Raw genomic sequence first — 112024 nt, forward strand, 5'->3', positions numbered from 1 at the left:
GCTTTTTCGCGAGGCCGGCCACGGCGGCGGCGTCGGTGGGGGAGAGCACGGCACCCAGGACGCCCGCCGCGTGGGGGTCCATGCCCAGCGCCCGCGCCGTCCACGACACCGCTGCCGCGGTGGCGATCACCAGGGCGACGCTGAGAAAAACGATGATCCGCGCGTTCGCTCGAATCTCGCGGAAGCTGGTGTTCAGGCCCTCCCAGTAGAGGATTGCCGGCAGGAACAGCAGCAGCACGATCTCGCCGTCGATCCGGACATCACCGAACTGGGGGATCAGACCCAGCAGGGCGCCCAGCAGGATGAGCAGCACCGGGGGACCCACGCGGTAGCGCCGGCCGATGACCGTCCCCACGATGACGGTGGAGACGAGCGCAACGATGAGGACGAGGGCAAACACGTGCTCATCCTGCCGGACACGCTCAGAATGTGGGGCAGGGGAGTGAGGTCAGCTCGGTCGTCTCGTGGTCACACCCGGCACGGGAGCACCGTCGGAAGGTGCACCCAAGTCAGCCGATGTGCTTGTCGTGCAGGGCCCTGTACTCGGGCAGGAAGTTGACTTCGAATCCGCCCAGGCCGCCGAACTCGGGAAGGTGACCCGGGTAGCCGTAGCGGTTACCCGGGAGGAAATGGTTATGGATGATCAGCCCTGGTCTCGCTGTCGATTATTCTGCAGCGGCCACGTTCGCGGAAGGAGTCGAAGGGGTGTCCCGGTGAAGCTCAGGGTGGTGATGGCGGTCGCCGTGCTCGTTGCATCGCTGGGCGTGGGCTGCGCGTTTCCGTCCAGGAACCCGCCGACGAGCAAGACCCTCCGTGTCCCCATGTCCGACGTGCTGAGGCAGAACGTCATCACGCAGCACGTCACGCTGGCGGTCGGCAACACGCTGACGGTGAAGCTGGGCTCGAACTACTCCACCCCGTACCGGTGGAAGGCCGACACGGCGATCGGCGATTCGGCGATCGTGAGGCAAAAGAGTCACCAGTTTGTGCAACCGACCTCCGACGCGCTGGGGGCGCCCGGAACCGAGGTGTGGACGTTTACCGCGTTGAAACCCGGGACGACGACGATCACCACGTCCTACGCCAGCATCGTGGGAAAGGACGCCAAACCGGTCTGCACGTACACGGCGACCGTGACGGTGCAGTGATCTCGTGGGGTAATCAGACCCCGATGCTCTCGACCGCCTCGGTGAGGATCGCGGTGACGACCTCCGGCCGGGTGATCGACGGCGTGTGGTCGACGCCGTGGGTGTGGATGCGGGCGTGCGTGCGTTCGGCCATGAACCTTTGGGTGTCGGGGTTGATCATCCGGTCTTCTTCGGCGATGAGGAACCAGGTGGGGATGTCTTTCCATCCGGGTCTGGGCACCGGTTTCTGGATGCTGCCGACGGTGATGGGTCGCTGGACCGCGGCGAGCAGCGCATGTTCTTGCGCGGTCGCGTGCTGTGCGAAGGCGGCGCCAAACGCATTGGTGGGCAGCCAGATCCAGCCGTCATTGTCGGGCTTGAGTTCCGGTGCCCGGGGGTGTGGGGGATCGCGGTAGAAAACATCGGCGACCGTTTCGCCCTCGTCGGGGGCCAGGGCGGCGACGTAGACCAGGGCCCGGATGCGCGGGTGGCCCGTCGCGCCGATGACGCCGCCGGCGTAGGCATGGCCGGCCAGGACGATCGGGCCCTCGGTGCGGTCGATGGTTCGGATGACCGCGTCCACGTCGTCGTCGAGCGAGGTCAGCGGGATGGGTGCGGCGGTGACCGGGATTCCGGATTGTTCTAGCTGGGTGATGACTCGGCTCCAGCTCGACCCGTCGGCCCAGGCCCCGTGGACCAGAACGACGGTGGGGTTGCCTAAATTGGGATGCACAGCCCAAAATAGTGGCACGCGGTGACCGGCTGGTCAATTCTTTCCTGCGCGATGATCGGCGTCCCCTGGGCGCCGTAGACTGCGGCCTCGTGGGTGACCGGGTGGCCCGCTTGGGCACATCGGCCACACGGGTCTCTCGGAAAGGCGACACCCTCCGTGCCCACCTCATCGCGACAATGTGCGACGGAAGGGATTACGCGTCGCCCGCGGCGAACAGAACATCGGGGTTGAGGATGCCCGCCGGGTCGAAGCTCTGTTTGATGCGGCGCATGAGGTCGACCTTGACCGGGTCCTCGAGCTCGAGGAAGTACGGGGTCTTGGCGCGGCCGAGGCCGTGCTCGCCGGAGATCGCGCCACCCAATTCCATTGCGAGCGCGAAGATGTCGGTCATCAGCTGGTGACGTTTCTCCGGGTCCTTGCAGAGGATGGCCAGGTGCACGTTGCCGTCGCCGGCGTGCCCGCAGCCGGCCGCGGCACCGCCCGCGGCCATCGCCAGATCGCGAGCGGCGGCCAGGAACTTCGGCATCGCCGAGCGCGGCACCACGGTGTCGATGATGTCGTCGGCGCCGATCGCCTTCGCCGTCCAGAACGCCTTTTCGCGCGCCTCGATCAGCTTGCGCGCCGAGGCCCCTTCGAGCACATAGGCGTCCACGGCACCCAACTCGACGACCAGCTCACCGGCTCTTTCGACGTCCTCGCCCAGCCGGTTTTCGGTGCGGTTCTCAAGCGCCACAACGAGATACGCCTGGCAGCTGTCGCGGATGGTGTCCGGAATGCCGAGCTCCAGGTTCTGGGTGTGGATGAGCGCGGCCATCGTCATGTTGTCGATGTATTCCAGGATGTAGGGTCCGAGCCCGCTGGCCAGGACCTTCGGCACCGCCCGCATCACCTGGTCGAAGTCGGCGAACGGGGCCAGCACGGTGGCGCTGTGGTCGAGGCAGGGGTGCAGCTTGACGATCACCTCGGTGGCCAGCGCCAGGGTGCCTTCGGAGCCGACGATGAGCTGGGTCAGGTCGTAGCCGGTGGAGACCTTGGCGATCTTGCCGCCGGTGCGGAAGATCTCGCCGGTGGGCAGCACCGCCTGCAGCCCGAGCACGTTGTGGCGGGCGATGCCGTACTTGACCGCGCGCATGCCGCCGGCGTTGGTGCCGACGTTGCCGCCGACGCTGGAGGACAGCTCGCCCGGGTAGACCATGTAGCGCAGGCCGGTGTCGGCGGTGGCGGCGTCGAGGTCGGTCAGCGTCACCCCGGGTTGGACGACGGCCACCTGGTTGGTGGTGTCGACTTCCAGGACCGCGTTCATCCGCTCGAAGGAGATCACGAGCCCGTCCCTGCGCGGGATCGCCGCGCCGGACAGGCCGCTGCCGGACCCGCGGGCCGTCACCGGGACTTTGTGTTCGGTGGCGGCCCTCAGCAGCTGCGAAACATCCTCTGCCGTAGTTGGTTTGGCGACGTACGCCGGCTTCTGCGGTGCCGTCGTCAACACCTCGTCGTGCGCGTAGTCTTCGGGGATCGCGTCACCGGTCAGCAGGTTGTGCTCGCCGACGATCTCCGCGAACCGCGCCGTCATGTCGCTCACTGAAGGCATTAGGTTGCGCGCCACCTGTCGACATCACCGTCGTCGACGGCATTCTCGAGTTCTTCCAGCTCGCGGAAAAATCGTGCCGTGTCCCGATCGGATAGGTGGCTTGTGCCTGCCGTGATGCGCGCTGGTCGGACCGGAGTGGGCATGACCACCAATGTAGCACATTACGTGCTACATTGGTGAGCGTGGACACAATCGGAATTCGTGAGCTACGCCAGAACGCGAGCGTGTGGATCGCGAAGGTAAAGGCGGGATTAACCATCCAAATCACCGACCGCGGCCTGCCCGTGGCGCGGTTGGTACCGATCATGCCCGCCGAACGCGCCCGTGACCAACTCATCGCCGACGGCCAGCTGATCCCATCAAGCGCACCGCGAGTCCCGCTAAGTACGGCCGATCTCGTCGAAGGTCCGTCGCTCACCGCGATACTGGACGAACAACGCTCCGACCGATGATTTACATCGATACGTCCGCCGCAGTGAAACTCGTGGCGGCTGAACAGGAGTCAGCGGCTCTGATCGATTGGCTCAATGCACACCCTGACGAGAACCTCGCCACCAGCACCGTCGGTCATATTGAGCTGACACGGGCGGCCGCACGAGCGGGACCCAGCGCCGTCGCGCTCGCACGCGATGTCGCCTCGACGATCGACACCCTCATCTTGACCGAAGCCATCGCCTCGGCGTCCGCCACGATCGCGCCTCCCGAATTGCGCACCCTCGATGCGATACACCTCGCCACCGCACACATCCATCGAAAGGCCCTTACCGCGTTCTGTGCCTACGATCGCCGGCTGCTCGAGGCGGCCGAATCGCACAGGCTACCGATCGTTTCTCCGCGGCCGTAATCAACTGTCCGGTCCGCGCTAGCGCCACGCGGACTCTCCGGGCTGAATGTTGATGGCCTGCAACGCCGAAAGCAGCTAGTCGGGCATCAGGAGCCGATCGAGCACCGCCAGCACCCGCGGGTGATCGACCAGCCGGTCGCACACGCGCGTGCGGCTCAGCCGCACGCCAAACCTGCTACTGAGCGTTGATGCAAAGGCTGTGCGTCGAGAGTCGGCGATGTCCCGCTCATCGACGCGAGGAAGCTCGGATGCTATCACTAGATAGATTGTGATAGCATCAGCGGCGTGAAGCAGCTGCTACTCAGGGTGCCCGAGGAGATCCATCGGCGGCTGGTCGCGCGTGCTGCTCGCGAGGGCCGCAGCCTGAACGCGGTGGCGACCGAGATCCTCGACGCGGCCGCCGACGCCGATAGTGGCGATCGGCGCGAACAACTGCGCGCCGCGGCAGCCGCCGCGGGCACGTTACGCCGCGTGAATGCGCGACCAGTTAGTGCCAATCGACGGCGGCGGATCATCGATTCGACGCGGGGCTTCGGTCCACAGATCGACGAGTTGCTCGCGGAAGAGCGCGAGCGGCCGTGATCGCCTATCTGGACTCCTCGGTTCTCGCACGTGCGTACCTTGCCGATGAAGATGGGCACCAGGAGGCAACCGCGCTGCTAGCCGACCCGGACGTTGCCACCGTCACCGGAAGTTGGACCAGGATCGAGGTCTCGGGCGCGCTGGTGCGGGCCGCGCGCGCAGGCCGTGGCGATGAGAAGAGCTTGCTCGCGTTGCTGGATGGTGACCTCGGAGGTCCAGTGATTGCGCTTGGTGCGCCGCAAGACCAGGTTGAGCAGGACGCACTGCAACTGGTCCGCCGACATGCGCTTCGAGCGATGGACGCCTGGCATCTGGCGGTGGCGTCGATCGTTGTTCCGCCGCTGCTCGAGCCCGGGGAGCCGCGGGCGTTCGCTTCGCGCGACGAAGCACAACGCCAAGTGGCCGAAGAGCTTGGCTTCCTTGCGATCTGATCGGGCGAAGTCCGGGGTTCGGGAGAGGGCGGTCACCACGGTCGCGGCGTGCCCCGCCTGGCTCGTGGCGTGACGTGACCATCGAAAAGCCTTCCAACCGAAGCGGTCTGCTTATTTGCCGCTCGGAGTGCATGCGACCTATTTGGTGCGGGACGGCTTCGTGCTCGAACTCATCGACTACTCGAAACGTGAAGTTCGCGCCGGGACTGCACGCGTCATGGATCAGGTGGGACTGACCCATATCTCGTTTTCGGTGTCTGATTTCGGTAGCGTCCTGGAGAAGGTTGCGGAGTTCGGGGGATTGGTGGTCGAGGGAACGGTGTCCCAAGGCTCAGCGATGATTCGGGATCCCGATGGGCAATTGCTCGAACTGCTCGCGGATCAGTGGCTTGCGGGTTTGCCCGCTGCGGCCTTAGTGCTCGAGTCGGTGTTCAGTCAGCCTTTTATGTGGGGCCACGACGGTGCTATAGAGCGGCGTCGCGAGTTCCCAACTCGCGTCGATCCCCCTGGACGGATCAGGTCAGTTTCCTGCCTCCAGGAATTGCATGTTGTCAGCGCCGCCTATCTTTTGCCGTCTTCGCATTGCGACTTCCTGTATCGATGAGACTTGCGATTACCGCATCGGCGTGACACAGCGTCACGCCGATGTTGATCATCTCGGCGCGGCCGCGCTGGTAGAGACCGGATACGGCATCCTCGACGAGGACGGCCCGGTAGTCGCGCTCACAGGCCTCGTAGATGGACATGCGTGGGCAGTTTGGGTAGTTGCATCCGGCGACTACCACGGTGTCCACGTGATTGTCGCGGAGATGGTCGTCGAGCGTGGTTCCGAAGAAGGCGCCCCACCGGGGCTTGTAGAGGATGATCTCCCGATCGGTCAGGTGTTGGGCCCGTCCCGAGAGCAGCAGTTCATCGTCGAGTTGTGCGGACGGGTCGGCTGCTAGGCCTGGTGCCAGGAGCCGTCCGGGTGTACCCGGGCGCAGCACCGGGGTTGGGCCGGTTACGAGGTCTTTGCGCACTGGCTCGGCGTTGCTCCCGTCGGCCAGGTAGAGCCGTACGATGTGCACGATCGGTAGGCCAGCGCTGCGGAATGCCTGACACAGGCTTGCGATTCTGGGTAGGGCCGTTGATGTTCCCGGTATCTCCAGCGGCCCGCCATCGAGTGTGTCCGCTTGAACATCGATCGTCAGCAGGGCTGCAGAATCGAAGTGCGGCTCGACGAGGGAATGCATGCTCATAGCATAGGTACACGCCTTGACGAGATTACCGATGTCGCCGCGGTGCGGGCATGCCTTCATGCTTGAGTGCGGGTGCCGATGAAACCCATTGCGCTAGAGCCTTTTCGGGACACTTGGACAGGAGACAAATGTCACCCATGACGACGATCGAACGTTTCTCGATGTCGATATCCGAGTCGGACGTGTGATCAAGGCCGAAGAATTCCCGAGTGCCCACAAACCTTCCTACAAGTTGTGGATCGACTTCGGCGACTTGGGCATACGCAATCCAGCGCCCAGATCACCGACTTTTACACCGTTGACGAGCTCAAGGACCGGGTAGTGCTGGCTGTGGTGAACCTCCCGTCACGTCAAGTCGCCGACTTCGTCTCTCGGAAGTCCTCGTGTTGGGAGTCGATGACACCGACACTGACCTGGGACGACAAGATCGCCGTCGTCGACCTCGGCGCGGACGAAAACCGGTTCTCACCAGGATTTCTCGATGGCCCGTTGGCCGGTAAGGACCTCGGCGCGATCAAGCGGACGATGTTCCGAGCGGCGCAGCGTTGATCAACCCCTGAAAGCTATTCGCCGGAGAATCGCTCCCAGGCGGACTGGCGCGTGATGCCCAGGGTCTGGCCGATCTTCGCCCACGTGATCCCGCGCCGGCGAAGCTCCCGCACCCAGGACCGCAGGTCGGCCTCGACCTGCCGGGCCACCACGGCCATGCGGGGAATGTGGTCGAGCATCTGCTCGTCGCTCATCGTCTCCCAGATCGGCAACCGGAGCTCGTTCGGCTTGTCGCGATACTCGTCGATGATGGCCTGGGACAGGTCGATGCATTCGTTGCAGATCTGCACGCCCGGTCCGGCCACCAGCTTGTCGACGTCGGTGTTGGACTTGCCGCAGAACGAACACCAAATCTGCGCGGTCTCGTTAGCCGTGAGACTCATCGGCACCCCCTGTTGTCAGGCTGGTCCTGACAAACGGTACGACGTCAGGGGCGACCTGACAAGACTTAGCGCGGAGTTCGGCGAGCAGACGCAGCGTCGCACGCGGAGCGTCGACGGCGCCGACCTCACGCACTACCTGTATCCGGCTCGGAATCAGGTCGAGCGGATCAACCGGAGGCGCTGGCGCTACCATCGCGCGAATGAACTGGCTGCGGTCCGTCTCGCGGCGCGATGCCTTGAGGTACGCCGCCGTCGCGCCGGCGCTGTTCAGCGTCGCCGCGTTGGCTGACGTCCCGCGCGCGAGGGCCGGTCTCGCCGGGACGGCCGTCTTCCTCGATCCGGGCCACAACGCAGTGAACGACGCCTCGATCAACCAGCAGGTCCCCAATGGCCGGGGAGGCACCAAGGCGTGCAACACTTCCGGCGCCGCAGCCGACGACGGCTATCCGGAGCATGCGTTCACTTGGGCGGTCGTCGGGCTGATCAGCGGCTCGCTCAACCAGATGGACGTTCGCACCCAGCTGTCACGCGACGACGACAACTCCACCGGCCCCTGCGTGGATCAGCGCGCGGCACTGGCCAACGCGATGCGGCCCGACGCGATCGTGAGCATCCACGCCGACGGCGGACCCGCGTCGGGCTCGGGATTCCACGTGAACTACTCCAGCCCGCCGTTGAACGACGTCCAATCGGGGCCCGCCGTCCAGTTGGCGCATACGATGCGGGATGCCTTGGTGCAGGCGGGTTTTCACCCCGCCACCTACATCGGGTCGGACGGCCTGTACGGGCGCGACGACCTGGCCGGGCTGAACCTTGCCCAGTACCCGGCGGTACTCGTCGAACTGGGCAACATGAAAAATCCCGACGAGGCCGCGCGGATGGAAAGCCCGGACGGCCGGGCAAAGTACGCCGCCGCCGTCACCCAGGGGATCGTGACGTTTCTGAACGCAAAAGCCCCGACGGGTTAGCGTCGGCTCAGCTGCCGAAGCCTCCGCCTTGGGGCGCCGGCGGGGACGGCGAAACGCCGAACGCTAAACCAACTGGGCGATTGTGGTCACGACGATGAGTGCCAGCACGGCGGTCCCGATGGTGTACACCGAGCGGCGCGGAGTGATTTGCGCCGGGCGCGGGTGTTGCTGCAGCGCGCGCTGGCGCCGCAGCGCGATCACGTAGGTGCCCAGCGCCACGGCGGCGGCCAGAAACGCGGGGATCAACCCCGCCGGTCGGACGGGGCCGTGCAGGTTCCTGATCATCAGCAGCGCGCCATTGGCCAGGAACGCGAACGAGGTTCGCGTCCAGGCCAGCGTCGTCCTGTCCGCCGCGGGCATCATCGAGTCGCTCAACCCATGACCGCCTTTGCGATCACCAACCCGAGCGCGACAACCCCGACCACGCTGAGACCGACCGCGAGGTAGGCCGGCGTGGGGTGACGGGGGAGCGGGTCGCCGTGACGCATGGCGCGATCCGCCTGGTGCCAGCGCAGCAGGCCCATTCCGCTGGTGAGGGTCGCCAGCACCGCGAGCCCCACGCCGAGCGTGCGGCGCGCGCCGGGGACCGTCAGCTCCGGAACGAGCTGCACCAGGGCGACCGCCGCGGCGAGCAACCCCAGCGCGGTGCGTTGCCAGGACAGAAAGGTCCGCTCGTTGGCCAGGGTGAAGCGGTAGTCGGGCTCGACGATGTTCTCGGTGTCACGCTCCGCGGGCGTAGTGGTGTTCTCGGCCACGGGCCACCTCGCATGGCGTCGGAGGGCAAGGGTTTCGACACCGAAGATTTTAACGAACGCGCGGCTGCCACGCCGGGTTGCCGGCCGCCTCGGGTTTGCGACCGCGTTCGTCGCCCGCCCGCTGGCCGCTAACGGCGCGCCGACCCGGTCAGCGATTGACCGTTGGCGGCCTGCAGCAGGCAGATGGCGGTGCTCGGCGTGGGGTTGGCGCCGGTTCGATCTTGATTCGAGTCGATGAGGTACGTGATCGAAAACGGGCTACCGGCAACGGGCTGGCCGGTGTAGGGCGGGAATCCGGCAGCGCAATCCCGATTGGCGACGTCGGCGATGGCGGTGTCGACGGCCATGGGGGCGCGCAGGTAAACCTCGGCCAAATGTGCTGTCGCACAATCGACCACGGTGACGGTGACGCGGCTCAGGTCGGCCGGCGGCAGGTCGGCCACGCACTCGCCGACCTGCAGGTCGATCCACTTCTCGGTCCGCGAGCCGGGCGGGGAAGGAGCGGCGGTCGCGGTGACCGTGGCGCAGGCGAGCAATGCGCTTGCGGCCAACCCGCAATACAGGCTTCGCATCGCAGCCTCCTCGATCCGGCCGGTTAGTGCCGCAGTCTACGCAGAAGCCAGTGCCGGGTCGGGCTTTTCCGACGACATCGACAGGAACCCGCGCACGCAGCGCGCGGCCAGCAACCAGTTCGCCGGCTTCCTCATGTCCAGCCCACCGAGGAGTTGTTTGATCATCGTCAGTGTGTCGAAGTAAATGCGTTCGCACACAAGCGTTTCCGTGTTGTCAAACACGAAGTAGGCGGTCATGCGGACCCGGAAGCGGCTGCCGGTGGGCGGCACCTTGCCCAGGTAACCGCGATGGGTGCCCATGAGCCAGAACTCGACGATCACCGCGTCGGCGCTGTGCCGCAGCGCGATGATCTCGTGGTCCTGATCGGGAAACGCGGTTCGCGTGTAGGCGTAGTAGCCGCGCACCGCCTGCTCGCCGTCGTGGACGACCATCTGCGGGATCAGCTCGTAGCGCGGATGCGGGAAGGTCGACAACACGTCGTCCCAGGCGTGGCGGACCTCGTCGTGGAAGTGGTCGAGCACGAGTTTCTGGCGGGCGGCCAGCACCTCGGGCGGGGGAAACGCGGGAAGGGTCACCTCGCGAGCGTAAACCTGCGCGTTTCCCACCGCGAGCAGTCGCAGAATCGCACGATTCGCGGCTGCGCAGTGCGATTCTGCGTCTGCTCGCGGGGAATGGGTGCGCGGGGAATGGCTCGCGGGGAATGGGTGCGCGGGGAATGGGTGGGCTAACCCCGCGGGGGAGTCCAGGCGACCGGCAGCCTCTTGATGCCGTGGATGAATTGCGACAGCAGCCGCGCCGGTTCCTCGACGGCGACGATGTCGGGTATCTCGCGGCGCAATTCGTCGAAGACGACCCGGATCTCACGACGAGCCAGGTTGGCGCCCAGGCAGAAATGGGCACCCCCGCCGCCGAAGCCGAGATGCGGATTGGGGTTGCGGGCCACGTCAAAGGTCCAGGGATCGGCGAACTTTGACTCGTCGCGGTTGGCCGAGTTGTACCAGAGCGCCGCCTTGTCGCCGGCCCGCATCTCGACGCCGCTCAGCTCGATGTCCCGGGTCAGCGTGCGTCGCATGTACACCACCGGCGAGGCCCATCGCACGATCTCCTCGACCGCGGTGGGCGTCAGGCGGTCGAAGTCGGCCCACCACTTGTCGCGCTCCGAGGGGTAGCGGGACAGGGCCAGCACGCCGTGGCTGATCGCGTTGCGCGTCGTCTCGTTGCCGGCCACCACCAGCAGGATGAAGAACGACGCGATCTCCTGTGACGTCAGCCGGTCGCCGTCGACCTCGGCTTCCACCAGGCTCGTGGTCAGATCGTCGTGATGGTTGGACCGACGGTCTTCGGCCAGCGCGACGGCGTAGGCGCCGATCTCCATCGAAACCTGAAGGAACTCTTCGAAATCGAGGGTCAGATCGGGGTCGCCGAACCCGAGAATCACGTTGGTCCAGTGGAAGACGCGCTGATGATCCTCCTCGGGAATCCCCATCATGTCGCAGATCACCTGCAGCGGCAGCGGCCCGGCGAGCTCGCTGACCAGGTCGGCCTCGCCGCCGGGATGGTTGGCGGTCAGCGAGGTGACCAGCCGGTGGGCCCGCTCGCGCACCGACGCCTCGATGCGGGCCACCACCTTCGGGGTGAACGCGCGGCTGACGATCGAGCGCAGCCGCTGGTGTCGCGGGTCGTCGAGCACGATCATCGAACCGAAGTACTCGGCCAGCTCCGGCGTCTGTTCGGCGATCGTGATGCCGCCGGCGGAGCTGAAGATGTCGGGATGGCGGCTGGCGAAGTGGACGTCGTCGAGCTTGGTCAGCGCCCAATACCCGTTGCCAGATTCAAACCCCTCGTACTCGATCGGGGGCCAGAACGAGATCGGGGCCTCTCGGCGCAGGGTGGCGAAAGTGCCGTCGCGAACGTCGTCATCGAGGCCCCAGAACTCCAGCGACTCGAGATGGATGTCGGCGAGCGGGATCTCGGGCGGTGGCGCCCCGTTGGCTCGAGTCGCGATTCCGGTCCTGACGCTCACCTGAGTCCTCCCGCCGTCAGTGCGTACATACGGTTCTCGCGGGCGTTCCCACCGTCGCCGTCGCATCGCTCACCACGTTGCCGTCGACCAGGATCTTGCACGAGATGGGTCCCGGGCCCTGGGCGCTGATGACGAAGACCTGGCCGCCGAAAGCGGCGAACTCCGTCGACCACGGCAGTTTCGCGTTCACCGCGCGCCGCTGACCGGCGTCGGTCTGATACGAGATGTATTCGGCGACGGGGGAGCCGCCGCTGACCTCGTAGCGCACCGTGGGAAAGTCGTTCGCCGCGTTGGCCACCCCGCACACGCCGGTAAGCCCGATGCCGATCGCGAACAGGATCGAGGACCCGCGCAGATGACTGGTCATGGTTGTCCATCGTGTCACCAGGAGCGACGTGGTGCTAGGGGTCACAGGTCCGCGGGCTTAGTGTGAAGCGGGGGTAACGATCGGGAAGGTGGCTATGTCGGAAAGCGACTCAAAGCGTGTGGTGGTCTGGGGCACCGGCTTCGTCGGCAGGATGGTGATCGCCGAGATCGTCAGGCATCCGCTGTTCGAGTTGGTCGGCGTCGGCGTCAGCAACCCGAACAAGGTCGGCCGCGACGTCGGCGACATCTGCGGGCTGCCCGAGCCGGTGGGCGTGATCGCCACCGACGACGTCGACGCCCTGATAGCGCTCAAGCCCGACGCGTTGGTGCACTACGGCCCCACGGCGATGCACGCCAAGGAGAACATCAGGCTGATCACCCGCTTCCTGCGGGCCGGCATCGACGTGTGTTCGACGGCGATGACGCCGTGGGTCTGGCCGACCATGCATCTCAACCCGCCGAACTGGATCGAGCCCATCACCGAGGCCTGCGAGGCGGGCGGATCGTCGTGCTTCACCACCGGCATCGACCCGGGATTCGCCAACGACCTGTTCCCCATGACGCTGATGGGCCTGTGTTCCGAGGTGCGGCGGGTGCGCGCGTCCGAGCTGCTGGACTACACCAACTACGAAGGCGACTACGAAGTCGAGATGGGCATCGGCCGGGAACCCGAATACAGCCCGATGCTGGAAAACCGCGACGTGTTGATCTTCGCCTGGGGCGCCACCGTCCCGATGATCGCGCACGCCGCCGGCATCACGCTCGACGAGATCACCACCACCTGGGACAAGTGGGTGACGCCCACCGAGCGCAACTCCGCCCGTGGCGTCATCAAGCCCGGACACGTCGCCGCCGTCCGGTTCACCATCAACGGGGTCTACAAGGGTGAGACGCGCATTCAACTCGAGCACGTCAACCGCATCGGGCTCGACGCGGCGCCCGACTGGCCGTCGGGCCACGACAACGACGTCTACCGGGTGGACATCGAAGGGACCCCGAGCATCTTCCAGGAGACCGCGTTCCGGTTCACCGACGGCTCGGGCCGCGACGCCGCGACGGCCGGGTGCCTGGCGACCGGGATGCGGGCCCTGAACGCGGTCCCGGCGGTCAACGACCTGCGGCCGGGCTGGGTCACCCCGCTCGACCTTCCGCTGATCGCCGGGGCGGGCAACATCCGCTGAGCGGGTCGCATAGCTGCGGCCCTGCCGTCACACAGCGCACGCATAGCCGACGCCGTAAAAGGCTATAGGTAATAGCGGCACAATCGGGAGGATGCGGGCACCGCGCCGCTGAACACGGGGATTGGACACATGGCCGACGAAGCTAGGCCCGCGCTGGGCCTGTCGATTGGCGCCACCAACCTGGCGGCGGTAACCGCGGACCTCGCGATCGTCCGCAAGCCCGTCCTGACGCTGTATCGCCAACGGCCGCCCGAGGTCGGCGTGCCGCCGGAAAACCCCAGGCTCGACGAGCCGGGCCTGGTCATCACCGACTTCGTGGACCGGGTCGGAGACCCGGTCGGAATCGTGGCGGCCGACGGTTCGGTCCACCGCAGCGAGGCATTGGTCGCCGACGGGCTGCGTGCCCTGGCCTACGCCGCCACCGGTGGACGGGGCCTGCCCGACGGCGTCGCGGTGACCTATCCCGCCCACTGGTCCGCCACGTCGGTGGACGCCATGGGCGGCGCACTGAACCGGGTACCCGAATGGTCGGAACGCGCGCGGCCGCCGCTGCTGATCCCCGATGCGGCCGCGGCGCTGTTCGCCGCGCGGACCAACCCCGGCATACCCGCCCGCGGGACCGTGGCGGTGTGCGATTTCGGCGGCAGCGGCACCAGCATCACGTTGATGGACGCCGCCGGTGACTACGAGCCCGTGGCCCCGACCGCGCGGCACCACGACTTCTCCGGCGACATGATCGACCAGGCGTTGCTGACCGCCGTCATAGCCAATCTGCCGGGCATGTCCGGCACCTCGGCGATCGGCCCGCTGAGCCGGCTGCGGACCGGATGCCGAAGCGCCAAGGAGCAGCTTTCCTCAACCACGGCGACCACGCTCGGCGACATCCGGCTTACCAGGAGCGAACTGGACGACGCGATCCGCGCGCCGCTGAACGGCCTCGTGGCGCTGCTGGATGAAGCGTTGCGGCGCAACGGGATTCGCGATCTCGTCGCGGTCGTTTCGGTGGGCGGTGGAGCGAACATCCCGGCCGTGACCACGACGCTGTCGGGGCATTTCCGGGTCCCGGTGGTCACCACCCCGCGTCCGCAACTGACGGCCGCCATCGGTGGCGCCCTGCGGGCGGCGCGCGGCCCCGACGACAACAGCGCGACGGCGCTGACCCCGGCCGCCTCGGCGACGGCGACGGACCTCGCTCCGCTGGCGCGGGCGGTGCGGGCGCAGCCTCCGGTCGAAGGTGCGGTCTCGAGCATGATGCCCGCGCTGGCCTGGTCGGAGGCCGACGGATCGCGGGCCATGCCCGCCGGCACGGGCGAATATCCGAAGCCGGGCGGATCCGGCTACACCTCGGCCCGTCCGGCGGTGAAGTTCGAGCAACCGGCGCGCCCGCCTTCGGAACCGAAAAAGAGGCCGATCATTCCCTGGTCCCGGGTGCCGGGGGTGGCGATCATCGGCACGGCGGTCGCGCTTCTGCTGGTCGGGACCGCGCTGGCGATCGCGTTGAGCTCCGGCGACAATCCCGCGACGACGCCGGGAACGAGCACGACGCCGGCTGCCCCGGGGCCGCCGCCCAACGGCGGAACTTCGCAGCCCGCCCCGGCGCCCCCGTCACCGCAGCCGCCCCCGTCGTCGACCGCCGACACCAACCCGCCGGCCACCACGGATACGCCGACGACCGCCGTCCCGCCGGCGGCTCCCCAGGGCCCGGTGACCGAGGCCCCGGCGCCGCCGGCCGCCCCGGCCGTTCCACCGATCCCGCAGATCCCGCCGATTCCCCCGATCCCGCGAATCCCCGGACTCGGCGAAATCCCCGGCCTGGGCGTCCTCTCGGGCGCCCACTAAGCCGAATTAGCAGTCGGCTCAGCGCTTTTCGCCCTTGTTCTCCGCGGCCGAGACCTTCTTCAGCTCCTCGTTCAGCGCCTTGTCCTTCTCGACCTGGCCCTTCCCGGATTGGGCGTCGCCGGCTTCGGCCTTCGCGTCCGAGCCCGCGTCGTCGGGGACTCCGTATTTGGGGTTGCCGTCCTCGTCCAGCCAGTCGTTGACCGCCGTGCCCGAGACCATTCCGCCGGAACCCGGCAGCACCAGGGTGGGCCGGTCTTGGTAGGCCGTCATCATCTCGGCGGCCTTTTGTCTGTCCTGTTCGTCCGGCTCCGGCTTTTCGGTCGCCCGCTGATCGCCGTGTTGGCCGGCCGCTTCGTCGTCCTGCACCGTCATGCACCTACCCCCTACCGTCGCAGTCGCGACTATTACCGGGATTACCCCCTTCGGGATGGTGCCGAAACTGCCGCGAGCGCTTGACCACCTCTGCCGCGAGGGTGCGTGTTTGCACACGACACGCCGCTTCCGGCTGGCATTCTGCGCACGCTCGCGCCAGGCAGGCTCAGTGGCCCCGGGTCACCCACTCCTCGTAGTGGACGATCTCGTCGCCGACGGTGGTGCTGTCGCCGTGGCCGGTGTGGACGACGGTGTCGCCGGGCAGCGTGCCCAGCCGGCCCGAGATGGACTGCAGGATCGTCGGGAAGTCGGAGTACGAGCGGCCGGTGGCGCCCGGGCCGCCGGAGAACAGCGTGTCGCCGCTGAACACAACCGCGAGCTCAGGCGCGTACCAGCACACCGACCCGGGGGAATGGCCCGGGGTGTGCAGCGCCCGCAGCTCCGTGCCGGCGACGCTCAACCTGTCGCCATCGGAAACGGCACGAAAGCCCTTGTCGGGGTGGGTCATTCGCCACAGCACCTCGTCGCCGGGATGCAGCAGCACCGGCGCGTCGAGGGCCTCGCCCAGCTCGGGCGCCACGGTGACGTGGTCGTTGTGGCCGTGCGTGCACACCACCGCGACCACGTTGCGGCCGCCGACGGCGGCCAGGATCGGCTCGGCGGCGTGGGCGGCATCGAAAACCACCACCTCGGAGTCGTCGCCGACGATCCAGACGTTGTTGTCGACTTCCCAACTGCCGCCGTCGAGTTCGAAGGTCCCATGCGTGACGACCCGATCAATCACAGGATCACCACCGAACGCAGCACCTTGCCGCCGTGCATCCCGTGGAACGCCTCCTCGACGTCGTCGAGCCCGATGCGTTCGGAGACGAACTTGTCCAGCGGGAGTCGGCCCTGCAGGTACAGGTCGATCAGGGTGGGGAAGTCGCGTTCGGGCAGGCAGTCGCCGTACCACGACGACTTCAGCGACCCGCCGTGGCTGAAGAAGTCCACCAGCGGCATGTCCAGGCGCATGTCTGGGGTCGGAACACCAACCAGCACAACGGTTCCGGCCAGATCGCGGGCGTAGAAGGCCTGCTTCCAGGTCTCCGGGCGGCCCACGGCGTCGATCACCACGTCGGCGCCGAACCCGTCGGTGAGGTCTTGGATGGTCTTGACGACATCGAATTCCCGGGCGTTGACGGTGTGCGTGGCGCCGAACCTGCGGGCCCAGTCCAGCTTTGTGTTGTCGGTGTCGACCGCGATGATCCGCCTGGCGCCGACGAGCGCGGCCCCCGCGATCGCGGCGTCGCCCACGCCGCCGCAGCCGATCACGGCGACGGTGTCGTCGCGGGTGACCGCGCCGGTGTTGATCGCGGCGCCCAGCCCGGCCATCACCCCGCAGCCCAGCAGGCCCGCGACCGCGGGATCGGCCTGGGGATCGACCTTGGTGCATTGGCCGGCGTGCACCAGCGTCTTGTCGGCGAAGGCCCCGATGCCCAGGGCCGGGGTGAGCTCGGTGCCGTCGGTCAGTGTCATCTTCTGTGCGGCGTTGAAGGTGTCGAAGCAGTATTGCGGCCTGCCGCGTTTGCAGGCCCGGCACTGGCCGCACACGGCGCGCCAGTTCAGGATCACGAAGTCGCCCGGCTCGACGGCCGTCACGCCCGGCCCGACCGCCTCCACCCGGCCGGCCGCCTCGTGGCCGAGCAGGAAGGGGTACTCGTCGTTGATGCCGCCCTCGCGGTAGGTCAGGTCGGTGTGGCACACCCCGCAGGCGATGACGTCGACCACCGCCTCACCGGGGCCGGGGTCCGGGACGACGATGTCCACCACCTCGACGGGTTCACCCTTCTTGCGTGAAATCACTCCGCGCACTGTCTGACTCATGGGCTCCAACCTACTGGCCGTCGCCATACATCTCTCGGCGGGCTGTCCACCCATGAGCCGGTGTAGCGTCCCTGGGCGTGACGGCTTTGGAGACCGCCGAACAGTTCACCGAAAGAATGGTCGCGACCATCGACGGCGCCAGTCTGGTGCTCCTGCTGAGCCTTGGGCATCAGACGGGTCTGCTGGACACGATGGCCGGGCTGGGGCCCGCCACCAGTGCGCGGATCGCGGAGGCCGCAGGCCTCAACGAGCGCTACGTCCGGGAGTGGTTGGGCGGCATGACCACCGGCCGCGTCGTCGACTACGACCCGGCGACCGCCGCCTACGCGCTGCCCGCCCACCGCGCGCGCGTGCTGACCCGCGCGTCTGGGCCCGACAACCTCGCCGTGGTCGCACAGTTCGTGCCGCTGCTCGGCGAGGTCGAACAAAAAATCGTCAGGTGTTTTCGGGAGGGCGGCGGCCTGCCCTACAGCGAATTTCCGCGCTTCCACGCGCTGATGGCCGAGGAAAGCGGTGCGGTGTTCGACAGCTCGCTCGTCGACGTCGTGCTGCCGCTGGTCGACGGCCTCCCGCAGCGCCTGCGCTCCGGGGCCGACGTCGCCGATTTCGGTTGCGGCAGCGGTCATGCCATCAACGTGATGGCGCGGGCGTTCCCGGCGAGCCGGTTCACCGGCATCGACTTTTCCGACGAGGCCATCGCGGCCGGCATCCGGGAGGCGGCTCGCCTCGGCCTGACGAACGCGGCCTTCGAAAGCCACAACCTGGCCGCGCTGGACAAGGCGGCCGCCTACGACGTCATCACCGTGTTCGACGCCATCCACGATCAGGCGCAGCCGGCGCGGGTGCTGGAAAACATCCATCGCGCCCTGCGCCCCGGCGGAGTTCTGCTCATGGCCGACATCAAGGCGTCGAGCCGGCTCGAGGACAACGTCGGCGTCCCGATGAGCACCTACCTGTACACGACCTCGCTGATGCACTGCATGACGGTGTCGCTGGCGCTGGACGGCGCCGGCCTCGGGGCGGTCTGGGGAACCCAGCTGGCCACCCAGATGCTCGCCGACGCCGGCTTCGGCGACGTGCGGGTGGCCGAGGTCGAGTCGGACCCGATCAACAACTACTACATCGCCACGACGTGACGCGCGCCGCTCTCGACGCACTCGACGACTGGCCGGTCCCCGCCGCGGCCGCCGCGGTGATCGGCCCGACCGGCGTGCTGGCCTGTCACGGCGACACCGGGCGGGTGTTCGAACTGGCATCGGTGACCAAGCCGCTGGTGGCGCGCGCCGTGCACGTCGCCGTCGAGGAGGGGGTCGTCGAACTCGACACCCCGGCCGGCCCGCCCGGCTCCACCGTCCGGCACCTGCTGGCGCACGCGTCGGGCCTGGCGATGCACTCCGATCGCGTGCTGGCCAAGCCCGGCACCCGGCGGATGTACTCCAACTACGGCTTCACCGTCCTGGCCCGGACGGTGGAGCGGGAGTCGGGCATCGAGTTTGGCCGCTACCTCGTCGAGGCGGTCTGCGAACCGCTGGCCCTGGGTAACACCCGGCTGAACGGCGGCGCCGAGGCGGCCGGGTTCGGGGCGACCTCGACGGTCGCGGATCTGGCGGTCTTCGGCCGTGACCTGCTGCGCCCGGCGACGGTCTCGCCGCAGCTGCACGCCGAGGCGACGGCGGTGCAATTTCCCGGCCTGGACGGCGTGCTGCCCGGATACGGCGTCCAGCGGCCCAACGACTGGGGGCTGGGCTTCGAGATCAGGGATACGAAATCGCCACACTGGACGGGCGCGCGCAACTCGGCGCGAACCTACGGCCATTTCGGCCAGGCAGGCGGCCTCATCTGGGCGGATCCCGAGGTGGGGCTGGCGCTGGTGGTCCTCACCGACCGGGATTTCGGCGAGTGGGCGCTGCGGCCGTGGCCGGCGATTTCCGACGCGGTGATACGCGAGTACGGCTAATTCGCACCACACACTAGCGCAACATGGGTATCACAGGGCACAATAGACACGCAGGGCACAAACATCGCAAATACTCACAAGCTCTCTCGCTTATCGGATCCGCCAGGTCGTTGGGGAAGACGTCCCTCGTGGAACCGAAGGAGCAGGAGATGCGTGCGTCGAACCAATTCGCCGACGTGACGACGGGCGTGGTGTATGTCCACGCCTCGCCCGCGGCGGTATGCCCGCATGTCGAGTGGGCGCTGTCGTCGACCCTGCAGTCCAAGGCCAACCTGGTGTGGACGCCGCAGCCCGCGATGCCGGGACAGCTGCGCGCGGTCACCAACTGGGTCGGGCCGGTGGGCACCGGCGCCAGGCTGGCCAACGCGCTGCGCTCCTGGTCGGTGCTGCGTTTCGAGGTCACCGAGGACCCCAGCCCGGGAGTCGACGGCCAGCGGTTCAGCCACACCCCGCAACTGGGCCTATGGAGCGGGTCGATGAGCGCCAACGGCGACGTCATGGTCGGCGAGATGCGGCTGCGCGCGATGATGGCCCAGGGCGCCGACACGCTGGCCGTCGAGCTCGATTCGGTGCTCGGGACCGCGTGGGACGAGGCGCTCGAGGTGTATCGCGACGGCGGCGACGCCGGCGAGGTGACCTGGCTCAGCCGCGGCGTCGGTTAGACGACCTCCGGCTGCACCGGGGTGGCCGACACCGGCATGTCGACGTTGCCCCGGCACGCGCCGCTGAGGATGACGGTGCGAGAAACACCTGTTAGGGCGCCATTCGCCGCGGGCGTGTAGACCGTGACGGATTTCGCCGGGTCGTGTTCGACCGCGCCGTTGACCAGCAGGCAGTCGAAGTTCCCGCTCGTTTGCTGCACCCACTGGGACCCGTTCCAGGTGTATTGGACGGATCGCGGCATGTACTGGTTCTTGGGCGCCGGCGGGTTGGCGACCGTGGCGACGCAGACACCCGTCGAGCAGCTCGACGTGAACGAGTAGCTGGCCCGCTGCGCGTATTCGGGCTGGCGGGCCACCGCGCTGGTGCCGGTCTTCTGGTTGGCGGAGAAGGTGAGCAGATACTGCCCGTTCCAGGCCGACGCCCCGCTGGCGGACGCCGTCGGCGCAAGCCCCACCAATCCGCACAGCCCCGCGGCCGCCGCCACGAATAGCCCGATCCTGCGGTGTCCCGACATTTTGCCTCCCCGAAAGAACATCACGCCAAGATGTCGTTTCGGACGCGGAAGTCGTTACATACGGGTTGGGCGAAGAATCTGCAGGGCGGCGGGCACCGCGGAGATCTCGGCGGGCAGCGGACACGCGAAGTCGCCGTCGGCGTACACGTTGATGCCCGGGCACTCGACGTGGATTGAGGCGGCGCGCGCCGTGCTCACCTCGGGGAGGTCGACGTGCGTGCCCTTCATCACGGTGGGGAACAGGCGGACCAGCTTGGTCCGGGACGCCGAATGCGCCATGGTGATGTCGAGCAGGCCGTCGGTGGGATCGGCGTTGGGGCAGATCAGCAGCCCGCCGCCATAGCTGCGGGTATTGCCGAAGGCCGCGAGCGTGATGTCGGCGTCGATCTCCCGGGTCCCGTCGAGCACCATCCGGAACGGCAGCAGCCGCAGCCGCGAGAGCTCGGCGAGCATCGCGACGTAGTAGCGCAGCCGCCCGTGGGGCCAGCTCATCCGGTTGGCCCGATCGGTCACCAGGGAGTCGAACCCGGCGGCCGCCACCGTGCCGAACCACTTGTTGATGCCGTCGCCGTCGCGAATTCGGCCGAGGTCGATGGTCTCCGTCCAGCCGTCGATCACGATGTCCGCGGCGGCCTCGGGATCCTTCGTCGGGATGCCGAACTCACGCGCGTGGTCGTTGCCGGTGCCCGCCGGGATGATGCCCAGCGGAACGTCGGTGCCCGCCAACACCTGCAGCGCGTTGGAGACGACGCCGTCGCCGCCGGTGACCATGAGCGCGTCGGTGCCCCGGTCCAGGGCCGCGGCGGCGAGGTAACGCGCGTCTTCCGCGTCGTCGCCAATGATCTCGACGACCTCGATACCCCGATGCCGCAGCCGCGCGATCGCGATCTGCGCCGTGCGCACGGCGGTGCCATGGCCCGAAACGGGATTGGTCAGCGCGGTGACCTTGCCGATTTCGCGCTTAGGCATGGCGGGTCACGGAATCAGCTTGCCGGGGTTGAGGATTCCGGCGGGGTCCAGCGTCGACTTGACCGCGCGCAACACCCGCACACCCAGCTCGCCCACCTCGTCGCGCATCCAGGGCCGGTGGTCGGCGCCGACCGCGTGGTGGTGGGTGATGGTTCCGCCGGCCGCCACGATGGCGTCCGACGCGGCCTTCTTGGCGGCCCGCCACTGCTCGATCGGATCGCCCCGCTGCCCGGCGACGACGGTGAAGTACAGGGAGGCGCCGGTGGGATAGACGTGCGAGATGTGGCACATCACCAGCGCCGGTGTTCCGCTGTCGGCCAATGCGTTGGTGAGCGCCTGTGTGACGGCGGCTTTGAGCGCGGGGACGTTGGACCAGTCGGTGGCCGTCTCGAGGGTCTCGCAGAGCGCGCCCGCCGCCAGCAGCGAGTCGCGCAGGTACGGCGCGCCGAACCGGCCCCGCTCCCAGGCGCGCGCCGGCCCCTCGCCCAGCGAGGTGCCACCGTGGGCCGCCAGCAGCGCGCCGGTCTCGGTATGCCGGCTCTCGACGTGTTCCCTGGTGCCCTCGAACACGGTGATCCCCAGGCATCCGCCGGCGATCCGGCTTTCGCCGATGGCCTCGGTGGTGGCGAGGTTGACGCCCGTCTCCGCCTCGTCGGAAAGCCGGATGACGGTGGGGCCGGTGGCGTTCTGGGTGACGGCGCGTAGGGCCGCCGCTCCCGTCGTGAAGTCGGGGAACGACCACGCCTCGTAGCGGACGGCCTCCGGGATCCGGTGCACGCGCAGCCGCACTTGGGTGATGACGCCGAAGGTCCCCTCCGAGCCGAGCAGCAGCTCGCGCAGGTCCGGGCCCGCCGCCGATTCCGGCGCGCGCCCCAGATCCAGCGTGCCCGCGGGGGTGACCATCCGCAGCCCGGTGACCATGTCGTCGAACCGGCCGTAGCCGGCCGAGTCCTGTCCGGACGATCGCGTGGCGGCGAACCCGCCGATCGTCGCGTACTCGAAGCTCTGCGGGAAATGCCCCAGCGAGAAGCCGCGTTCGCCGAGCAGGCGTTCGGCGTCGGGCCCGGTCACCCCGGCGCCGAGGACGGCCTGGCCGGACACTTCGTCGAGGTCGAGGAGCTCATCGAAGCGGCGCAGGTCGAGCGACACCACGGCTTCGAACCCGCCGCGGGTGGGGTCGAGCCCGCCGACCACGCTGGTGCCGCCGCCGAACGGGATCACGGCGATGCGGCGCTCCGAGCAGTGGCGCAGGATCGCGGCGACGGCGTCCTCGCCGCCGGGCAGCACGATGGCGTCGGGCGCGTCCTGCACGCCGGTGTCCTTGCGGCGCAACAGGTCCAGGGTGGACTTGCCGCCGGCGTGCAGCAGCCGGTCGCGGTCGGCGGTGCGGCAGTACTCGGCGCCGACGATCCCGGCCAGCGCGTCGCGGTCGGCTTGTGCCAGCGCCGAGGGGCGCAGCCGCACCTCGTCCGCGTCGAGTTGAGGCTCCTTTGAATCCTCAAGGCCGACAGCCTGTTTCAGCAACGCGCGGATGCCGTCGGACAGGGGCTTGGCCGCCGCGGGGTCCCCCCACGCGTCCCACTTCATCGGCGGCTGGAGGTCCCCGGGCTGGGTCATGCGTTACAGTATTACACATGCTGTCAATCAGTAATGCCGGTGTGGACACCGGCGAGCGGATCCTCGCGGCGGCGGCCAGCTGCGTGGTCGATTTCGGGGTCGACCGGGTGACCCTCGCCGAGATCGCCCGGCGCGCGGGCGTCAGCCGGCCGACCGTCTACCGCCGCTGGCCGGACACTCGGTCGATCGTGGCGGCGCTGCTGACCCAGCACATCACCGGCGTGATGCGCGATGCGCCGTTGCTCGGCGACGACCGGGAATCCCTTGTGCGACAGATCGTTACGGTGGCCGACGTGCTGCGCCGCGACGAACTGGTGATGTCGGTGCTGCACTCGGCGCTGGCGCCGACCTACATCACCGAACGCCTGGGGACCAGCCAGCAGATGTTGATCGACGCCCTGGCCGACCGGCTGCGGGCGGCCCAGCGCCACGGCAGCGTCCGCCCCGGCGACCCGCTTCAGATGGCCACCATGGTGTTGCTGATCACCCAGTCGACCATTCAGTCCGAACGGATCGTCCGGCCGATCCTCGACGCCGACGCGCTGGCCGTCGAACTCGCCCACTCGCTGAACGGGTACCTGTCGTGACCTCGGCGGCCCTGAACGCCGCCCGCCGGGCCGCGGACTTGACCGCGCTCGCCGAGGGCGCGCCGGTGGACGTCGTCGTGATCGGGGGCGGCATCACGGGCGCCGGGATCGCCCTGGACGCCGCGTCGCGCGGCCTGCGGGTGGCGTTGGTGGAAAAGCGCGATCTGGCGTTCGGCACCAGCCGCTGGAGCTCGAAGCTGGTGCATGGCGGCCTGCGCTATCTGGCGAGCGGTGACGTGGGCATCGCGCGGCGCAGCGCCATCGAACGCGGAATCCTCATGACGCGCAACGCCCCTCACCTCGCCCGCGCGATGCCGCAGCTGGTCCCGTTGCTGCCGTCGATGGGTCACACCAAGCGGGCGCTGGTGCGCGCCGGATTCCTGGCCGGCGACGCGTTGCGGATGCTGGCGGGGACGCCGGCCTCGACCCTGCCCCGGTCGCGCCGGATTCCGGCGCGGCGGGTCGTGGAGATGGCCCCCACGGTTCGGCGCGACGGCCTGGCCGGTGGCCTGCTGGCCTACGACGGGCAGTTGATCGACGACGCCCGGCTGGTCATCGCGGTCGCGCGCACCGCGGCCCAGCACGGCGCCCGGATTCTGAGCTACGTCGCGGCGTCCGAGGCGACCGGCACGTCGGTGCGGTTGACCGACCGGCGCACGGGACAGTCGTTCGAGGTGTCGGCCGGCGCGGTCATCAACGCGACCGGGGTGTGGGCGGGGGAGGTCGACGGGTCGCTGCGGCTGCGGCCCAGCCGCGGGACCCACCTCGTCTTCGATGCCGGCGCCTTCGGGAATCCCACTGCGGCCCTGACCATTCCGATTCCCGGCGAGCTCAACCGCTTCGTGTTCGCCATGCCCGAGCAGCTGGGCCGCGTCTACCTCGGGCTCACCGACGAAGCGGCCCCCGGCCCGATTCCCGACGTGCCGGAGCCGTCGTCGGGGGAGATCGCCTTCCTGCTGGACACGGTCAACACCGCGCTGGGGGCCGCGCTGGGGGCCGCCGACGTGATCGGTGCCTACGCCGGGTTGCGGCCGCTGATCGACACCGGCGAGGGCCGCACCGCCGACGTGTCGCGCGAGCACGCCGTGGTCGAAGGGCCGTCCGGCGTCATCAGCGTGATCGGCGGAAAGCTGACCGAATACCGTTACATGGCACAGGATGTCCTGGACCGTGCCGTGGGATTGCGACGCCTGCGCGCCGCCGGCTGCCGGACCCGGAACCTGCCGCTGATCGGGGCGCCGGCCAATCCCGGGCCGGGGTCTCGGTCCGGCGCCGGTCTGCCCGCGTCCCTGGTCGCGCGCTACGGCGCCGAGGCTTCCCACGTCATCGCGAGCGCTCGCTGTGAGCGCCCCACCGAGCCGGTCGCCGAGGGCATCGACGTGATCCGGGCCGAGTTCGAATACGCGGTGACGCACGAGGGCGCGCTCGACATCGACGACATCGTCGACCGGCGGACCCGGATCGGGTTGGTGCCGCGCGATCGCGAGCGGGTTGTCGCGGTGGCCGAGGAGTTCCTGGCGTTGCTGGGCTGATCGCCGTGCTTGCGGCCGGGTTTGCGGCCCCGGTACATTGAGACGGAACCGTAGCGTATCGCCTGAATCGAGGAACATCCGCCATGCCCGCCGACAGCGTTCGAAGCGACCGGGCGCGCCGACCGTCGGGCAAAAATCCTGGACGCTTCGATCCCTCTCTGGACGGCGCAATCCTCGAGGCCGCGCTGCAGGGGCTTGGCGAACAGGGCTACGACCGGATGAGCATGGACGACATCGCGTCGCGCGCGCGGGTGGGCAAGGCCGCCATCTACCGGCGCTGGCCGTCGAAGGCCGCGATGGTGGCCGACGCGATCGCGCATTGGAGACGGGGACTGGGACCGGTGGAGCCGCCGAACACCGGCAGCCTTCGCGGTGACATCGATGCCCTGGTCGCCGCGGCACCGGACTTCGACGAATCGGGTCTGAGCACGGTCAAGATGATCGTCGGCGCGGCGACGGCGGCGATGAACGACCCCGTTCTGGCGGCGGCGCTGGACGACCTTGTGCTCTCGGTGCCCCGCCGGGTGGTCAGCGTGGTCCTCGACCAGGCCGTGGCCCGGGGGGAGATTTCGGCGGGCCGCGATGTGACCCTGATACCCGACGCCCTTCTGGGCCTCAACCTCCTGCGGGTGGTGACGGGACGACCGATCGATCGCGTCTACGTTCGACGCGCCCTCGAAGAGGTGCTGCTGCCGCTCGCGACCTCTGCTGCCGTCGAGTAGCAGCCCCTGATCGCCTCGGGGCCCTTGCGCTCCGGGGCGACCCGTGCCAGTCTCGATGCAGAACGGAACCGATTAGTTCCGCCTGTTTGGTCCTAACGCCTACGGGAAGCGAGCTCGCCGCATGACGCGTCACAACCGGTTGGTGTGTTTGCTACGGGTGGTGGCGACGTCCGTCGTGATCGTGGCGGCGATGTATCTGCTCTTGCTTGGTGTCTCGCCGCTGCTGCGGGTGAAGTGGATCAGTGACAGGATTCGCCGGTTCACCAAGACGGCCAATCGCCCCATGCGCAGGATCGCCGGTACCCGCGTGGGAATGCTGTACTTCAACCTCGGCGCTCTGCATCACGTCGGGCGCCGCAGCGGGCGAAGCTACGTCACCCCGCTGAGCGCGTACCGCCTCGGGGACGGCTTCGTGCTGGGGGTCGCATACCCCGAAGTCGATTGGTGCCGCAATGTTTTGGCCGCCGGGACATGCACGCTCACCTGGAATGGCAAGGAGTACGCGCTGGAAAGGCCCGAGCTGATCCCCGCCGCCGAGGCGATGAAGGCCTATCCGCCGCTGGTGAAGCCCTTCATCGTCGGCCCGGGAACGAAGACGTTCCTCTGGCTGCATCCGGCCGGCAGGACCCCATCCGTGGAAGGGAAATGAGCATGAACGTCACGCGTGTCCCCGTTCTCATCGTCGGCGCCGGCGTGGGCGGGCTGGCCACGTCGGTTCTGCTGGCCAAGTACGGCGTTCGGTCGCTGCTGGTCGAGAAGCGGCGCGAGGTCTTCATCTATCCCAAAGCCCGCAACCTGAGCTTCCGCAGCCTGGAGATCCTGCGCTCTCTGGGCCTGAGCGACGAGGTCCACAAGGTTGCCGAAGGCGTGTCCGGCATGGTCGTCAAGCCGACGCTGAACAGCCCGGACGAGGCGCCGGCCATGGACGTCGACGCCATATTCGCGCCCTACGCCGGCCTGAGCCCCGAGCCGCCCGCACAGTATTGCCCGCAAAGCAGGCTGGAGCCGATGCTGTTGGCCGAGACGCGTCGGCAGGGTAGCGAGGTTCGCTACGGAACGGAGGTGTTGTCGTTCGAGCAGGACGACGACGGCGTGACGGTGGTTGTGCGCGAACGGGATTCGGGCGCGACCGAAAGCGTGCGCGCCGACTACCTCGTCGCCGCCGACGGTGTGCACAGCCCGATCCGGGACCGGCTCGGCGTCACCACGTCGGGATACGGCGCGCTGCCGATCTTTGTCGTCTTCGCCTACTTCAAGGCGCCGTGGCGGAAGTTTGTCCCGGACCTGGGCGACGGGGATGGCGTGCAGGTCAAAAACGCCGATGTGGACGGGATCTTCCTGGTCGTCGAGGACGACCTGGGCATGTTCATCACCACGTACCTGCCGGGCGAGGGCGAAACGGCGGAGCAGTTCACCCCGGAGTACTGCGCCGAGCTGCTGACGCGGGCCATCGGTGAGCCGATCGACGTGCAGATCATCGAAGTCGCCTCGTGGCAACCCTACGAGCGGGTGGCCAACCAATTCCAATGCGGGCGAGTGTTTCTCGTCGGCGACGCCGCCCACACCATGCCGCCGTTCAAGGCCGGCGGGGCGAACACGGCCATCCAGAGCGCGGACAACCTGGCCTGGAAGCTCGCCGCCGTGGTGAACGGCCAGGCCCGGCCCGCGCTGCTGAACACCTACCACGCCGAGCGGCACCCCGTCGGACGGTTCAACGCCCGCCAGTCGCTGAGTGGGCCGCCGCTGGTGCTCCTCAGGCTGGACGACAACCGACCGCAACTGCCGCCGGACGAAGAGGAGCCGATGTTCGCCCTGCTCATCGGCTACCAATACCGCTCGGCCGCAGTCATTTCCGATGAGCCCCCGGCTGCGGACACGGACGCCGTGTCGTTGGTGGACGAGTTGCGGGGGCAGCCCGGCACCCGGGTGCCGCACGTGTGGGTGCGGGAGGGGGTGTCGACGCTCGACCTGCTCGGGCCCGGGTTCACCGTGCTGACGGGGGACGAGCGATGGGGCGCCGCGGTGGATTCGGCGTCGGCCCTGGGCATTCCGATCATCATGCAGCGCATCGACGACGACGCCTGGGTTGCGGCCACTGGGCTCGCGCCTTCCGGCGCGCTGCTGGTCCGCCCCGACGCCTTCGTGGCATGGCGTGTGGACGCACTGCCCGCCGATCCGGAAGGCCAACTGCGCCGGGCACTCTCGCAGGTCCTGGGCCGCTAGCCTGCCGCGAGCAGACACAGAATCGCACGGCGCGGGGCCCGCGCGTGCGATTCTGCGTCTGCTCGCCAGCGTTAGCCAGCCAGACGCGGACGCTCTAGATGGGTGGCGATTCGTAGGGCGAGGCGATCGGGTTCGCGCCTTACGTCATGGACGACGATGGGAATGATCGTCCAGCCGATCTCCTGGATTTTGCCCCACCGTCTTTTGTCGCGGAGCATCTCCTTCGGCCCCGCATGCCAATCGATGCTTTCATATTCAGCTGCCAAATGCACTTCCGGCCAAGCGAAGTCGACGCGCCAGAGCTCGCCGTCATGGTCGCGGATTGGATATTGGAGCTCCGGAAGCGGTAGGCCGTGGTCGATCATCACGAGCCGGGCCTCGCTTTCCATGGCCGATTCCGCGCGTCCATCGGCAAAGGGGAGGAGTTCGCGCACCGCCACAATGCCCCGACGGCCTCGCTGCTCGGCGACGGCGCTTTCGATTTCGGTCCGGGTGCACCGCAGGGAATGCAATGCGGCGTCGAGCGTTGCCAGTGCTCGCGGGCGCCGCAACTGCCGTGCGACTTCCACGGCGGTCCATGCCGGCGTGGTCGCCAGGCGCCCTGCCGTCCGTCGCAGCGGGGCGCCGGTGCGTTGGTGAACCATTAGTCCGGTCGTGGGGCGCATTCGTACACCGGGATCGAGCACGTGGGTGGCAGCGGTGTTTTCGGTATCGAAGCCGTATAACGAGGCGGCTGTGCCCATGCAGGCGACGGCCGGTCGGCCCATGAAGATGTCGAGCGCGGCCAGGCGGCCCAACAGATCTGGTTGCTCGGCCGCGTAGACGCCATACCACACGCGAATCAGTTTGCCGTTCTTGACTTGAACGTCGAGCTGTTGACGAGTCATGACCGTCAGCAGTTGTGTGGTTGTGGCGAAACCGCCGGCCTTCTCCAGGACCGCAAGAGCATCGGTGTGCATCGCGGAAGCATGCGGGGGCTATTCGGTATCGACCAGTCACCCCTGGGGATAACGCGCGCGAGCAGACACAGAATCGCACGCGCGGGCCCCGCGCAGTGCGATTCTGCGTCTGCTCGCGCGCGAAGGGGCTCGCGAGGGTGACTACAGCGGGATGTTCTTGTGGCGGCCGCGGCGCGCCGGCGCCTGGGCCAGCGCCTCGGTGAGTTTGCTGCGGGTGTGCGCCGGGTCGATCTTCTCGTCGACCACACCGATTTCGATGGCGCTGTCCACCCCACCGGCGATCCGCTCGTGCTCGGCCGCCAGCTCGTCGTGCAGCGCTTCGCGCTCGTGCTCGGCGGCGGCGGCCAGCTTTTTCTTGTGCAGGATGCCGACGGCGGCTTTGGCGCCCATGACGGCGACCTCGGCGTCCGGCCACGCGAACACCTTGGTCGCGTTCAGCGAGCGGGAGTTCATCGCGATGTAGGCCCCGCCGTAGGTCTTTCGGGTGACCAGCGTGACGCGCGGAACGGTGCACTCACCGAACGCGTGCAGCAGCTTGGCGCCGCGGCGCACCACGCCGCCCCACTCCTGGTCGACACCCGGGAGATAGCCGGGAACGTCGACGACCACAATCAGCGGAATCCCGAACGCGTCGCACAGGCGCACGAAACGGGCCGCCTTCTCGGCGCTTTCGGAGTTCAGGCAGCCGCCCAGGCGCAGCGGGTTGTTGGCCAGCACGCCGACCGTGCGGCCCGACAGCCGGCCCAGCCCGACCACCATCGACGGCGCCCAATTGGCCTGGAACTCGTCAAAGGACGGCGTGCCGTCACCATTCGAGTCGAGGATCGCGGTCACGATCGGGTGCACGTCGTAGGCCCGCCGCGCCGATTCGGGCAGCAGCGCGTGGATGTCGGTGTCACCGGCCTCGGCCTTGCTGCGGTCGAAATGGCCCTGCTGGCAGAACAATCCGACCAGCCGGCGGCCGCGCTCGTAGGCGTCGAACTCGTCGTCGGCGACGATGTGGCACACCCCGGACTTCTTGTGGTGGGTTTCCGGCCCGCCGAGCGAGGCCATGTCGACGTCCTCGCCGGTGACGCTGCGCACCACGTCGGGACCGGTGACGAACACCCGGCTTTCCGGCGCCATCACGATGACGTCGGTCAGCGCGGGCCCGTAGGCGGCGCCGCCGGCGGCGAAGCCGACGACCACCGAGACCTGCGGAATGTAGCCGGACGCGCGGATCATGGCCTCGAACACCGTCCCGACCGCGTGCAGGGCCTTCACGCCTTCGGCCAACCGGGCCCCGCCCGAATGCCAGATGCCCACGATCGGGCTCTGCTCCTCGATGGCGGTGTCGTAGGCGTTGACGATGTGCGCGCAGCCCTCGGTGCCCATGGCGCCGCCCATCACGGTCCCGTCCGTGCAGAAGGCGATGGTGCGCATGCCGTTCACCGTCCCGGCGGCGGACAGCACGCCCGAGCGGTCACGCTCGTGCAGGAGCTCCACGCTGCCGTCGTCGAAGAAATTGCTCAGACGCAACAACGGGTCGCGTGGGTCGAGCGATTCGCCGACCGACTCGGGGGCCATGATCGTCATCGCGGGTCTCCTGTTCCGAGTGTGCTCGGGGTACAAAACGGGGTTCAGTACCGTCCGAAGGCGATTGCGACGTTGTGCCCGCCGAATCCGAACGAGTTGTTGATCGCGTACTGGTAGTTGCCCGGGCGCGGCTTGCCGGCCACCACGTCCAAATCGATCTCTGGATCGAGGTTCTCCAGATTCAGTGTCGGCGGAACCACCTGATCGCGCAACGCGAGCACGGTCAGGATCGACTCCACCGCGCCGACCGCGCCCACCGAGTGGCCGAGCGCGGCCTTGGGCGCGTAGACCGCCGCCTTCCTGCTGCCCAGCGCGTTGTTGATCGCCTTGCCCTCGGCCAGGTCGCCCACCGAGGTGCCGGTGGCGTGGGCGTTGATGTGGTCGATGTCGTCCGGGGTCAGGCCCGCAAGCTGGATCGCGCGGCTCATCGCGTGCCCGGCGCGTTCCCCGTTGGGATCCGGCGCCACCATGTGGTACCCGTCCGAGGTGATGCTGGCGCCCATCAGCCGGGCCAGGATGTTGGCGCCGCGGGCCTTGGCGTGCTCCTCGGTCTCGATCACCATCAGCGCGCCGGCCTCGCCGAACACGAAGCCGGTCCGGTCCCGGTCGAACGGGCGGCACGCGCCCGCCGGGTCGTCGTTCTTGGTGGACATGACGATTCGCATCTGGGCGAACGCGGCGATCGGGACGGCCTCGATCTTGGTCTCGACGCCGCCGCAGATGGCGATGTCGGCCTCACCGAACACAATGTTGCGCCACGCCTGGGCGATGCCCTCGGAACCGGACGCGCACGCCGACACCGGCGTGATCACGCCGGCCTTGGCGTGCCGCTCCAGGCCCACCGCCGCGGCGGCGCCGTTGGGCATGTACTTCTGCACGCCCAGCGGAGAAACGGCCTTGATACCCCGGGCGCGCATGTCGTCGTAGCTGAACACCATCTCTTCCGACGAACCCATCCCGGTGCCGATGGACACCATCAGCCGGTTGGTGTCGACCTCGGGCGAGCCGGCGTTCTCCCACACCCGGCGGCTCAAAACGGTGGACATCCTTTGCAGGTAACCCATCCGGCGCAGCTCGACGCGCGTCAGCTGGCTGTCAAACTCCTCCAGCAGGTGTCCACCGATGCGGACCGGGAGATCGAACTCCTCGACGAACGGGTCGTCGAGGACACGGATGCCACTTTGGCTGTCCAGCAACAACTTCCAAGTGTTCTCGGCGTCTGTTGCCAGTGCGGTCGTCATGGCAACGCCGGTAACGACTACATTCGGGAGCGCTTTCCCGGTAACCAGCTCTGTCATGGGTCTTGCGAGGGTTCCTTCCGTGTTGTCCGGCTCCTCCTCGGGCCGTTTGCGGCCCGCGTCGTCACCGGACGCCGTGCTTTAGTAACGCCCGAAGGCGAGCGCCACATTGTGGCCGCCGAACCCGAAGGAGTTGTTGATCGCGTAACGGAAATCGCCGTAGCGGGGTTCGCCCGCGACAATATCGAGGTCGATCTCGGGATCCGGTGTCTCGTAGTTCAAGGTGGGGGGTATGACGCCGTCCCGAAGCGTCAATACCGTCAAAATGGATTCCAGCGCGCCGACCGCACCGATCGAATGGCCCAGCGCCGACTTCGGCGCATACACCGCGGCCCGCTCGCAGCCGGCCACCCGGATGGCGTTGGCCTCCGCGGCGTCGCCGATCGGCGTCGCCGTCCCGTGGGCGTTGATGTGGTCGACATCCTTGGCGGACAGGCCCGCCAACTCCAGCGACCGCGTCATTGCCCGGCCGGCGCGCACGCCGTCCGCCGCCGGCGCCACCATGTGGAAGGCGTCCGAGGTGATGCCGGCACCCAGCAGCCGGGCCAGCGGCTTGGCGCCGCGGGCCTTGGCGTGCTCCTCGGTCTCGATGAGCATGAGCGCCCCGGCCTCGCCGAACACGAACCCGTCGCGGTCCTTGTCGAACGGCCGCGACGCACGCTCGGGTTCGTCGTTGCGGGTCGACATGGCCCGCATCATCGAGAACGCCGCGATGGGCAGCGCCTCGATGCCGCCCTCGACGCCACCGCACACGGCGACGTCGGCGTCGCCCATGACGATCTGGCGCCATGCGTGGGCGATCGCCTCCGAACCCGACGAGCAGGCCGACACCGGGGTCATCACCCCGGCGCGGGCCCCCAGCTGCAGGCCCACCACCGCCGCGGCCCCGTTCGGCATGATCATCTGAACGGCGAGCGGGGACACCTTGCGGGGGCCGCCCTCGTTCATCAGGTCGTAGCTCTCGATGACCCGCTCGGCGCCACCCAGGCCGGTGCCGACCACGACCGTGAACCGGTCGGGATCGACCTCCGGGCTGCCCGCGGTCTCCCACAGCTGACCGCTCAGCAACTTGCTCATGCGCTGGACGTACGACATGCGCCGCATGTCCAGCCGGCCCATGTGGTTGTCGACCGGTTCCTTGAGGTGACCGCCGATCTTGACGGGCAGGTCCCACTTGGTGACGAACTCGTCTTCGAGGACGTGGATGCCGCTCTCGCCGGCCAACAAACCCTTCCACGTGCTCTCGATGTCCGGCGCGATCGACGTCGTCGCCGTGACGGCGGTTACCACGACGCTGGGGTAACCGCCATTAGCAGTGGAAGGTTTGGTCACTTGCTTTCCGCTTCCAGCCTTGCCTGGACGTTGGCCACGGCCTCGGGGTTCTCCGTCTCGAGCTTGGCGCGCAGCGCCTCGGCGGCCTCGGGGTTTTCTTCCTCGAGCTTCTGGATGTAGGCGACGACGTCACCGACGGTGCGCAGGCCGGCGAGGTCCTCGTCGGGAATCTTGACGCCGTACTTGTCCTCGGTCTGCACCGCGATCTCGACCATCGACAGCGAGTCGATGTCCAGGTCGTCGACGAACGACTTCTCCGGGGTGACCTCGGACGGCTCGATGCCGGTGACCTCTTCGATGATCTCGGCGATACCGGCGATGATTTCTTCCTGAGTGACGGCCACAGCCTTTTCCCTTCGTAATGTGTTGTGTGCAAATCGCATTGACGTTTGCAGTTGTAATTGTTCTGGCAGCAGCCGACGGTTTAGAGGTTCGCCAACTCGTCCAGATCTGCGGGTGACTTGACGGCGCGGGCCGTCACCCCCCGAAGTTCGCGCTTGGCGATGCCGGTGAGCGTGCCCGCGGGGGGAAACTCCACGATCGCCGTGACAGTGTTCTCGGTGCCTTCACGCAGATACTCGGTGCACAGGTCCCAGCGCACCGGCTGGGTGAGCTGGGCGACGAGTGTGTCCATCGCGGCGGCGGCGGAGGCGACGGGTTTTCCGTCGCGGTTGGACAGCAGCGTGGCGGTGGGCTCGGCGGTCATGACGGCGGCCGCCGCGGCGGCGTAGCCGTCCAGGGCCGGGGCCATGTACTTGGTGTGGAACGCCCCGGCCACTCCGAGGGCGCGCACCCGGGCCCTGGCCGGCGGGTCCTCGGCGAGCTTCTCCAACGCGGCGAGCGGGCCCGCCGCGACGATCTGGCCGGCACCGTTGCGGTTGGCGGGGACCAGCTCGAGCTGCTCGAGGCGGCTCAGCACCTCGGCCTCGTCGCCGCCGAGCACCGCGGACATGCCGGTCGGCTCGACGGCACACGCCTTGGCCATTTCGGCGCCGCGGGTGGCGGCCAGCGCGACGGCGTCGTCGGCGGCCATCACCCCCGCGATCGCATAGGCGGCGATCTCCCCGACCGAGTGACCCGCCACAATAACCTCTGCGTCGCCGAGCAGGCTGCGCTTGCTCAGCTCCTGGTGGGCCAGCAGCGTGCTGGCGACGACCAGGGGCTGCGTGACCGCGGTGTCGGTGATCTCCTCGCTCGACGCCGTGGTCCCCAGCTGCACCAGATCCAGGCCGCAGGCCTTCGACCACAGGGCCAGCTGGTCCGCGGCGCCGGGCAGCTCCAGCCACGACGACAGCATGCCCTCGGTCTGCGAACCCTGTCCGGGCGCAAGCAAAGCGATCACGTGTCTAAGAGAACACTGTGGAAACGGTTTTGGCGGGTGTAACAGATTATGAACCTCGTCTTAGGTTTTTGTATACACCTTACAAAACGGCTCGGTAAGCTACGTTTTTGATATCGTGCCGCAATCTGTTGCCTGGATCACTATCCCTCGGGCGGGCCCGCAATACCGCTTCTGACCGGCGGGGGAGCCGGCGCAACAGCGTTGTTGGCAACGCTGGACGGCTGCGCGGGGTAGTTGAGCTGCCCGACGGTCGACGCCACACGCAGCACGTATGCATCGCGCGGCTGGGTGGGATCGCGCCCGGTGAAGTCGGTGATGCGCTTGAGCCGGTACCGCACCGTGTTTGGATGAACGAACAACTTTCGGGCGCAGGCCTCGATGGCGCCGCCGCAATCCAGGTACGCGTCGAGCGTCTCGATCAGTGTCGGCCCGGCGTCGGCCAGCGGCCCCATCACGTCGGTGTGCAGCGCCACGATCGCCGACGCGTCGCCCATCAGGGCGCGCTCCGGCAACAGCTCCCGGGCCAGCACGGGCCGCGGCGCACCGCCCCAGCCGGCGACCGCGTTCATCCCCGATATCGCCTCGCTGGCGCTGTGATAGGCCGCGGTCAGCATCGGCGCGGTGGGCCCGATGACCACCGGGCCGTCGGAGAACGCGGTCAACAGGTCGCCCAGGAACTTGTCGGTCGGCGACAACTGCCCCGACACGATCGCCACCAGCCAGGTGCCGTGCACGTCGGTGAGGGCCGCGCGCCCGTGATGAGCGGCGGTGTCGCGGACGATTTGGCTGGCTCGTTCGCTGGCGCCCTCGCCGTTGGTGTTGTCGCGGCCGGGGGCGGGCGTGCCGACCACCACGGTCGCCGGCGCGGTGGTGTCCCAGTTCAGCGCGGCCGCGCGGGACAACAGCTCGGGGCCGGTGTCGCCGCGCACCACCGCGTCGACGACGCTGGCCTCCATCCGGCTGTCCCAGGTGCCGCGGGCCTCGGCCGCGTCGGCGTAGGCGGAGGCGAAGCTGAACGCGAGGTCGCGGCTGTACTTCAGGATGCCGACCGTCAGCGCGGTCAACTGCTCCTCGGAGCGGGCCAGCAGCGGCACCACCTCCTCGAAGAACTCCATGGTGACCCGCACCATGTCCACGCTGTGGCGCAGCGCGATCCGCCGGGTCAGGTCCTGGGGCACCAGCTCGAACGCGCGCGCCGTGTAGTTGACGTTGTTGTGCGGGTCGTGCATCCACTCGACGAAGTTCACCACCGCCGTCTGCACCACTAGGGCCACGCTGGCGCGCTGGGAGGCCTCCAGGTCGGCGAAGAACGGCAACCGCTCCTGCATGGCCGAGACGGCCTCGGTGGACAGTCGCCCCGAGTATTGCTTCAGCCGGCGCAGCAGCGACTCCGGCACCGAGTCCAGCAGCTCGAGGGGCGACCTCGGCTTGGCGAACGGCCCGGCGAACGGATTGTCATTCACCCCTAAAACCTACGCTAGATTTCTGGGACTTTCCGCCAAAAGCGGGGCCGCGTCGTAGCGGCTCGCCCCGGGGCGGAGGCCGGCGCGTCACGGGGCGGAGGCCGGGCGCGTCACGCTGGCGTGACGCTCGGCGGCCGAGGGCGGCCATCGAGCGGCTCGTCACGCTGGCGTGACGCTCGGCGGCGAGCGCCACGCTGGCGTGACGGTCGGCGGGCGAGGGCGCGGCCGGCGGGCGAGGGGGCCCCTCGGCGGGCGAGGGCGGGCCCTCGGCGGGTTACGCCCCCGGACCGGGATCGGACGTCTGCGCCGGGGCGGCCTGCACGTCGTCGATCCGGTACTGACGGGCGGCGGCCACCGCGACCGACGGGTCGATGTCGCCGTCGCGCGCCAGCGCCTCCAGCACCGCGACCACCTGCGACTCGGCGTCGGTGTTGAAGAAGCGCCGCGCGGCGGGCCGGGTGTCGGAAAAGCCGAACCCGTCGGTGCCCAGCGTGACGAAGGTGCCCGGCACCCACGGCCGGATCTGCTCGGGGACGGCGCGCATCCAGTCCGACACGGCGATCACCGGCCCGGCCGCATCCGCGAGGGCCCGGGTCAGGTAGGGGGTGCCGGCCGGCCGGTCCGGATGCCGCAGCCTGGCCCTCTCGACGGACACGCCGTCGCGGTTCAATTCGCCCCAACTGGTCACCGACCACACGTCGGCGGCGACATCCCACTCGGCGGCCAGCATCCCCGCCGCCTTCAGCGCCGCGGGCATGGCCACCCCCGAGGCCAGGATCTGCGCCTTGCTGGCCCGCTGCTCGGTGGCGGCGTGGTAGCGGTAGATGCCGCGCAGCACGCCCTCGGGATCGAAGTTGGCCGGCTCGGGCGGCTGTACGTACGGCTCGTTGTAGACGGTGATGTAGAAGTAGACGTCCTCCGGGTTCTCCCCGAACATGCGGGCCAGCCCGCTCTCCACGATGTAGGCGATCTCGTACGCGAACGCCGGATCGTAGGCCACCACAGCCGGATTGGTGGCGGCCAGCAACAGCGAGTGGCCGTCGGCGTGCTGCAGGCCCTCCCCGGTCAGCGTGGTGCGCCCGGCGGTCGCGCCGAGCAGGAAGCCGCGTGTCATCTGGTCGGCGGCGGCCCACAGGCCGTCGCCGGTGCGCTGGAACCCGAACATGGAATAGAAGATGTAGATCGGGATCATCGGCTCGTTGTGCGTCGCGTACGACGTGCCGGCCGCGATGAACGACCCCACCGACCCGGCCTCGTTGATGCCCTCGTGCAGGATGTGCCCGGCTTCGCTTTCCTTGTAGGCCAGCATCAGGTCGGCGTCGACGGCGGTGTACAGCTGGCCGAGGCGGTTGTAGATCTTCAGCGACGGGAACCACGAGTCCATCCCGAAGGTGCGCGCCTCGTCGGGAATGATCGGGACTATCCGCGGCCCAACTTCCTTGTCGCGCAACACTTCCTTGAAGGTGCGCACCGTCGCCATGGTGGTGGCGACCTCCTGGTTTCCCGATCCCTTCTTCAGCGCGGCGTAGATCTCGCGCCCGGGAAGCCGCAGCGCCTTGGCCTTCGTCCGGCGCTCGGGCAGGAAGCCGCCCAGGGTGCGGCGACGGTCGAGCATGTACCGGATCTCCGGCGCGTCGGGGCCGGGGTGGTAGTAGGGCGGGAGGTAGGGATTCTCGTCCAGCTGCGCGTCGCTGATCGGAATCCGCATGGAATCCCGGAAGGCCTTGAGGTCTTCCAGCGCAAGCTTTTTCATCTGATGGGTGGCGTTGCGGCCCTGGAAGTGCGCGCCCAGCGAGTAGCCCTTGATGGTCTTGGCCAGGATCACCGTCGGCTGTCCCTTGTGGTCGATGGCGGCGCGGTAGGCCGCATAGACCTTGCGGTAGTCGTGACCGCCGCGCTTGAGGTTCCAGATCTCGGAATCCGTCATGTGCTCGACGAGCGCCTTGGTGCGCGGGTCGCGACCGAAGAAGTGGTCGCGCACGTAGGCGCCGTCGTTGGCCTTGTACGTCTGGTAGTCGCCGTCGGGCGTGCTGTTCATCAAATTGACCAGCGCGCCGTCCTTGTCGGCGTGCAGCAGCGCGTCCCATTCGCGGCCCCACACCACCTTGATGACGTTCCAGCCGGCCCCGCGGAAGAACGACTCCAGCTCCTGGATGATCTTGCCGTTGCCGCGCACCGGGCCGTCGAGGCGCTGCAGGTTGCAGTTGATCACGAAGGTCAGGTTGTCCAGGCCCTCGAGCGCGCCGACGTGCGCCAGCCCGCGGCTCTCCGGCTCGTCCATCTCGCCGTCGCCCAAGAAGCACCACACGTGCTGGCCGGAGGTGTCCTTGATGCCCCGGTCGTGCAGGTAATGGTTGAACCGCGCCTGATAGATGGCGTTGAGCGGGCCCAGCCCCATCGAGACGGTGGGAAATTCCCAGAAGTCGGGCATCAGCCGCGGGTGCGGGTAGGACGGCAGGCCGCCGCCGGGATGGCTGTGCTCCTGGCGGAAGCCGTCGAGCTGATCCGCGCTGAGCCGACCTTCCAGGAAGGCGCGGGCGTAAATCCCCGGGGACGCGTGGCCCTGGATGAAGATCTGGTCCCCGCCGCCGGGGTCCGATTTGCCGCGGAAGAAGTGGTTGAAGCCGACCTCGTAGAGCGCCGCGGACGAGGCGTAGGTCGAAATATGGCCGCCCACACCGATTCCCGGCCGCTGGGCGCGGTGCACCATGATGGCGGCGTTCCACCGGATCCACGCCCGGTAGCGGCGTTCGACGTCCTCGTCGCCGGGGAACCACGGTTCCAGTTCGGTGGGGATCGTGTTGACGTAGTCCGTCGACGTCAGCGCGGGGATGGCCACCCGCTGCTCACCCGCGCGCTCCAGCAGCCGCAGCATCAGGTAGCGCGCCCGCGCCGGCCCGGAGCGCTCCAGTAGCTCGTCGAAGGACTCCAGCCACTCCGACGTCTCCTCGGGGTCGATGTCCGGCAGGTAGGACGCCACGCCTTCGCGGATCACCCGAACCCGATCGGGTTCGCTTGCGCTGCTTGGGGTTTTGGCCAGATCGTGGCGCACGAACTCGGTGGTCAACTCACTGCTCCTGTAGGTGGCGGTTTCTCCGCTTGCGCGTCGTCCCCCTATCGTGCCGCACCGAGGTTTCGGGCGGGTAGCCGCCGCCCGCCGAGACCAACCCGGCGTGTAATGGGTGGGGCCAAATCGGCACCCGGTAACGTCAGCAGCCGTGCTCATCGGATGGCGTGCCGCCCCTCGCGCGCAGGTGGGGGACCTCCCCAGGCGAGGCGCGCTGGCGCTCGGCTGTGTCGCGGCGGTGCTGATGGGCTTGATCAACGTGGTGGCGGGATGTACCACCGTCACCAACGGCACGGCCACGCCCGATGCGAACGTCGCCCCGGCCTACCGGCAGTCGGTGTCCGCGTCGGTGTCGGCCTCGTCGGCGACGTCGCGCATCCGGGAGTCCCAGCGGCAACAATCGCTCACGACCAGGGCGGTGCGCACCTCGTGTGACTCGCTGGCCACCAGCGCCAAGGACGCGATCGACAAGGTGAATACCTATGTCGCGGCGTTCAATGGGGGCCGCAGCACCGGCCCCGCCGAAGGACCGGCGATCGGCGCGCTGAACGACAGCGCCACCACGCTCTCCTCCAGCTTCAGCGATGCGCTGTCGCAGCAGCTGCGGGACGCGTTCAACGCCTATATCGACGCGGCGCGGGGAGTGGCCAACGCCATCGGCACGCACGCGCCGATACCCGAGTTCAACAGGCGGGTCGACCAGCTCAACGACACCAAGACGAAGGCGCTGAAACTCTGCCTGGCGTCCTTCTGAGGCGGCTCACGAGGCAGGGGTATGGACCGCGTTCTGGCCTGTGTGATGATAATTCCCATCGCACGGCGCGCGGATGGTTTAAGGAGGCTTCACGGTGGTCGCGGCGGATCACGCCCCGAGCTACGCTCAGAAATTGGGCATCCAACGAGACCAGGTCGTCCAGGAATGGGGCTGGGACGAAGACACCGACGACGACATTCGTGCCGCGGTCGAGGAGGCGTGCGGCAGTGAGTTGCTCGACGAGGACAGCGACGAGGTCATCGACGTCGTGCTGCTGTGGTGGCGCGAGGACGACGGCGACCTGGTGGACACCCTGATGGACGCCATCAGCCCGCTGGCCGAGGACGGCGTGATCTGGGTGCTGACGCCCAAGACCGGCAAGCCCGGTCACGTGCCGCCCGCCGAGATCGCCGAGGCCGCCCCCACCGCCGGGCTGATGCCGACCTCGTCGGTCAACCTGGGCGATTGGAGCGCCAGCCGACTGGTGCAGCCGAAGTCCCGGGCCGGGAAGCGTTGATGCTGCCCGTCGGCACCACCGCCCCCGACTTCACATTGCGCGACCAAAACCAGCAGCCCGTCACCCTGAGCTCCTACCGCGGTGCCCGCAACGTCCTGGTGGTGTTCTTCCCGCTGGCGTTCACCGGGATCTGCCAGGGGGAGCTGGACCAGCTGCGTGATCACCTGCCGGACTTCGAAAACGACGACAGCGTGGCGCTGGCGATCTCGGTGGGCCCACCGCCCACGCACAAGATCTGGGCTCTCGAGAGCGGGTTCACGTTTCCGGTGCTGTCGGATTTCTGGCCGCACGGCGAGGTCAGCCAGGCCTACGGCGTGTTCAACGACAACGCCGGCTACTCCAATCGCGGCACCTTTGTTATCGACCGGTCGGGGATAATTCGGTACGCCGAGATGAAGCAGCCCGGTGAAGCCCGCGACCAGCGGCTGTGGATTGACGCGCTGGCGGCTTTACGGGCCTGACGTTTTGGGTGCTTGGCCGCCGGGCGTGTAGCCTGCGGCGGGCGTGGGGCGCGTAGCTCAGTGGTAGAGCTCTGGTTTTACACACCAGCGGTCGGCGGTTCGATACCGTCCGCGCCCACCACTGTTCATACAGGTCAGCGAGACCTGTCTCGATAACGCGCCCAAATACGCGCTGAACATCTCGAAGAGGGCAGTCCAATGGAGAACGATGACATCGCGGCGCATAGCCTGTGGCTCGCACTCATCCTTCTGACTGGAATGGTCGCCGCGGTGTTGGCCGCAGCCGTGTTCTGGCTAGTGAAGGCTGGCCCAGCAGCCGTGTTCACCGCGGGCGACACCACGTTCCTCGGTGTCAGCTCTTTGGGTACGGCCATCCGACGATTTCTCACCGGCATCCGGGACTGACCGGTTCTAAACTGGCGGTCAGCACAACGGATGCGCACGGTATCGCAGTCGGTTTGCGGTAACGGCGGTATCAATCCGCTAAGCGGATGAGATCTGCTGCTTCGCCCATGCCGTATCGGTCCACCAAGCGAGCCAAGATGTCATCGATCGTCAGCGGTGGTGTTGAGAAACGATTCGACATGGCTTGTAATGCGCGGCGAGCGACTTCAGGAGCGGCGGCCACGGTATCGGCCGTGAACTTTGCCGGCGACAGCACTTTGATTTGCGGGGGAATGTTCGCTAACGGGAAATCCCGGCGGTTCTCAGTCACAATGGCGCCCGCTCCACCCACAACGGCGGCTGCCACAACGTGTTCGTCGTCGCGATCCGGCAACCCGAACGCGCCATCGTGCGGCTCCCAGTTCTCGACCGCAGCGTCGTCGAATGCTGTCGACATCTGCTCGATCAGGCGACGCGCCCGATCGGCGGCGACATCCGGCCGTTCGCCTCGCTCGATGCGTTTGCGCGTCTCGTGATATTCAAGTTCGGCCAGGATGGCGCTTGACCAGAGCGGCCTATAGAGGCCTTCGATCGCGAGCGAGAGCAAGAAGTCCCGCTGCAAACTTGGCCACAACACCGAGGTGTCAAGAACAGCTCCGAACACCGATGCCCATGGTGTCAGCTCGGCGTAACCGCATTCCTGCGGCGCGCCGCAACCGCCCGACGAGCTTGGCGTAGCTGTTTTCGGATCACATCCGGATCGTCATCGCTGTTGATGTCCATCGAGGTCGCTGCTAACGCGTCATATTGACGATTGCGGCGCTCTTCGCGATAAGCCAATACATCATCAAGCAGGAGTCGATGCCGATTGCCGATCCGCTCGGCCCGCAGCACATCCTCATTGATCAGCCGAACGACGGTCGGCCGACTTACGCCGAGAAGATCGGCTGCCTGCTGCGTGGTCAAGGTCATGGTTTGCGGCGCAATGGTCACGGCCTTGCCGGCATGAAGCGCCGCAACCACCTTTGTCAGGGCACGATGGATGTCTTCGGGCAGCTCGATGCGATCATGCTCGTCGACGCCGACAAGCGCATAGCTCGGCGAGGCCACCTCGCCGCGACGTCGTTCATGGGCAGCCAAAAAGCCGAGGACCGGAGCAAGCTCCTCCGGATGATCTGGCACAAAGGTCGTGGTCTCGACGACTTCGGCACTCATCACCAAACCCTTTATTCGAACGAATCGAAGCTATTTTCGTAACATTCGAATAATACCTCGTATCTCAGGTTTGGTCCACTGGCCACCCCATCGATCGAGACATATTGCGCGGCCGGCATGACCGCACCGCCGGCCGCGGTCACGATGCGCGCCCTTGGCGTTGTGAGTCGATCCCGGACGTCGGGGCCGCGGCGGGGCCGGCGGCCATGGCCTTGAACAGCATCCGCCCGAACATCGCCGTCATCACTGACCGTGGCAAGAGGTGGCACAGCACGTCGGCCATGCGGTTCATCGCGCCCGGAATGACCAGCGACCTTCGCCCCAACTTCTTCAGCGCGGTACGCACCACCGCCGTGCTGGTCATCATCGGCATGGGCAGCGCACCAAAGTCGATGCCTTCGGTCTCCCGCAGGCCCTCGGTGTCGGTCGGGCCCGGCGCCAACGTCAGCACATCGACCCCGGACGATTTGAGCTCGTAGTGCAGCGCCCGACCCAAGGACGACACATAGGCCTTTGTCGCGGCGTAGTTGGCCGAAAACGGCACCGCTGCGTGACCCACGGTCGAGGCCACCAGGATCAATCCACCGCGCCCGCGGGTCGCCATCATCGCGCCGTAACGGTGGGCCAGTTGCATCAACGCCAGAACGTTGAGCTGAACCGACTGTGACTCGGCGGCGTAGTCGTTATCGACGAACCGGCCGGCCACCATGGTCCCGGCCGCGGCGACGACCAGGCCGACATCCAGGGCGCGGGTGCGGGCCACCAGCTCATCGACGGCTCCCGGCGCGGCCAGATCCAACGGGATCGCCAGCACCTGCCGCTGGGAGCCCAGGTGGTTTGCGAGGGCATCGAGGCGATCCCGGCGACGAGCGACCAGCACCAAGTTGAAGCCGGCGTCGGCGAGTTGAGCCGCGAATTCGGCGCCGAGACCTGATGAGGCGCCGGTGATCACGGCGAATTGACCGTACTTGGCGGGGGTCGTGGTCATGGCTGGGTCCCTTCCGCGGGGCTTGAGCTCCCGCATATTGATCGGATCACGAGTATGATAAAGATTAAGTAGTCCGATTAATTCCCGCCTAGGTTTCGCCGGCCGCTGTACGCGGCGCATGCCGTGTCCGACGACCCGCCTACTGGAAGGCGGCACCAAGGGCCAACGCAGCATCACCCGGCTGACCCCAGACCGGTTGAGCCCGAAGAGTTCTCAATCGACATGAGGCACCCAAACCGTCGCAACCTGGGGTGCTAGAACATCCAGCGGGTAGTGTCAACACACTATGGGTCCGGTGAATTCTAGGTCGACGACGCGCAAGCCCTATCAATCGCGGCTTCGCGCCCAACAGGCAGCGGCAACCCGCCAGCTGGTACTCGACGCCGCGACACGATTGTTCATCGAGCACGGATACGCCGCTACGTCCATCGACGCCATCGCTGACGCCGCCGGGGTGGGCCGCTCCACGGTGTTTGCCGCCGCGGGCGGCAAACCCTGGCTGCTTAAGACGGCCTACGACCGCGCCATCGTCGGCGATGACGAGCCAGTCCCACTGCGAGAACGGCCCCAAGTCCGCCGACTGTTCGAGCTGACCGACCCTGCGCGCATCGTCGACGGTTACACGCGGATCCTCGCCGAGGGCGCACAACGCGTCTCGGCGATCTATCAGGTGGTGGCCTCAGCCGCCGGCTGCGACCCGGAGGTGCATCAGCTATGGGTCACGCTCAGCGATGAACGCTTCGTCGGCGCGGGTCAGATCGCCGACCTCATCGCCAAACGAGGCGGGTTACGCCGAGGACTGTCACGTTCCGCCGCCCGCGACATCGTTTGGGTGTACAACGATCCCGGCTTACACCACGCCCTTGTCGTCTCCCGCGGCTGGGCACTAAAACGCTACCGCGACTGGATCGCTGATTCGCTGCGCCACAACCTTTTAGGCTGACCGCACCTCGGGACGTCGGTCACCGCCAAGCCGGGTGACCAACCGCCAACTCGGTCAAAAGTATCACGGTTTCGTTATACTTTGCCATGGCAACCAAGCCGCCGGTGTGTGGCGATTTAGGCTGCGAAGGCCCAATCAATGGAAGAGGCGGGCGATTTCGATGTAGATCGGAATGCCGATGGTGACGTTGTACGAAAACGTCAGCCCCAGGGATGCGGCTAGCGGCAGCGTCGGACTGGCCTCGGGGATCGCCAGCCGCTGCACCGCTGGGACGGCGATGTAGGACGCCGCGGCGCACAGTACCGCGAACAGGATGTAGGTTCCCGGCTTGAACTCGGTGTGGGTGAGGTGCGCGTAGCCGTGGGCGGCGCTGATCCCAAGCGCGGCAAAGAGGTTCGGCGCCAGCAGACCGAAGATGGTGAAGCGGGCTCCGGCCGCGCGGAGGTCTCTCAACTTGCGGGAGGCCGTTATGCCCATCTCGAGCAGGAACAAGCAGAGCGTATCGAGTCTGGTCGAGGTGAGGGCCGCGCCGCCAAATCGCTTGACGGCGCATGGCCGGCCAACGGCCAAGTTCGATAGCTAGACACAACACATATGCAATGGTTTCTACAATATTTTGTATCCTCATGCAATGATTTCTGAGAGGGTTGTTGTGATTGGACGTCGTCAGGCCTGCGAAGCCGACGCGGTGTGCGCCCGGCCGGGCATGGGTCGGAATGACGTAGGGGCGTTCGGCCCTACCCGGCGGCCGGTGTGAGTGTGAGATTCGAACGCGATACCTCCGGGCGTTCCGCGTAACCGCTCGGTGGTCATTGCCGTACTCGACGTGGAAGGCGGGCGATGGACGCCACCGACAAGGTGACCGAGCTGCCGTTGTCACAGTTACTGGCCGAATTGGACAGTTCCGCAGCGGGTTTGACGGCCGCTGAGGCGGTGCAGCGGCTGCAGCGTTACGGCCCCAACGAGATCGCCGAGCACCACCGCAATCCGGTGGTGGAGTTTCTGGGATATTTCTGGGCGCCGATCCCGTGGATGATCGAGGTCGCATTGGCGTTGTCGGTGGCCGCCCGGCACTGGACCGACGCGATCATCATCGGGGTGCTGTTGGCGATGAACGGGCTGGTGGCCTATTTCGAGGAACACCAGGCGGCCAACGCGATCGCCGCGCTCAAGCAGAGACTGGCGTCGGCGGCACGGGTGTTGCGCGACGGCGCCTGGGTGACGGTGGCGGTGCGCGAGCTGGTGCCCGGCGACGTGGTGCGGGTGCGCCTCGGTGATGTGATGCCCGCCGATCTGCGGGTGCTCGACGACGTCACGCTCGAGGTGGATCAGTCGGCGATGACCGGCGAATCGCTGGCGGTGAGCCGCGGGCAGGGCCAGAGCCTGTATTCCGGGTCGGTGCTGGTGCGCGGGGAGGCCGACGCGCTGGTGTCTGCCACCGGGGCGTCGTCGTATATGGGGAAGACCACCGCGCTGGTGGAAAGCGCGGGAACGGTCAGCCACTTTCAGCGCGCGGTGCTACGCATCGCCAACTACCTGATCGTGATCGCGGTCGCGTTGGTGACGTTGACGGTCGCGGTCTCGCTGGTGCGGGGCAATCCGGCGCTGCAGACCCTCGAGTTCGCGCTGGTGGTCACGATCGCCTCCATCCCGGTGGCGTTGCCGGCGGTGCTGTCCGTGACCATGGCCGTGGGGGCGCGCCAGCTGGCGCACCAAGAGGCCGTGGTCAGCCACCTGCCCGCGGTGGAGGAACTCGGCGGCATCGACCTGTTGTGCTCGGACAAGACCGGCACCCTGACCCAGAACCGCCTCGCGGTCGCCGCCCGCTGGACCGCCCAGGGCGTCTCCGACGACGAGCTGCTCGCAGTCGCAGCGTTGGCCTCGCGCGCCGAGGACAACGACCTCATCGATCTGGCGGTGCTGGCCGCCGCGAACCAACGACCGGCCGCGCAGGTGGACCAGTTCACCCCGTTCGACCCGGTCAGCAAGCGCACCGAGGCGCTGGTGCGCGACTCCGACGGTCACACGTTTCGGGTCAGCAAGGGCGCGCCGCAGGTCATCGCCGCCCTGTGCGACGGCGACGGCGCCGCCGCCCAGGTCGATGGCGTGGTCGAACGGTTCGCCACCCACGGGCACCGATCCCTGGGCGTGGCGAGATCGGACGGCGACGGCTCGTGGCGGCTGATGGGCGTGCTGGGGTTGGCCGATCCGCCCCGCGACGATTCCGCGGCGACCATCTCCGCCGCAAAGGAACTCGGCATCGACGTCAAGATGGTCACCGGCGACCAGGTGGCCATCGGCCGCGAGATCGCCCGCCAGGTCGGCCTGGGCGCGCAGATTCTCGATGCCGCAATCCTGGACGGGGCCACCGACGATGACAATCTGGGCGCCCGGGTGGAAGCCACCGACGGGTTCGCGCAGGTCTTTCCCGAGCACAAGTACCACATCGTGCGGCTGTTGCAGGCCCGCGGGCACATCGTCGGGATGACCGGCGACGGGGTCAACGACGCACCCGCGCTCAAGCAGGCCGACGCGGGCATCGCGGTGGCCGGAGCCACCGATGCGGCCCGGGCCGCGGCCGATGTGGTCCTGCTGGCGCCGGGGTTGTCGGTGATCGTGACGGCCATCGGGCAGGCCCGCGAGATCTTTGCCCGGCTGACCAGTTATGCCACCTACCGCATCGCCGAAACCATCCGGGTGCTGCTGCTGATCACTCTGGCGGTCGTGTTCATGAACTTCTTCCCGGTCACCGCCGCGATGATCGTGTTCCTGGCGCTGCTCAACGACGGCGCGATCCTGTCCATCGCGTACGATCATGTGCGCGGCTCACCCAGGCCCGTCAAGTGGGACATGCGCGGTGTGCTGACCATCGCCACCGCGCTGGGCGTCATCGGTGTGGTCGCGACCTTTACGCTTTTCTTCCTCGCCGACAAGGTCTTTGGCCTCGACCACGACACGATCCGCACCATGATCTACCTCAAACTGTCGGTCGCCGGTCAGCTGACCATCTTCCTGACCCGCACCCGCGGCCCCTTCTGGTCTCGGCCCGCGCCCGCACGATTACTGTTGGGCGCCGTCATCACCGCGCAAACCATCGCCACCCTGATCGCCGTCTACGGTGTGGCGATGACCCCGCTCGGGTGGCGCTGGGCCGGCCTGGTGTGGGCCTACGCGGTCGTGTGGTTCCTGTTTAACGACCGGGTCAAGCTCGCCACTTACCACTGGCTCGATCACCATCCCCGCCGCGGACACCGAAACGTCCTGGCCCCCAAGCCCATTCGACGCCCCGCGAAAAGTCCGCCACACGGCACCGCGCCCATCATTGTGGGGCGTTAGGCTCGTGAGCTATGGCAAGGTCAGGTGCGTGGATGCGTGAACCGCTGACTGGTGAACCCGTGCGGCCGTTTCGCATCGAGGTCGCCGACGGCGTTCTGGAAGATCTGCGATCGCGCCTGGCGCGCACCCGGTGGCCCGAAGCCGAATGCGTGGACGACTGGAGCCAGGGCATGCCGCTGGCCTACACCCGCGAGTTGGCCGATTATTGGGCCAACGAATACGACTGGCGGTCCCGCGAGGCCGCGCTCAACCGCTTCGACCAGTTCATCACCGAAATCGACGGGCTGGACATCCATTTCATCCACCAGCGGTCGCCGCACGAGGACGCCTTCCCGCTGCTGATCACCCACGGCTGGCCCGGCTCAATTGTGGAGTTTCACAAGGTGATTGAGCCGCTGACCGATCCGACGGCCCACGGGGGCCGCGCCGAGGACGCTTTTCACGTCGTGTGCCCGTCGCTTCCCGGGTACGGGTTCTCCGGCAAGCCCGCCCGCACCGGCTGGGGCGTCGAAAGGATCGCCCGGGCCTGGGAGGCGCTCATGCTGCGCCTCGGTTACGACCGCTACGGCGCGCAGGGCGGCGACTGGGGTGCGGCCGTCACGACCCAGATCGGCCGAAACGGCAACCATTGCGCGGCCATCCATCTGAACATGCCGGTCGGCGCGCCGGGGGAGCTCGACAACCCCACCGAGGAGGAGAAGGCGGCCCTGGCCGCGCTGTCCCACCACCGGAAGTGGGGCACCGGCTATTCCAAGCAGCAGTCCACCCGGCCGCAAACGGTGGGCTACGGGCTGGTCGATTCGCCGGTGGGACAGCTGGCGTGGATCGTCGAGAAGTTCTGGGCCTGGGCGGATTGCGATGGGCATCCCGAGAACGCGTTCACCCGGGACGAGCTGCTCGACAACGTGATGCTCTACTGGGTGACCGGCACCGCCGCGTCCTCGGCCCGGTTGTATTGGGAGAGCTTCCGGGCGTGGAGGGGAGGGGCCCGTGTCGAGGTGCCCACGGGTGTGGCCGCTTTCCCCAAAGAGCTTCTGAAGGCGCCGCGGACGTGGTGTGAGCCGAGCTACAACATCACGCACTGGACCGACATGCCGCGCGGTGGCCATTTCGCCGCGTTCGAGCAACCGGAGCTGTTCGTCGGGGACCTGCGCGCGTTCTTCGCGACGGTGCGGTAAACACCCGACGCGCCGAGCGTGCGTGTCTGCACAGCGACACGCCGCTCGACGCGGCATTCTGTGCACGCTCGCGGTGTGGTGGCCCTAGACGATGCGGCGGCCCCGTCGCGCGCGGAATCGCATGTCCCACAGGTAAAGCCGATAGCCGAAGATCCACGCCCGGTGCGGAATCAGCCGATCGGCCACCCGCAGGGCGGCCAGGAGCCACTCGAACCGGCGCTGCTGCCCCCGCGACCAGTCCAGCTGCATCATCGCCCGAAACTCCGGGGCCAGGAAGCCCGTCGTCGCGAAGAGGTTGAACGGCCCCGCCAGCGCTCGCAACGGCCACGGCAGGAAAGCCACCGACGCCACCCCGCGCAGATGCCCGCGCACCGGCGGGTCGATGCGCGCCTCCTCGAGGGAGCGCTTCCAATACTCGTCGAACGCGGCCCGGTCCGGCGGCCACATCCGCTCGGGCACCTGCAGCGTGGTCCCCAACCGTTTGGCGTCGCGATAGACGGCGTCGGCGGTGTCGTCGTCGAGCGGGCCGTGCAAAAACTCGTGCTGGTCAACGAAATAGCGGTACAGGCAGGCGGCCACCCACAGCTGCAATTTGGGGTCGAACGCGTTGTAGGACACCGGGCTCGACGGCGTCGACCGCACCTGCCGATGCGCGACGTCGACGGCGTCGCGGATCAGGGCCCGGTCGGACTCGGTCCCGATGGTCGCGACCGCCAGGTAGGTGCCGGTCGTGCGGGCGCGCTTGAACGGATGCTTGTAGACATTGCCGCTGTCGACGGGGCTCTCCAGCACGCCGTAGCCGACGCCCGGCGACGACAGCTGCATGATCACGTTCGCGGCCGGTAACAGCAGCGCCGCCGGGTTCAGCAGGTCGGCGACCCGGGTTGCGGGCCGCTTCATCGCGAATCTCGCCCCATGGAATCGAGTAGACCACGTGTGAGACGCTGCCGGGGTGTTTGCGACGAGGATCGTCGGCGTGCTGGTCGGCTACCTGGCCGACCTCGCATTCGGCGACCCGCAACGGGGTCATCCCGTCGCGCTGTTCGGCCGGGCGGCCGCGGCACTGGAGCGCGTCACCTACCGCGACACCAGGATCGCGGGTGTGCTGCACGTCGGGCTGCTGGTCGGCGCGGTGACGGCGCTGGGTATTGCCCTCACGCCCCGGGGCCGGCCCTGGTCCGTGGCCGCCGCCACCTGGATATCGCTGGGGGGGACGTCGTTGGCGCGCACGGGGTTGGACATGTCGCGGCTGTTGGAGCGCGGCGACGTCGAGGCTTCGCGACGGCTCCTACCGTCGCTGTGTGGGCGCGACCCGGCGCGGCTGGATGGTGCGGGCCTGACGCGCGCGGCGCTGGAGTCGGTCGCGGAGAACACCTCGGACGCCCAGGTGGCGCCGCTGCTGTGGGCGGCGGTGGGCGGGGTTCCGGGGGTGCTGGCCTACCGCGGCATCAACACGCTCGATTCGATGGTCGGCCACCGCTCCCCGCGCTACATCCGATTCGGTTGGGCCGCCGCGCGATTGGATGATCTGGCCAACTACATCCCGGCCCGGGTAACCGCGGGGTTGGTGGCGGTATGCGCGCCCCTGGTCGGCGGCTCACCGTCGGGTGCGGTGCGGGCCTGGCGGAGGGACGCCGCCCGGCATCCCAGCCCCAACGCCGGTGTAATCGAGGCGGCCTTCGCCGGGGCGCTGGGTGTCCAGCTCGGCGGGCCCACGCATTACCACCACGAGATGCAGATCCGGCCCACCCTCGGCGACGGCCGAGAACCCACGGTGGCCGACCTGAACCGCGCGGTTGTTCTCTCGCGGGCGGTGCAGGCGGCCGCCGCGCTGGCGTGTGGGACGTTGATGACTCTGCGCCCACCAGGCAAAAGTGCGAGTAACCCCCGTGGTCAGCGCAGAATCAACGCGTCCCGCTACCGGCGACGGCCGTAGCGGTCGGCGAGCTTCTCCTCGACGGTCACCGGGGTTGCGGCAACGCGCTGCTTCTCCTGGCGACGGACCCGGATCTCGGAGTAGACGAAGTAGCCCAGCCCGATCGGCGCGAGGATGCCGAACGAAATCCACTGGATGCCGTAGGAGAGAAACGGTCCGGCGTCCAGGTGGGGGATGCCGATCACGCCGAGGCCGCCGGGTTGGTTGTCGACCAATTGCAGGTAGGACCCGGTGAGTGGGACCTTGGTCAACGCCGCGATTTGGTCGGTGTTGATCGAATACACCTGCTGCACAGCATCTCTGACGAACGGATCCTTGCCTGGAGCAATGGGCTCGGAGTCGCGCAGCCGTGCCGTGATGGTCACCGTGTCGACCGGCGGGCGGGCGATCGCAGGGACGTGTGACCCCTCCGGCCGGACGAAGCCGCGGTCGACCAGCACGGTGGGCCCGTCGTCGACGACAAACGGGGTGAGCACCTCGAACGCCGGGTCCCCCTCGACCACCCGCAACCGGGCCAGCACCTGCACGTCGGGCAGGTAGTGCCCGGTCGCGGTCACCCGGCGCCACTGCGCATCGGCGGCCGACGAATCCTGCTGGGGCAACATGGTTTTCAGCGGCACCGGCGGTGTGTTGAGAGAGTGCTCGATCTGCCGGTTCTCCCGTGACGTCCTGGTGTTCTTTCCCAACTGCCAGGGCGCGAGCACCATGAAGCACAGGTAGGTGAAGGCGATCACCACCAGCGCCAGCGCTATCCAGCCCGGCCGCAGCAGAAAAGCCAAACGCCGCATCAAGTCCCGCCGTTCCGGGCGAGTCGTTCGTCGACCCAGTCATGCAGGCCGGGTAGGGCGGCCGCGATGACGGTGAAAACCCTTTCGAAGTCCTCGGGGTCGCCGTAGTACGGGTCGTCGACGTCGAGGACGTGGGCACCCGAGCGCGGGTCGAACGACCGCAGCATGCGGATCCGGTCGTCGTCGACGCCCAGTTGCCGCAGCATCCGAACGTGGTTGCGGCCCAACGCCACCACCAGATCGGCCGACAGGTGGTCCTCGTCGAGCTGGGCGGCGCAATGGTCGGCGGAATAGCCGTGGGCGCGCAGCACACCGGCCGCCCGGTCGTCGGCGCAATTGCCGACGTGCCAATTGCCGGTGCCCGCGCTGGTCACCCGCACCACATCGCCCAGGCCGCGTCGCCGCAGCTGGTCGGCGAACATCTTCTCGGCCATCGGCGAACGGCAGATGTTGCCGGTGCAGACGAACGTGACATGCAATGCGTCAGACACCGAGCGCCCTCCGCAGCTCGTCGACCGTCGCGACATGCGTCACGTCGGCAAGGTCACCGAAGTCGTCCCGCCCGTAGCCCCAGCCGACCACGACGGTGTCGATGCCGTGCGCGGCCGCGCCGTGCACGTCGTGGCTGCGGTCGCCGACCATGAGCACGCGCTCGGGCAGCGGCGCCAATTGTTCCAACGCGTGGGCCAGCACGTCGGCCTTGGAGCTGCGGGTGCCGTCGGTGGTGGCGCCCGCGATCACCTCGAAATGCCGGTCGAGCCCGAAGTGGGCGAGGATGCGCCGGGCGGTGGGTTCCGCCTTGGAGGTGGCCACGGCCAGCCGGACGCCGGCGGCGCGCAGGTCGGCCAGCAGCGGCTCGACGCCGTCGAACAGGCTGTTCATCGCCCAGCCCCGGGTCGTGTAGTCGGCCCGATAGGCCGCGATCGCGTCTTCTCCGAGATCCATCGAACGGAAGGTCTCGTGCATGGGCGGGCCGACGATCCGCGCGGCCAGGTCGCCGTCGGGCACCGCGGCGCCGACGTGGCCGAGCGCGTGGCGGAAGCTGGCCACGATCCCCTCCGCCGAGTCGGTGAGCGTGCCGTCGAGGTCGAAGATCACCAGCTGGGCCTTGGTGACGCCAGGGCCGCGCGGAGAATCGACTCCGGCCGAGATCGTGTCTGTCACGATTCCCATTGTCCCTGACGGCTGGCCCGGACCTCCACGAATCCGGCCGCCGCGAAGTCCCGGTCGAAAGCTAAAGCCTCGCGCAGACGCCGGTCGCGCATGACGCGAAAACTTGTCGCGTCGACAAAGGAATACACCCGCTCATCGTCCTTACGGAGCCAGTCCCAGGCTGCGGCTTCTTGGTCCTCGCTAACCCGGTGCACGACGAGGCGTTCGGCGCTGCTCAGAGCATCGAGCCGGTCGAGAAAGGCCAGCGCGGTCCGGTGGCTGTCTTTTCGGCGCAGAAACGTCCAGGTCTCGCCGGCAACGAGGTTGGTTGTGAGGATTTGCTCAGACCGCCCCACCGCCCCGAGCATGGCGAGCGCGTCGCTGTGCCGAGCATCCCCGGGCAGCGCCCATGCCACCCACCAACCCGTGTCAGCGAATTTCACGTGCCATAGATGACATCGTCGATCTCGCCCGGTTCCACCGAGACACGGGCGGAGCCGAATCCGGCAAGCGAACGCCAAAGGTCGTCCTTGGGCTCGCCGAGCGGCGGCGAAAGGACGGCACCGAGTCCCAGCCGTATCAGCTCTGACTTGGAAATGCCACGTCGGCGTGCTTCGGCGGCGGCCAGCGCGTCGAGTTCTTCGGGGAGCGTGATCGTGACGGTCTTCACCGTCCCCACCATACATATCTGCCGTTACGTTGACTACATATAGCGGTTGTTGGCGGCTGGCCGCGGCATGGCCCCGCAGGCTCGGTGTGCTCTCGATGCCACGCTCGGTTGGCGGCGCACTAGTGTTTCACGGATGGCGACTCTCAACCCGAGCCCGCCAGCGGCGGCGCGCTATCACGGCGATCAGGCCGTCGCGCCCGGGATGCTCGATTTCGCCGTCAACGTCCGCCACGCGCAACCGCCGGAGTGGCTGCTGCGGCGGCTGGCCGCGCGGCTGCCCGACCTGGCCCGTTACCCGAGCCCCGACGACGTGCGCCGGGCCCAGGACGCGGCCGCCACACGACACGGCCGAACCCGCGATGAGGTGCTGCCGCTGGCCGGGGCGGCGGAGGGGTTCGCGCTGTTGCCCAACCTGCGTCCGGCGCGGGCGGCGATCCTCGCGCCGTCGTTCACGGAGCCGGCCGTGGCGCTGGGCGCGGCCGGGGTGCCCGTCGAGCATGTCGTCCTCGAGCCGCCGTTCCGCCTCGACGACGCGCGCGTGCCCGACGACGCCGACCTGGTCGTGGTGGGCAATCCGACCAACCCCACCTCGGTGTCGCACGCCCGCGAGCAGCTGCTCGCGTTGCGCCGGCCCGGCCGGATTCTGGTGGTCGACGAGGCGTTCGCCGATTCGATTCCCGGCGAGCCGGGGTCGTTGGCCGGCGATCCGCTGCCCGATGTGCTGGTGCTGCGTAGCCTGACCAAGACGTGGGCGCTGGCCGGGCTGCGGGTGGGCTACGCCCTGGGCTCACCGGAGGTGCTGGCCCGGTTGACCGGCCAGCGCGCGCACTGGCCGGTGGGCACGTTGCAACTGACGGCCATCGCGGCGTGCTGCGAGCCGCGGGCGGTCGCCGACGCCGCGGCCGGCGCGCTGCGGTTGGCCGAGGTGCGCGCCGAAATGGTGGCCGGCCTGGCGTCGGTGGACGCCGACGTGGTCGAGGGCCGGGCCCCGTTCGTCCTGTTCCGCACCCCGGACGCCGTCCGGCTGCGAAACGGCTTGGAGCGCAAGGGGATCGCCGTTCGACGGTGCGACACGTTCGTCGGTTTGGACGAGCGGTATCTGCGGGCGGCGGTGCGGCGCGAGTGGCCGCTGCTGGCCCGGGCGATCGCGGAGGTGCGCCGGTGAGCGTGCGGCTGGCCGACGTGATCGAGGTGCTGGACGAGGCGTACCCGCCGCGGCTTGCCCAGCCGTGGGATTCGGTCGGCCTGGTGTGCGGCGACCCCGACGACGCGCTGGACTCGGTGACCGTTGCGGTCGACGCGACGCCGGCGGTCGTCGACGAGGTTCCCGACGCCGGCCTGCTGCTGGCGCATCACCCGCTGCTGTTGCGCGGGGTCGACTCCGTGGCGGCCAGCACGCCGAAGGGTGCGCTCGTGCACCGCCTGATCCGAACCGGGCGTTCGCTGTTCACCGCCCACACCAACGCCGACTCCGCGTCACCGGGCGTGTCCGACGCGCTCGCCGACGCCCTTGGCCTCACCGTCGAAGAAGTGCTCGAACCCCTCACCGCCGCGGGCGATCTCGACAAGTGGGTCGTCTACGTGCCCCGCGAAAACGCGGAAGCGGTGCAGGCGGCGGTGTTCGAGGCCGGCGCCGGCCACATCGGCGACTACTCGCACTGCAGCTGGAGCGTCGGCGGCATCGGGCAGTTCCTCCCGCACGACGGGGCCACGCCCGCGGTGGGCAGCGTCGGGACGGTCGAGCGGGTGGCCGAGGACCGGTTCGAGGTCGTCGCGCCCGTGCGGGCCCGCGGCGCCGTGCTGGCGGCGATGCGCGCCGCCCACCCGTACGAGGAGCCCGCCTTCGACATCTTCGCGCTGGTGCCCCCGCCCAGTGACGCCGGGTTGGGCCGCATCGGTGTGCTGGCGCGCCCGGAGCCGTTGCGCAGCTTCGTGTCCCGGGTCGGGGCCGCGTTGCCGAAGACGTCGTGGGGCGTGCGCGCGGCGGGGGATCCCGACCTGCTCGTGTCGCGGGTCGCCGTCTGCGGCGGCGCCGGGGACTCGCTGCTGGCCGCCGCGGCCGGCGCGGACGTGCACGCCTATGTCACGGCCGATCTGCGGCACCATCCGGCCGACGAGCATCGCCGGGCCTCCAATGTGGCCCTGATCGACGTGGCGCACTGGGCGAGCGAATTCCCGTGGTGCGGGCAGGCCGCCGACATCCTGCGGTCCCGCTTCGGCGCGGCGCTGCCCGTGCGGGTGTGCACCATCCGCACCGACCCTTGGAATGTGGAGTGTCACGGCGACGGGGGAGGATCGTCATGAAAGTCGATGTAACACAGCAACTTTCGCTGCTAGAGCTGTCGAAGCTCGATGCCGAGCTGTCCCGCATCGCGCATCGGGCCACCCATTTGCCGCAGCAGGAGGCCTGCGAGCGGGTCCAGGCCGAGTACAACGCCGCCAGCGACCGGCTGGCCGCGGCCCGGATCGCGTTGGAGGACCTCGACGCTCAGGTGTCGCGGTTCGAGTCGGAGATCGACGCGGTGCGCCAGCGCGAGGAACGCGACCGGTCGCTGCTCCAGTCGGGCGCGACGGACGCCAAACAGCTGTCGGATCTCCAGCACGAACTGGAGACCCTGCTTCGCCGCCAGACCAGCCTGGAGGATTCCCTGCTCGAGGTGATGGAGCGCCGCGAGGAGCTTCAGTCGCAGCTGGACGCCGAGCGCGGCGCGGTCGAGGCGCTGCGGTCCGAGCTGGACGGCGCGCGGCGGGCCGTGGATGCGGCGTTGGCCGAAATCGACGAGGCCCGCCAGGCGCATTCGTCCCGGCGCGACACCCTGGCCGCGACGCTGGATCCCGCGCTGTCCGCGCTCTACGAGCGGCAGCGCGCCGGGGGAGGGCCGGGCGCCGGGCCGCTGCTCGGGCATCGGTGCGGTGCCTGCCGGATCGAGATCGGCCGCGGCGAGCTGTCCCGCATCTCGGCCGCCGCCGAGGACGAGCTGGTGCGATGCCCGGAATGCGGCGCGATCCTGTTGCGGGTCAAGGGATTCGAGACATGAAGGTCGTCATCGAGGCCGACGGCGGGTCGCGGGGAAATCCCGGACCGGCCGGGTACGGCGCGGTGGTGCGCTCCGCGGACCGCTCGACGGTGCTGGCCGAGGCCAAGCAGGCCATCGGCGTCGCGACCAACAACGTCGCCGAATATCGAGCCCTGATTGCGGGTTTGGGGGACGCCGTGAACCTGGGCGCGAGCGAGGCCGAGGTCTTCATGGATTCCAAGCTGGTGGTCGAGCAGATGTCCGGGCGGTGGAAGGTCAAGCATCCCGACCTGATCGACCTGCACGCCCAGGCGCGCACGCTCGCGTCTGGGTTCGACCGGATCAGCTACGCGTGGATTCCCCGGGCGCGCAACTCGCACGCGGACCGGCTGGCGAACGAGGCGATGGACGCCGCGGCCGGCAACGCCAAGCCAGCGAAAGCCGTTGCCGCGCAGGACAAGGCTTCGCCCGGATGGACCGGCGCGCGGGGCACGCCGACCAGGCTGCTGTTGCTGCGGCACGGGCAGACGGAGTTGTCGGCGCAACGCCGCTATTCGGGCCGCGGCAACCCGGCGCTGACCGATGTAGGGCGGCGGCAGGCCGCGGCCGCGGCCCGGTATGTGGCGCACCGCGGCGGGATCGCCGCGGCGCTCTCCTCGCCGCTGCAACGGGCCTATGACACCGCGGCGGTGGCCGCCAAGGCGCTGGGCCTGGACGTCACCGTCGACGACGACTTGATCGAGACCGATTTCGGGGCCTGGGAGGGGTTGACGTTCGACGAAGCGGCCGAACGCGATCCGGAGCTGCATCGCCGCTGGCTGAGCGACACCGGCAGCACGCCGCCGGGCGGTGAGAGTTTCGACGCGGTGCTGGACCGGGTGCTGCGGGTCCGCGACCGGATCACCGGCGAACACCAGGGCGCGACGGTGTTGGTGGTGTCGCACGTGACGCCGATCAAGATGCTGCTGCGGCTGGCGCTGGACGCCGGGCCCGGCATCCTCTATCGGCTGCACCTCGACCTGGCCTCGTTGAGCATCGCCGAATTCTATTCCGACGGAGCGTCTTCCGTTCGTCTGGTGAACCAGACGGGCTATCTCTAGCGTGTCGACGATGCACGCCGGGAGGCGGCGCGAGCGGCCGGGCAGTCAAGTCCGGCGGCATTAAGGAGACTTCGATGGGGTCGTCTCAACCACCCGACGAACCTGCCCCGCCGATATCCGGGCGCGGGTGATGCCGGCGGTGCTCGACGAGTTGGCCCGTTGGGGTGTCGAGCGATTCAGCGTCGAGGCGCTGGCGGAGCGCCACCGCCTGGACGCGGCAATGATCTACCGCTACTGGGGCGATCGGCAACGGCTCATCGTCGATGCGGCCCTCGCCGACGTGGAGGCCCTGAGTGCGGCGACGGACACCGGCTCGCTGCGCGGAGACCTACAGGCGCTGGCCCGGAACGTGACCGATCGCATCAACGCCGAGGTGGGCCGCACGTTCTTGCGGGCGCTGGTGATGGACCGTCGTGGGCACCACGACGAGGAGACCCGAATGATGTTCTGGCGGGCGCGCTTTGCCGTCGTGCGCGCCGTCATCGATCGGGCCAGGCAACGCGGCGAATTACGCCAGGGCGTCAACACGCTGGCCGCCGTGCAGATCGTCCTCGCGCCGCTGAACATTCGCGCCCTCTACTCCGACGCCGCCGTCGACGACGAATACTGCGCGGCCATCGCCGATCTGGCATGGCGTGCGATCAGGCGGGAACCGCAGTGAGGTCAGATGCCGAGTTCCTGGTCGATCTGCGGCCAGTATTGGGGACCGTCCACGGTGAGGATGATCCAGTCGTGTATTTCGCCGTTGGCCAGCACGAAGTTGAACGGTGCCCCCGCGGCCACGGCCTCTTGCTGGAGGACAAGCACGTCGGGCGAGAGTATGTCCAAAGAGCCGGAGTAGACGGTTGTCGGCGGGAGCCCGCTGAGTGACCCATTCAGGGGGCTCACCATGTAGTTGCTCACCGGAAGACTGCCCGCCCACACCTTGCCGAGTGCCTGCGCGGGCCCGACGGAGAGCAGCGGGTCCTGAACGTACCCGATATTCGGATTGGTCATCGCCAGGTTCAGCCATGGCGACAGCAGAACCATTGACGCCGGCACGGGATCACCCTGGGCCACCATGTATTCGGTGGCCGCCAGCGCGAGGTTGCCGCCCGCGGAGTCGCCGATCACGCTGACGTGCGGGGCCCCATAGGCGGCGATCTGCGTGGAGATGAAGCCGGCCATCTGGGGCACAACCGTGGCGGCGGTGCCTCCCTGCTGCAGCAACGGGTAGATCGGCACCTCGATGGTCGCGCCGGTCTGATAGGCCATCACCGTGTAATCGAGCCAGTGGAAGAGCGAGGGTGGGAACACAAACGCGCCACCGTGAATGGCGACCACGTAGTTGCCGGACGGATGAGCGGGCGTGATCTGCAGGACGGGCATCCCGTTGTAGGTGGTGTGCTGGACCGTCTCGCCCAGCAGCAACGTCAACAGCTGCGGCGGGGAGTTGCCAATAAACAGCCCGAACAACGGATTGTTGCCGGTAAACAACGAGAGGAGCGGCGAATTCAGCAGTCCCGTTTGGGTTTCGAGCCCGGGGAACAAACCCAGGACGTCTTTTATCGGCCACAGCGCGGCGACCTCAAACCTGGTTGCCAGCGACGGCGTGCCGCTGAAGGTCCCCGCTTGCGTCGCCGCGAATGGCGGAGCGGCCGGTGACCCGAAGATATCGGCGAAGAGCGTGTGGGCCGTCCCGGTGATCACCGTGGCGAGATTTGTGGGCAAACCCTCCAGTGCCTGTCCCCACGATTCCAACTGGGTGACCGCCGCCGACGCGCTGAGGTGATACCCGCTCATCGCGGCGACGTCCTGGGCCCACATCTGCTCGTATTCGGCCTCGGCGGCCGCGATCGCGTGGGCGTTCTGACCGAACAGGTTCGAGGTCACCAGCGACACGAACTGGCCGCGGTTGGCCGTGATCACTCCGGGGTCCACGATCGCTGCCAGCGCCGCCTCGTACGCGCTGGCGGCCGCCCGGGCCTGGGCCGCCGACTGTTCGGCCTGCGTGGCCGCCCCTCCCAGCCAGCCCAGATACCGGGCGGCCGTGTTCGCCATGGACGCCGACGCCGGACCCTGCCAGGCCTGGCCCGCCAAGTCCGAGGTCACGGAGCTGAATGCGGTCGACGCCACGCTCAACTCGCTGCCGATCACGTCCCAGCCCGCCGCCGCCTCCAACATCGGGTCCGAACCCGGTCCATCGAGCAGCAGCACCGAATTGACCTCCGGCGGCCACACCGAAAAGCTCACGACTGCTCCCCTCGATCAGCCCCAACGTACATCGCCCAACGCCTTACACACTGGCCAATCGCTGTAACTTCAGTCGGCCCCGGCCGGCGCGGTCACCGATGCCCGCGTGCCACCGCCGGCCGTCGAGGCGAGCTTCATCGATCCGCCCATCGCGTCGATGCGGACCGCCAGCGACGCGAGTCCGATGTGCCCCTTGGCGACGCAGCGATCCAGGATGGCCGGGTCGAACCCGATTCCGTCGTCGACGACGCTCAGCGTTATGGCGTCGGCCGCCCGGGTGAGGCGGACCCGCACGGTGCTCGCCCGCGCATGCTTGTAGACGTTGGCGAGCAGTTCGCGGCCCGCCCGGTACAACAGGGACTGTGACCGTGGCCGGCCGACCTCTTCGAGGTCGGCTTCGACGACGAAGTTCCCACGGCGCTCGTAGTCGCGGATCAGCTCACGCAGCGCGGCGGTGAGGCCCACCTCGGTGAGCACCTGGGGATGCAGCGCGGTAACCGCGCTGCGCAGCCGGGTCGCCGTCTCCTGCACCGCCTGATAGGCGGCGTCGAGCCCCGGATCGGTATGCCGTTCGCGGACTTCGTCGAGTTCGAGCCGCGCCGCCAGCAGATCCTGCAGCGGTCCGTCGTGGAGTTGCTCGGCCAGCGCCCGGGAGTGGCGCTCGTCGGCGCGCATCGACTCCGAGACCAGCGTGCGGCGCATCTCGAGCAACGCCGCCACGCGCGCCGCGGCCCGCGTCAGGAAATAGCACAGGGCGGTCATCGCCGCCGCCAACCACAGCAGCAATCCGAAATGGGTGTACACCACGCTCGGCAGCTCGACCGTGTCGTCGCGCTTGGCGTAGACGACCCACACACCGAGATATCCGACGGCGGTGGCGATTCCGACGCCGGCCGCCAACTCGGGGCGGTCCTGGAACGCCACCGAGATCGGCAGCAGGAAGAACACCGGCAGCAACGCCACGGTGGCGCCGCCCGACACCACACACAGCGCGACCACGGCCAGCACGTCGATCCCCGTCGAGGCCCAGCCGGCCCACGGCGGCACCGGGCCGCGCAGCACCACCGCCACCCACACCAGCGCGGCGACGCTGTAGGCGCCGAGCGTCACCGCGTAAGCGAGCGGCAACCAATGCTCGACCTCCCACACCGAGACCAGCAAGACGATCAAACCGATCAGCGGCAGGCGCAAAAACGCCGACAAGCGGACGGGTTCGGCCGCGACGAAGTCGACCAGCCGAGGCAGCGGGCGGGCCATGCTATTCGAGCAGCCCGCGCCGCATCGCCGCCGCGACGGCCGCGGCGCGATCGCTGACGCCGAGTTTTTCGTACAGCCGCTGCACGTGGGTCTTGACCGTGGACGGCGCCAGGTACAGCTCGGCGGCGATCGCGGGGATGCTGCACCCCTGGGCGATGAGGTCGAGCACCTCGCGCTCGCGGGGGCTGAGCGCCTGCGGTGTCTCGGCTTCGCCGCGGCGGCGGATCTCGCCCGCGAGACCGGCGGCCAGGTTCGCCGACACGACATCCCGGCCATTGGCGCAGTCGAGCACACCCTTCACGATCTCGGTTTTCGTCGACTCTTTGTGCAGGAATCCCGCGGCGCCCTCCGCCAGGGCGTGGAAGACGATCGCCGACTCGTCGTGCGCAGACAGCAGCAACACCCTTGTCGGCAGGTCATCGCGGCGTACCGCGGCGGCCACCGTCGCTCCGTCCATCCCGGGCATCCGGTAATCCAGCAGCGCGACGTGCGGCCGATGGGTCTTGATCAACGCCAGGGCGGCGACGCCGTCGTCGGCTTCGGCGACCACGTCCACCACGCCGCTCGACGTCAGCGCGCGCACGAGCCCGTCGCGGAACAGCGGGTGATCTTCGCCCACGACCACCCGCACTTTTTCGGCTGCCGCCGCGCCGATCATGCGTGTCAGTGTCCCATAGCGGGTTGCCGGCGTTCCCCCGATCGGGGGACGCGCGATTCATCCCGGCCACCGGCCGGTCGGTGGACAGACACCGCCGGGCGGCGCGGGGATAGTCAGTGTCGGGCCGACGAACACCGGCAGCAGGATCGAAGGCTCGACGCACGCGGGGGGTTGTTCAACCGCTCATAGGAGTGTCGAAGATGGATGCAACCACCCCCCACATCCGCTTGGCGACCGAGCCGCGCATCGCGTGGGTGTCGAAGGCCCTGTGTCGCTCCGGCGATCCCGACGAACTCTTCGTCAGCGGAAAGGCGCAGCGGGAAGCCGCGGTGATCTGCCGGCGCTGCCCCGTCGTTGCCGAATGCCTCGCCGACGCGCTCGACAACCACATGGAGTTCGGCGTTTGGGGCGGCATGACAGAACGCCAGCGGCGGGCGCTGCTCAAGCAGCACCCCGACGTGGCCTCCTGGTCCGAGTTACTCGCCGCCCGGCGCAAGCACCGCAACGCCAGCTGACCGGCGTGCGCGCTCAGCGGGGTGCGCGCTCACCGGCGTGTGCGCTCGGGTGTTTCGGTGTGAGGACTGGGCGTCGGGTGTGGGCCCCCGGCTTCGGGTGTGAGCCCGGGCTTCGGGTGTGAATCTACGGTTTCGAGTGTGAATCCACGGTTTCGAGTGTGAGCCCACGGCGTCGATTTCGCCCGGCCTTTTCCCACCATGAGCTCACACTCGAAGCCCTGGATTCACACTCGCGACGAGTTATTGCGGAACGGGTGCCGCATGAACGTCCGCGGCGGGGTGAACGCCCGGATCCCGTCGACGCCCAGCTCCCGGCCGAGGCCCGATTGGCCGCAGCCGGCGAACGACGGGCGTGGGTCCCGGGCGGCCAGGCCGTGGCGGGCGCGGCGTGGAAGCGCTGGTGACGCGGCGGATCGGCATCGACGACGCCGAGGCCGCCTTCGCCGACATGACCGCCGGGCGGGGGCGCGCGGCGCGAGAGCTGGACATAGCCGTCAAGAACCTAAGCTCGTGGGACTTTCGAGAGACTTTTGGGTGATCGCTTCAGAAACATGCGGCTCAGCAATTATTACGGATTGAAAAGATACTGCTAACTGCGTCGTAAGGGCTACATAGCAAACTATGACCGCCGCTATAGTAGTTAAATATGAAATTACTTATCGGTAGCATACGGGCCCGCATTCGCCCCCGTACTTAAGGTAGCTATCGCCGCAGCGATACGATTATTCGCCAGGTAATACAGGGCACTCTCGTTTTTGCTGAGAGATAGTGCTTCACCGCCGACACCGACCGGGCCAAGCGGGTCTCGTCGCCGAGGCGCTGCGATCTGCAGTGACACGCAACGCGCGATGACATCGTGGTGCTCCTCGATCTACGAGCCACGTGATCTGCGAAAGCCAGGTATCGACCAGGGATGGAAACCCTTCCGCACCCACTGCTGCTCTGAGTTTGGCCGACCCATTCGGCGATCCCCCGCTGTCAGTGCTGGGCCACCCCCGTGCGCACTGTTTTACGGTGCGCCCAAGATAGGTGGTGGGTGTGGTGTGCCCGGCCTTGTCCCGGGCGAACGCTTGTGGTGAGTCGCCGGGCGTGATCGGTATTGGCTTGTGCCACAAGCCCATACCGGCGCTGTCCGGATCGGGCGTGCGCTGATGCTCTCTGAATCCGCCGACGGTTTTCTCCCTCGTGCCGTAGCGATAACGGACAAGCCGCACGACTGTTTTCACCACCTGCTCGCGTCAGCATGCTGTGGCGCCGAGCGGTGAAATCCGCCGGCACGTGGGGAGAGTGACCTGCCTGGTTGTGAGCGGATCGAGGCGTTCACGTCATGGCTTTGTCGACGCCCGGGCAACTGACACCATGTGACGCTCATACTGGCCAATTCCAACGCCGCCCACAAATGACTTTGGCGGGCCGTCAATGTGGTCTTAGTCGGTAATTAACTTCCATGCACTTAACACGGGTTTTGCTGCACGTATATATCACCACGGTTAATTGTCTGTTTTTTGGCCACAATTCATCCAACATATTTGACGGCTACGTTTAACGCGTCGTTATTCAGAATTGTTCAAAGGAGATGGTCGTGGATCTCGCAGCCCGCCCCCACATCACCGCTGGAATCGCCCTGACCAGCGCCGCTGTTCTCGCCGCCGGCCCGATGGCCCAGCACCTACCCGACCTTCACGTGGCCCAACAACTGCGCCAGGTGAGTGTGTCGGCCATTCAGCTTGCCGGTGCCGCGGACGGCTTGGTGGATTTGTTCTCCGGGGTGGAAAACGAGCTCGTCTCGCTGGCCGGCGGAGCGGGCGCTGCTGCGGTGCCGGCGGCGACCCTCAACGACATCTTCAGCCCGATTACCCAGAACATGGTCGTGCAGACCTGGTTGCAGACGTTGCAATACACCCAAAACAACCTGCAGAGCATCGCCACGACGTTCCAAAAGCTCCCGTTGCCGGCGTTGCAGCAGATCGCCGCGAACTGGACGTCCTACGCGAGCCTGTATGTCGGGTCCTACCAAACCGCCGCGAAGGGCGCCCTCACCTACTTCACCAGCACCAAGGCGTCCGGGTTCTGGCCGCTGTTGGAGTCGGCGTTGAATAACTACGCGACGGGCAACATCAGTGGCATGGTCGCCAACCTGAACAGCGCTTTCTGGTTGAACCCCTTCATCAACATCGGGGAGCCGCTGGAAAAGATACTGGCGATACCCGGGCAAATGACCCAAAGCTTCACCAATGCCCTCAACTATCTGACGACGACCGGCATCTCGAGCTTTGGTCTTGACGCGATCCTGGGACTGCCCACCCAAATCGCGACCGGCCTCGGAACGAGTCTGCAGGCTGCGTCCACGGCGTGGGCTCACGGGGATCCGGTCGGCGCGATCACCAACATGGCCAACATCCCCGGGGTTGCGGTCAATGCCCTGATCAACGGCACTAATGGGAAGACGGGTCTGCTTCCCAGCGTCATTAACATCCTCATGCTTCAGACCATTAGCCCGGCGGTCGCCAAGCAGTTGGTGGCGCCCAATGCGGTGAATATCGCGACGGGTGGGAGTCTTCAGGGCGCACTGCAGGCGTTTGGCAACCAGTTCCTCCATGGCTGGCCGGACCTGACGCCGATTATCAGTAGTGCCAGCACGGGAATGACCACGCTGTTGCAAAACCTTTGGTCTCAGTTGCCCTCGATGATGTCCAGTTTCGGGGCAACGCTGGCGACCAATATCGGGCTGTTGATCACCAACTTGCTCAAGTTGCTCTGAGTCCGTGGTGGTCGCCGATGCGAGCCGGTGACCGCCAAACGGCGATCGGCCCCCTTCGCACGTTGATTTGGCGGAGGGGGCCGATCGTGCCGGTTCGGGCTAGCGCCGTACGCAGTCGTGGTCTGCTTCGGTTAAACCTTCAGCGCGACAGGGTGATTGCCTGCTCGGGGCAGTTCTGCTCGCCGATGATGGCGTGTGCTTCGAGTTCGCCCGAGACGTCCTCGACCAGCACGACGCAGTGGCCCGCCTCGTCGGCGTCGAACACGTCGGGCGCCAGGGTGTAGCAGCGGCCATGGCCGGTGCAGCGGTCGGCGTCGACGGCGACGCGGGTCATGACACCGCGAATACCAGCGGCAGCGATTCCACGGACCGCAGCGCCGCCGTGTACGTCAGCTGCGTGCCGGGCCTGATCTCGTAATCCGGTATGCGCCGGTGGAATTCGCGCAGCGCGACCCGCAGCTCCATGCGCGCGAGGTGGGATCCCAGGCAGCGGTGCGGCCCTCCGCCGAACGCGCGGTGCCGGTTCGGGCTGCGGCCGAAGTCGACCAGCTCCGGGTCGGGGAATTCGGCGGGGTCGGTGTTGGCGGCGCCGAGCAGTGGGCTGACCCGTTCACCCTTGCTGATCGGGCAACCGCCCACCTCGGTGTCCTGCATGGCGACGCGGGCGACTCCGGGAACCGGTGTCTCCCAGCGCAACAACTCCTCGACGGCGCTCGGCAGGACGTCGGGCCGCTCGACGAGCTGGCGGCGGTGATCGGGGTGGCGCGCCAGGTACACGAAGAAGCAGTCGAGGGAGTCGGTGACCGTGTCCAGCCCCGCGATGAGGAACAGGAAGCAGACGTCGAGCAGCTCCTCGCGGGATAGTGGCTCACCGTCCTCTTTAAAGGTCGCCGCGATCATGGCGGACAGCACGTCGTCGCGCGGGCTGGCGATGTGGTCGTCGATGGCGTGCTCGAAGTACTCGTAAATCTGTTGCGCCACGCCCGCTGCGGCTTCGTGGCGGCGGTCGTAGCCGGTGTCGCCCTCCGGCCGGATCACCCCGTCCTTCCAGACCAGGAACTGGTCGAGGTCCTCCAGCGGCAGCCCTAGCAGCTGCAGGAAGACGGTGCAGGGGAGGGGCACGGCGAACTCTTCGTGGAAGTCGCATTCGCCCCGGCCGGCGAAGCGGTCGATCATCTCGTTCACCAGCTCGGTGACGAGGGGTTCGCGCCGGGCCATCTCGCGCGGGGTGAACAGCGGGTCGAGGATGCGGCGGTACTTCGCGTGCTCGGGCGGGTCGATTTGCAGGGGAATGAGCGGCCGCACGTTGCCGAGGTCGACGGCGTCCATGTTCGACGAGAACAGCTGGGTGTTCTTGAGCGCCATCTCGATGTCGGCGAGCCGGCTGAGAACCACCGTCTGCGGCGACCGGAACACCGGGGCCGATTCGCGCAACGCCTTGTACATCGGCTGCGGCTCCGCGAGGCCCATCAACGCCTGATCGATGAACCCTTCGGTATCTGTCATGCGGCCAGCCTGGCACTAAGATCCCTATCTTGGCAATGATTGAATAAATTGTGTAATGGGCGACGCCGAGGGTTAGCCGCTGGTCAGCAGATTGCGCAGCGAGTACCGTGTTCGTGCGGACGAGTTGGCCGGGCGGCCGCGGACCGTCGCAAGGCGGTTCGAGGAAAGTCCGGACTTCACAGAGCAGGGTGATTGCTAACGGCAATCCGAGGTGACTCGCGGGAAAGTGCCACAGAAAACAAACCGCCACCCCCGCGGTGGTAAGGGTGAAACGGTGCGGTAAGAGCGCACCAGCATTCCGGGTGACCGGGATGGCTAGGCAAACCCCACCCGAAGCAAGGCCAAGAAGGCCGCACGCAAGTGCGGCCGCGCAGGCGCTCGAGGGTTGCTCGCCCGAGCCTGCGGGTAGGCCGCTTGAGGCACCCGGCGACGGTGTGTCCAGATGGATGGTCGCCGCCCCGCCGCCGTTGCTTACGCCGCGGCGGCGGGGAACAGAATCCGGCTTACAGGCCAACTCGTCCGCCCTCGCCGTCCGCGAGACTGTAACTGGCGACGTCGTCTCTCGAGAAACGCGTCGGTAGTTACAGTCTCGCGAGGGGAAGGCGCCCCCAGCCCCGCGGGGACCCACCCGCGCGCGAGGGACCGGGCCCGCCCCGGTCTAGCGCACCGCTTTCGCGAGCTTGCGCAGCGCGTCGTCGAGCTGCTGACGGCACCGCTCGCCCAAGTCGGCCTCCTGCTGGTACAGCAGGCCATAGGTGAAGGTGTCCTCGCCGGCGGTGTGCGCGGCCTCGGCCTGGTGGCGGAGGTGCTCCCGGCTGACCACGCTGTCCTGGTGGTCGCCGAGCAGCGTTTGGATCGCCTTGGCCTGCTCGGACACCCGCGATTCGCCGGTGGCCGCCGCTGTGTAGCGAAGCCGCTTGGCGCGCTTGCGGATTCGGTGCAGCGCCAGGTCGCGTTCGTGCTCGGCCCCCGGCTCCACCCGGGCTGCGGCCTTTGCGGCCTTGCGGACCTTCTTGTACGCGGCGTCCAGCGTGATCGGCGCCTGCTGCTCGCCCGGGGCTGCGGCGGGGATTTCGGCGACCGCCGCGTCGAGGGCGTCGAGCAGGCGAAAGTATCGCCGCGAGCGCATCGCGATCAGGGACCGCCGCAGCCCGGTCTGGTAGCGGCGCCGGGCCCCGTCGACGAGGCGTTCCCGGATGCGCCCGCGCACCAGCTCCGGCGACAGCTTGTCCAGCGCCAGCTGATAGCGCTCGGCGAGCACCTCGGCGTCGCGCGCCGCGCCCAGCACGTTGGCGAGCTCGCGCAGCTCGTCGAGAATCCACGCGGTGTCGGACGATCCGAACGAGTCCAGGGAGTCGGCCAGCAGGCTGCGGATCTTGCGGATGGTCACCCGCATCTGGTGCACGGCGTCGTCGGCGTCGGCCCGGACGGCCCGATCCCACACCAGCAGCTCGTCGACCTGCTCGGCCACCGCGCGGTGTATCGGGTCCGCGGGCGGCCGCGCCCCGTTGGGCCGAGCCTGCGCGCCCAGCACGCGCGCCAGCTTGGAGGCGTGGCCGGCGGGCGCGGCGCCGGCGTCGAGCAGCCGATTGCTCAGCCGGCTCAACAGCTCCGTGTCGACCGTCCCGTTCTTTTCACTCGCTTCGGAGAGCTCGAGTTCCCATTCGCGCCACTCCTGTTCGGCGGGGGATGCGTCGGAGCCCCCGGTCGCCCACGCGGTGACGCGGTCGTTGCTGAACTCCGCCAGCGCCGCACCGTCAGCGCCGTAGAGCACTTGGGTTTCGCGTTCGGTGCTGATGCGCGCGACGGGTTCGAGCGGGCGATCGCGGACGATCGCCAGCACGATATCCCGCAATTCGTCCGGCACGGTGTCCTGCGCCCCGCGCTCCGGTGCGCCCAGCGGCGCGCGAACCTCGGTGCGGGCGTCGGGGCCGGCCGGCAGCTTGAGGTGCCAACCCGCGTCGTGACCGCCGGTGCGGCGCCGGAGGGTGATCTTGTTGCGCGCCAGGTCCTGGGTCGGCGTGTCGAAGTACGTCGCGTCCAGCGATTGGACCGGCGACTTCTCGACGTGGGTGACCGCGGCGATGCCTTCGAAGGACGGTGACACCGTGGACTCCACGACGTCGAACTTGCGCTCCACCTCGAGATGGCGCGAGGTTTTCGGCGCTTTTAGGGGCATCTTCGGCTCCATTGACGGCAGGTTGCCGCGGTCTGTGAAACGTGGTTGTCGGTCGTAAGTTGGCATCCTAGAGTGCCATGCTTGCGATGCCGCGGCTGAGTGCCGTTGGCCATCCTGTCACACAACGGATTTCGGCGCGGCTACGCCGTCGCCGCTATCTCAGAAGCAGTGCTCGTCGGCGGGGAACGCGCCCGCCGCCACCTCGTCCGCGTATTGTGTTGCGGCCCGGCGTAACTCGCCGCCGATGTCGGCGAACCGTTTGACGAAGCGGGCGGGCTTGCCGCCGCTGAGGCCGGCCATGTCCTGCCAGACCAGGACCTGGGCGTCGCAGTTCGGGCCGGCCCCGATCCCGATGGTCGGAATGGTCAGCTTGCCGGTGATCTGGGTGGCCAGTTCGGCCGGCACCATCTCCATGACGACCGAAAACGCCCCGGCCTCGGCGACGGCGATCGCGTCCGCGATGGTCTGCTCCGCGGCGTCGCCGCGGCCCTGCACCCGGAAGCCGCCGAGGCCGTTGACGCTTTGCGGCGTGAAGCCGATGTGCGCCATCACCGGGATGCCCGCGGCGGTCAGGCAGGCGATCTGGTCGGCCACCCGCTCGCCGCCCTCGAGCTTGACGGCGTGCGCGCCGCCCTCCTTCAGGAACCGGGTGGCGGAGGCCAGCGCGGCGGCGGGTCCCGCCTCGTAGCTGCCGAACGGCAGGTCGGCGACGACCATGGCGTGCCGGGCGCCCCGCGCCACGCCGCGGACCAGCGGGATGAGTTCGTCGATGGAGACGGGCACCGTGGTGTCGTAGCCGTAGACGACGTTGGCCGCCGAGTCGCCGACCAGCAGCACGGGGATGCCGGCCTCGTCGAAGATGCGGGCGGTCGAATAGTCGTAGGCCGTGAGCATGGCCCACTTGTGGCCCTCGGCCTTCATTTTCTGCAGATGGTGGGTGCGAATCGTGGTGGGCGCCTTGGCCTGCCCGGACGAGTTTGCGCCGTAAACGTTCTGCTCAGACATCATTGTCCCTGGTAGTGGTCGGGTCGATCCTCGTGGCCCGCTAGGGTCCCCGGGTCGTCTGACTCCAGACATTCTGCCACCCGTTCCGCGCAATTGCACCGCCGGTGTGGTGTGAGACATGCCATTTTGCGGACGCGGCGCCGCGCCTCCCGCTCACCAGAATCTCAGGTTGGCTCTGGCAGCATAGGTGGGCATGGGCCTGTCTCGCCGCGACAAGATCGCGCGCACGCTGCTGATCTGGACGGCGATCGCCGCCGTGGCGCTCCTTGCCGCGGGCTGCATCCGCGTGGTCGGCGGGCGCGCCGTGATGGCGGGCCCCAAGCTGGGCCAGGCGATCGAATGGACGCCCTGCCGCTCCTCTAACCCACAGGCCAAGATCCCCAGCGGCGCCCTGTGCGGCCGGCTGGCCGTGCCCGTCGACTACGACCACCTCGGCGGCGACGTGGCGACGCTGGCGCTGATCCGCTTCCGCGCGACGGGCGACAAGGTCGGCTCGTTGGTGATCAACCCCGGCGGTCCCGGCGAGTCCGGCATCGACGCCGCCCTGGGCGTCGTCCAGACGCTGCCCAAGCGCATCCGCGAACGGTTCGACCTGGTGGGTTTCGATCCCCGCGGGGTGGCGTCGTCGCGGCCGGCCATCTGGTGCAACTCGGACGCCGACAACGACCGGCTGCGCACCGAGCCCAACGTCGACTACAGCCCGGCGGGCGTGGCCCACATCGAGGATGAGACCAAGCAATTCGTCGGGCGCTGCGTCGACAAGATGGGCAAGGACTTCCTCGCCAATGTGGGGACGGTCAACGTCGCCCGGGACCTGGATGCCATTCGCGCGGCGCTGGGCGACGACAAGCTGACCTATCTCGGCTACTCCTACGGCACGCGGATCGGATCCGCCTACGCCGAGGCCTACCCCACGAAGGTGCGGGCGATGATCCTCGACGGCGCCGTCGACCCCAACGCCGACCCCATCGAGGCGGACCTGCGTCAGGCCAAGGGATTTCAGGACGCGTTCAACGACTACGCCACCGACTGCGCGAAGCAACCGAGCTGCCCGCTGGGCACCGACCCGGCCAAGGCCGTCGACGTCTACCACAGCCTGGTCGACCCGATGGTCGACCCCAACAACGAGATGGTCGGCAGGCCGGTGCCGACGAAGGACCCGCGCGGGCTGAGTTACTCGGACGCCATCGTCGGCACCATCATGGCGTTGTACTCGCCCACCCTGTGGCACCACCTGACCGACGGCCTGAGCGAACTGGTCGACCACCACGGCGACACCCTGCTCGCCCTGGCCGACATGTACATGCGCCGCGACTCGCACGGCCATTACACCAACGCCACCGACGCCCGGGTCGCGATCAATTGCGTTGACCAGCCACCGATTACGGACCGCGCCAAGGTCATTGACGAGGACCGGCGGTCGCGTGAGATCGCGCCCTTCATGAGCTACGGGCAGTTCACCGGCGACGCGCCGCTGGGCACCTGCGCGTTCTGGCCGGTGCCGCCCACCAGCAAGCCGCACGCCATCTCGGCGCCGGGCCTGGCGCCGACGGTGGTGGTGTCGACCACGCACGATCCGGCGACCCCCTACAAGGCCGGCGTCGATCTGGCGAACCAGCTCCGCGGTTCGCTGCTCACCTTCGACGGAACGCAGCACACGGTGGTGTTCCAGGGCGACAGCTGCGTCGACGACTACGTGACGGCGTATCTGGTCGGTGGCGCCACGCCGCCGAGCGGCGCCAAGTGCTAGGGCGAGCAGACGCAGAATCGCACGCGAAGTAGCTTCGCGAGACGATTCTGCGTCTCACTCGAAAATGTGGTGACCCGAAGCGGGTGAGTCGCTGGCCCCTGGTGTTAGGCGACTTCGGTGAGTGGTTCGAGGATGACGTTGTATCCCAGGGCTTCGAGCTGCTTGATGGCGTTGGCCTTGGTCTTGCTGGGGTGGTGGCGGGTGTAGTAGCCGGGGCCGGGGTCGCGGTAGAAAGCGCCGTTGATCAGCATGTTGTAGGCGTCGGTGAGCATCTTGTGTTCCAGGGCGACCAGGGCGATCATGCCCGCTGGTGAGCTGTGCTGGGCTTTGGTTCTGTTCCTGCGTTTTGGCTGGGGTGGGCGGCTGCCGGCGATGCGTCGGTAGCGGGCGTTGTAGTAGGTGTCTTTGCTGCGGGCCGCCGAGAGGGCCGCGACCCCGAGGGCGGCTTTGAGGTAGCGGTTGCCCGCTCGGGTGGCCGCTGATTTGACCCGGCCCGCTGATTCGTTGCAACCGGGCACCACCCCAGCCCACGACGCCAGGTGCGCCGCAGTGGGAAACACGCTCATGTCCGCGCCGGTCTCGGCGATGAACACATCGGCCACGATCGTCGAAAAGCCCGGGATGCTCATGAGTAACTCCCGGATGGCTTGAAAGGGTTGGATCGCCTCCTCGATGCGTTCATCTAGGCGGGCGACGTCGGCGTCGTGGGCGTCGATGCGATCCAGATACAACCGCGTCATGAACGCGTGATGGTCGTTAAACCGCCCGCGCAGCGCCTCGGTGAGCGCGGGGATCTTCTCCCGCAGCCGTTGTTTGGCCAGATCAGCCAGCACCGCCGGATCGCGCTGCCCGGCGATCAGCGCCTCGAGCATCGCCCGCCCGGAGACCCCGACGATGTCAGAGGCCACCGCCGACAGTTTGATCCCGGCGTCTTCGAGCAGTTTCTCTAGCCGCTGAATCTCCTTGGTACGCGCCCGGGTGATCATGGTGCGCGCCCGCGTCAGATCGCGTAACTCCCGAATCGGCTGCGGCGGCACGAACGAGGCGCGTACCAGCCCGTGTGCGCCCAGGTCAGCCAGCCACATCGCATCCGAGACATCGGTCTTGCGGCCAGGCACATTACGCACCGCCTTAGCGTTGGCCAAGATCACCGGCAGCGCATCTTCAAGCAGGTAGTAAAACGGCTTCCAATAATCCGACGTCGATTCGATCACCACACAGCTGACCTGCTCAGCCAGCAGATGCTCGCGCAACGCCAGGATCTGGCTGGTGGTCGAACCCCACGTGCTCACCGTCGTCGTGGTGGCGCGCCGACCCTGACCCTGAACCCGGACACAGACCTTGGCGTCCTTCTTGGAAACATCAAGGCCTGCACACCGCCGATGGACCACCTCCATGATCAATCACCTCATCATCTAGAACCTGTTGTTAATCAGCGTGTTCCGGGAAGAGTGAAAACAAACAGGAGTCTCACTCGCGTGCTCACAGGCAACAAACCACGGCCCCCGCACAACCACGGGGTACCCTTCGTCCCAAGCTGCTCGGCGTGCTCACGACAACACAGACGCAACGGGATCCACCGAAACACCCCTCCAGCGTCAACCCCGCCAGCACGCCAAGCAACCACCTAGCCACGCCGAACGACACCACCAAATTTTCATCCCCCACGGCGGGGCCTCAGCCCCCCAGATAGCTGCTCGGCGTGGGAGGGCTCGGCGAGAGCCGGATGCGAGATCAAGGCGTGACCTTTTCGCGCTGTCGCGGGTATCCGAAGCTGCCACGATTGACAGCCATGTCGCGCCTGAGACCGTTGAGCTCGGCGCTGCTGTCGTTCGGGCTGTTGCTTGCCGGGCAATCGACGCTGCCGGTGGCCGGCGCGGCCCCGGAACCCGGCGCGGGGCAGACCCCGAGCCCGGCTCCGCCGGTTGCGGCGCGGCCGCAGAACTGGGGGAGCTGCAGCCAATTCCTGAGCGACACCAGCGACGTCCCCACCGCCCAGTGCACCACCGTGTCCGTCCCCGTCGACTACGCCAATCCGACTGGCGCGCAAGCCAAGCTGGCGGTCATCCGGGTGCCCGCGACCGGCCGGCGGATGGGATCGCTGTTGGTCAATCCGGGCGGGCCGGGCGCGTCGGCGGTCGACATGGTCGTCGGCCTGGCGTCGGACCTGGACGGCAGCGACATCACCACCAACTTCGACCTGGTGGGGTTTGACCCGCGAGGGGTGGGTCATTCAACCCCGCAGGCGCGGTGCCGCACCGACGCCGAGTTCGACGCCTACCGCAAGGACCCGATGGTCGATTACAGCCCGGCCGGCGTGGCCCACATCGAACAGCTCTACCGGCAGTTGGCCCAGCAATGCGTCAACCGGATGGGCAACGGGTTCCTGGCCAACATCGGCACCGCGTCCGGCGCGCGCGACATGGACATGGTGCGCCAGGCGCTGGGTGAGGACCAGATCAACTACCTCGGCTACAGCTACGGCACCGAGTTGGGCACCGCCTACCTCGAGGAGTTCGGCAACCACGTGCGGACCATGGTGCTCGACGGCGCCATCGACCCGACCGTCGACCCGGTCGAGGAAAACATCAACCAGATGGCCGGATTCCAAACGGCTTTCAACGACTACGCCAAGGACTGCGCCCGCTCGGCCGGTTGCCCGCTGGGCACCGACCCGGCTCAGTTCGTCAACCGCTACCACGCGCTGGTCGACCCGCTGGTCGCCAAGCCGGGCCGGACGTCGGATCCCCGCGGCCTGAGCTACGCCGACGCGACCACCGGCACCATCAACGCGCTGTACACCCCGGCGCACTGGAAGTATCTGACCAGCGGTCTGCTCGGGCTGCAGCGCGGCACCGACGCGGGCGACCTGCTGTTGCTGGCCGACGACTACGAGGGCCGCGACAAAAGCGGCCACTACACCAACGACCAGGACGCGTTCAACGCCATTCGCTGCGTCGACGCGCCGACGCCGACGGATTCGGCGACGTGGGTCTCGGCCGATCGCCGGATCCGCCAGGCCGCCCCGTTCATGAGCTACGGGCAGTTCACCGGCGACGCCCCCCGCGACCTGTGCGCGCTGTGGCCGGTGCCGGCGACGTCGAAGCCGCACGCCGCGGCGCCCGTCGCGCGGGGCAAGGCCGTCGTCGTCTCCACGACGCACGACCCGGCCACCCCGTACCAGGCCGGCGTGAACCTGGCCCGCCAGCTGGGCGCCCCGCTGATCACCTACGACGGAACCCAGCACACCGCGGTTTTCAACGGTGACCAGTGCGTGGACACCGCTGTGGTGCGTTACTTCGTCGCGGAGACGCTGCCGCCCGCCCTGCAGTGCCGTTCCTAGGGACCCGAGCGGCCCCGTGGAAAGTCCGCAACGGTGTTGAGCGGGCATCGGTAACACAGAATTAACAGCGGTTGCCTACTGTTCGGGTTATGGATCGACAGAAGGAATTCGTCCTCCGCACGCTGGAGGAGCGAGACATCCGGTTCGTTCGGCTCTGGTTCACCGATGTGCTCGGCTACCTGAAGTCGGTCGCGATCGCCCCGGCCGAGCTCGAAGGCGCCTTCGAAGAGGGCATCGGGTTCGACGGTTCCTCGATCGAGGGCTTCGCGCGGGTCTCGGAATCCGACACCGTGGCCAACCCCGATCCGTCGACCTTCCAGGTGCTGCCCTGGGCCACCAGCTCCGGCCACCACCACTCGGCGCGGATGTTCTGCGACATCACCATGCCCGACGGCTCGCCGTCGTGGGCGGACCCCCGGCACGTGCTGCGACGCCAGCTGCAGAAGGCCAACGACCTCGGCTTCTCCTGCTACGTGCATCCCGAGATCGAGTTCTTCCTGCTGGAGCCCGGATCCCTCGACGGGTCACGGCCCGTGCCCGTCGACACCGCCGGCTACTTCGACCAGGCGGTGCACGACTCCGCGTCGAACTTCCGCCGGCACGCGATCGAGTCCCTCGAATTCATGGGCATCTCGGTCGAGTTCAGCCACCACGAGGGCGCGCCCGGCCAGCAGGAGATCGACCTGCGCTTCGCCGACGCGCTGTCGATGGCCGACAACGTGATGACGTTCCGCTACGTCATTAAGGAAGTCGCGATCGAGAACGGCGCCCGGGCGACGTTCATGCCCAAGCCGTTCGCGGAACACCCCGGCTCGGCGATGCACACCCACATGAGCCTGTTCGAGGGCGACGTCAACGCCTTCCACAGCGCCGACGACCCGCTGCAGCTCTCGGACGTGGGCAAGTCCTTCATTGCCGGGATCCTGGAGCACGCCTCCGAGATCAGCGCGGTCACCAACCAATGGGTCAACTCCTACAAGCGGCTGGTGGTCGGCGGCGAGGCGCCCACCGCGGCGTCGTGGGGGGCGGCCAACCGGTCGGCTTTGGTGCGGGTCCCGATGTACACGCCGCACAAGACGTCGTCGCGGCGTATCGAGGTGCGCAGCCCCGACTCGGCGTGCAACCCGTATCTGGCCTTCGCCGTGCTGCTGGCCGCCGGGCTGCGCGGGGTGGAGAAGGGCTACGTGCTGGGGCCGCAGGCCGAGGACAACGTGTGGGACCTCACCCCCGAGGAGCGCCTCACCATGGGCTATCGCGAGCTGCCCACCAGCCTCGACAGCGCGCTGCGGGCCATGGAGTCCTCCGAGCTCGTGGCGGAAACGTTGGGGGAGCACGTGTTTGACTTCTTCCTGCGCAATAAGCGCACGGAGTGGGCGAACTACCGCAGCCACGTCACGCCCTACGAGCTGAGCACCTACCTGTCGCTGTAGCGCGGTCTAAGCGGTCGGCGGGTTGCGCTACCGTTTTGGGCGTGACCAAACCCGTGACGGAACGCTCCAGGCTGCCCAGCGTCGGGCGGCTCGGGTTGGTCGATCCCGCGGCCGGTGAGCGGCTGACGCAACTGGGTTGGTATGACCACGACGACCAGGCATACATCGACCGGTTGTGGTCGCTGTCGCGCGCACCGGACCCCGACGCCGCGCTGCGGGCGCTGATCCGGCTGTCGGAGAACCCGAACGCCGAATGGGATGAGCTCGACGCCGCGCTGCTCGCCGAGCACGGCCTGCGCGGGCGGCTGTTCGCGGTGCTGGGCTCGTCGCTGGCCCTCGGGGACCACCTGGCCGTGCATCCGCAATCCTGGAAGCTGTTGCGGGGCAACGTGAAATTGCCCTCGAGTGACCGGCTGCGCGGGGCGTTCACCGAGTGCGTCGACGAGGTGTCGGCGTTGGATGCGGCGGTGCCGCGATTGCGCACCCTCTACCGGGACCACCTGCTGGTGCTGGCCGCGCTCGACCTGGCCGCGACGGTCGAGGACGAGCCGGTGCTGCCGTTCACCGTGGTGGGCGCCCACCTGTCGGACATCGCGGACGCCGCGCTGGCGGCCGCGATGCGGGTGGCCGAGGCGACCGTGTGCGGCGACCGCACGCCACCGCGGCTGGCGGTCATCGCGATGGGCAAATGCGGTGCCCGCGAACTGAATTACGTCAGCGACGTCGACGTCATCTTCGTCGCCGAGCACGCCGATGCGGCCAGCGCCCGGGTGGCCAGCGAGATGATGCGGGTGGCGTCGGCGGCGTTCTTCCAGGTGGATGCGGGGCTGCGGCCGGAGGGACGCAGCGGCGAGCTGGTCCGCACCGTCGAGTCGCACGTCGCCTACTACCAGCGCTGGGCCAAGACGTGGGAGTTCCAGGCGTTGCTGAAGGCCCGCGCGGCGGTCGGCGACGCTGAACTCGGTGAGCGCTACCTGGCCGCGTTGCTGCCCATGGTCTGGGTCGCCTGCGAGCGCGAGGATTTCGTGGTCGAGGTGCAGGCAATGCGGCGCCGGGTGGAGCAGCTGGTGCCCGCCGACGTCCGCGGCCGCGAGATCAAACTCGGCAGCGGCGGGTTGCGCGACGTGGAGTTCGCGGTGCAGCTGCTGCAGCTGGTGCACGGCCGCGGCGACGCGTCGCTGCACGTGGCGTCCACCGTCGATGCGCTGGCCGCGCTGGGCCAGGGCGGCTACATCGGGCGCGAGGACACCGCGAACCTCACGGCCTCCTACGAGTTCCTCCGGTTGCTCGAGCACCGATTGCAGCTGCAGCGCCTCAAGCGCACCCACCTGCTGCCCGAGGCCGACGACGAGGAGGCGGTGCGCTGGCTGGCGCGGGCCGCCCACATCCGGCCCGACGGCCGGCACGACGCGGCGGGGGTGCTGCGCGAGGAGCTCCGACACCAAAACCTGCGGGTGTCCCAGCTGCACGCGAAGCTCTTCTACCAACCCCTGCTGGAGTCGATCGGCCCGGCCGGCCTGGAGATCTCGCACGGCATGACCTCGGAGGCCGCGGAGCGGCAGCTGGGCGCGCTGGGCTACGAGGGGCCGCAGACGGCGCTGAAGCACATGTCGGCGCTGGTCAACCAGAGCGGGCGGCGCGGCCGGGTGCAGTCGGTGCTGCTGCCGCGGCTGCTGAACTGGATGTCGTACGCGCCCGACCCCGACGGCGGGCTGTTGGCCTACCGGCGCCTGTCCGAGGCGCTGGCGGGGGAGAGCTGGTACCTGTCCACGCTGCGGGACAAGCCCGCGGTGGCCAAGCGGCTCATGCACGTGCTGGGCACGTCCGCCTACGTGCCGGACCTGTTGATGCGCGCGCCCAGGGTCATTCAGGATTACGGCGACGGGCCGGCCGGCCCGAGACTGCTCGAGACCGAGCCCGACGCCGTGGCCCGCGCGCTGATCGCGTCGGCCGCCCGGCACGCCGACCCGGTGCGGGCCATCGCCGCCGCGCGGACGCTGCGCCGTCGGGAGCTGGCCCGCATCGGCTCCGCCGACCTGCTCGGCCTGCTCGAGGTCAGGGACGTGTGCAAGGCGCTCACGTCGGTGTGGGTGGCCGTGCTGCAGGCCGCTCTGGACGCGATGGTCCGGGCCAACCTCCCCGGCGACGGCTCTCGGGCGCCGGCGGCCATCGCGGTCATCGGGATGGGTCGGCTGGGCGGCGCCGAGCTCGGCTACGGTTCCGATGCCGACGTGATGTTCGTCTGCGAGCCGGCCGGCGGTGTCGAGGACTCGCAGGCGGTGCGGTGGTCGACGTCGGTCGCCGAGCAGATAAGGACCCTGCTGGGCACCCCCAGCGTCGACCCGCCGCTGGACGTCGACGCCAACCTGCGGCCCGAGGGCCGCAACGGCCCGCTGGTCCGCACGCTGGCGTCCTATGCCGCCTACTACGAGCAGTGGGCGCAGCCGTGGGAGATCCAGGCCCTGCTGCGCGCGCACGCCGTGGCCGGCGACGTCGAGCTGGGGCAGCGGTTCCTGCTGATGGCCGACAAGACGCGCTATCCGCCCGACGGGGTGTCGGCCGAGGCCGTGCGGGAGATCCGCCGCATCAAGGCCCGGGTGGAGTCCGAACGGCTGCCGCGCGGCGCCGACCCCAACACCCACACCAAGCTGGGGCGCGGCGGGCTGGCCGACATCGAGTGGACCGTGCAGCTCATGCAGCTGAGGCACGCCCACGAGATTCCGGCGCTGCACAACACCTCGACGCTGGAGTCGTTGGACGCGATCGCCGCGGCCGATCTGGTGCCCGCGGATGAGGTCGACCTGCTGCGGCAGGCCTGGCTGACCGCCACCCGGGCCCGCAACGCGCTGGTGCTGGTCCGCGGCAAGCCCACCGACCAGCTGCCGGGGCCCGGGCGCCAGCTCAACGCGGTCGCGGTGGCCGCCGGCTGGCCCACCGACGATGGCAGCGAGTTCCTGGATAACTACCTGCGGGTGACGCGCCGGGCAAAAGCCGTGGTGCGCAAGGTTTTTGGGAGTTGAGTCGAAAGGCGGGATCGTTGGAAGCCACGTTTGAGGTCTTGAGCGAAGAGGAACTTGACCGGGTCACGGCGACCTATGCGCCGTTGACCGAGGCCGTTCGGGAGCTGATCGACGCCACCGTCCGGACCCACGCCGACGACGACGTCATCGCGCAGGCGCGGGTCGCGATCGAGGCGGTGACCCGATCGCTGCTGAGCCAACGGACCCGCCCACCCGCCGTGAGTTACCGCATCGACGGCCGCCCGCTGCCGCTGGGCAACGCCGCGACCGGCCAGTGCAACCCGATCGCGCCGCCGTTGGTGGTCCATCACGAGGCGGACGGCCGGTGCTGGAGCGAGTTCGTTCTGGGCACCGCCTACGAGGGGCCGCCGGGCCTGGTGCACGGCGGCATGTGCGCGCTGGTGCTCGACCACATGCTCGGGGAGGCGGCCAGCCAGGGCCTGACCAAGCCGCTGTTCACCGGAACGATCTCGATCAAGTACCTGCGCGGCACGCCGCTGGGCCCGCTGCGCTCCGAGGCATTCGTCTCGCGCAGCGAGGGTGTCAAAGCCTATGCGCGGGGCAATATTTCGGATGCCGCGGGGGTGACGGTGGAGGCCGAAGGGGTCTTCATCATGCCGGCGTGGGCGCGGGAAGCCGAATGAAGTTCTACGTCAGCAGCGCCTTTCTGGACACCCGCGAGATCGTCGAGATCGCCAGGGCGGCCGACGAGCTGGGCTACGACGGGATCGGCATCCCGGACCACGTCGTCAACCTGGAGACCCTGGACACCCCGTACCCGTACACCAAGGATGGGCAACGGCGCTGGCAGCCTTTCACCGACTGGCCCGACCCCTGGGTTCTCGTCGGTGCGCTGGCCCAGGTCACCACCCGACTGAGGTTCGTCAACACCGTCTACGTCCCCGCGATGCGCAATCCCTACTCGGCGGCCAAAGCCATTGGCACCGCGGCGGTTTTGGCGTCGGGCCGGGTGGAGCTGGGAATCGGCGTGGGCTGGTGTAGAGAGGAGTTCGCCCTGATGGGCGAGAAGTTCGACGCCCGCGGCAAGCGCACCGACGAGATCATCGAGTTGATGCGGGCGCTGTGGGCGCCGGGCTGGACGGAGTTCGACGGCGACTTCTACCGGGCACCGCGGCTGGAGATGCAGCCGACCCCACCGCCGATACCCATCTACGTCGGCGGCCTCAGCGACGCCGCGCTACGCCGGGCCGCCCGGTGTGACGGCTGGATCGGTGACCTGATCAAGACCGATCGCGCCATCGAGACGGTGGGCCGGTTGCGGGAGCTGCGGGCCGAAAACGGTCTCTCGATGGACAATTTCACTACCCTGACGCCGCTGACCGACGCCTTCACCACCGCCGATTACCAGCGCGCCGAAGATGCCGGCATCACCGGCATCATCACCGCGCCATGGATGTTCTATACCGGGCCCGATGCCACGCTTTCCGACAAGATCGACGGCATGCAACGCTTCCGGAAGGACTTGGGGCTGGGCTAGTTGGGTTGACTCTGCGGCCACCAGGCAAAAGTGCGAGTAGAGAGCCTGGTGGGCGCAGAGTCAAAGTCCCTAACAGCGACTGTGTCGCTTATACGTCGTAGTACAGCGCGAATTCGTAGGGGTGCGGGCGGATCTGGACCGGCAGGATCTCGTTCTCGCGCTTGAAGCTGATCCACGTCTCGATCAGGTCGGGCGTGAAAACGCCTCCCTCGGTGAGGTATTCGTGGTCCTCTTCCAGACGGTCGATCACTGCGGACAGCTGAACCGGCGCCTGCGGGATGTTCGCGGCCTCCTCGGGCGGCAGCTCGTAGAGGTCCTTATCGACCGGCGCCTGCGGCTCGATCTTGTTCCTGATGCCGTCCAGGCCGGCCATCAGCATGGCGGAGAACGCCAGGTACGGGTTGCCCGAGGAGTCGGGGCAACGGAACTCCAGCCGCTTGGCCTTCGGGTTGCTGCCGGTGATGGGGATACGTACACACGCCGAACGGTTGCGTTGGCTATACACCAGGTTGATCGGGGCCTCGAAGCCGGGAACCAACCGCTTGTAGGAGTTCACCGTCGGGTTGGTGAAGGCCAGCAGCGACGGCGCGTGGTGCAGCAGGCCGCCGATGTAGTGCCGGGCGGTGTCCGAAAGCCCGGCGTAACCCGTCTCGTCGTACATCAACGGGGCGCCGTCCTTCCACAGCGACTGGTGGGTGTGCATCCCGGAGCCGTTGTCGCCGAACAGCGGCTTGGGCATGAACGTGACGGTCTTGCCGTTCTGCCAGGCGGTGTTCTTGACGATGTACTTGTACAGCTGCATGTCGTCGGCCGCGTGCAGCAGCGTGTTGAACTTGTAGTTGATCTCGGCCTGCCCGCCGGTGCCCACCTCGTGGTGGCCCTTCTCCAGGCTGAAGCCGGACTTGATCAGGTTGGTCAGCATCTTGTCGCGCAGGTCGACGTAGTGGTCGACGGGGGCAACCGGGAAGTATCCGCCCTTGGGGCGGACCTTGTACCCACGGTTGGGGCTGCCGTCGCTCTCGGTCGGCTCGCCGGTGTTCCACCACCCCGAGATCGCGTCCACCTCGTAGAACGAGCCGTTGGTGCGCGAGTCGAAGCTCACCGAGTCGAAGATGTAGAACTCGGCCTCGGCGCCGAAGTAGGCGGTGTCGGCGACCCCGGTGCTGATCAGATAGTTCTCGGCCTTCCGCGCGATGTTGCGGGGGTCGCGCGAGTACGGCTCGAGGGTGAACGGGTCGTGCACGAAGAAGTTCAGGTTCAGCGTCTTGGCTTCGCGGAACAGGTCGATCTGCGCGGTCGCGGGATCGGGGAGGAGCAGCATGTCCGATTCGTGGATCGACTGGAATCCGCGGATCGACGAGCCGTCGAAGGCCAACCCGTCCTCGAAAACGCTTTCGTCGAAGAACGAAATCGGAATCGTGAAGTGCTGCATGATGCCTGGCAGGTCACAGAACCGGACGTCGACAAACTCGACGTCTTCGTCCTTGGCGAGTTTGAAGACGTCGTCGGGCGTCATTTCCGTCACAGAATGCTCCTTTACTTGGTGATCCGCGGGCCTGACGCTATGGAGCTGATGTTGCCTGCCAGTCAACCCGATGTTGCACGGAGGTTACGTGACCGTGCGTCCCGCACGAGGTCCGGGTTGCTGGCGGGTTCTATTGTGGGGCCGATGGACCGCAAGATCGTATCCGGTGCGGCGCGCCTGCGCACCGTTGCGCGCCCGGCGTGGGAGTCGAACCGAGGCGCCGGCCGGTGACGCCGGAATCGCCCTCGACCTACCCCGGCGAGAGGCTCGGCTTGCCGCAGAGCGGGCCGGGGTCGCTGGCGTCGATGGGCCGCCGGCTGGCCGCGCTGATGATCGACTGGCTGATCGCCTACGGCCTGGCGGCGCTGGCCATGGCGTTCGGCGTCTTCTCCGAACGGATGTTGTCGACGGCGGTGTTGGTCATCTGGTTCGCGCTCGGCCTGGTGGCGGTGCGGCTGTTCAGCTTCACACCGGGGCAGCTGGCGCTGGGTCTGCAGGTGGCGGCCGTGGACGGACGGCTGCCGGTCGGGGTTGGCCGGTTGGCGGTGCGGGGACTGCTGGTCGCGACGGTCATCCCGGCACTGTTTACCGACGCCGACGGCCGCGGCCTGCACGATCGGCTGACGGGGACGGCGGTGGTGCGGCGCTGAATGCGATGGCGGCGACCCGCTACGGCTACTTGCGGCGCACGGTGCGCTGCACGCCGCGCATCTTGCCGGCGTTGGGGAGCGGTCCCTTCGGCATGACACCGGCACCGGCCCGCGATCCCAGCGCGGCCAACCGCGACTCCAGCGTGTCCATCTGCTTGGCGTTGATGTTGGCCGGCAGCCGGGTGAGGTGGCGCTCCAACTTGGCCAGCGGGACCTCGCCGTCGCCGTTGCCGACGACGATGTCGTAGATTGGCACGTCGCCGACCAGCCGGGCGGTGCGCTTCTTCTCCTGCGCCAGCAGCGGTTTGACCCGGGCCGCCGATCCCTCGCCGACCAAGATGACGCCGGGGCGGCCGAACACCCGATGCACCGCGTCGAAGTGGCCGGTCGCGGCGACGCCGGGGGTCACCCGCCATTTGCCGCGCAGGTTGTCCAGCACCCAGGCCGCGGCGCCGGTCTGCCCCTCGGCCTTGGTGAAAATCGATCGCTGGGCTCGGCGGCTGAAGATGATGAACGTCACCAAGCCGCCCAGCAGCACGCCGAGCGGGATGATCGTGATCATGGTGAACCCGCCGGCCCACACCCCGACGGCCACCGAGGCGCCCACGATCAGCGCGAAGGCGCCGATCATGTACGGCAGCAGGCGCTTGTCCTCCTGGCGCTGGATGTTGAACGCCTGCCACAACTGGGCGCGACGCTCCCGCGCGGCCGACTTGCGGGCGGCCTGCGCCTGGGCCCTGGCGGCCTTGTTCTCGGCGGTGGTGCGGGGTTTAGCCATAATCACCAAGGATACGTAGGCGCGAGTCGGCTACGGTGCCGAGGCGCCCGCGGCCCGGCTCCGCGCCGCCTGCTGGTAGAGCCGCCCCGCCCGGTAGGACGATCGCACCAGCGGCCCGGCCAGCACGCCCGAAAAGCCCAACCCCTCGGCGTGCCGGGCGAACCCCACGAACTCCTCGGGCGTCACCCAGCGGTCGACCGGGTGATGGCGCGGCGACGGCCGCAGATACTGGGTGATGGTGACGATGTCGCAGCCGGCGTCGCGCAGGTCGGCCAGGGCGGTGCGCACCTCGCCGGGGGTTTCGCCCAGGCCGAGGATGAGGTTGCTCTTGGTGACCAGGCCGAAGTCGCGGGCCGCGGTCAGCACGTCCAGGCTGCGCCGGTAGGTGAAGGCGGGCCGGATCCGCTTGAAGATGCGGGGCACGGTTTCGACGTTGTGCGCCAACACTTCCGGCCGTGACTCGAACACCTCGGCCAGACGAGCGGGCACGCCGTTGAAGTCGGGGATCAACAGCTCGACGCCGGTCGACGGGTTGAGCTCCTTGATGGCGCGCACCGTCTCGGCGTACAGCCAGGCGCCGCCGTCGGGCAGGTCGTCGCGGGCGACGCCGGTGACCGTGGCGTAGCGCAGCCCCATCGTGCGCACGCTCTCGGCGACCCGGCGGGGCTCGTCGCGGTCCAGCGCGGCCGGCTTTCCGGTGTCGATCTGGCAGAAGTCGCAGCGGCGGGTGCACTGGTCGCCGCCGATCAGGAAGGTGGCCTCGCGGTCTTCCCAGCATTCGAAGATGTTGGGACAGCCCGCCTCCTCGCAGACCGTGTGCAGGCCCTCGCGGCGGACCAGGCTCTTGAGTTCGGTGTACTCGGGCCCCATCCGGGCCCGCGTCTTGATCCACGGCGGCTTGCGCTCGATAGGGGTCTGCGCGTTCCGTACTTCCAGCCGCAGCAACCTGCGGCCTTCGGGCGCGACCGTCACGTTGTCGATGCTACGCGGGCGGGCGTCGGTCGCCAGGTAAGGGTCAACCGGCCGTCCAGGGCGTCGCACACGGCGGAGGCGACGGCGGCGCGGACGTCGTCGACGGTGATCGTGCGCTGCAGTTCGGCGGACAGCGACGTCACCCCGGCGTCGCTGATGCCGCATGGCACGATCGCGGTGAACGAGTCCAGAGCACAGTCGCAGTTGAGCGCAAAGCCGTGCAGCGTGGTCGCCCGCGCCACCCGCACGCCGATCGCGGCGACCTTGCGCGCCCGCCGGCCGGGTAGCCACACGCCGGAGCGGCCGTCGACCCGGATGGCGTCCAGGCCCAGGTCGCCGCACACCTTCATCAGCGATTCCTCAAGGCGCCGAACGTAATTGACCACATCGAGCGGCTCGGCCAGTCCGATGATCGGGTAGCCGACCAGTTGCCCCGGGCCATGCCAGGTGATCTTGCCGCCGCGGTCGGTGTCTATGACATCTATGCCGGGGGTGCCGGGGGTGCCGTCCACCGGCCGTTCGTGCGGCTCCGTGCGGCGTCCGGCGGTGTAGACGGGCGGGTGCTCGAGCAGCAGCAGCGTGTCCGGACCGCCGGCGACCCTGGCGTCGGCCAGGTCGCGCTGCAGCTGCCACGCGGTGCGGTATTCGACGGTTCCCAGCTGGCGGACATCGATCGCGGCGGACTGCGACCTGATGGAGCTCATGGCTGCGAGATTACTCGGCCGGCGTTGGTTCGTAGTGTCGTGTACCCGCTTCTCGGCGACTGTGCTGTCATGGCGCTTCGTCGGTCGGTTTCGAAATCACTTGCGTCACTTTGGTTTCAGTGGTCACTGGGCCGGGTTTTTTGTCGGTGGGCTTCGATAGTTTCGGGTCATGGCTGGCAGCGGGGTTGTGGATCGGGAGGCGATCACGGCTGCCTTCGACGCCCTGGATGCCGCGGTTGATCGGGTGGCGGCGCTGAATTGTGAAGCGCTGACCACTCCGGAGTGGCTGGCCTGGCTGCAACGCTGCGAACGGGTGCGCCGGCGGTTGCCCGCACTTGAACACGCACCCATCAACCATCTGGCGCGCCAGGCCACGGCTGAGGAGTTGGGTGGCACGCTCTCGCATGCGATCGCCGAGTGGGCGTTGATCACCCGCGCTGAGGCGGGTCGGCGCATTCACGAGGCCGCCGATCTGGGGCCCCGCCGCGCGTTGACCGGGGAACCGTTGGCGCCGGTGCTGGCCGCGACCGCAGCCGCCCAGCGTGACGGGAAACTGGGGGGCGCGCAGGTGGCGGTGATCCGCCGGTTCTACCACCGGCTGCCCGGTTGGGTTGACGCGGCGACCCGCGAACGCGCCGAAAAACACCTAGCCCGGCTGGGTACCCAGCATCGACCCGAACAACTCGGTGCGCTGGCCGACACCCTCGCCGACTGTCTGAACCCCGACGGCCTGTATAGCGACGGCGATAGAGCGCGGCGGCGCGGTGTCACGTTGGGTAAACAAGAAGCCGACGGCATGTCCGCACTACACGGCTGGCTCACCCCCGAAGCCCGGGCCACGTTGGAGGCCGTGTTCGCGAAGCTGGCCGCCCCCGGCATGTGCAACCCTGACGATCAGGCCCCCACCGTGGACGGGGCGCCCAGCCAAGAGGTGATCGATAAAGACACCCGCAGCCCGGCGCAACGCCAACACGACGCGCTGCTGGCCGCCCACCGCGCCCTGCTCGCCTCCGGCAAACTCGGTAAGCACAACGGCCTACCCGCGTCGATCATCGTCACCACCACGCTGGCCGAGCTCGAGGCCGCCGCCGGGCGGGGTCTGACCGGTGGGGGCAGCATCCTGCCGATGTCGGATGTGATCCGCCTGTCCCGGCACGCCAGGCACTACCTGGCGATCTTCGACAAAGGCAAAACGTTGGCGCTGTATCACACCAAGCGGTTGGCTTCGCCCGCGCAGCGGATCGTGTTGTACGCCAATGACCTTGGCTGCACCGCCCCGGGCTGCACCGTGCCCGGGTATTACTGCGAGGTGCATCACGTCGAGCCCTTCGCCGTCTGTGGCTGCACGGATGTGAACAACCTGGCCTTTGGGTGTCCCACCCAACACCACATCGTGCAACCCGGGGGCTGGAGCACCCGCAAAAACACCCACGGCGACACCGAGTGGATACCGCCGGCCCACCTCGACCGCGGCCAACCCAGAACCAACACCTACTGGCACCCCGAAAAACTCCTCCACCACGACCAAGACGACGACGACCCGTAGCGCCCTAGTCGTGGTCGCGGCGGGCGGTCGCATACTCGAGCGCCTCGCCAATGGTGTTGTGGTGGAACTGGAAACCGGCGCGCTCGAGCGCGGACGGGATGGCCCGCTGCCCGATGAGCAGCCCCTCGTCGGCGAACTCTCCGAGCGCGGCCCGCACCGCGATGCCGGGCAGCGTCAACGGCGTCGGGCGGTTGACCGCGCGCCCGAACGCGGTGGTGAACTCGGCGTTGGTGACCGGCGCAGGTCCGGTCATGTTGACCGGGCCCGACAGCGACGGTTGTGAGATGGCGAACAGCAGCGCCCGCACCTCGTCTTCGAGGCTGATCCACGACATGTACTGGCGGCCACTGCCCAGCCGGGCGCCGAGTCCCGACGAGAACAGCGGCCGCATCCGGCGCAGCGCACCACCGGACCGGGCCAGCACCAGGCCGGTGCGCGCCAGCACCACCCGGGCGCCCGCGTATTGAGCCGGCAGCGTGGCGGCTTCCCAGTCCTCACACAGCTGGGCCAGGAAACCCGTTCCGGCCCGGTTGTTTTCATCGACCACACGATCCTTGGTGTTGCCGTAGTACCCCACGGCGCTGGCGTTGATGAGCGTCCCCACGCCGGCCTCGGCGACGGCGTGGGCCAGCACCTCGGTGGGAGCGATGCGGCTGTCGCGCAGACTCTGCTTGAAGGCCCCCGACCAACGGCGCTGGCCGATGTTGACACCGCACAGGTTGACGACGGCGTCGACGTCGACCAGCGAGTCGGCGTCGAACTCGCCGCTGTCGGGATTCCAGTGCAGCTCACCGGAATTCGACGGCGTCCGGCGCACGATGCGCAGCACCGGATGGTCGGCCGCGCGCAGCGCCGCGGCCAGCGCGGAACCGATCAGGCCGGACGAACCCGCGATCGCGATGACGGACTTATGACCAGCTCGAGCCACGTCACAGCCCTAGGTCGGCCTCGAACGCTCCCTCTTCGAGCCGGTGTTTGATGGTGGTGAGGAAACGTCCGGCGTCGGCCCCGTCGATCAGCCGATGGTCGTAGGTCAGCGGCAGATAGCACACCGACCGGACCCCGATCGACTCGTTGCCGCTGTCATCGACGATCACCCGCGGCCGTTTGACGATCGCGCCGGTGCCCAACATGGCGGCCTGCGGCGGAACCAGGATCGGGGTGTCGAACAGCGCGCCCTGGCTGCCGATGTTGGTGATGGTGAACGTGCCACCGGACAGCTCGTCGGGCTTGAGGTTGCCGGACCGGGCTCGCGCGGCGATGTCGGCGATCGCCCGGGCCAGCCCGGCCAGCGACAGGTCGCCCGCGTTGTGGATGACGGGGGAGAGCAGGCCCTGTTCGGTGTCCACAGCGAAGCCGAGATGCTCGGCGTCGTAGTAGGTGATCTCCTTGGTGTCCTCGTTGTAGCTGGCGTTGATGTTGGGATGGGTCTTGAGGGCGTCGATCACGGCCCGGGCGATGAACGGCAGGAAGGTCAGGTTCACCCCCTCGCGCTCGGCGAACGCGGCCTTGGCCCTGGCCCGCAGCCCGACGATCCGGGTCATGTCGACCTCGTGGGTCTGGGTGAGCTGGGCCGTGGCCTGCAGGGATTCGCGGGTCTTGGCCGCGGTGATCTGACGGATCCGGCTGGCCTTCTGCGTGGTGCCGCGCAGGTGCGCCAGCGCGGGTGCCGGGGCGGGGGCGGCCTTGCCGGAGTCCGCGACCGGCGCGGCGGTGGGAGCCGGCGCGGCGGGGGGCGCTTTCTTGGCGTCCCGTTGCCGGGCCTTGTCTTCGGCCGCGGCGAGCACGTCCTGCTTGCGGATGCGACCGCCCACCCCGGTGCCCTTGATCTCGGCGAGGTCGATGTCGTTCTCGGTGGCCAGCTTTCGCACCAGCGGGGTCACGTACGGCGCGCCCTCCACGGCGGCCGGCTGGGGCTCCGGCGCAGGCGCGGGCGCCGGTTCGGGCTTCGCCTCAGCCTTGGGTTCCGGTGCGGGCTCGGGTTTGGGTGGGGGCGCCGGCTCGGCTTTGGGCGCCGGCGCGGGGGTGGGCGCGGGAGCGGAGGCGGCCTCGGCACCGACGCCGATCCGCGCCAACTCACCGCCCACCGGCACGGTGGCGTCTTCGTCGGCGGTGATGCTGATCAGGACGCCGGCCACCGGCGACGGGATCTCGGTGTCGACCTTGTCGGTGGACACTTCCACCAGCGGCTCGTCGACCTGAACCGAATCCCCGACCTTCTTGAGCCAGCGGGTCACGGTGCCCTCGGCCACCGACTCGCCGAGCTCGGGCATCAGCACCGGCTGGGCGTCACCGGAACCAGCCGCCGGCGCAGCGGTGGGAGCCGGCGCAGTGGGCGCCGGCGCTTGCGGGGCCGGCGCCGCGGGCTCGGGCTCGGGTTGAGCCTGCGGTTCCGGCTGACTGGGCGCGGCCGATTCGGGCCGGCCCTGAGGCTCCTCACCGGCGTCGCCGATGACGGCCAGGTCGCCGCCGACCTCGACGGTGTCGTCCTCCCGGGCGATGATCTTGGTCAGCACGCCCGCGGCCGGCGACGGGATTTCGGTGTCGACCTTGTCGGTCGACACCTCGACGAGCGGCTCATCGAGTTCGACCGTGTCGCCTTCCTGTTTGAGCCAGCGCGTGACCGTCCCCTCGGTGACGCTCTCACCGAGTGCCGGCATCTGGACGGAGAAGGCCATCTCTTCTGACTCCTCGATCGCTCGTGGGTCGGGGCAAGTCGACACCTGGCTTACCAGATGTCCGAAACCATCCTGTCATTGCTCGTGCACCCGCACACATCCAGGGCGGACCGCGCTCGGGCACCGGGCCGGACCCGGCGCGCTTGCTACGGTGTGGCCACTGCCAGTCAGAGCGGGGAGGTCCGATGCCGGCACTACACCAGGCGCCCCAGCGGTTCGTCGACAGCGCGGACGGCGTGCGCCTCGCGGTCTACGAAGAGGGCAACGGCGCCGGCCCGACCGTCGTGTTGGTGCACGGCTTCCCCGACTCGCACGTGCTGTGGGACGGCGTCGTGCCGCTGCTGGCCGAGCGGTTCCGCGTCATCCGCTACGACAACCGCGGCGTCGGCATGTCGTCGGTGCCCAAGCCGGTATCCGCGTACGCCATGGCCCGGTTCGCCGACGACTTCGCCGCGGTGATCGGCGAGCTCAGCCCCGGGCGGCCGGTGCACGTCCTGGCCCACGACTGGGGCTCGGTCGGCGTGTGGGAGTACCTGAGCCGCCCGGGCGCGAACGACCGGGTCGCGTCGTTCACGTCGGTGTCCGGCCCGAGCCAGGACCAGCTCGTCGACTACATCTTCGGTGGCCTGCGGCGGCCCTGGCGCCCGCGAACCTTCGCGCGGGCCGTCAGCCAGGCCCTGCGGCTGACCTACATGGCGTTCTTCTCGATACCGGTGCTGGCGCCGCTGGTGCTGCGGGTCGCGCTGTCCCTCGCGCCGGTGCGGCGGAACATGGTCGACAACATCCCCGGCGAGAAGATCCATCACTCCGCCACGCTGGCCCGCGACGCCGCGCACTCGGTAAAAACCTACCCCGCCAACTACTTTCGCTCGTTTTCCGGGAAGCGGCCGATCCACGTCGTCGACGTGCCGGTGCAGCTCATCGTCAACACCCAGGACCGCTACGTGCGGCCCTACGGGTACGACGGCGCGGCGCGCTGGGTCCCGCGGCTGTGGCGCCGCGACATCAAGGCGGGCCACTTTTCGCCCATGTCGCACCCGCAGGTGATGGCGGCCGCGGTGCACGACGTCGCCGACCTGGCCGAGGGCAAGCGGCCGAGCCGCGCGCTGCTGCGCGCGCAGGTCGGGCGTCCCCGCGAGGCGTTCGGCGACACCCTGGTCGCGGTCACCGGCGCCGCCAGCGGCATCGGCCGGGCGACGGCGTTCGCCTTCGCGCGCGAGGGCGCCGAGGTGATCGTCAGCGATATCGACGAGGCCGCCGTCAAGGAGACCGCCGCCGAGATCGCGGCGCGCGGCGGTGTGGCGCACCCGTATGTGCTCGACGTGTCGGACGGCGACGCGGTCGAGGCGTTCGCCGAGCGGGTCAGCGCCGAGTACGGCGTCCCCGACATCGTGGTCAACAACGCCGGCATCGGGCACGCCGGCGGGTTCCTGGACACGCCCGCCGAGCAGTTCGACCGCGTGCTGGACGTCAACCTCGGCGGCGTGGTGAACGGTTGCCGGTCGTTCGGGCGGCGTTTGGTCGAACGCGGCACCGGCGGCCACATCGTCAACGTGGCCTCGATGGCCGCGTACGCTCCGCTGCAGTCGCTGAGCGCCTACTGCACCTCCAAGGCCGCGGCGTACATGTTCTCCGACTGCCTGCGGGCCGAGCTCGACGCCGCGGATGTCGGGCTGACGACGATCTGCCCGGGTGTCATCAACACCAACATCATCAACACCACCCGCTTCGACGCGCCCGCGGGCAAGGGCGAGGACGTCGACGGCCGGCGGGGCCAGCTCGGCAAATTGTTCGCGCTGCGCCACTACGGGCCGGAGAACGTCGCCAACGCGATCTTGTCGTCGGTCAAGAAGATGAAGCCGATCCGCCCCGTCGCGCCGGAGGCGTACGCGTTCTACGGCATTTCCCGGATCGCGCCGCAGGCGCTGCGCAGCACCGCGCGGTTCAAGGTGATCTAAACCGTCTGATCTAGACCCGATCCAGTGCCCGCCGATCGCCGGACCAGCAGCGCGCCGCCGACCGCGACGACCCCGACGACCGCCAACGGGATGGTCCACATGCGCCGGCCGCTGACCGCCGACTGGCATTGCGCCACATAGTCGGTGTGCGGGAGGACTTGGTTCAGGATCGGAATGTTCGCACCGTTCTTGTCGTTGGCGCTTCGCGCGGCGGACAAATCGGCGGCAACCCCGTTGCCGCACGAGATCGAATTGCCGTTGGGGTCCGATACGGAAACCGGTACCAACAAGCCGATGACGCCGGCCAGCAAAAGCGCGGCACCCACCGCGATGATCAACCGTCGCGCAGTCACTATTCGTCTCCCGTCCAACGTCGGTCTGGTACAGGCTTAATAACCACTGGCCGCGAAACCTAAACCGACGGTCGCCGGCAGCCGCCTCGGGTCGCCGAGCGTCACGCCAGCGTGGCGTTCGGCGAGCGGCGTCACGCTGGCGTGACGCTCGGCGAGTGGGGAACGCGTGACGCCAGGTGAGGGGGAGGCGAGGCGGGGGAAGCTAGCCGTTGTCGGCGATGTCTTCCAGCACGGCGAACATGGTCCGGGTGGGGACGCCGCTGGCGCCCTTGGGCGTGTATCCCCACGCGCCGCCGGTGTTATAGGCCGGGCCCGCGACGTCGATGTGCGCCCAGCTCACGCCGTCGGCGACGAACTCGCGCAGGAACACCCCGGCCACCAGCATGCCGGCGTAGCGCTGGCCGCTGACGTTGGCCAGGTCGGCCACCGTGGACTTCAGGTCGTCCTTGAGCTCGTCGGGCAGCGGCATCGGCCAGCCGTTCTCGCCCACCCGCTGCGAGATCGCCGCGACCCGGTCGCGGAACTCGTCGCTGCCCATCACCCCGGGGATGCGGGCGCCCAGCGCCACCGTCTGCGCGCCGGTCAGCGTGGACGTCTCGATCAGATAGTCCGGGTGGTCCTCGCACGCCCGGACGATGGCGTCGGCCAGGATGAGCCTGCCCTCGGCGTCGGTGTTGAGCACCTCGACCGTGGTGCCGCCGTACTGCGTCAGCACGTCGCCCGGGCGCTGCGCGGTGGCCGACGGCATGTTCTCGGCCATCGGCACGGTGGCGATCACGTCGAGGGGCAGCTGCAGCCGCGCGGCCAGCACCACGGTCGCGATCACCGCGGCGGCGCCACCCATATCGGAGGTCATGTAGTGCATCGAGGCGGCCGGCTTGATCGAGATGCCGCCGGTGTCGAACGTGACGCCCTTGCCGACCAGCGCAACTCGCTTCGCCTGCTTGGGCCTCTTGGCCAGCTTCGAACCGCGATGGATCAGCCGAACCAACCGAGGCGGGCGCGACGAGCCCTGGCCGACGCCGATCACCCCGCCGTAGCCGGCCTTCTGCAGCGCCTTGTCGTCCAGCACCTCCACCTCGAGGCCGGTGGATTCACCCAAAGCCTTTGCGCGCCTAGCAAATTCGGCGGGAAACAGGTGGCTGGGCGGGGTGTTGACCAGGTCGCGGGCCGTGGCCACCGCGGTCGCCACGGCCGCCCCGTGGCCGGCCTGCTTCTTGGCGTCCTTCGAGGTGGCCAGCACCGTGATCTTGTGCAGCCCTTTGTCTTTCGGCGCCGTCCTGTCGGTGCGAAAGGCGGTGAACCGGTAGCCGCCCAGGATCAGGCCCTCCACGACGGCCGAGGCGATGTCGTCACCCGGTAGTTCGGCCAGGGTGGTGATCAGCGCCTCGGCGCCGTTCAGCGAGCGCGCCGCCACGCCGGCGGCGCGACGGACGGTGTCGGCGGGCCACTCCGATCGCGGCTTGCCCAGGCCGATCGTCGCGACGCTGGCCACCGGCAGCGACGGGATCACCAGCCGGTGCACCTGTTCGCTGCCGCCGGTGGCCGCCAGCGCCCGCAGGCCGGCCTCGATCTCGGCGACGGCTTCGGGAGGCAGAAACGGCCCGGCCGCGGCGACAACCGCGCCAGGCGTGTCCTCGTCGCCGGTCGATACGACCGGCACCAGCAATACCGCGGAACCCGCGCCGCGCTTCGGCAGCGACGCGGCGACCTGGACGGATGGGATGGCGGGGGCTTGATAAGCCGGTTCGGTGGTCACGGCCAACCACCCTAAATCACCGGCGGCGGGGCCGGGCCCGCCAGCGTCCCCGCGGCGCGGACCGGACACCTCCCCAAGTGCGCCGGCGGCCGCGCCGATTAGGGTGGGGCGTCGTGACCGATGGGCTGTTGCACGGACCGCTGGAAGAACGCCATCGCGAGCTTGGCGCGAGCTTCGCCGAATTCGGCGGCTGGCTGATGCCGGTGTCCTACGCCGGAACCGTCAGCGAGCACAACGCCACCCGCACCGCGGTCGGCCTGTTCGACGTCAGCCACCTCGGCAAGGCGCTGGTCCGCGGGCCGGGCGCCGCGCGCTTCATCAACTCCGCGCTCACCAACGACCTGGGCCGCATAGGCCCCGGCAAGGCCCAATACACGCTGTGCTGCACCGAATCCGGCGGCGTCATCGACGACCTGATCGCCTACTACGTCGACGACGACGAGATCTTCCTGGTGCCCAACGCCGCCAACACCGCCGCCGTGGTCGACGCGCTCAAGGCGGCCGCTGAGGCCGGTTTGGGGGCCGGCCTGACGATCACCAACGAGCATCGCTCCTATGCGGTGCTGGCCGTGCAGGGCCCACGGTCGGCCGACGTGCTCGACGCGCTGGGCCTGCCGACCGGCATGGATTACATGGGCTACGCCGACGCCGTGTACTCGGGGGTGCCGGTGCGGGTGTGCCGCACCGGATACACCGGCGAGCACGGCTACGAACTGCTGCCGCCGTGGGACTCCGCGGGCGTGGTGTTCGACGCGCTGCACAAGGCGGTCTCAGGCGCCGGCGGGCAGCCGGCCGGCCTGGGCGCCCGCGACACGCTGCGCACCGAGATGGGCTATCCGCTGCACGGGCAAGAACTTTCGGTCGACATCTCGCCGCTGCAGGCCGGATGCGGCTGGGCGGTCGGCTGGAAGAAGGACGCGTTCTTCGGCCGCGACGCGCTGCTGGCCGAAAAGGAGGCCGGGCCGCGGCGGCTGCTGCGGGGCCTGCGGATGGTCGGCCGCGGCGTGCTACGGCCCGGCCTGACGGTGCTGGCCGGGGACACGCCCGTCGGGGTCACCACCTCGGGAACGTTCTCCCCGACACTGCAGGTCGGCATCGCGTTGGCGTTGATCGACACCGGCGCGGAAATCGACGACGGGCAGCGCGTCACCGTCGACGTCCGCGGCCGCGCGGCCGAGTGCGACGTCGTGCGCCCGCCGTTCGTCACCCTGAAAACGCGTTAGCCGACCGTCCACGTGGCAAAAACCCGGTGGCGCGCGGATATACAATCGGCCCCATGACCAGCGGCTCACTCGAGTTCACGGTGATGCGCGCGTCCAGTCCCGCGACCGACACCGAACGTGAATCAATCCTGGCCGAACCGGGTTTCGGCAAATACTTCACCGACCACATGGTGTCGATCGACTACGCCGAGGGCCGGGGCTGGCACAACGCGCGGGTCATTCCGTACGGCCCGATCGAGCTGGACCCGTCGGCGATCGTGCTGCACTACGCGCAGGAAGTCTTCGAAGGTCTCAAGGCCTACCGCTGGGCGGACGGCTCCATCGTGTCGTTTCGCGCCGAGGCCAACGCGGCCAGGCTGCGGTCGTCGGCGCGGCGGCTCGCGATTCCCGAACTGCCCGAAAGCCTGTTCATCGAATCCCTGTGCCAGCTCATCGCCGTCGACAACGCCTGGGTGCCGCGGGCCGGGGGCGAAGACGCGCTGTATCTGCGGCCGTTCGTCTTCGCCACCGAATCGGGACTGGGCGTGCGTCCGGCCAAGCAGTACCGCTACCTGCTGATCGCCTCGCCCGCCGGCGCGTACTTCAAGGGCGGCATCAGCCCCGTCACCGTGTGGGTGTCGACGGAGTACGTGCGGGCCAGCCCGGGCGGCACCGGCGCGGCCAAGTTCGGCGGCAACTACGCGGCGTCGCTGCTGGCTCAGGCCCAGGCCGCCGAAAACGGTTGCGACCAGGTGGTGTGGCTGGACGCCGTCGAACGCCGCTTCATCGAAGAGATGGGGGGGATGAACCTGTTCTTCGTGCTCGGCAGCGGCGGATCGGCGCGGCTGGTCACCCCCGAGCTGTCCGGCTCGCTGCTCCCGGGTATCACGCGGGATTCGTTGCTGCAGTTGGCCATTGATGCCGGGTTCTCCGTCGAGGAACGCAGGATCGACATCGACGAGTGGCAGAAGAAGGCCGCCGCGGGCGAGATCACCGAGGTGTTCGCGTGCGGCACCGCCGCCGTCATCACCCCCGTGTCGCGGGTGAAGTACGGCGACACCGAGTTCACCATCGCCGACGGGCAACCGGGCGAGGTGACGATGGCGCTGCGCGACACGCTGACGGGGATCCAGCGGGGCACCTTCGCCGACACCCACGGCTGGATGGCCCGGCTGGGCTGAGCCGCCCCGCGAGCAGACAGAGAATCGCCCATTTTCGCGCGAAAATGGGCGATTCTCTGTCTGCTCAGCCGTGGAGTCCGGCGAGCGTCACCGCGGCCACCGTCGTCGTCAGCTCGATCGCGGCGCCCAGCACGTCGCCGCTGACGCCGCCGAACCGGCGCACGCAGTGTGCCACCAGCGCCGCGCCGCAGCCCACCGCGACCAGGACCGCCACCGGCCCCTGCCACGGCCGGGCACCCGCCAGCGCCGACACCGCGAGCAGCACCGCCACCCAGGCGGCCACCACCGGCGCGGGCTGGGTCCCGGCGACCCGGGCGCCCAACGCGCTGCCCTCGGCCGCCGGCACCGACCGGCGGCACGCCAGCACCGCGGCGACCCGGCCGGCCAGGACCGCCACGAGGATCCCCGCCGGTCGCAGCGCCGAGAAGGCCAGCCCCTGCAACAGGATCACCAGCACGACGGCGGCCACACCGAACGGACCGGTCGACCCGTCGCGCATCACCGCCAGCGCGCGTCGCGGCGGGCCGTAGCAGCCCAGCCCGTCGGCGGTGTCGGCGACGCCGTCGATGTGCAGCCCGCGGGTCGCGAGCAGCAGCGCCGCCACGGCCAGCAGCCCGGGCAGCGGGCTGGCCGGGCCGAAAGCCCATGCGCCGCAACACGTGACGGTCGCGGCCAGGGCGCCCAGCGCCGCGCCGACCACCGGAAGGGCGGTCATGGCTCCGCGGCCCATCGGCGCGCCGGCGGACCGGGGGAGGGGCAGCACCGTCCCGAACACGAAAGCCGTTGCCAGAGAGCGCATCACGGAGCAGGCCCGGCCACGCCGGCCTCGGTGAAGGTCGCCATCGACGACAGCGCGGACACCGCCGCGCGCAGCACCGGCAGCGCCACCGCGGCGCCCGTTCCCTCGCCCAGCCGCATCCGCAGGTCCAGGATCGGGTCCAACTCGAGCGCCGCCAGGGCCAGCGCGTGGCCCGGCTCGGTGGACCGGTGGCCGGCCTGCCACCAGTGCCGGGCGCCGGGCGCCAGGCGCTCGGCGACCACCGCGGCGGCCGTCACCGCCATGCCGTCGAGCAGCAACGGGGTGTGCCGCACCGCGGCCTGCGCGCAAAAGCCCGCCATCGCGGCCAGATCCGCGCCGCCGCAGCAGCGCAGCAGCCCGACGGGGTCGTGCGACACGGGCCGGGCCCGAAACAGGGCGTCACGCACCGCGGCCGTCTTGCGTGCCCATCCCGCGTCGTCGATCCCGGTCCCGAAGCCCACCACCGCGACCGGCTCGGCGTTGGTCAGCGCCGCCACCAAAACCGTTGCAGGCGTGGTGTTTCCGATCCCCATGTCGCCCGCGATGAGCAGGTCGGCGCCGGCGTCGACCTCCTCGTCGGCGATGGCCCGGCCCGCGGCGATCGCGGCGACGGTCTCGTCGTGGGTCAACGCGTCCCGCACCGTGATGTCGCCGCTGCCGCGCCGCACCTTGTGCGCGCCGATCCGCTCCGAGGCCGCCCCGGCGTCCACAGATAAATCCGCGATCCGCACCGTTGCCCCGGCGACGTCGGCCAGCGCGTTGATCGCCGCCCCGCCCGCGTCGATATTGGCCACCATCTGGGCGGTCACCTCCGGCGGGTACGCCGACACCCCCGACCGCGCGACGCCGTGGTCGCCCGCGAAGACCACCACCCGGGCGCGCTGGAATTGCCTTGGCGGACAACGCCCCTGGCACGACGCGACCCACACCGACAGGTCCTCGAGGCGGCCCAGGGCGCCGCGCGGCTTGGTCAGGGTGTCCTGGCGGGCGCGGGCGGCCGCTGCGGCGCCCGCGTCGGGCGGCGACACTGGCGCGAATTCCATCAGGTTCCCGGCGGCTTGATCGGCATGGCCTGCCCGGCGACCACCAGCACCACCCGGTCGCACAACGCGGCGACCCGCTGGTTGAGGTCGCCCAATTCGTCGGCGAACCGGCGTCCGGACGTGGTCGCCGGCACCACGGTCAGCCCCACCTCCGGGCTGACCAGCACCAGCGTGGAACCGAATGCGCCCACCGCGGCCAGCAATTCGTCAACCGGGGCCGCCACCGACCCGTCGTCCCACGCGTGGTTTCGGTCCAGCGTGCCGGTCAGCCAGCCGCCGAGGTCGTCGACGAGCGTCGGGGTGTCCGGCGCCTGCCGCAATTGCGTTGCGACGTCGCCGGTTTCGACCGTGGACCACTGCGCGGGCCGGCGATCGCGGTGCCGCGCGACCCGCTCCGCCCAGGCCGCATCGCCGTGGCCGGCCGGCCCCGGGGCGAGGTAGCGGACCGGCGCGCCCGGTGGCAGGGTTTCGGCGATGGCCCCCTCCGCCCACCGGGACTTGCCCGACCTGATCCCGCCGAGCACCAGAGTGCGCACTGGAGTCAAACGGCTTTCGGACGCCGCTCAATCAACACTGCCGCCGCGCTCGACCTGGGGCCGCGGTGCCCGCATCCGGCGCATTTGGGAAGCCCGGCCCGCCGCGTAAATGCCCAGTTTCCAACGGCTTTCGACGTGATCCGGGAACTTCGCGTCGACCAGCCTGCTCACCTTGCGGCCCAGGATGAGCCCGTCGACGCCCATCACCAACATCAGCACCAGCATCACCGGGGAGGCATAAAGCTGGACCTGCGGGAGGGCGAACATGCCGAACAGCAGGGCCAGGGTCGCCGGCATGAACAGGCCCAGGACGTTGCGCCGGGAGTCCACCACGTCGCGCACGTAGCGCCGCACCGGCCCCTGATCGCGCGGCAGCAGGTATGCCTCTTCGCCGGCCATCATGCGTTCCCGGCGATCGGTCATCCGGGCGCGGCCGGCGGCTTTCTGGGCCCTGCGCTCGTCGCGGCTGAGCTTGGGGCCGGCCAGCGATTTGCGCCGGGCCCGCGCCTCGGATGCGGTCATGGGCGCCGGCGCGACCGGGCCCTTTTTCGCGTAGCGCCCGGCCTCGCTGCGCTTGCGCGTGGGCCGACCCTTGGGGCCGGTCCGCCCGGACCCGGGAGCCTGGGTGTCCACCGTGGCCCCGTCGCGGGCGCCGTCGAGGTCGTCGTCATGGCCCTTCTTGCGGCCCATCAGCTTCACAGTGGCCAGGTTACTTCGCCGGTGGGCCACCCCGTAATGCGCCCGGAACACGGCGTTATTGGGCATGCGCCAGCGCATCGCTTGGCCCTACGCTTGACTGTGATGAATGGCGACCTTTGATGGACGATGGCACGATGGCCTCGGATGACGCTGCCGGTGGCCTCGCACCCGGCCGTCTCCGGTTGCCGGCCATGCAGGTCCTGGTGGCGCCGGATTGCTACGGGGACAGCCTGTCGGCCGTGCAAGCCGCCGCCGCCATCGCGACCGGCTGGACCCGGTCGCGTCCGGCCGATCGGTTCATCGTCGCACCCCAGTCCGACGGCGGCCCGGGCTTCGTCGAGGTGCTGGCCAGCCGCCTGGGGAAGAAGCGGCGACTGCGGGTGTGCGGGCCGCTGGACACCACGGTGACCGCCGAGTGGGTGTTCGACCGGTCCTCGTCGACGGCGTATCTGGAATGCGCGCAGGCGTGCGGTCTGCCCCAGCTCGGCGCCGCTCCCACCCCGGAAACCGCGCTGGCGGCCGGCAGCAGTGGGGTGGGGCAGCTGATCGACGAGGCGCTGCGGGCGGGGGCGAAGCGGATCGTGGTCGGGCTGGGCGGCAGCGCGTGCACCGACGGCGGGCAGGGCATGATCGCCCAGCTGGGCGGGTTGGACGCCGCCCGCGAACGGCTGGCCGACGTGGAGCTGATCGCCGCCTCGGACACCGAATACCCCCTGGTGGGGCCCTGGGGCGCGGCCAGGGTGTTCGGGCCGCAGAAGGGCGCGGACACGGCCACCGTCGCGGCGCTCGAGGTCCGCCTCGAGGCGTGGGCGCTGGAACTGGAAGCCGTGGCCGGACGGGACGTCAGCGCGGAGCCGGGCGCGGGCGCCGCCGGTGGCATCGGCGCCGGGCTGCTCGCGCTCGGCGGCCGGTGCGAGTCGGGTGCGGAGATCATCGCCGAGCACACCCACCTGGCCGAGGACCTCGAGGTCGCGGACATGATCGTCACCGGTGAGGGCCGGTTCGACGAGCAGTCCCTGCACGGGAAGGTGGTTGGCTTCCTTGCGGATTCGGCGCGCCCGCTGGGAATTCCGGTGATCGTGCTGGCCGGCCAGGTCGGCCTGGAGAATTCCGCGGTGCGCTCGGCGGGCATCATGTCGGCCCTGTCCATGGCCGAGTACGCCGGTTCGGTGCGGTTGGCGCAGGCCGACGCGGCGAATCAGCTCATGGGATTAGCGTCACAGGTCGCGGCGAGACTCGGGAATAGCGGTCCCGCGATGTACCGTTGACGCAGGGGATCGAACCGAAAGCGGAACCGCCCCCGACGATGAGCCAGGTAGGAGAAGCAATGACGGTGCAAAACGAGTCGACCGCCAAGACCCACGGCGTGATCCTGACCGAGGTCGCCGCTGCCAAAGCGAAGTCCCTGCTGGACCAGGAGGGCCGTGACGACCTGGCGCTGCGCATCGCGGTACAGCCGGGCGGGTGTGCCGGACTGCGCTACAACCTCTTCTTCGACGACCGGACCCTGGATGGCGACCTGACCGCGGAGTTCGGCGGCGTGACCTTGACGGTGGACCGGATGAGCGCGCCCTACGTCGAAGGCGCGTCCATCGACTTCGTCGACACCATCGAAAAGCAGGGGTTCACCATCGACAACCCCAACGCCGGCGGTTCCTGCGCCTGCGGGGACTCGTTCAACTGACCCGGGGCTAGTACGAGCCCCCGGCGCGGAGTACATACGAGCAGACCAGGATCTGGCCGCGCTGGAAAAGCAGCTGGGCCACGCCTTGCAGCTCGCCGCGCGACGGTCCGCCGGTCGCGGGCGCCACGCGCATGGTGAACAGGGCCTGGGCCTGATACTGCGACAGGTACACGATCTTGTCGACCGAGGTCAGCTGCACCTCGGAGAACTGCCTGCGGAAGGCGTCGCTGCTCATCTTCGCCAGCGCCTGGTCGGACCGTTTGTCGCGCACGCCGTCGTACAGGCCGCATAGCGCGTTGCGGACGATGACGTCGCTGTCGCGATGCTCGAGCGCGTCCAGATAGTCCTGAATCGCCGCTTTGGCCGCGCCTTCGGAGAACGCGGTGCCGGTGTTGGCGCCGTTGGTGCGAACCCCGTACGCGATCGCCAGCGTCATCGCGGTCGCCAGCGCGACGGCCACCAGGATGCCGATGATCAGCCCCCGCCTGGACCGCCGCCTCGGGTACGGCACCTGCGGCGGTTGCCCGGGATAATTGGCCGCGGGGGACCCCATATCGCCGGTCGGTGGGGGGCCGAAACCCGGGCCGCCGGGCGCGGATTCATTGGGGAATTCAACCGGACGGGGCTCGGCGTGGGGCGTTGGTCCGTCGCCGCCGACAGTGTGATTCGGCGTGTGCGGACCGGCCATGTGGTTCTCCTACGGTGGTAGACGGGACTGCCCGAGCCTGGGGGTCTCGGCGACTTGGGTGAGTTGCTTGAGTGGTTTCTAGGCAGGCTAGCGCACGACGGGCGGCCGACCGTGACGCGACGACGCTCATTACGCCTGAGTAAGCTAGATAACCTTACTAACGAAGGGTGGAGATTTCGTGACGATCGCGGTGACAGGTTCGATTGCGACCGACAATCTGATGCGGTTCCCCGGCCGGTTTTCCGAGCAGCTGCTGCCCGAGCACCTGCAGAAGGTGTCGCTCAGTTTTCTGGTCGACGACCTGGTGATTCACCGCGGCGGCGTGGCGGGAAACATCGCCTTCGCCATCGGCGTGCTGGGCGGCGACGTCGCGCTGGTCGGCGCGGCCGGCGACGACTTCGCCGACTATCGCGAATGGCTGCGGGCCCACAACGTCAACTGCGACAACGTCCTGATCTCCGAGAGCGCGCACACGGCGCGCTTCACCTGCACCACCGACATCGACATGGCCCAGATCGCGTCGTTCTACCCGGGCGCCATGTCGGAGGCCCGCAACATCAAGCTCGCCGACGTGGTCTCGGCCACGGGCACGCCGGAGTTGGTGATCATCGGCGCGAACGACCCGGAGGCCATGCTGGTGCACACCGAGGAGTGCCGCAGGCTCGGGCTGCCCTTCGCCGCCGACCCGTCCCAGCAGCTGGCCCGGCTGTCCGGGGACGAGATCCGCAAGCTCATCGATGGCGCCAAGTACCTGTTCACCAACGACTACGAGTGGGATCTGATGCTGTCAAAGACCGGCTGGACGGAGGCCGACGTGATGGCGCAGGTCGACCTGCGGGTGACCACGCTGGGCCCCAAGGGCGTCGACGTGGTCGAGCCCGACGGCACCATCACCCACGTCGACGTGGTGCCCGAGACCAGCCAGGTCGACCCGACCGGCGTCGGCGACGCGTTCCGCGCGGGTTTCCTCACCGGCCGCAGCGCGGGTCTCAGCCTGGAGCGTTCCGCGCAGCTGGGCTCGCTGGTCGCGGTGCTGGTGCTGGAGTCGACCGGGACCCAGGAGTGGACCTGGGACCACGAGGTCGCGGCGAACCGGCTGGCCGGCGCGTACGGCGAGGGCGCCGCCGCCGAGATCGCCGCGGTGCTGGCCTAGTCAGCTTGGCGAGCAGACGCGGAATCGCACGGCGAAGCACCTCCGCGTGCGAGTCTGCGTCTGCTCGCGAGGGGGGTGGGGGGGGTCAGAGCTGGACGGGGTAGACCGGCTCGCTGATCCGCGGCACCACGCTGTGCTCGACGAAGATCGCGTGCCAGAGCATGAAGATCAGCACGGTCCACAGCCGGCGGCTGTGATCGCTCACGCCGTTCCGGTGCTCGTCGAGCATCCGGCGCACCGCGGATAGATCGACCAGTTGGCCCGCCTGCGACGAGTCCACCAGCGCGTACGCCCACTCCAGCAGCTCGCCCGCGCGCAGCCAATGCCGGATCGGCACCGGGAACCCCAGCTTGGGCCGGTGCAGCACGTGCGCCGGCACGATGGGCTCCAGCGCACGGCGCAGCGCGTACTTGGTGGTGGTGCGGGTGATCTTCGCCTCCACCGGCAGCCGGGAGGCGACGGCGAACACCTCGGGATCCAGGAACGGCACCCGCAGCTCCAGCGAGTTGGCCATCGTCATCTTGTCGGCCTTGACCAGGATGTCGCCGCGCAGCCAGGTGAACAGGTCGACGTGCTGCATGCGGGCCACCGGGTCCCAGCCCGCCGACTCCGCGTACACGGGCGCGGTCACGTCGGTGTGGGTCCATTCCTCGCGGAACCCGGGCAGCACGCCGCGCAGCTGCGCGTCGGAGAAGCTGCGGGCGTTGCCGTAGTAGCGCTCCTCGAGCGTCAGCGACCCGCGATGCAGCAGGCTCTTGCCGCGCATGCCCTCCGGCAGCGGCTTGGACACCCTGCCCATCGACCGCCGCACCGGGCGCGGCAGATACTCGAAGGGCTTGAGCGACAGCGGCTCCCGGTAGATCGTGTAGCCGCCGAACAGCTCGTCGGCGCCCTCGCCGGACAGCACCACCTTGACGTGCTTGCGGGCCTCGCGGGCGACGAAGAACAGCGGCACCAGCGCGGGGTCGGCGACCGGCTCGTCGAGGTACCAGACGATCTCGGGCAGGGCGGCGACGAACTCGTCGGGGCTGACCACCTTGGCGATGTGCCGGGCGCCGATCGCCTCGGCGGACGCGACGGCCACGTCCACCTCGGAGAACCCCTCGCGCTCGAAACCCGTGGTGAACGTGATCAGCCGCGGGTTGTGCCGGATGGCCAGCGCCGCGATGGCCGTGGAGTCGATGCCCCCGGACAGGAACGCGCCGACGGTGACGTCGGCGCGCATGTGCTTGGCCACCGAGTCCTCGAGCACCGCGGTGATTTCGTCGTAGCGGGCCTGCTCGGTGTCGCGGCTGATGGGCACCGCGGCAAAGCGCGGGACGAAGTAGCGGGTGACCTCGGGCGCCAACCCGGGCCGGATCCGCGCGTAGCAGCCCGATTCCAGCCGGCGCACGCCGCGGTGCAGCGTCTCGGGCTCCGGCACGTATTGCAGGACCGTGTAGTGCTGCACGGCGCGGAGGTCGATGCCGGTGTCGAACCCCACCAACTCGGCCAGGTCCATCAGGCACTTCTTCTCGCTGGCCACCGCGGTGCCGCCGGTGCCGGTGGCCATGAACAGCGGCTTGATGCCGAAAGGGTCACGCGCGCAGAATAATTCGCCAGCGACGGTGTCCCACAGCGCGAACGCGAACATGCCGCGCAGCCGCGTCAGCACCCCGGCGCCCCAGGCGTGGTAGCCGGCGACGATGGCCTCGCCGTCACCGTCGGTGGCGAAGGCGGCGCCGTGCCGGGCGGCCAGCTCCTCGCGCAGCTCCAGGTAGTTGTAGATCTCGCCGTTGAACACCAGCACGTAGCGGTCCGGCGCCTCCGGCGGCCCCCAGCGCAGCGGCTGGTGCGAGTGCGCGATGTCGATGATGGACAGCCGGTTGAAGCCGAAGACGACGGAGCCGTCGCTCAGCGGGTCCGTCCAGGTGCCCGGCTCGTCGGGCCCGCGGTGGCGCATCAAATGCGACGCGCGGGCGATCGCGCTGTCGGCGGCGGCCGCGGAGGCCTTGGCGGCGCCCACGCCGGCCGGGGCCGCGACGAACGCCAGCAGACCACACACGGCGCCCCAGTATGCCGCACATCGGGGGCGTGCCGCCGCCCGACCGCCCGGGGTTTCGTCGCCGGGGTGAGCGGCGTGGTCTACGCTGCGTAGTATTCGATATCCGAGCAGGAGGCGCCGACGTGACACCTGGCGAGCAGGTCCGTTCGCAACGTTTGTCGCAGGGCAGGTTTCGGGAGCTTTTTGCAGGCCGTACCGCGGGCGCTCGGCGGGGTCCGGCCCGTCGCCTTCGGCCGCTGGCGCTGGCCGCGACGCTGGGCGCGCTGGCGGTAACCCTGAGCGGATGCAGCTGGCAGCAGGTGCTGGGCATGGGCTGGCCGGAGGGCATCACCCCGCAGGCCCATTGGAATCGGGAGCTGTGGGTCGGATCGGTGATCGCCGCCCTGGTCGTTGGCGTCATCGTGTGGGGCCTCATGTTCTGGTCGTCCGCGTTCCACCGGAAGAAGGCGACCGACACCGAACTGCCCCGACAGTTCGGCTACAACATGCCGCTGGAGCTGGTGCTCACCGTGACGCCGTTCCTCATCATCTCCGTGCTGTTCTACTTCACCGTGGTGGTGCAGGAGAAGATGCTGCATCTGGCCAAGGACCCCGAGGTCGTCGTCGACGTCACCGCCTTCCAATGGAACTGGAAGTTCGGCTATCAGCGCGTCAACTTCAAGGACGGCACGCTGACCTATGACGGCGCCGATCCCGCCCGCAAAAAGGCGATGGTCTCCAAGCCGGAGGGCAAGGACGCCCACGGCGAGGAGCGCGTCGGGCCGGTGCGCGGCCTCAACACCGAGGACCGGACCTACCTGGATTTCGACAAGGTCGAGACCCTGGGAACCGCCACCCAGATCCCGGTGCTGGTGCTGCCGGCCGGCAAGCGCGTCGAATTCCGGCTGGCGTCCGCGGACGTCGTGCATACCTTCTGGGTGCCGGAATTCCTGTTCAAGCGCGACGTGATGCCCAACCCCGAGGCCAACAACTCGGTCAACGTGTTCCAGGTCGACGAGATCACCAAGACCGGCGCGTTCGTCGGCCACTGCGCGGAGTTCTGCGGCACCTACCACTCGATGATGAACTTCGAGGTTCGGGTGGTGGCGGCCAACGACTTCAAGGCCTACCTGCAGCAGCGGATCGAGGGCAAGACCAACGCCGAGGCGTTGCAGGCGATCGCTCAGCCCCCGCTGGCGGTGACGACGCACCCGTTCGATACCCGCCGCGGTGAAATGACAGCAAGCCAGTAGGTGAGGACGCTCAATGCATATCGAAGCGAGGCTGTTCGAATTCATCGCCGCTTTTTTCGTTGTGACGGCGATCCTGTACGGGGTGCTGACCGCGCTGTTCGCCACCGGCGGCGAGGAGTGGGCGGGCACCACCGCGTTGGCGCTGACCGGCGGCCTGGCGTTGATCACGGCGACCTTCTTCCGGTTCGTCGCCCGCCGGCTGGATACTCGGCCCGAGGACTACGAGGGTGCCGAGATCAGTGACGGCGCAGGGGAATTGGGGTTCTTCAGCCCGCACAGTTGGTGGCCGATCCTGATCGCGTTGTCGGGCTCGGTGGCGGCCACCGGCATCGCGCTGTGGCTGCCGTGGTTGATCGTCGCCGGGGTGGTGTTCGTCCTCGCGTCGGCGGCGGGATTGGTCTTCGAGTATTACGTCGGGCCCGAGAAGCACTGATTTGCCTCTCAAAGGTCACAATCAGGGCACCAGTTGATCCGCGGCGCGTTCGCCACGGCTTCTTCCGCCCATCCGGTTGGGTAGGGTTTTCCCAGGCACAATATGAGAATCTCCCGAGCGCGCGCGCAACGATGTAGCCGTGGAGCCCCGCGCGCCCGTGATGCAGTTGGACAGGGCAGGCAAACATGAGCGGGCCGAATCCCCCGGGATGGGAACCTGAAGGATCCGATTCCGCCGGCGAAGTGGAACGTCAAGAACCCGAATCCCACGACGAGTTGGCGCCCCTCGACGACGGCGCCGAGATAGCGGCGGCCGACCAGACGGGCCAGACGGACGCGTATTCGCGGGCCTACTCGGCTCCCGAGTCCGAGCATTTCGTGACCGGCCCGTACGTGCCGGCCGATCTGCGGCTCTACGACTACGACGACTACGACGAGCCGCCCGACGCGGATGACGAGCACGGCGCTCCCCGCTGGCCGTGGGTGGTCGGCATCGCCGCCATCGCCGCCGCGGTGGCGCTCGTGGTTTCGGTGTCGCTGCTCGTCGCCCGGACCGACACCAGCAAGCTGGCCAACCCCGCCACGACCACCGTCCCGTCGACCCCGCCCCTGCAGGACGAGATCACCACCACCAAACCGCCGCCTCCTCCTCCGCCGCCACCGCCGCCACCGCCCAGCACTGAGACCCCAACGCCTACGGAGACCCCGACCCCCACGATGACGCCACCTCCGCCACCGCCGCCCCCGCCGGCGACGACCACCGCCGCGCCACCGCCGGCGACCTCAACGGCGGCGGCGCCGGTCCCGCCGCCCCCGACCACGCCGGCCGGGCCGCGCCAGGTCACCTACTCGGTGACCGGCACCAAGGCGCCCGGCGACATCATTTCGGTGACCTACGTCGACGCCTCCGGGCGGCGGCGCACGCAGCACAACGTGTACATCCCCTGGTCGATGACCGTCACACCGATCTCGCAATCCGACGTCGGCTCGGTCGAGGCGTCCAGCCTGTTCCGGGTCAGCAGGCTCAATTGCTCGATCACCACAAGCGACGGAACGGTGCTGTCGTCGAACACCAACGACGCGCCGCAGACGAGCTGCTGATGGTCAGCAGATATTCCGCCTATCGGCGCGGTTCCGACACGGTGCCGCCGGACGTCATCGATCGCATACTGGTCGGGGCGTGCGCCGCCATCTGGCTGGTGCTGTTGGGCGTGAGCGTGGCCGCCGCCGTCGCGCTGGTGGATCTGGGTCGGGGCTTCCACCAGATGGCCAAGGATCCCCACACGCCGTGGGTGTTGTACGGCGTCATCATCGTTTCGGCGCTGATCATCGCGGGGGCGATCCCGGTGCTGTTGCGGGCTCGTCGCATGGGGCTGACCGACCCGGCCGCCCGGTCGACCGCGGGGCACGCCCCGAACAGGCCCCCGGTGCGGCTGATGTCTCCCGCCCCGCGCACGGCCGCCGAGCGCGCGCGTCAGCAGCGGGTCCACGTGGCGGCACCCGCGCCCGCACCGGAAGAGTGGTCCGGCGCCGCCGTGGACCGGGTGTGGTTGCGCGGCACCGTCATTCTGACGGGCACGATGGGCGCCGCGCTGATCGCGGTCGCGACGGCAACCTATCTGATGGCCGTCGGCCACGACGGCCCGTCCTGGTTCGGCTACGCCCTGGCCGGGGCCGTCACCGCGGCCATGCCGGTGGTCGAGTGGCTACACATTCGGCAGCTGCGCCGCCTCGTTGACGCCCGCTGACGCCGAGTCTGCGCCGGCGGCATCGAGCCTCGGCTAGTGCTCGCCGTTCGTCGAGCCGGCGATGCTGTCCTGGTAGTCGCGCAGCGCGGTCAGGGCACGCTGCTCGGAGGCGTGCGCCGCCTCGCGCAGCGCGCCGTCCTCGGACGCCGGATCGGCTGACAAGAAGCTGCCGCTGCCCGGCGATCCGGCCGAGCCCAGCTTGTTCATGCGCTTGGGCACGGCCGCGCCCTCGTATTCCAGCGGTATCGGGTGACCGTGGTCGTCGACGGGGCCGAGCGGCTGGTGCAGCTCGATGTAGGCGCCGTGCGGCAGCCGCTTGATGATGCCGGTCTCGACGCCGTGCTCGAGCACCGCCCGGTCGCTGCGCTGCAGCCCGATGCACCACCGATAGGTGACGAAGTAGATGAGCGGCGGGAGGAGCACCATCCCGATGCGCCCGATCCACGTCGTCGCGTTCAGCGAGATGTGGAACTTGAACGCGATGATGTCGTTCATCGCCGCGAGGGTGAGCACCATGTAGAACGCGATCGCCATGGCGCCGATCGAGGTGCGCACCGGCACGTCACGCGGCCGTTGCAGCAAATTGTGGTGCGCGTAGTCGCCGGAGAACCGCTTCTCCAGGAACGGGTAGATGATCAGCAGGATGAACACCGCGCCCATGATCAGCGCGACCCAGACCACCGCGGGAATGGTGTGGTGCCAGAAGTAGAACTCCCACGGCGGCCAGATGCGCGCGAGGCCCTCGGTCCACATCATGTAGAAGTCGGGCTGCGAGCCGGCCGACACCTGGGATGGCTTGTAGGGCCCCAGGTTCCAGATCGGGTTGATCTGCAGCAGGCCGCCCATCAGGCCCAGCACGCCGACGATGGCCGCGAAGAACGCGCCGGACTTGACCGCGAAGATCGGCATCACCCGCACGCCGACGACGTTGTGCTCGGTGCGGCCGGGCCCGGGGAACTGGGTGTGCTTCTGGAACCACACCAACGCCAGGTGCAGCCCGATGAGGGCCAGGATGATCCCCGGCAGCAGCAAAATGTGCAGGGCGTAGAGCCGGGGGATCAGGATGGTGCCGGGGAAGTCGCCGCCGAACAGCGCCCAGTGCAGCCAGGTGCCGATCACCGGCATGCCCAGCGTGATCGACGACAACGCGGCGCGCAGGCCGATGCCCGACAGCAGGTCGTCGGGCAGCGAATAGCCGAAGTAGCCCTCGAACATGGCCAGGATCAGCAGCAGCGACCCGATCACCCAGTTGGCCTCGCGCGGCCGGCGGAACGCCCCGGTGAAGAAGATGCGCGCCAGGTGCACCATGATCGCCGCGGCGAACATCAGCGCGGCCCAGTGGTGGATCTGCCGGACGAACAGGCCGCCCCGCACCTCGAAGGAGATGTTCAGCGCCGACTCGTAGGCGCGCGACATCTCGACTCCGCGCAGCGGCTGGTAGGCGCCGTTGTAGGTGACCTCGGTCATGGACGGGTCGAAGAACAGCGTCAGGTACACGCCGGTGATCAGCAGGATGATGAAGCTGTACAGCGCGATCTCGCCCAGCAGGAACGACCAGTGGGTGGGGAAGACCTTGTTGAGCTGTCTGCGCACGGCCGCCGACGGGTGATACCGCGTGTCGATGTCCTCGCCCTGGCGGGCCAGGACATCACCGATCTTCGGGGGACTCAGTTTCGGACTCATGTGGTGCGCTCCCAAAATGCCGGTCCGACGGGCTCGACAAAGTCACCGTTGGCGACCAGATACCCGTTGCGGTCGATGGTGATGGGCAGTTGCGCCAACGCGCGCGCCGCCGGGCCGAAGATCGGCTTGGCGAAATGCAACGCGTCGAACTGCGACTGGTGACACGGGCACAGGATTCGGTAGGACTGTTGTTCGTACAGCGACGACGGGCAGCCCAGATGCGAGCAGACCTTGGTGAAGGCGAAGAACTCGCCGAAGTTGAAGCTCTCCTGCCCCTGCCGTTTGACCACCCGGCCCATGTCGCTGGGCCGGATGCGGATGAGCATCACGGGATTGCGGACGCCCATCTTGATCGCCGACAGCTTTTCGTGCGATTCCGCGGTGGTGCCGTCGCCGTCGGACTCGCGCCACGGGAACACGGTCTCCATGCCGCCGGCGTCCATGTCCTCGGGGCGCATCTTGACGAACGGCGCCCCTTCGCTGGCGCCGGTGGCCCGCGCCAAATAGATGGTTTCGCCGTGATAGCGCGGGGTCCAGCCCGAGGTCCACAGCACGGCCTTCAGGCCGTCGGCCGTGGGAACCACCGGCTTCCACGGGTTCTTGATGAGGCCGCCGGCAAACGCCACCAAGGTGCCGAGGCCGAACGCGCCCAGGCCCATCCCCAGCGACAGCCCGACCAGCTTGCGGCGTCCGATCGTGGACCCCTGGTAGGCGTCGGCCAGGTTGGCCACCACGGTCTTGCGGTCGATCTCGCGGGAGGCGCCGTCATGCCGCTGCTGGATCGAAATCTCTTCCGGGATGAACTTTTTCTGATACAGGACCGCGCCGATGGCGATCGACAGGATCGACAGCCCGAAGGTCAGGCCATACAGCGGGGTGGCCAGCGAGTACAGGAAGCTGCCCGCGGCCTCCCGCGGCTTGTACTCCCACGGCCAGAACAGGAAGACCAGCAGCAGCGCCAGCCCGAATGCGCCGCCCAGCAAAAGCCACCGCGCCACCGAGCGCTCGGCGCGCTTTTCGGCTTTGGTGCCCTCGATCGGCCAGCGCGGCTCCTTGTAGACGGTCTCGACGCCGTCGAGTTTGCCGCCCAGCGCCACCAGCTCCTGCTGCGACATCGTGGCCAGCGCGGCCTCGTCGGGCTCCCGCGCGCCCTTGTCCGACAAGTCGCTCATGATGACCGCGCCCCAATCCACAGTGCCAGCCCGATGGCGGCCACCATGCCGATGATCCACATGGCCATGCCCTCGGGTGCGGGTCCGAATCCACCGAGGCCGTAGCCGCCCGGCTGGCGCTCCTCGGAGACGGCCTTGACGTAGCCGATGATGTCCCTCTTGGCCTCGAAGGAGAGCTGGCGGTCGGAGAACTTCGGCATGTTCTGCGGGCCCGTCAGCATCGCGGTGAGGATCTGCTCTTCATTCGCGGACCCCAGATCCGGGGCGTACTTGCCGGACGACAGCGCGCCGCCCTTTCCGGTGAAGTTGTGGCACGAGGAGCAGTTGAGCCGGAACAGGTCGCCGCCGCGGCCCAGGTCGTTGCCGCGCAGCGATCGCATCGCGATGCTGCCGTCGGGGTTGCGCATGACGGTGGGGCCGCCGCCGTTGGCCTGGATGTAGGCGCCGATCGCGTCGATCTGGGACTCGTCGAAGATCGGTTCCTTCCGCGGCGCCTGGGCCTCGCCGCGCATGGCGGGCATCCGGCCGGTGGACACCTGGAAGTAGACGGCCGCCTCGCCGACGCCGATCAGGCTCGGCCCGTGGTCGGGCACGCCTTGCAGGTTGGCGCCGTGGCAGGACACGCACGAGGTGTCGAACAGCTGCTTGCCGTTGCGCAGCAACGCCGACGAGGACTCGTCGGCGACGGCCACCTGCGGGGTGGGGGTCAGGACCGCGGCCAGCCCGCCGGCGATGGTCAGCGCGATCAGCAGCAGCAACCCGCCGGACAGGCGCCGGCGAAGACGCCGTCGCGAACGATCGCTCCGCGGCTTACGGGGCTTACGGGTGGACCCCAGTTTCTTCAACCGAGCACTCCTGTTCATCTGAACCTGGTTCAACGGATGAAATAGATCACGGTGAACAGCGCGATCCACACGATGTCGACGAAATGCCAGTAGTAGGAGACGACGATGCTGGCCGTCGCCTGCGCCGGG

The 112024-nt window shown here is 68.6% G+C and carries 111 protein-coding genes, 1 tRNA gene, 1 other RNA gene and 3 pseudogenes (2 of these 116 only partly in view); 54 read left to right on the forward strand and 62 right to left on the reverse strand.

The genetic code is table 11. The features are described 5' to 3' along the window. Positions 1 to 400: the 5' end (the start) of a Na+/H+ antiporter gene (locus G6N25_RS18685; protein WP_083074436.1), read on the reverse strand. Its footprint begins 1193 nt before the window's first position; only the first 400 of its 1593 coding nucleotides appear in the window; the start codon lies at positions 398 to 400; its stop codon lies off the left edge, out of view. Between the two features lie 124 nt (positions 401 to 524). Continuing rightward, positions 525 to 647 (reverse strand): annotated as a pseudogene (locus tag G6N25_RS23935) (alpha/beta hydrolase); the annotation flags it as partial. An 84-nt stretch (positions 648 to 731) separates the two neighbouring features. Between G6N25_RS23935 and G6N25_RS18690 the strand changes: the two are divergent. Further along, on the forward strand, positions 732 to 1148 hold the full coding sequence (locus G6N25_RS18690) for a protease inhibitor I42 family protein (RefSeq protein WP_276004803.1): 417 nt from the start codon (positions 732 to 734) through the stop codon (positions 1146 to 1148). Between the two features lie 13 nt (positions 1149 to 1161). Here the strand turns inward: G6N25_RS18690 and G6N25_RS18695 are convergent, their stop codons facing one another. Both G6N25_RS18695 and G6N25_RS18700 read right to left on the reverse strand, forming a co-directional pair. Next, entirely contained in the window at positions 1162 to 1860 is a 699-nt protein-coding gene (locus tag G6N25_RS18695; RefSeq protein ID WP_083074434.1) for an alpha/beta fold hydrolase, read from the reverse strand. A gap of 193 nt (positions 1861 to 2053) precedes the next feature. Continuing rightward, entirely contained in the window at positions 2054 to 3439 is a 1386-nt protein-coding gene (locus G6N25_RS18700) for an FAD-binding oxidoreductase (protein ID WP_083074433.1), read from the reverse strand. A gap of 191 nt (positions 3440 to 3630) precedes the next feature. On the opposite strand from G6N25_RS18700, the gene G6N25_RS18705 reads away from it, so the two are divergent. From G6N25_RS18705 to G6N25_RS18725, 5 genes and pseudogenes are all read left to right on the forward strand, one after another. Next, positions 3631 to 3900 (forward strand): type II toxin-antitoxin system Phd/YefM family antitoxin, encoded by a 270-nt coding sequence (locus G6N25_RS18705; RefSeq protein WP_158084882.1) that lies wholly within the window; start codon positions 3631 to 3633, stop codon positions 3898 to 3900. Continuing rightward, positions 3897 to 4292, forward strand: coding sequence for a type II toxin-antitoxin system VapC family toxin (locus G6N25_RS18710; RefSeq protein ID WP_083074431.1), 396 nt, complete (start codon positions 3897 to 3899; stop codon positions 4290 to 4292). The genes G6N25_RS18705 and G6N25_RS18710 overlap by 4 nt, the downstream gene beginning before the upstream one ends. Positions 4293 to 4577: 285 nt before the next feature. After that, entirely contained in the window at positions 4578 to 4874 is a 297-nt protein-coding gene (locus tag G6N25_RS18715; protein WP_197745682.1) for a FitA-like ribbon-helix-helix domain-containing protein, read from the forward strand. After that, positions 4871 to 5305, forward strand: a complete 435-nt coding sequence (locus G6N25_RS18720) for a type II toxin-antitoxin system VapC family toxin (protein WP_083074429.1) — start codon at positions 4871 to 4873, stop codon at positions 5303 to 5305. The genes G6N25_RS18715 and G6N25_RS18720 overlap by 4 nt, the downstream gene beginning before the upstream one ends. Before the next feature lie 118 nt (positions 5306 to 5423). Next, a pseudogene (locus G6N25_RS18725) lies at positions 5424 to 5711 on the forward strand (VOC family protein); the annotation flags it as partial. A 145-nt stretch (positions 5712 to 5856) separates the two neighbouring features. Here the strand turns inward: G6N25_RS18725 and G6N25_RS18730 are convergent. Then, the gene (locus G6N25_RS18730; RefSeq protein WP_083074476.1) at positions 5857 to 6537 is read right to left on the reverse strand and encodes a cysteine hydrolase family protein; all 681 of its coding nucleotides are present in this window, start codon (positions 6535 to 6537) and stop codon (positions 5857 to 5859) included. A gap of 402 nt (positions 6538 to 6939) precedes the next feature. On the opposite strand from G6N25_RS18730, the gene G6N25_RS24500 reads away from it, so the two are divergent. Next, the gene (locus tag G6N25_RS24500) at positions 6940 to 7092 is read left to right on the forward strand and encodes a hypothetical protein (RefSeq protein ID WP_158084881.1); all 153 of its coding nucleotides are present in this window, start codon (positions 6940 to 6942) and stop codon (positions 7090 to 7092) included. A gap of 14 nt (positions 7093 to 7106) precedes the next feature. Here G6N25_RS24500 and G6N25_RS24505 read toward each other — a convergent pair whose 3' ends face one another. Beyond that, positions 7107 to 7475: a ClpX C4-type zinc finger protein gene (locus G6N25_RS24505; RefSeq protein WP_083074428.1), complete on the reverse strand. Its 369-nt coding sequence runs from the start codon at positions 7473 to 7475 to the stop codon at positions 7107 to 7109. A gap of 200 nt (positions 7476 to 7675) precedes the next feature. Here G6N25_RS24505 and G6N25_RS18745 point away from each other — a divergent pair, with 200 nt between their 5' ends. Beyond that, positions 7676 to 8443: an Rv3717 family N-acetylmuramoyl-L-alanine amidase gene (locus G6N25_RS18745; RefSeq protein ID WP_083074427.1), complete on the forward strand. Its 768-nt coding sequence runs from the start codon at positions 7676 to 7678 to the stop codon at positions 8441 to 8443. Positions 8444 to 8506: 63 nt separating this feature from the next. Here G6N25_RS18745 and G6N25_RS18750 read toward each other — a convergent pair whose 3' ends face one another. The 6 genes from G6N25_RS18750 to G6N25_RS18775 form a co-directional block, all read right to left on the reverse strand. Next, entirely contained in the window at positions 8507 to 8806 is a 300-nt protein-coding gene (locus G6N25_RS18750; protein ID WP_083074475.1) for a DUF202 domain-containing protein, read from the reverse strand. Between the two features lie 8 nt (positions 8807 to 8814). Further along, positions 8815 to 9198, reverse strand: a complete 384-nt coding sequence (locus G6N25_RS18755; RefSeq protein WP_083074426.1) for a YidH family protein — start codon at positions 9196 to 9198, stop codon at positions 8815 to 8817. Between the two features lie 128 nt (positions 9199 to 9326). Further along, positions 9327 to 9770: a hypothetical protein gene (locus G6N25_RS18760; protein ID WP_083074425.1), complete on the reverse strand. Its 444-nt coding sequence runs from the start codon at positions 9768 to 9770 to the stop codon at positions 9327 to 9329. Positions 9771 to 9806: 36 nt separating this feature from the next. Then, a complete protein-coding gene (locus tag G6N25_RS18765) occupies positions 9807 to 10346 on the reverse strand; it encodes an ester cyclase (protein WP_083074474.1) in 540 nt (179 codons plus the stop codon). A gap of 149 nt (positions 10347 to 10495) precedes the next feature. Then, positions 10496 to 11794 carry a cytochrome P450 gene (locus tag G6N25_RS18770; protein ID WP_083074424.1) on the reverse strand — a complete coding sequence of 433 codons (1299 nt, stop codon included), beginning with the start codon at positions 11792 to 11794 and terminating at the stop codon, positions 10496 to 10498. A 16-nt stretch (positions 11795 to 11810) separates the two neighbouring features. After that, complete coding sequence (locus tag G6N25_RS18775; protein ID WP_083074423.1) at positions 11811 to 12161, reverse strand: MmpS family transport accessory protein; 351 nt, start codon at positions 12159 to 12161, stop codon at positions 11811 to 11813. 94 nt (positions 12162 to 12255) lie between these two features. On the opposite strand from G6N25_RS18775, the gene G6N25_RS18780 reads away from it, so the two are divergent. Then, a complete protein-coding gene (locus G6N25_RS18780; RefSeq protein WP_083074422.1) occupies positions 12256 to 13341 on the forward strand; it encodes an NAD(P)H-dependent amine dehydrogenase family protein in 1086 nt (361 codons plus the stop codon). A 129-nt stretch (positions 13342 to 13470) separates the two neighbouring features. Then, a complete protein-coding gene (locus G6N25_RS18785) occupies positions 13471 to 15180 on the forward strand; it encodes an Hsp70 family protein (protein ID WP_083074421.1) in 1710 nt (569 codons plus the stop codon). Between the two features lie 18 nt (positions 15181 to 15198). Here the strand turns inward: G6N25_RS18785 and G6N25_RS18790 are convergent, their stop codons facing one another. From G6N25_RS18790 to G6N25_RS18800, 3 genes are all read right to left on the reverse strand, one after another. Further along, the gene (locus tag G6N25_RS18790) at positions 15199 to 15552 is read right to left on the reverse strand and encodes a hypothetical protein (protein WP_083074420.1); all 354 of its coding nucleotides are present in this window, start codon (positions 15550 to 15552) and stop codon (positions 15199 to 15201) included. 166 nt (positions 15553 to 15718) lie between these two features. Next, positions 15719 to 16336, reverse strand: a complete 618-nt coding sequence (locus tag G6N25_RS18795; protein WP_083074419.1) for an MBL fold metallo-hydrolase — start codon at positions 16334 to 16336, stop codon at positions 15719 to 15721. After that, positions 16333 to 17418, reverse strand: a complete 1086-nt coding sequence (locus G6N25_RS18800; RefSeq protein WP_083074418.1) for an S-(hydroxymethyl)mycothiol dehydrogenase — start codon at positions 17416 to 17418, stop codon at positions 16333 to 16335. Before G6N25_RS18800 ends, G6N25_RS18795 begins: the two co-directional genes overlap by 4 nt. Before the next feature lie 116 nt (positions 17419 to 17534). On the opposite strand from G6N25_RS18800, the gene G6N25_RS18805 reads away from it, so the two are divergent. From G6N25_RS18805 to G6N25_RS18815, 3 genes are all read left to right on the forward strand, one after another. Beyond that, positions 17535 to 18554, forward strand: coding sequence for a class I SAM-dependent methyltransferase (locus G6N25_RS18805; protein WP_142272662.1), 1020 nt, complete (start codon positions 17535 to 17537; stop codon positions 18552 to 18554). Next, a complete protein-coding gene (locus G6N25_RS18810; protein WP_083074416.1) occupies positions 18551 to 19375 on the forward strand; it encodes a serine hydrolase domain-containing protein in 825 nt (274 codons plus the stop codon). Before G6N25_RS18805 ends, G6N25_RS18810 begins: the two co-directional genes overlap by 4 nt. A 149-nt stretch (positions 19376 to 19524) precedes the next feature. Further along, positions 19525 to 20037: a DUF3145 domain-containing protein gene (locus G6N25_RS18815; protein WP_083074473.1), complete on the forward strand. Its 513-nt coding sequence runs from the start codon at positions 19525 to 19527 to the stop codon at positions 20035 to 20037. On the opposite strand, the gene G6N25_RS18820 is transcribed toward G6N25_RS18815, so the two are convergent. Genes G6N25_RS18820 through G6N25_RS18830 form a run of 3 tightly spaced genes read right to left on the reverse strand, consistent with a single transcriptional unit; the run spans position 20034 to position 23108 of the window. Continuing rightward, positions 20034 to 20552 (reverse strand): Rv2253 family sensor-like surface protein, encoded by a 519-nt coding sequence (locus G6N25_RS18820; protein WP_083074472.1) that lies wholly within the window; start codon positions 20550 to 20552, stop codon positions 20034 to 20036. The two genes, G6N25_RS18815 and G6N25_RS18820, sit on opposite strands and share 4 nt — an antisense overlap. A 54-nt stretch (positions 20553 to 20606) precedes the next feature. Then, positions 20607 to 21521, reverse strand: coding sequence for a diacylglycerol kinase (locus G6N25_RS18825; protein WP_083074415.1), 915 nt, complete (start codon positions 21519 to 21521; stop codon positions 20607 to 20609). 6 nt (positions 21522 to 21527) lie between these two features. Further along, positions 21528 to 23108, reverse strand: a complete 1581-nt coding sequence (locus G6N25_RS18830; protein WP_083074471.1) for an FAD-binding oxidoreductase — start codon at positions 23106 to 23108, stop codon at positions 21528 to 21530. A gap of 47 nt (positions 23109 to 23155) precedes the next feature. Between G6N25_RS18830 and G6N25_RS18835 the strand changes: the two genes are divergently transcribed. The 5 genes from G6N25_RS18835 (at position 23156) to G6N25_RS18855 (ending at position 28202) form a co-directional block, all read left to right on the forward strand. After that, positions 23156 to 23725: a TetR/AcrR family transcriptional regulator gene (locus G6N25_RS18835; protein WP_083074414.1), complete on the forward strand. Its 570-nt coding sequence runs from the start codon at positions 23156 to 23158 to the stop codon at positions 23723 to 23725. Beyond that, on the forward strand, positions 23722 to 25257 hold the full coding sequence (locus G6N25_RS18840; RefSeq protein WP_083074413.1) for a glycerol-3-phosphate dehydrogenase/oxidase: 1536 nt from the start codon (positions 23722 to 23724) through the stop codon (positions 25255 to 25257). The genes G6N25_RS18835 and G6N25_RS18840 overlap by 4 nt, the downstream gene beginning before the upstream one ends. 83 nt (positions 25258 to 25340) lie before the next feature. Next, positions 25341 to 25979: a TetR/AcrR family transcriptional regulator gene (locus G6N25_RS18845; RefSeq protein WP_083074412.1), complete on the forward strand. Its 639-nt coding sequence runs from the start codon at positions 25341 to 25343 to the stop codon at positions 25977 to 25979. A 121-nt stretch (positions 25980 to 26100) separates the two neighbouring features. Then, entirely contained in the window at positions 26101 to 26628 is a 528-nt protein-coding gene (locus tag G6N25_RS18850) for a PNPOx family protein (RefSeq protein WP_083074411.1), read from the forward strand. Between the two features lie 2 nt (positions 26629 to 26630). After that, on the forward strand, positions 26631 to 28202 hold the full coding sequence (locus tag G6N25_RS18855; protein WP_083074410.1) for an FAD-dependent monooxygenase: 1572 nt from the start codon (positions 26631 to 26633) through the stop codon (positions 28200 to 28202). Positions 28203 to 28273: 71 nt separating this feature from the next. Here G6N25_RS18855 and G6N25_RS18860 read toward each other — a convergent pair whose 3' ends face one another. From G6N25_RS18860 to aceE, 8 genes are all read right to left on the reverse strand, one after another. Next, positions 28274 to 29161, reverse strand: coding sequence for a PDDEXK family nuclease (locus G6N25_RS18860; RefSeq protein ID WP_083074409.1), 888 nt, complete (start codon positions 29159 to 29161; stop codon positions 28274 to 28276). A gap of 141 nt (positions 29162 to 29302) precedes the next feature. Then, complete coding sequence (locus G6N25_RS18865; RefSeq protein WP_083074408.1) at positions 29303 to 30736, reverse strand: acyl-CoA carboxylase subunit beta; 1434 nt, start codon at positions 30734 to 30736, stop codon at positions 29303 to 29305. A 44-nt stretch (positions 30737 to 30780) separates the two neighbouring features. Further along, complete coding sequence (gene kasB, locus G6N25_RS18870; protein WP_083074407.1) at positions 30781 to 32034, reverse strand: 3-oxoacyl-ACP synthase KasB; 1254 nt, start codon at positions 32032 to 32034, stop codon at positions 30781 to 30783. A gap of 81 nt (positions 32035 to 32115) precedes the next feature. Next, a complete protein-coding gene (gene kasA / locus G6N25_RS18875) occupies positions 32116 to 33366 on the reverse strand; it encodes a 3-oxoacyl-ACP synthase KasA (RefSeq protein WP_083074406.1) in 1251 nt (416 codons plus the stop codon). Further along, positions 33363 to 33710: a meromycolate extension acyl carrier protein AcpM gene (acpM, locus tag G6N25_RS18880; RefSeq protein WP_083074405.1), complete on the reverse strand. Its 348-nt coding sequence runs from the start codon at positions 33708 to 33710 to the stop codon at positions 33363 to 33365. The genes kasA and acpM overlap by 4 nt, the downstream gene beginning before the upstream one ends. An 80-nt stretch (positions 33711 to 33790) precedes the next feature. Next, positions 33791 to 34708, reverse strand: a complete 918-nt coding sequence (locus tag G6N25_RS18885; RefSeq protein WP_083074404.1) for an ACP S-malonyltransferase — start codon at positions 34706 to 34708, stop codon at positions 33791 to 33793. Positions 34709 to 34848: 140 nt separating this feature from the next. Further along, on the reverse strand, positions 34849 to 36171 hold the full coding sequence (locus G6N25_RS18890) for a PucR family transcriptional regulator (RefSeq protein WP_083074403.1): 1323 nt from the start codon (positions 36169 to 36171) through the stop codon (positions 34849 to 34851). 274 nt (positions 36172 to 36445) lie between these two features. Beyond that, positions 36446 to 39238, reverse strand: a complete 2793-nt coding sequence (aceE, locus tag G6N25_RS18895; protein WP_083074402.1) for a pyruvate dehydrogenase (acetyl-transferring), homodimeric type — start codon at positions 39236 to 39238, stop codon at positions 36446 to 36448. 151 nt (positions 39239 to 39389) lie between these two features. Here aceE and G6N25_RS18900 point away from each other — a divergent pair, with 151 nt between their 5' ends. The 5 genes from G6N25_RS18900 to G6N25_RS18920 all read left to right on the forward strand — a co-directional run bounded on the left by G6N25_RS18900 (position 39390) and on the right by G6N25_RS18920 (position 41375). Then, on the forward strand, positions 39390 to 39992 hold the full coding sequence (locus G6N25_RS18900) for a hypothetical protein (RefSeq protein WP_083074401.1): 603 nt from the start codon (positions 39390 to 39392) through the stop codon (positions 39990 to 39992). A 94-nt stretch (positions 39993 to 40086) separates the two neighbouring features. Then, complete coding sequence (locus G6N25_RS18905; protein WP_071511770.1) at positions 40087 to 40509, forward strand: DUF3052 domain-containing protein; 423 nt, start codon at positions 40087 to 40089, stop codon at positions 40507 to 40509. Next, entirely contained in the window at positions 40509 to 40970 is a 462-nt protein-coding gene (locus G6N25_RS18910) for a peroxiredoxin (RefSeq protein WP_083074400.1), read from the forward strand. Before G6N25_RS18905 ends, G6N25_RS18910 begins: the two co-directional genes overlap by 1 nt. Before the next feature lie 46 nt (positions 40971 to 41016). Beyond that, positions 41017 to 41091: transfer RNA gene (locus G6N25_RS18915), tRNA-Val, on the forward strand. A 77-nt stretch (positions 41092 to 41168) separates the two neighbouring features. Beyond that, positions 41169 to 41375 carry a hypothetical protein gene (locus G6N25_RS18920; RefSeq protein ID WP_083074399.1) on the forward strand — a complete coding sequence of 69 codons (207 nt, stop codon included), beginning with the start codon at positions 41169 to 41171 and terminating at the stop codon, positions 41373 to 41375. A 70-nt stretch (positions 41376 to 41445) separates the two neighbouring features. Here the strand turns inward: G6N25_RS18920 and G6N25_RS18925 are convergent, their stop codons facing one another. The 3 genes from G6N25_RS18925 to G6N25_RS18935 all read right to left on the reverse strand — a co-directional run bounded on the left by G6N25_RS18925 (position 41446) and on the right by G6N25_RS18935 (position 43557). After that, positions 41446 to 42018, reverse strand: coding sequence for a PIN domain-containing protein (locus G6N25_RS18925; protein WP_083074398.1), 573 nt, complete (start codon positions 42016 to 42018; stop codon positions 41446 to 41448). Between the two features lie 14 nt (positions 42019 to 42032). Further along, positions 42033 to 42569: a helix-turn-helix domain-containing protein gene (locus G6N25_RS23630; protein ID WP_083074397.1), complete on the reverse strand. Its 537-nt coding sequence runs from the start codon at positions 42567 to 42569 to the stop codon at positions 42033 to 42035. Positions 42570 to 42708: 139 nt separating this feature from the next. Further along, positions 42709 to 43557 carry an SDR family NAD(P)-dependent oxidoreductase gene (locus tag G6N25_RS18935; protein ID WP_083074396.1) on the reverse strand — a complete coding sequence of 283 codons (849 nt, stop codon included), beginning with the start codon at positions 43555 to 43557 and terminating at the stop codon, positions 42709 to 42711. A gap of 286 nt (positions 43558 to 43843) precedes the next feature. Between G6N25_RS18935 and G6N25_RS18940 the strand changes: the two genes are divergently transcribed. Continuing rightward, a complete protein-coding gene (locus tag G6N25_RS18940; RefSeq protein ID WP_264055856.1) occupies positions 43844 to 44500 on the forward strand; it encodes a TetR/AcrR family transcriptional regulator in 657 nt (218 codons plus the stop codon). Positions 44501 to 44635: 135 nt separating this feature from the next. On the opposite strand, the pseudogene G6N25_RS18945 reads toward G6N25_RS18940, so the two are convergent. Then, positions 44636 to 44998: pseudogene (locus G6N25_RS18945) on the reverse strand (sodium-dependent bicarbonate transport family permease); the annotation flags it as partial. 342 nt (positions 44999 to 45340) lie between these two features. Here G6N25_RS18945 and G6N25_RS18950 point away from each other — a divergent pair. Together G6N25_RS18950 and G6N25_RS18955 are read left to right on the forward strand one after the other, a co-directional pair. Then, positions 45341 to 47836, forward strand: coding sequence for a plasma-membrane proton-efflux P-type ATPase (locus G6N25_RS18950; RefSeq protein WP_083074395.1), 2496 nt, complete (start codon positions 45341 to 45343; stop codon positions 47834 to 47836). Between the two features lie 59 nt (positions 47837 to 47895). Further along, positions 47896 to 49014: an epoxide hydrolase family protein gene (locus G6N25_RS18955; protein WP_083074469.1), complete on the forward strand. Its 1119-nt coding sequence runs from the start codon at positions 47896 to 47898 to the stop codon at positions 49012 to 49014. A gap of 84 nt (positions 49015 to 49098) precedes the next feature. Here G6N25_RS18955 and G6N25_RS18960 read toward each other — a convergent pair whose 3' ends face one another. Further along, positions 49099 to 49914, reverse strand: coding sequence for an oxygenase MpaB family protein (locus G6N25_RS18960; protein WP_083074394.1), 816 nt, complete (start codon positions 49912 to 49914; stop codon positions 49099 to 49101). A 52-nt stretch (positions 49915 to 49966) separates the two neighbouring features. Between G6N25_RS18960 and G6N25_RS18965 the strand changes: the two genes are divergently transcribed. Then, on the forward strand, positions 49967 to 50950 hold the full coding sequence (locus G6N25_RS18965) for a cobalamin biosynthesis protein (protein ID WP_083074393.1): 984 nt from the start codon (positions 49967 to 49969) through the stop codon (positions 50948 to 50950). Here the strand turns inward: G6N25_RS18965 and G6N25_RS18970 are convergent. The 5 genes from G6N25_RS18970 to G6N25_RS18990 are packed head-to-tail and all read right to left on the reverse strand — an operon-like array spanning position 50932 to position 53560. Beyond that, a complete protein-coding gene (locus tag G6N25_RS18970) occupies positions 50932 to 51738 on the reverse strand; it encodes an SURF1 family cytochrome oxidase biogenesis protein (protein WP_083074392.1) in 807 nt (268 codons plus the stop codon). The genes G6N25_RS18965 and G6N25_RS18970 overlap by 19 nt on opposite strands. Then, positions 51738 to 52229, reverse strand: a complete 492-nt coding sequence (locus G6N25_RS18975; RefSeq protein WP_083074391.1) for a low molecular weight protein-tyrosine-phosphatase — start codon at positions 52227 to 52229, stop codon at positions 51738 to 51740. Before G6N25_RS18975 ends, G6N25_RS18970 begins: the two co-directional genes overlap by 1 nt. Beyond that, complete coding sequence (locus G6N25_RS18980; RefSeq protein ID WP_372506922.1) at positions 52222 to 52902, reverse strand: HAD-IA family hydrolase; 681 nt, start codon at positions 52900 to 52902, stop codon at positions 52222 to 52224. Before G6N25_RS18980 ends, G6N25_RS18975 begins: the two co-directional genes overlap by 8 nt. After that, complete coding sequence (locus G6N25_RS18985) at positions 52899 to 53333, reverse strand: type II toxin-antitoxin system VapC family toxin (protein ID WP_158084880.1); 435 nt, start codon at positions 53331 to 53333, stop codon at positions 52899 to 52901. Before G6N25_RS18985 ends, G6N25_RS18980 begins: the two co-directional genes overlap by 4 nt. Then, a complete protein-coding gene (locus tag G6N25_RS18990; protein ID WP_197745683.1) occupies positions 53330 to 53560 on the reverse strand; it encodes a ribbon-helix-helix protein, CopG family in 231 nt (76 codons plus the stop codon). The genes G6N25_RS18985 and G6N25_RS18990 overlap by 4 nt, the downstream gene beginning before the upstream one ends. Positions 53561 to 53693: 133 nt before the next feature. Between G6N25_RS18990 and cobC the strand changes: the two genes are divergently transcribed. From cobC to G6N25_RS19015, 5 genes are all read left to right on the forward strand, one after another. After that, positions 53694 to 54725 carry an Rv2231c family pyridoxal phosphate-dependent protein CobC gene (gene cobC / locus G6N25_RS18995; RefSeq protein WP_083074389.1) on the forward strand — a complete coding sequence of 344 codons (1032 nt, stop codon included), beginning with the start codon at positions 53694 to 53696 and terminating at the stop codon, positions 54723 to 54725. Further along, positions 54722 to 55864 (forward strand): Nif3-like dinuclear metal center hexameric protein, encoded by a 1143-nt coding sequence (locus G6N25_RS19000; RefSeq protein WP_083074388.1) that lies wholly within the window; start codon positions 54722 to 54724, stop codon positions 55862 to 55864. Before cobC ends, G6N25_RS19000 begins: the two co-directional genes overlap by 4 nt. After that, positions 55861 to 56598, forward strand: coding sequence for a zinc ribbon domain-containing protein (locus G6N25_RS19005; RefSeq protein WP_083074387.1), 738 nt, complete (start codon positions 55861 to 55863; stop codon positions 56596 to 56598). The genes G6N25_RS19000 and G6N25_RS19005 overlap by 4 nt, the downstream gene beginning before the upstream one ends. Further along, entirely contained in the window at positions 56595 to 57677 is a 1083-nt protein-coding gene (locus tag G6N25_RS19010) for a bifunctional RNase H/acid phosphatase (protein WP_083074386.1), read from the forward strand. Before G6N25_RS19005 ends, G6N25_RS19010 begins: the two co-directional genes overlap by 4 nt. A gap of 130 nt (positions 57678 to 57807) precedes the next feature. Then, entirely contained in the window at positions 57808 to 58338 is a 531-nt protein-coding gene (locus G6N25_RS19015) for a TetR-like C-terminal domain-containing protein (protein WP_163672481.1), read from the forward strand. A 2-nt stretch (positions 58339 to 58340) separates the two neighbouring features. Here the strand turns inward: G6N25_RS19015 and lipY are convergent, their stop codons facing one another. The 3 genes from lipY to G6N25_RS19030 form a co-directional block, all read right to left on the reverse strand. Then, positions 58341 to 59909, reverse strand: a complete 1569-nt coding sequence (lipY, locus tag G6N25_RS19020; protein WP_232065844.1) for a triacylglycerol lipase LipY — start codon at positions 59907 to 59909, stop codon at positions 58341 to 58343. Positions 59910 to 59978: 69 nt separating this feature from the next. After that, positions 59979 to 61166, reverse strand: a complete 1188-nt coding sequence (locus tag G6N25_RS19025) for a sensor histidine kinase (RefSeq protein WP_163672483.1) — start codon at positions 61164 to 61166, stop codon at positions 59979 to 59981. Position 61167: 1 nt separating this feature from the next. Further along, positions 61168 to 61824, reverse strand: a complete 657-nt coding sequence (locus G6N25_RS19030; RefSeq protein WP_083074383.1) for a response regulator — start codon at positions 61822 to 61824, stop codon at positions 61168 to 61170. A gap of 200 nt (positions 61825 to 62024) precedes the next feature. Here G6N25_RS19030 and G6N25_RS19035 point away from each other — a divergent pair, with 200 nt between their 5' ends. From G6N25_RS19035 to G6N25_RS19045, 3 genes are all read left to right on the forward strand, one after another. Further along, positions 62025 to 62339 carry a WhiB family transcriptional regulator gene (locus tag G6N25_RS19035; RefSeq protein ID WP_083074382.1) on the forward strand — a complete coding sequence of 105 codons (315 nt, stop codon included), beginning with the start codon at positions 62025 to 62027 and terminating at the stop codon, positions 62337 to 62339. A gap of 400 nt (positions 62340 to 62739) precedes the next feature. Beyond that, positions 62740 to 62877, forward strand: a complete 138-nt coding sequence (locus tag G6N25_RS19040) for a hypothetical protein (RefSeq protein ID WP_158084879.1) — start codon at positions 62740 to 62742, stop codon at positions 62875 to 62877. A 1044-nt stretch (positions 62878 to 63921) separates the two neighbouring features. Then, a complete protein-coding gene (locus tag G6N25_RS19045) occupies positions 63922 to 65100 on the forward strand; it encodes a hypothetical protein (protein ID WP_142272656.1) in 1179 nt (392 codons plus the stop codon). Between the two features lie 139 nt (positions 65101 to 65239). On the opposite strand, the gene G6N25_RS19050 is transcribed toward G6N25_RS19045, so the two are convergent. Together G6N25_RS19050 and G6N25_RS19055 are read right to left on the reverse strand one after the other, a co-directional pair. Next, positions 65240 to 65434: a ferredoxin gene (locus tag G6N25_RS19050; RefSeq protein ID WP_083074380.1), complete on the reverse strand. Its 195-nt coding sequence runs from the start codon at positions 65432 to 65434 to the stop codon at positions 65240 to 65242. Next, complete coding sequence (locus tag G6N25_RS19055) at positions 65431 to 66606, reverse strand: cytochrome P450 (RefSeq protein WP_083074379.1); 1176 nt, start codon at positions 66604 to 66606, stop codon at positions 65431 to 65433. The genes G6N25_RS19050 and G6N25_RS19055 overlap by 4 nt, the downstream gene beginning before the upstream one ends. 120 nt (positions 66607 to 66726) lie before the next feature. Between G6N25_RS19055 and rnpB the strand changes: the two genes are divergently transcribed. Beyond that, an RNA gene (gene rnpB / locus G6N25_RS19060) (RNase P RNA component class A) lies at positions 66727 to 67128 on the forward strand. 136 nt (positions 67129 to 67264) lie between these two features. Here rnpB and G6N25_RS19065 read toward each other — a convergent pair. Further along, positions 67265 to 68785 (reverse strand): CYTH and CHAD domain-containing protein, encoded by a 1521-nt coding sequence (locus G6N25_RS19065; RefSeq protein ID WP_083074466.1) that lies wholly within the window; start codon positions 68783 to 68785, stop codon positions 67265 to 67267. Between the two features lie 159 nt (positions 68786 to 68944). Then, entirely contained in the window at positions 68945 to 69790 is an 846-nt protein-coding gene (gene panB / locus G6N25_RS19070; RefSeq protein WP_083074465.1) for a 3-methyl-2-oxobutanoate hydroxymethyltransferase, read from the reverse strand. Positions 69791 to 69977: 187 nt separating this feature from the next. On the opposite strand from panB, the gene G6N25_RS19075 reads away from it, so the two are divergent. After that, entirely contained in the window at positions 69978 to 71540 is a 1563-nt protein-coding gene (locus G6N25_RS19075; protein WP_142272655.1) for an alpha/beta hydrolase, read from the forward strand. Positions 71541 to 71644: 104 nt separating this feature from the next. On the opposite strand, the gene G6N25_RS19080 is transcribed toward G6N25_RS19075, so the two are convergent. Next, on the reverse strand, positions 71645 to 72937 hold the full coding sequence (locus G6N25_RS19080; RefSeq protein WP_083077656.1) for an IS110 family RNA-guided transposase: 1293 nt from the start codon (positions 72935 to 72937) through the stop codon (positions 71645 to 71647). A gap of 386 nt (positions 72938 to 73323) precedes the next feature. Between G6N25_RS19080 and G6N25_RS19085 the strand changes: the two genes are divergently transcribed. The 5 genes from G6N25_RS19085 (at position 73324) to G6N25_RS19105 (ending at position 80831) form a co-directional block, all read left to right on the forward strand. Further along, positions 73324 to 74883 (forward strand): alpha/beta hydrolase, encoded by a 1560-nt coding sequence (locus G6N25_RS19085; RefSeq protein ID WP_142272895.1) that lies wholly within the window; start codon positions 73324 to 73326, stop codon positions 74881 to 74883. Positions 74884 to 74972: 89 nt separating this feature from the next. Beyond that, complete coding sequence (glnA, locus tag G6N25_RS19090; RefSeq protein ID WP_083077495.1) at positions 74973 to 76313, forward strand: type I glutamate--ammonia ligase; 1341 nt, start codon at positions 74973 to 74975, stop codon at positions 76311 to 76313. 35 nt (positions 76314 to 76348) lie between these two features. Continuing rightward, the gene (locus tag G6N25_RS19095) at positions 76349 to 79333 is read left to right on the forward strand and encodes a bifunctional [glutamine synthetase] adenylyltransferase/[glutamine synthetase]-adenylyl-L-tyrosine phosphorylase (protein ID WP_083077497.1); all 2985 of its coding nucleotides are present in this window, start codon (positions 76349 to 76351) and stop codon (positions 79331 to 79333) included. Beyond that, positions 79330 to 79977 carry a PaaI family thioesterase gene (locus G6N25_RS19100; protein ID WP_083077498.1) on the forward strand — a complete coding sequence of 216 codons (648 nt, stop codon included), beginning with the start codon at positions 79330 to 79332 and terminating at the stop codon, positions 79975 to 79977. The genes G6N25_RS19095 and G6N25_RS19100 overlap by 4 nt, the downstream gene beginning before the upstream one ends. Then, the gene (locus G6N25_RS19105) at positions 79974 to 80831 is read left to right on the forward strand and encodes a TIGR03619 family F420-dependent LLM class oxidoreductase (RefSeq protein ID WP_083077500.1); all 858 of its coding nucleotides are present in this window, start codon (positions 79974 to 79976) and stop codon (positions 80829 to 80831) included. The genes G6N25_RS19100 and G6N25_RS19105 overlap by 4 nt, the downstream gene beginning before the upstream one ends. An 88-nt stretch (positions 80832 to 80919) precedes the next feature. Here G6N25_RS19105 and glnA (G6N25_RS19110) read toward each other — a convergent pair whose 3' ends face one another. After that, the gene (gene glnA / locus G6N25_RS19110; RefSeq protein WP_083077501.1) at positions 80920 to 82356 is read right to left on the reverse strand and encodes a type I glutamate--ammonia ligase; all 1437 of its coding nucleotides are present in this window, start codon (positions 82354 to 82356) and stop codon (positions 80920 to 80922) included. Between the two features lie 227 nt (positions 82357 to 82583). Here glnA (G6N25_RS19110) and G6N25_RS19115 point away from each other — a divergent pair, with 227 nt between their 5' ends. Then, entirely contained in the window at positions 82584 to 83006 is a 423-nt protein-coding gene (locus G6N25_RS19115; RefSeq protein WP_083077503.1) for an RDD family protein, read from the forward strand. Between the two features lie 25 nt (positions 83007 to 83031). Here the strand turns inward: G6N25_RS19115 and G6N25_RS19120 are convergent, their stop codons facing one another. The 3 genes from G6N25_RS19120 to lipB are packed head-to-tail and all read right to left on the reverse strand — an operon-like array spanning position 83032 to position 85460. Continuing rightward, positions 83032 to 83784 carry a DUF4191 domain-containing protein gene (locus G6N25_RS19120; protein WP_083077504.1) on the reverse strand — a complete coding sequence of 251 codons (753 nt, stop codon included), beginning with the start codon at positions 83782 to 83784 and terminating at the stop codon, positions 83032 to 83034. Between the two features lie 30 nt (positions 83785 to 83814). Beyond that, positions 83815 to 84756, reverse strand: a complete 942-nt coding sequence (gene lipA, locus G6N25_RS19125) for a lipoyl synthase (RefSeq protein WP_083077506.1) — start codon at positions 84754 to 84756, stop codon at positions 83815 to 83817. Continuing rightward, on the reverse strand, positions 84753 to 85460 hold the full coding sequence (gene lipB, locus G6N25_RS19130; RefSeq protein ID WP_083077507.1) for a lipoyl(octanoyl) transferase LipB: 708 nt from the start codon (positions 85458 to 85460) through the stop codon (positions 84753 to 84755). The genes lipA and lipB overlap by 4 nt, the downstream gene beginning before the upstream one ends. 169 nt (positions 85461 to 85629) lie before the next feature. Between lipB and G6N25_RS19135 the strand changes: the two genes are divergently transcribed. Then, positions 85630 to 87006: an HNH endonuclease signature motif containing protein gene (locus tag G6N25_RS19135; RefSeq protein WP_083077509.1), complete on the forward strand. Its 1377-nt coding sequence runs from the start codon at positions 85630 to 85632 to the stop codon at positions 87004 to 87006. A 4-nt stretch (positions 87007 to 87010) separates the two neighbouring features. Here the strand turns inward: G6N25_RS19135 and G6N25_RS19140 are convergent, their stop codons facing one another. Together G6N25_RS19140 and sucB are read right to left on the reverse strand one after the other, a co-directional pair. Beyond that, on the reverse strand, positions 87011 to 87934 hold the full coding sequence (locus G6N25_RS19140; protein ID WP_083077510.1) for a TIGR01777 family oxidoreductase: 924 nt from the start codon (positions 87932 to 87934) through the stop codon (positions 87011 to 87013). A gap of 1 nt (position 87935) precedes the next feature. Continuing rightward, positions 87936 to 89684: a 2-oxoglutarate dehydrogenase, E2 component, dihydrolipoamide succinyltransferase gene (sucB, locus tag G6N25_RS19145; protein WP_163672485.1), complete on the reverse strand. Its 1749-nt coding sequence runs from the start codon at positions 89682 to 89684 to the stop codon at positions 87936 to 87938. A gap of 185 nt (positions 89685 to 89869) precedes the next feature. Between sucB and G6N25_RS19150 the strand changes: the two genes are divergently transcribed. Continuing rightward, the gene (locus G6N25_RS19150; protein WP_083077396.1) at positions 89870 to 91642 is read left to right on the forward strand and encodes an SDR family oxidoreductase; all 1773 of its coding nucleotides are present in this window, start codon (positions 89870 to 89872) and stop codon (positions 91640 to 91642) included. Here the strand turns inward: G6N25_RS19150 and G6N25_RS19155 are convergent. Both G6N25_RS19155 and G6N25_RS19160 read right to left on the reverse strand, forming a co-directional pair. After that, a complete protein-coding gene (locus G6N25_RS19155) occupies positions 91639 to 91995 on the reverse strand; it encodes an aminopeptidase (protein ID WP_083077395.1) in 357 nt (118 codons plus the stop codon). The genes G6N25_RS19150 and G6N25_RS19155 overlap by 4 nt on opposite strands. Before the next feature lie 202 nt (positions 91996 to 92197). Beyond that, positions 92198 to 93754, reverse strand: coding sequence for a leucyl aminopeptidase (locus G6N25_RS19160; protein ID WP_142272884.1), 1557 nt, complete (start codon positions 93752 to 93754; stop codon positions 92198 to 92200). Between the two features lie 113 nt (positions 93755 to 93867). On the opposite strand from G6N25_RS19160, the gene gcvT reads away from it, so the two are divergent. Then, positions 93868 to 94977 (forward strand): glycine cleavage system aminomethyltransferase GcvT, encoded by a 1110-nt coding sequence (gene gcvT, locus G6N25_RS19165; RefSeq protein ID WP_083077393.1) that lies wholly within the window; start codon positions 93868 to 93870, stop codon positions 94975 to 94977. A 53-nt stretch (positions 94978 to 95030) separates the two neighbouring features. Next, on the forward strand, positions 95031 to 96137 hold the full coding sequence (locus G6N25_RS19170; protein WP_083077392.1) for a branched-chain amino acid aminotransferase: 1107 nt from the start codon (positions 95031 to 95033) through the stop codon (positions 96135 to 96137). 64 nt (positions 96138 to 96201) lie between these two features. On the opposite strand, the gene G6N25_RS19175 is transcribed toward G6N25_RS19170, so the two are convergent. From G6N25_RS19175 to G6N25_RS19190, 4 genes are read right to left on the reverse strand one after another with little or no spacing between them, the layout of a single operon-like run. Next, positions 96202 to 96939, reverse strand: a complete 738-nt coding sequence (locus tag G6N25_RS19175; protein WP_083077390.1) for an adenosylcobinamide-GDP ribazoletransferase — start codon at positions 96937 to 96939, stop codon at positions 96202 to 96204. Further along, on the reverse strand, positions 96936 to 97982 hold the full coding sequence (gene cobT / locus G6N25_RS19180; protein ID WP_163672625.1) for a nicotinate-nucleotide--dimethylbenzimidazole phosphoribosyltransferase: 1047 nt from the start codon (positions 97980 to 97982) through the stop codon (positions 96936 to 96938). Before cobT ends, G6N25_RS19175 begins: the two co-directional genes overlap by 4 nt. Further along, complete coding sequence (locus tag G6N25_RS19185) at positions 97979 to 98515, reverse strand: bifunctional adenosylcobinamide kinase/adenosylcobinamide-phosphate guanylyltransferase (RefSeq protein WP_083077387.1); 537 nt, start codon at positions 98513 to 98515, stop codon at positions 97979 to 97981. Before G6N25_RS19185 ends, cobT begins: the two co-directional genes overlap by 4 nt. A gap of 27 nt (positions 98516 to 98542) precedes the next feature. Next, positions 98543 to 99214, reverse strand: a complete 672-nt coding sequence (locus tag G6N25_RS19190; protein WP_083077398.1) for a DUF3043 domain-containing protein — start codon at positions 99212 to 99214, stop codon at positions 98543 to 98545. A gap of 191 nt (positions 99215 to 99405) precedes the next feature. Here G6N25_RS19190 and G6N25_RS19195 point away from each other — a divergent pair, with 191 nt between their 5' ends. Together G6N25_RS19195 and G6N25_RS19200 are read left to right on the forward strand one after the other, a co-directional pair. After that, positions 99406 to 100482 (forward strand): glycerate kinase family protein, encoded by a 1077-nt coding sequence (locus G6N25_RS19195; RefSeq protein ID WP_163672628.1) that lies wholly within the window; start codon positions 99406 to 99408, stop codon positions 100480 to 100482. A gap of 59 nt (positions 100483 to 100541) precedes the next feature. After that, positions 100542 to 100898, forward strand: coding sequence for a HesB/IscA family protein (locus G6N25_RS19200; RefSeq protein WP_083077384.1), 357 nt, complete (start codon positions 100542 to 100544; stop codon positions 100896 to 100898). Between the two features lie 7 nt (positions 100899 to 100905). Here G6N25_RS19200 and G6N25_RS19205 read toward each other — a convergent pair whose 3' ends face one another. Further along, complete coding sequence (locus G6N25_RS19205; RefSeq protein ID WP_083077382.1) at positions 100906 to 101586, reverse strand: Rv0361 family membrane protein; 681 nt, start codon at positions 101584 to 101586, stop codon at positions 100906 to 100908. A gap of 178 nt (positions 101587 to 101764) precedes the next feature. Here G6N25_RS19205 and G6N25_RS19210 point away from each other — a divergent pair, with 178 nt between their 5' ends. After that, on the forward strand, positions 101765 to 102739 hold the full coding sequence (locus G6N25_RS19210) for a carbohydrate kinase family protein (RefSeq protein WP_083077381.1): 975 nt from the start codon (positions 101765 to 101767) through the stop codon (positions 102737 to 102739). 85 nt (positions 102740 to 102824) lie between these two features. Here G6N25_RS19210 and asnB read toward each other — a convergent pair whose 3' ends face one another. Then, entirely contained in the window at positions 102825 to 104783 is a 1959-nt protein-coding gene (asnB, locus tag G6N25_RS19215; RefSeq protein ID WP_083077379.1) for an asparagine synthase (glutamine-hydrolyzing), read from the reverse strand. A 122-nt stretch (positions 104784 to 104905) separates the two neighbouring features. On the opposite strand from asnB, the gene ctaC reads away from it, so the two are divergent. The 4 genes from ctaC to G6N25_RS19235 all read left to right on the forward strand — a co-directional run bounded on the left by ctaC (position 104906) and on the right by G6N25_RS19235 (position 108195). Then, positions 104906 to 106015, forward strand: coding sequence for an aa3-type cytochrome oxidase subunit II (ctaC, locus tag G6N25_RS19220; protein WP_083077377.1), 1110 nt, complete (start codon positions 104906 to 104908; stop codon positions 106013 to 106015). Between the two features lie 13 nt (positions 106016 to 106028). Continuing rightward, positions 106029 to 106448 carry a cytochrome c oxidase subunit 4 gene (locus G6N25_RS19225; protein WP_083077376.1) on the forward strand — a complete coding sequence of 140 codons (420 nt, stop codon included), beginning with the start codon at positions 106029 to 106031 and terminating at the stop codon, positions 106446 to 106448. A gap of 185 nt (positions 106449 to 106633) precedes the next feature. Continuing rightward, complete coding sequence (locus G6N25_RS19230) at positions 106634 to 107548, forward strand: MmpS family transport accessory protein (RefSeq protein WP_163672487.1); 915 nt, start codon at positions 106634 to 106636, stop codon at positions 107546 to 107548. Then, positions 107548 to 108195: a DUF2561 family protein gene (locus G6N25_RS19235; protein WP_083076404.1), complete on the forward strand. Its 648-nt coding sequence runs from the start codon at positions 107548 to 107550 to the stop codon at positions 108193 to 108195. The genes G6N25_RS19230 and G6N25_RS19235 overlap by 1 nt, the downstream gene beginning before the upstream one ends. Positions 108196 to 108228: 33 nt before the next feature. Here G6N25_RS19235 and qcrB read toward each other — a convergent pair whose 3' ends face one another. The 4 genes in view from qcrB to ctaE are tightly spaced (at most 29 nt apart) and all read right to left on the reverse strand, a layout consistent with a single transcriptional unit that may run on beyond the window. Next, positions 108229 to 109878, reverse strand: a complete 1650-nt coding sequence (gene qcrB, locus G6N25_RS19240; RefSeq protein ID WP_083076407.1) for a cytochrome bc1 complex cytochrome b subunit — start codon at positions 109876 to 109878, stop codon at positions 108229 to 108231. Continuing rightward, positions 109875 to 111050 (reverse strand): cytochrome bc1 complex Rieske iron-sulfur subunit, encoded by a 1176-nt coding sequence (gene qcrA / locus G6N25_RS19245; protein WP_083076488.1) that lies wholly within the window; start codon positions 111048 to 111050, stop codon positions 109875 to 109877. Before qcrA ends, qcrB begins: the two co-directional genes overlap by 4 nt. After that, positions 111047 to 111895, reverse strand: a complete 849-nt coding sequence (gene qcrC / locus G6N25_RS19250; RefSeq protein ID WP_083076410.1) for a cytochrome bc1 complex diheme cytochrome c subunit — start codon at positions 111893 to 111895, stop codon at positions 111047 to 111049. Before qcrC ends, qcrA begins: the two co-directional genes overlap by 4 nt. 29 nt (positions 111896 to 111924) lie before the next feature. Then, on the reverse strand, positions 111925 to 112024 hold the end of the coding sequence (gene ctaE / locus G6N25_RS19255) for an aa3-type cytochrome oxidase subunit III (protein WP_071512026.1). It continues 512 nt past the right edge of the window; 100 of the gene's 612 nt are visible here — the last part of the coding sequence; the start codon falls outside the window, past its right edge; its stop codon occupies positions 111925 to 111927.

It is taken from the genome of Mycobacterium heidelbergense, from assembly GCF_010730745.1.
GTDB lineage: Bacteria > Actinomycetota > Actinomycetes > Mycobacteriales > Mycobacteriaceae > Mycobacterium > Mycobacterium heidelbergense.

Excerpts from the sequence above, each read along its gene's own strand:
- G6N25_RS18690 (WP_276004803.1), top strand. The coding sequence starts at position 732 with ATGGCGGTCGCCGTGCTCGTTGCATCGCTGGGCGTGGGCTGCGCGTTT.
- G6N25_RS18710 (WP_083074431.1), top strand. The coding sequence starts at position 3,897 with ATGATTTACATCGATACGTCCGCCGCAGTGAAACTCGTGGCGGCTGAA.
- G6N25_RS18730 (WP_083074476.1), bottom strand. The coding sequence starts at position 6,537 with ATGCATTCCCTCGTCGAGCCGCACTTCGATTCTGCAGCCCTGCTGACG.
- G6N25_RS24500 (WP_158084881.1), top strand. The coding sequence starts at position 6,940 with ATGACACCGACACTGACCTGGGACGACAAGATCGCCGTCGTCGACCTC.
- G6N25_RS24505 (WP_083074428.1), bottom strand. The coding sequence starts at position 7,475 with ATGAGTCTCACGGCTAACGAGACCGCGCAGATTTGGTGTTCGTTCTGC.
- G6N25_RS18745 (WP_083074427.1), top strand. The coding sequence starts at position 7,676 with ATGAACTGGCTGCGGTCCGTCTCGCGGCGCGATGCCTTGAGGTACGCC.
- G6N25_RS18750 (WP_083074475.1), bottom strand. The coding sequence starts at position 8,806 with ATGATGCCCGCGGCGGACAGGACGACGCTGGCCTGGACGCGAACCTCG.
- G6N25_RS18760 (WP_083074425.1), bottom strand. The coding sequence starts at position 9,770 with ATGCGAAGCCTGTATTGCGGGTTGGCCGCAAGCGCATTGCTCGCCTGC.
- G6N25_RS18775 (WP_083074423.1), bottom strand. The coding sequence starts at position 12,161 with ATGACCAGTCATCTGCGCGGGTCCTCGATCCTGTTCGCGATCGGCATC.
- G6N25_RS18780 (WP_083074422.1), top strand. The coding sequence starts at position 12,256 with ATGTCGGAAAGCGACTCAAAGCGTGTGGTGGTCTGGGGCACCGGCTTC.
- G6N25_RS18785 (WP_083074421.1), top strand. The coding sequence starts at position 13,471 with ATGGCCGACGAAGCTAGGCCCGCGCTGGGCCTGTCGATTGGCGCCACC.
- G6N25_RS18790 (WP_083074420.1), bottom strand. The coding sequence starts at position 15,552 with ATGACGGTGCAGGACGACGAAGCGGCCGGCCAACACGGCGATCAGCGG.
- G6N25_RS18800 (WP_083074418.1), bottom strand. The coding sequence starts at position 17,418 with ATGAGTCAGACAGTGCGCGGAGTGATTTCACGCAAGAAGGGTGAACCC.
- G6N25_RS18805 (WP_142272662.1), top strand. The coding sequence starts at position 17,535 with ATGGTCGCGACCATCGACGGCGCCAGTCTGGTGCTCCTGCTGAGCCTT.
- G6N25_RS18815 (WP_083074473.1), top strand. The coding sequence starts at position 19,525 with ATGCGTGCGTCGAACCAATTCGCCGACGTGACGACGGGCGTGGTGTAT.
- G6N25_RS18820 (WP_083074472.1), bottom strand. The coding sequence starts at position 20,552 with ATGTCGGGACACCGCAGGATCGGGCTATTCGTGGCGGCGGCCGCGGGG.
- G6N25_RS18825 (WP_083074415.1), bottom strand. The coding sequence starts at position 21,521 with ATGCCTAAGCGCGAAATCGGCAAGGTCACCGCGCTGACCAATCCCGTT.
- G6N25_RS18830 (WP_083074471.1), bottom strand. The coding sequence starts at position 23,108 with ATGAAGTGGGACGCGTGGGGGGACCCCGCGGCGGCCAAGCCCCTGTCC.
- G6N25_RS18835 (WP_083074414.1), top strand. The coding sequence starts at position 23,156 with ATGCTGTCAATCAGTAATGCCGGTGTGGACACCGGCGAGCGGATCCTC.
- G6N25_RS18845 (WP_083074412.1), top strand. The coding sequence starts at position 25,341 with ATGCCCGCCGACAGCGTTCGAAGCGACCGGGCGCGCCGACCGTCGGGC.
- G6N25_RS18850 (WP_083074411.1), top strand. The coding sequence starts at position 26,101 with ATGACGCGTCACAACCGGTTGGTGTGTTTGCTACGGGTGGTGGCGACG.
- G6N25_RS18855 (WP_083074410.1), top strand. The coding sequence starts at position 26,631 with ATGAACGTCACGCGTGTCCCCGTTCTCATCGTCGGCGCCGGCGTGGGC.
- G6N25_RS18860 (WP_083074409.1), bottom strand. The coding sequence starts at position 29,161 with ATGCACACCGATGCTCTTGCGGTCCTGGAGAAGGCCGGCGGTTTCGCC.
- G6N25_RS18865 (WP_083074408.1), bottom strand. The coding sequence starts at position 30,736 with ATGACGATCATGGCCCCCGAGTCGGTCGGCGAATCGCTCGACCCACGC.
- kasB (WP_083074407.1), bottom strand. The coding sequence starts at position 32,034 with ATGACAGAGCTGGTTACCGGGAAAGCGCTCCCGAATGTAGTCGTTACC.
- G6N25_RS18910 (WP_083074400.1), top strand. The coding sequence starts at position 40,509 with ATGCTGCCCGTCGGCACCACCGCCCCCGACTTCACATTGCGCGACCAA.
- G6N25_RS18920 (WP_083074399.1), top strand. The coding sequence starts at position 41,169 with ATGGAGAACGATGACATCGCGGCGCATAGCCTGTGGCTCGCACTCATC.
- G6N25_RS23630 (WP_083074397.1), bottom strand. The coding sequence starts at position 42,569 with ATGAGTGCCGAAGTCGTCGAGACCACGACCTTTGTGCCAGATCATCCG.
- G6N25_RS18935 (WP_083074396.1), bottom strand. The coding sequence starts at position 43,557 with ATGACCACGACCCCCGCCAAGTACGGTCAATTCGCCGTGATCACCGGC.
- G6N25_RS18940 (WP_264055856.1), top strand. The coding sequence starts at position 43,844 with ATGGGTCCGGTGAATTCTAGGTCGACGACGCGCAAGCCCTATCAATCG.
- G6N25_RS18950 (WP_083074395.1), top strand. The coding sequence starts at position 45,341 with ATGGACGCCACCGACAAGGTGACCGAGCTGCCGTTGTCACAGTTACTG.
- G6N25_RS18960 (WP_083074394.1), bottom strand. The coding sequence starts at position 49,914 with ATGAAGCGGCCCGCAACCCGGGTCGCCGACCTGCTGAACCCGGCGGCG.
- G6N25_RS18970 (WP_083074392.1), bottom strand. The coding sequence starts at position 51,738 with ATGCGGCGTTTGGCTTTTCTGCTGCGGCCGGGCTGGATAGCGCTGGCG.
- cobC (WP_083074389.1), top strand. The coding sequence starts at position 53,694 with ATGGCGACTCTCAACCCGAGCCCGCCAGCGGCGGCGCGCTATCACGGC.
- G6N25_RS19005 (WP_083074387.1), top strand. The coding sequence starts at position 55,861 with ATGAAAGTCGATGTAACACAGCAACTTTCGCTGCTAGAGCTGTCGAAG.
- G6N25_RS19010 (WP_083074386.1), top strand. The coding sequence starts at position 56,595 with ATGAAGGTCGTCATCGAGGCCGACGGCGGGTCGCGGGGAAATCCCGGA.
- G6N25_RS19015 (WP_163672481.1), top strand. The coding sequence starts at position 57,808 with ATGCCGGCGGTGCTCGACGAGTTGGCCCGTTGGGGTGTCGAGCGATTC.
- G6N25_RS19025 (WP_163672483.1), bottom strand. The coding sequence starts at position 61,166 with ATGGCCCGCCCGCTGCCTCGGCTGGTCGACTTCGTCGCGGCCGAACCC.
- G6N25_RS19030 (WP_083074383.1), bottom strand. The coding sequence starts at position 61,824 with ATGATCGGCGCGGCGGCAGCCGAAAAAGTGCGGGTGGTCGTGGGCGAA.
- G6N25_RS19035 (WP_083074382.1), top strand. The coding sequence starts at position 62,025 with ATGGATGCAACCACCCCCCACATCCGCTTGGCGACCGAGCCGCGCATC.
- G6N25_RS19050 (WP_083074380.1), bottom strand. The coding sequence starts at position 65,434 with ATGACCCGCGTCGCCGTCGACGCCGACCGCTGCACCGGCCATGGCCGC.
- G6N25_RS19055 (WP_083074379.1), bottom strand. The coding sequence starts at position 66,606 with ATGACAGATACCGAAGGGTTCATCGATCAGGCGTTGATGGGCCTCGCG.
- G6N25_RS19065 (WP_083074466.1), bottom strand. The coding sequence starts at position 68,785 with ATGCCCCTAAAAGCGCCGAAAACCTCGCGCCATCTCGAGGTGGAGCGC.
- panB (WP_083074465.1), bottom strand. The coding sequence starts at position 69,790 with ATGTCTGAGCAGAACGTTTACGGCGCAAACTCGTCCGGGCAGGCCAAG.
- G6N25_RS19080 (WP_083077656.1), bottom strand. The coding sequence starts at position 72,937 with ATGGAGGTGGTCCATCGGCGGTGTGCAGGCCTTGATGTTTCCAAGAAG.
- glnA (WP_083077495.1), top strand. The coding sequence starts at position 74,973 with ATGGATCGACAGAAGGAATTCGTCCTCCGCACGCTGGAGGAGCGAGAC.
- G6N25_RS19105 (WP_083077500.1), top strand. The coding sequence starts at position 79,974 with ATGAAGTTCTACGTCAGCAGCGCCTTTCTGGACACCCGCGAGATCGTC.
- G6N25_RS19120 (WP_083077504.1), bottom strand. The coding sequence starts at position 83,784 with ATGGCTAAACCCCGCACCACCGCCGAGAACAAGGCCGCCAGGGCCCAG.
- lipB (WP_083077507.1), bottom strand. The coding sequence starts at position 85,460 with ATGAGCTCCATCAGGTCGCAGTCCGCCGCGATCGATGTCCGCCAGCTG.
- G6N25_RS19135 (WP_083077509.1), top strand. The coding sequence starts at position 85,630 with ATGGCTGGCAGCGGGGTTGTGGATCGGGAGGCGATCACGGCTGCCTTC.
- sucB (WP_163672485.1), bottom strand. The coding sequence starts at position 89,684 with ATGGCCTTCTCCGTCCAGATGCCGGCACTCGGTGAGAGCGTCACCGAG.
- G6N25_RS19150 (WP_083077396.1), top strand. The coding sequence starts at position 89,870 with ATGCCGGCACTACACCAGGCGCCCCAGCGGTTCGTCGACAGCGCGGAC.
- G6N25_RS19170 (WP_083077392.1), top strand. The coding sequence starts at position 95,031 with ATGACCAGCGGCTCACTCGAGTTCACGGTGATGCGCGCGTCCAGTCCC.
- G6N25_RS19195 (WP_163672628.1), top strand. The coding sequence starts at position 99,406 with ATGCAGGTCCTGGTGGCGCCGGATTGCTACGGGGACAGCCTGTCGGCC.
- G6N25_RS19200 (WP_083077384.1), top strand. The coding sequence starts at position 100,542 with ATGACGGTGCAAAACGAGTCGACCGCCAAGACCCACGGCGTGATCCTG.
- G6N25_RS19205 (WP_083077382.1), bottom strand. The coding sequence starts at position 101,586 with ATGGCCGGTCCGCACACGCCGAATCACACTGTCGGCGGCGACGGACCA.
- G6N25_RS19225 (WP_083077376.1), top strand. The coding sequence starts at position 106,029 with ATGCATATCGAAGCGAGGCTGTTCGAATTCATCGCCGCTTTTTTCGTT.
- G6N25_RS19230 (WP_163672487.1), top strand. The coding sequence starts at position 106,634 with ATGAGCGGGCCGAATCCCCCGGGATGGGAACCTGAAGGATCCGATTCC.
- G6N25_RS19235 (WP_083076404.1), top strand. The coding sequence starts at position 107,548 with ATGGTCAGCAGATATTCCGCCTATCGGCGCGGTTCCGACACGGTGCCG.
- qcrB (WP_083076407.1), bottom strand. The coding sequence starts at position 109,878 with ATGAGTCCGAAACTGAGTCCCCCGAAGATCGGTGATGTCCTGGCCCGC.
- qcrA (WP_083076488.1), bottom strand. The coding sequence starts at position 111,050 with ATGAGCGACTTGTCGGACAAGGGCGCGCGGGAGCCCGACGAGGCCGCG.